This window comes from Photobacterium sp. Alg240-V54 (assembly GCF_900537155.1).
Taxonomy (GTDB): domain Bacteria; phylum Pseudomonadota; class Gammaproteobacteria; order Enterobacterales; family Vibrionaceae; genus Photobacterium.
In genome coordinates this window covers 115,343-230,685 of record NZ_UNRL01000002.1, presented here as the reverse complement: position 1 = coordinate 230,685, position 115,343 = coordinate 115,343, and the positions used below count along the sequence as shown (strand labels likewise).

At 40.3% G+C, this 115,343-nt stretch carries 114 protein-coding genes and 2 tRNA genes (2 of these 116 running past the window's edge); 24 read left to right on the top strand and 92 right to left on the bottom strand.

The window, feature by feature from the left end:
* The 35 genes from G6R09_RS06555 to flgK form a co-directional block, all read right to left on the bottom strand.
* On the bottom strand, positions 1-24 hold the beginning of the coding sequence (locus G6R09_RS06555; protein WP_163921299.1) for a chemotaxis protein CheW. Its footprint begins 705 nt before the window's first position; only the first 24 of its 729 coding nucleotides appear in the window; it begins with the start codon at positions 22-24; its stop codon lies off the left edge, out of view.
* Positions 17-793 (bottom strand): ParA family protein, encoded by a 777-nt coding sequence (locus G6R09_RS06550; protein ID WP_163921296.1) that lies wholly within the window; start codon positions 791-793, stop codon positions 17-19. Before G6R09_RS06550 ends, G6R09_RS06555 begins: the two co-directional genes overlap by 8 nt.
* Positions 794-803: 10 nt before the next feature.
* Positions 804-1,964, bottom strand: a complete 1,161-nt coding sequence (locus G6R09_RS06545; protein ID WP_065166448.1) for a chemotaxis response regulator protein-glutamate methylesterase — start codon at positions 1,962-1,964, stop codon at positions 804-806.
* 74 nt (positions 1,965-2,038) lie between these two features.
* Positions 2,039-4,075 carry a chemotaxis protein CheA gene (locus G6R09_RS06540; protein ID WP_163921293.1) on the bottom strand — a complete coding sequence of 679 codons (2,037 nt, stop codon included), beginning with the start codon at positions 4,073-4,075 and terminating at the stop codon, positions 2,039-2,041.
* Positions 4,076-4,084: 9 nt separating this feature from the next.
* Complete coding sequence (locus G6R09_RS06535; RefSeq protein ID WP_065166450.1) at positions 4,085-4,804, bottom strand: protein phosphatase CheZ; 720 nt, start codon at positions 4,802-4,804, stop codon at positions 4,085-4,087.
* A 31-nt stretch (positions 4,805-4,835) separates the two neighbouring features.
* The gene (gene cheY / locus G6R09_RS06530; RefSeq protein ID WP_065166451.1) at positions 4,836-5,207 is read right to left on the bottom strand and encodes a chemotaxis response regulator CheY; all 372 of its coding nucleotides are present in this window, start codon (positions 5,205-5,207) and stop codon (positions 4,836-4,838) included.
* 72 nt (positions 5,208-5,279) lie between these two features.
* The gene (locus tag G6R09_RS06525) at positions 5,280-6,002 is read right to left on the bottom strand and encodes an RNA polymerase sigma factor FliA (RefSeq protein WP_163921291.1); all 723 of its coding nucleotides are present in this window, start codon (positions 6,000-6,002) and stop codon (positions 5,280-5,282) included.
* Positions 5,995-6,885, bottom strand: a complete 891-nt coding sequence (locus G6R09_RS06520) for a MinD/ParA family protein (protein ID WP_107272685.1) — start codon at positions 6,883-6,885, stop codon at positions 5,995-5,997. Before G6R09_RS06520 ends, G6R09_RS06525 begins: the two co-directional genes overlap by 8 nt.
* Positions 6,878-8,500, bottom strand: a complete 1,623-nt coding sequence (gene flhF, locus G6R09_RS06515) for a flagellar biosynthesis protein FlhF (RefSeq protein ID WP_065166453.1) — start codon at positions 8,498-8,500, stop codon at positions 6,878-6,880. The genes G6R09_RS06520 and flhF overlap by 8 nt, the downstream gene beginning before the upstream one ends.
* A gap of 51 nt (positions 8,501-8,551) precedes the next feature.
* Entirely contained in the window at positions 8,552-10,648 is a 2,097-nt protein-coding gene (flhA, locus tag G6R09_RS06510; protein WP_065166454.1) for a flagellar biosynthesis protein FlhA, read from the bottom strand.
* A gap of 170 nt (positions 10,649-10,818) precedes the next feature.
* On the bottom strand, positions 10,819-11,949 hold the full coding sequence (flhB, locus tag G6R09_RS06505; RefSeq protein ID WP_065166455.1) for a flagellar biosynthesis protein FlhB: 1,131 nt from the start codon (positions 11,947-11,949) through the stop codon (positions 10,819-10,821).
* Positions 11,950-12,021: 72 nt separating this feature from the next.
* The gene (gene fliR, locus G6R09_RS06500) at positions 12,022-12,804 is read right to left on the bottom strand and encodes a flagellar biosynthetic protein FliR (protein ID WP_163921288.1); all 783 of its coding nucleotides are present in this window, start codon (positions 12,802-12,804) and stop codon (positions 12,022-12,024) included.
* Between the two features lie 58 nt (positions 12,805-12,862).
* Positions 12,863-13,132: a flagellar biosynthesis protein FliQ gene (gene fliQ, locus G6R09_RS06495; RefSeq protein ID WP_065177273.1), complete on the bottom strand. Its 270-nt coding sequence runs from the start codon at positions 13,130-13,132 to the stop codon at positions 12,863-12,865.
* Positions 13,133-13,162: 30 nt separating this feature from the next.
* A complete protein-coding gene (fliP, locus tag G6R09_RS06490; RefSeq protein ID WP_370738746.1) occupies positions 13,163-13,957 on the bottom strand; it encodes a flagellar type III secretion system pore protein FliP in 795 nt (264 codons plus the stop codon).
* 31 nt (positions 13,958-13,988) lie between these two features.
* Positions 13,989-14,345 (bottom strand): flagellar biosynthetic protein FliO, encoded by a 357-nt coding sequence (fliO, locus tag G6R09_RS06485; RefSeq protein WP_163921285.1) that lies wholly within the window; start codon positions 14,343-14,345, stop codon positions 13,989-13,991.
* Between the two features lie 9 nt (positions 14,346-14,354).
* Positions 14,355-14,741, bottom strand: coding sequence for a flagellar motor switch protein FliN (gene fliN / locus G6R09_RS06480; RefSeq protein WP_060997075.1), 387 nt, complete (start codon positions 14,739-14,741; stop codon positions 14,355-14,357).
* Positions 14,742-14,763: 22 nt separating this feature from the next.
* The gene (fliM, locus tag G6R09_RS06475; RefSeq protein ID WP_065166459.1) at positions 14,764-15,813 is read right to left on the bottom strand and encodes a flagellar motor switch protein FliM; all 1,050 of its coding nucleotides are present in this window, start codon (positions 15,811-15,813) and stop codon (positions 14,764-14,766) included.
* Positions 15,814-15,820: 7 nt separating this feature from the next.
* Positions 15,821-16,300 (bottom strand): flagellar basal body-associated protein FliL, encoded by a 480-nt coding sequence (gene fliL, locus G6R09_RS06470; protein ID WP_163921283.1) that lies wholly within the window; start codon positions 16,298-16,300, stop codon positions 15,821-15,823.
* A 64-nt stretch (positions 16,301-16,364) separates the two neighbouring features.
* The gene (locus G6R09_RS06465) at positions 16,365-17,723 is read right to left on the bottom strand and encodes a flagellar hook-length control protein FliK (protein ID WP_163921282.1); all 1,359 of its coding nucleotides are present in this window, start codon (positions 17,721-17,723) and stop codon (positions 16,365-16,367) included.
* 132 nt (positions 17,724-17,855) lie between these two features.
* Positions 17,856-18,299, bottom strand: a complete 444-nt coding sequence (gene fliJ / locus G6R09_RS06460) for a flagellar export protein FliJ (protein ID WP_060997079.1) — start codon at positions 18,297-18,299, stop codon at positions 17,856-17,858.
* A gap of 43 nt (positions 18,300-18,342) precedes the next feature.
* Positions 18,343-19,659: a flagellar protein export ATPase FliI gene (gene fliI, locus G6R09_RS06455; protein WP_065166462.1), complete on the bottom strand. Its 1,317-nt coding sequence runs from the start codon at positions 19,657-19,659 to the stop codon at positions 18,343-18,345.
* The gene (gene fliH, locus G6R09_RS06450; RefSeq protein WP_163921280.1) at positions 19,656-20,471 is read right to left on the bottom strand and encodes a flagellar assembly protein FliH; all 816 of its coding nucleotides are present in this window, start codon (positions 20,469-20,471) and stop codon (positions 19,656-19,658) included. Before fliH ends, fliI begins: the two co-directional genes overlap by 4 nt.
* A 44-nt stretch (positions 20,472-20,515) precedes the next feature.
* On the bottom strand, positions 20,516-21,556 hold the full coding sequence (fliG, locus tag G6R09_RS06445) for a flagellar motor switch protein FliG (RefSeq protein ID WP_065166464.1): 1,041 nt from the start codon (positions 21,554-21,556) through the stop codon (positions 20,516-20,518).
* Positions 21,549-23,291 carry a flagellar basal-body MS-ring/collar protein FliF gene (gene fliF, locus G6R09_RS06440; RefSeq protein ID WP_163921278.1) on the bottom strand — a complete coding sequence of 581 codons (1,743 nt, stop codon included), beginning with the start codon at positions 23,289-23,291 and terminating at the stop codon, positions 21,549-21,551. Before fliF ends, fliG begins: the two co-directional genes overlap by 8 nt.
* 61 nt (positions 23,292-23,352) lie before the next feature.
* Entirely contained in the window at positions 23,353-23,664 is a 312-nt protein-coding gene (gene fliE / locus G6R09_RS06435; RefSeq protein WP_060997084.1) for a flagellar hook-basal body complex protein FliE, read from the bottom strand.
* Between the two features lie 61 nt (positions 23,665-23,725).
* Positions 23,726-25,096 carry a sigma-54 dependent transcriptional regulator gene (locus tag G6R09_RS06430; RefSeq protein ID WP_163921276.1) on the bottom strand — a complete coding sequence of 457 codons (1,371 nt, stop codon included), beginning with the start codon at positions 25,094-25,096 and terminating at the stop codon, positions 23,726-23,728.
* A 29-nt stretch (positions 25,097-25,125) separates the two neighbouring features.
* A complete protein-coding gene (locus G6R09_RS06425) occupies positions 25,126-26,148 on the bottom strand; it encodes a PAS domain-containing sensor histidine kinase (protein ID WP_163921274.1) in 1,023 nt (340 codons plus the stop codon).
* A 322-nt stretch (positions 26,149-26,470) separates the two neighbouring features.
* Complete coding sequence (locus G6R09_RS06420; protein WP_163921272.1) at positions 26,471-27,916, bottom strand: sigma-54 dependent transcriptional regulator; 1,446 nt, start codon at positions 27,914-27,916, stop codon at positions 26,471-26,473.
* Between the two features lie 251 nt (positions 27,917-28,167).
* Positions 28,168-28,569, bottom strand: a complete 402-nt coding sequence (fliS, locus tag G6R09_RS06415) for a flagellar export chaperone FliS (RefSeq protein ID WP_163921270.1) — start codon at positions 28,567-28,569, stop codon at positions 28,168-28,170.
* A gap of 52 nt (positions 28,570-28,621) precedes the next feature.
* Entirely contained in the window at positions 28,622-28,939 is a 318-nt protein-coding gene (locus G6R09_RS06410; RefSeq protein ID WP_060997089.1) for a flagellar biosynthesis protein FliS, read from the bottom strand.
* A 12-nt stretch (positions 28,940-28,951) separates the two neighbouring features.
* Positions 28,952-30,337: a flagellar filament capping protein FliD gene (gene fliD / locus G6R09_RS06405; RefSeq protein WP_163921268.1), complete on the bottom strand. Its 1,386-nt coding sequence runs from the start codon at positions 30,335-30,337 to the stop codon at positions 28,952-28,954.
* Between the two features lie 15 nt (positions 30,338-30,352).
* Entirely contained in the window at positions 30,353-30,751 is a 399-nt protein-coding gene (locus G6R09_RS06400) for a flagellar protein FlaG (protein WP_163921266.1), read from the bottom strand.
* Positions 30,752-30,838: 87 nt separating this feature from the next.
* Positions 30,839-32,239: a flagellin gene (locus tag G6R09_RS20000; RefSeq protein WP_163921264.1), complete on the bottom strand. Its 1,401-nt coding sequence runs from the start codon at positions 32,237-32,239 to the stop codon at positions 30,839-30,841.
* Positions 32,240-32,612: 373 nt separating this feature from the next.
* The gene (gene flgL / locus G6R09_RS06390; protein WP_163921262.1) at positions 32,613-33,911 is read right to left on the bottom strand and encodes a flagellar hook-associated protein FlgL; all 1,299 of its coding nucleotides are present in this window, start codon (positions 33,909-33,911) and stop codon (positions 32,613-32,615) included.
* A 12-nt stretch (positions 33,912-33,923) separates the two neighbouring features.
* A complete protein-coding gene (gene flgK, locus G6R09_RS06385) occupies positions 33,924-35,915 on the bottom strand; it encodes a flagellar hook-associated protein FlgK (RefSeq protein WP_065177257.1) in 1,992 nt (663 codons plus the stop codon).
* Between the two features lie 221 nt (positions 35,916-36,136).
* On the opposite strand from flgK, the gene G6R09_RS06380 reads away from it, so the two are divergent.
* A complete protein-coding gene (locus G6R09_RS06380) occupies positions 36,137-36,322 on the top strand; it encodes a flagellar hook protein (protein ID WP_065166474.1) in 186 nt (61 codons plus the stop codon).
* Between the two features lie 86 nt (positions 36,323-36,408).
* Here the strand turns inward: G6R09_RS06380 and flgJ are convergent, their stop codons facing one another.
* From flgJ to G6R09_RS06325, 11 genes are all read right to left on the bottom strand, one after another.
* Positions 36,409-37,407, bottom strand: coding sequence for a flagellar assembly peptidoglycan hydrolase FlgJ (gene flgJ, locus G6R09_RS06375; protein WP_087844102.1), 999 nt, complete (start codon positions 37,405-37,407; stop codon positions 36,409-36,411).
* Between the two features lie 35 nt (positions 37,408-37,442).
* Positions 37,443-38,513 carry a flagellar basal body P-ring protein FlgI gene (locus tag G6R09_RS06370; protein ID WP_240345719.1) on the bottom strand — a complete coding sequence of 357 codons (1,071 nt, stop codon included), beginning with the start codon at positions 38,511-38,513 and terminating at the stop codon, positions 37,443-37,445.
* Positions 38,514-38,564: 51 nt separating this feature from the next.
* Entirely contained in the window at positions 38,565-39,287 is a 723-nt protein-coding gene (locus G6R09_RS06365) for a flagellar basal body L-ring protein FlgH (protein WP_065166575.1), read from the bottom strand.
* Positions 39,288-39,378: 91 nt separating this feature from the next.
* A complete protein-coding gene (gene flgG, locus G6R09_RS06360) occupies positions 39,379-40,167 on the bottom strand; it encodes a flagellar basal-body rod protein FlgG (RefSeq protein ID WP_163921258.1) in 789 nt (262 codons plus the stop codon).
* 19 nt (positions 40,168-40,186) lie between these two features.
* Positions 40,187-40,936, bottom strand: coding sequence for a flagellar basal-body rod protein FlgF (gene flgF, locus G6R09_RS06355; protein WP_060997099.1), 750 nt, complete (start codon positions 40,934-40,936; stop codon positions 40,187-40,189).
* Positions 40,937-41,094: 158 nt separating this feature from the next.
* A complete protein-coding gene (flgE, locus tag G6R09_RS06350; RefSeq protein ID WP_163921256.1) occupies positions 41,095-42,447 on the bottom strand; it encodes a flagellar hook protein FlgE in 1,353 nt (450 codons plus the stop codon).
* Positions 42,448-42,455: 8 nt separating this feature from the next.
* The gene (locus G6R09_RS06345; protein ID WP_060997101.1) at positions 42,456-43,202 is read right to left on the bottom strand and encodes a flagellar hook assembly protein FlgD; all 747 of its coding nucleotides are present in this window, start codon (positions 43,200-43,202) and stop codon (positions 42,456-42,458) included.
* A gap of 17 nt (positions 43,203-43,219) precedes the next feature.
* Positions 43,220-43,636, bottom strand: coding sequence for a flagellar basal body rod protein FlgC (gene flgC / locus G6R09_RS06340; protein WP_065177251.1), 417 nt, complete (start codon positions 43,634-43,636; stop codon positions 43,220-43,222).
* A 3-nt stretch (positions 43,637-43,639) separates the two neighbouring features.
* Positions 43,640-44,035, bottom strand: a complete 396-nt coding sequence (gene flgB / locus G6R09_RS06335; protein WP_065166478.1) for a flagellar basal body rod protein FlgB — start codon at positions 44,033-44,035, stop codon at positions 43,640-43,642.
* A 272-nt stretch (positions 44,036-44,307) separates the two neighbouring features.
* Positions 44,308-45,135, bottom strand: coding sequence for a protein-glutamate O-methyltransferase CheR (locus G6R09_RS06330; RefSeq protein ID WP_065177250.1), 828 nt, complete (start codon positions 45,133-45,135; stop codon positions 44,308-44,310).
* Between the two features lie 54 nt (positions 45,136-45,189).
* Positions 45,190-46,125: a chemotaxis protein gene (locus G6R09_RS06325; RefSeq protein WP_065166481.1), complete on the bottom strand. Its 936-nt coding sequence runs from the start codon at positions 46,123-46,125 to the stop codon at positions 45,190-45,192.
* A 152-nt stretch (positions 46,126-46,277) separates the two neighbouring features.
* Between G6R09_RS06325 and flgA the strand changes: the two genes are divergently transcribed.
* From flgA to flgN, 3 genes are all read left to right on the top strand, one after another.
* The gene (flgA, locus tag G6R09_RS06320) at positions 46,278-46,952 is read left to right on the top strand and encodes a flagellar basal body P-ring formation chaperone FlgA (RefSeq protein ID WP_205522988.1); all 675 of its coding nucleotides are present in this window, start codon (positions 46,278-46,280) and stop codon (positions 46,950-46,952) included.
* 138 nt (positions 46,953-47,090) lie between these two features.
* Positions 47,091-47,396 (top strand): flagellar biosynthesis anti-sigma factor FlgM, encoded by a 306-nt coding sequence (gene flgM, locus G6R09_RS06315; RefSeq protein WP_065166483.1) that lies wholly within the window; start codon positions 47,091-47,093, stop codon positions 47,394-47,396.
* A gap of 42 nt (positions 47,397-47,438) precedes the next feature.
* On the top strand, positions 47,439-47,867 hold the full coding sequence (gene flgN, locus G6R09_RS06310; RefSeq protein WP_065166484.1) for a flagellar export chaperone FlgN: 429 nt from the start codon (positions 47,439-47,441) through the stop codon (positions 47,865-47,867).
* Between the two features lie 3 nt (positions 47,868-47,870).
* Here the strand turns inward: flgN and G6R09_RS06305 are convergent, their stop codons facing one another.
* Positions 47,871-48,317: an LPP20 family lipoprotein gene (locus G6R09_RS06305; RefSeq protein WP_163921252.1), complete on the bottom strand. Its 447-nt coding sequence runs from the start codon at positions 48,315-48,317 to the stop codon at positions 47,871-47,873.
* An 11-nt stretch (positions 48,318-48,328) separates the two neighbouring features.
* Entirely contained in the window at positions 48,329-48,964 is a 636-nt protein-coding gene (locus tag G6R09_RS06300; RefSeq protein ID WP_163921249.1) for a FlgO family outer membrane protein, read from the bottom strand.
* A 147-nt stretch (positions 48,965-49,111) separates the two neighbouring features.
* Between G6R09_RS06300 and G6R09_RS06295 the strand changes: the two genes are divergently transcribed.
* Together G6R09_RS06295 and G6R09_RS06290 are read left to right on the top strand one after the other, a co-directional pair.
* Entirely contained in the window at positions 49,112-50,248 is a 1,137-nt protein-coding gene (locus G6R09_RS06295) for a flagella assembly protein FlgT (RefSeq protein ID WP_163921247.1), read from the top strand.
* Between the two features lie 46 nt (positions 50,249-50,294).
* Positions 50,295-50,371: transfer RNA gene (locus tag G6R09_RS06290), tRNA-Arg, on the top strand.
* Positions 50,372-50,535: 164 nt separating this feature from the next.
* Here G6R09_RS06290 and wecA read toward each other — a convergent pair.
* The 13 genes from wecA to G6R09_RS06225 form a co-directional block, all read right to left on the bottom strand.
* Entirely contained in the window at positions 50,536-51,615 is a 1,080-nt protein-coding gene (wecA, locus tag G6R09_RS06285) for a UDP-N-acetylglucosamine--undecaprenyl-phosphate N-acetylglucosaminephosphotransferase (protein ID WP_107204512.1), read from the bottom strand.
* A gap of 150 nt (positions 51,616-51,765) precedes the next feature.
* The gene (locus G6R09_RS06280) at positions 51,766-52,932 is read right to left on the bottom strand and encodes a nucleotide sugar dehydrogenase (RefSeq protein ID WP_065166487.1); all 1,167 of its coding nucleotides are present in this window, start codon (positions 52,930-52,932) and stop codon (positions 51,766-51,768) included.
* Positions 52,933-52,942: 10 nt separating this feature from the next.
* Positions 52,943-54,055, bottom strand: coding sequence for a glycosyltransferase family 4 protein (locus tag G6R09_RS06275; protein ID WP_065166488.1), 1,113 nt, complete (start codon positions 54,053-54,055; stop codon positions 52,943-52,945).
* 4 nt (positions 54,056-54,059) lie between these two features.
* On the bottom strand, positions 54,060-55,067 hold the full coding sequence (locus tag G6R09_RS06270) for an NAD-dependent epimerase (protein WP_065166489.1): 1,008 nt from the start codon (positions 55,065-55,067) through the stop codon (positions 54,060-54,062).
* The gene (locus G6R09_RS06265; protein ID WP_065166490.1) at positions 55,067-55,939 is read right to left on the bottom strand and encodes an ATP-grasp fold amidoligase family protein; all 873 of its coding nucleotides are present in this window, start codon (positions 55,937-55,939) and stop codon (positions 55,067-55,069) included. The genes G6R09_RS06270 and G6R09_RS06265 overlap by 1 nt, the downstream gene beginning before the upstream one ends.
* Positions 55,940-55,948: 9 nt before the next feature.
* Complete coding sequence (locus G6R09_RS06260; RefSeq protein ID WP_163921244.1) at positions 55,949-56,956, bottom strand: sugar-transfer associated ATP-grasp domain-containing protein; 1,008 nt, start codon at positions 56,954-56,956, stop codon at positions 55,949-55,951.
* A 371-nt stretch (positions 56,957-57,327) separates the two neighbouring features.
* Entirely contained in the window at positions 57,328-58,338 is a 1,011-nt protein-coding gene (locus G6R09_RS06255; RefSeq protein WP_163921241.1) for a sugar-transfer associated ATP-grasp domain-containing protein, read from the bottom strand.
* A 222-nt stretch (positions 58,339-58,560) separates the two neighbouring features.
* Positions 58,561-59,715, bottom strand: a complete 1,155-nt coding sequence (locus G6R09_RS06250) for a glycosyltransferase family 4 protein (protein WP_065166493.1) — start codon at positions 59,713-59,715, stop codon at positions 58,561-58,563.
* Between the two features lie 56 nt (positions 59,716-59,771).
* Positions 59,772-60,839, bottom strand: a complete 1,068-nt coding sequence (locus G6R09_RS06245) for a glycosyltransferase (protein ID WP_163921237.1) — start codon at positions 60,837-60,839, stop codon at positions 59,772-59,774.
* Between the two features lie 44 nt (positions 60,840-60,883).
* Positions 60,884-62,272, bottom strand: a complete 1,389-nt coding sequence (locus G6R09_RS06240; protein WP_065166495.1) for a lipopolysaccharide biosynthesis protein — start codon at positions 62,270-62,272, stop codon at positions 60,884-60,886.
* An 18-nt stretch (positions 62,273-62,290) separates the two neighbouring features.
* Positions 62,291-63,544, bottom strand: a complete 1,254-nt coding sequence (locus G6R09_RS06235) for a hypothetical protein (protein ID WP_163921235.1) — start codon at positions 63,542-63,544, stop codon at positions 62,291-62,293.
* Positions 63,545-63,693: 149 nt separating this feature from the next.
* A complete protein-coding gene (locus G6R09_RS06230) occupies positions 63,694-64,593 on the bottom strand; it encodes an ATP-grasp fold amidoligase family protein (RefSeq protein WP_163921232.1) in 900 nt (299 codons plus the stop codon).
* Between the two features lie 74 nt (positions 64,594-64,667).
* A complete protein-coding gene (locus G6R09_RS06225; protein ID WP_065166497.1) occupies positions 64,668-66,785 on the bottom strand; it encodes a polysaccharide biosynthesis tyrosine autokinase in 2,118 nt (705 codons plus the stop codon).
* Between the two features lie 874 nt (positions 66,786-67,659).
* Between G6R09_RS06225 and G6R09_RS06220 the strand changes: the two genes are divergently transcribed.
* Positions 67,660-68,196, top strand: a complete 537-nt coding sequence (locus G6R09_RS06220; RefSeq protein ID WP_163921229.1) for a hypothetical protein — start codon at positions 67,660-67,662, stop codon at positions 68,194-68,196.
* 55 nt (positions 68,197-68,251) lie between these two features.
* Here the strand turns inward: G6R09_RS06220 and G6R09_RS06215 are convergent.
* Positions 68,252-68,327, bottom strand: a tRNA-Ala gene (locus tag G6R09_RS06215).
* A 142-nt stretch (positions 68,328-68,469) separates the two neighbouring features.
* The gene (gene gltX, locus G6R09_RS06210; protein ID WP_163921226.1) at positions 68,470-69,894 is read right to left on the bottom strand and encodes a glutamate--tRNA ligase; all 1,425 of its coding nucleotides are present in this window, start codon (positions 69,892-69,894) and stop codon (positions 68,470-68,472) included.
* Between the two features lie 334 nt (positions 69,895-70,228).
* Here gltX and G6R09_RS06205 point away from each other — a divergent pair, with 334 nt between their 5' ends.
* On the top strand, positions 70,229-70,414 hold the full coding sequence (locus G6R09_RS06205; protein WP_163921223.1) for a hypothetical protein: 186 nt from the start codon (positions 70,229-70,231) through the stop codon (positions 70,412-70,414).
* A gap of 85 nt (positions 70,415-70,499) precedes the next feature.
* Here the strand turns inward: G6R09_RS06205 and G6R09_RS06200 are convergent, their stop codons facing one another.
* From G6R09_RS06200 to zipA, 4 genes are all read right to left on the bottom strand, one after another.
* Positions 70,500-71,192: a DUF2057 domain-containing protein gene (locus tag G6R09_RS06200; protein ID WP_163921220.1), complete on the bottom strand. Its 693-nt coding sequence runs from the start codon at positions 71,190-71,192 to the stop codon at positions 70,500-70,502.
* Positions 71,193-71,262: 70 nt separating this feature from the next.
* Complete coding sequence (locus G6R09_RS06195; protein ID WP_163921207.1) at positions 71,263-72,369, bottom strand: porin; 1,107 nt, start codon at positions 72,367-72,369, stop codon at positions 71,263-71,265.
* Between the two features lie 537 nt (positions 72,370-72,906).
* Positions 72,907-74,925, bottom strand: coding sequence for an NAD-dependent DNA ligase LigA (gene ligA / locus G6R09_RS06190; RefSeq protein WP_163921204.1), 2,019 nt, complete (start codon positions 74,923-74,925; stop codon positions 72,907-72,909).
* Positions 74,926-75,065: 140 nt separating this feature from the next.
* Positions 75,066-76,508, bottom strand: coding sequence for a cell division protein ZipA (zipA, locus tag G6R09_RS06185; RefSeq protein WP_163921203.1), 1,443 nt, complete (start codon positions 76,506-76,508; stop codon positions 75,066-75,068).
* Positions 76,509-76,858: 350 nt separating this feature from the next.
* Here zipA and cysZ point away from each other — a divergent pair, with 350 nt between their 5' ends.
* From cysZ to crr, 5 genes are all read left to right on the top strand, one after another.
* Positions 76,859-77,620 carry a sulfate transporter CysZ gene (gene cysZ, locus G6R09_RS06180; RefSeq protein WP_163921201.1) on the top strand — a complete coding sequence of 254 codons (762 nt, stop codon included), beginning with the start codon at positions 76,859-76,861 and terminating at the stop codon, positions 77,618-77,620.
* A 248-nt stretch (positions 77,621-77,868) separates the two neighbouring features.
* Positions 77,869-78,837, top strand: coding sequence for a cysteine synthase A (gene cysK / locus G6R09_RS06175; RefSeq protein ID WP_065166506.1), 969 nt, complete (start codon positions 77,869-77,871; stop codon positions 78,835-78,837).
* A gap of 321 nt (positions 78,838-79,158) precedes the next feature.
* Complete coding sequence (locus G6R09_RS06170) at positions 79,159-79,446, top strand: HPr family phosphocarrier protein (protein ID WP_060999557.1); 288 nt, start codon at positions 79,159-79,161, stop codon at positions 79,444-79,446.
* Between the two features lie 53 nt (positions 79,447-79,499).
* Positions 79,500-81,224, top strand: coding sequence for a phosphoenolpyruvate-protein phosphotransferase PtsI (ptsI, locus tag G6R09_RS06165; protein ID WP_065166507.1), 1,725 nt, complete (start codon positions 79,500-79,502; stop codon positions 81,222-81,224).
* A 40-nt stretch (positions 81,225-81,264) separates the two neighbouring features.
* The gene (gene crr / locus G6R09_RS06160; protein WP_060999553.1) at positions 81,265-81,774 is read left to right on the top strand and encodes a PTS glucose transporter subunit IIA; all 510 of its coding nucleotides are present in this window, start codon (positions 81,265-81,267) and stop codon (positions 81,772-81,774) included.
* Between the two features lie 180 nt (positions 81,775-81,954).
* Here crr and G6R09_RS06155 read toward each other — a convergent pair whose 3' ends face one another.
* Entirely contained in the window at positions 81,955-82,371 is a 417-nt protein-coding gene (locus tag G6R09_RS06155; protein WP_065166508.1) for a hypothetical protein, read from the bottom strand.
* Positions 82,372-82,390: 19 nt separating this feature from the next.
* Positions 82,391-82,837, bottom strand: coding sequence for a DUF2919 domain-containing protein (locus G6R09_RS06150; RefSeq protein ID WP_065166509.1), 447 nt, complete (start codon positions 82,835-82,837; stop codon positions 82,391-82,393).
* Between the two features lie 442 nt (positions 82,838-83,279).
* On the opposite strand from G6R09_RS06150, the gene G6R09_RS06145 reads away from it, so the two are divergent.
* Together G6R09_RS06145 and G6R09_RS06140 are read left to right on the top strand one after the other, a co-directional pair.
* Complete coding sequence (locus G6R09_RS06145; protein ID WP_065166510.1) at positions 83,280-83,636, top strand: DUF2956 domain-containing protein; 357 nt, start codon at positions 83,280-83,282, stop codon at positions 83,634-83,636.
* 11 nt (positions 83,637-83,647) lie between these two features.
* Complete coding sequence (locus tag G6R09_RS06140) at positions 83,648-84,103, top strand: DUF1499 domain-containing protein (RefSeq protein ID WP_065166511.1); 456 nt, start codon at positions 83,648-83,650, stop codon at positions 84,101-84,103.
* Between the two features lie 90 nt (positions 84,104-84,193).
* Here the strand turns inward: G6R09_RS06140 and G6R09_RS06135 are convergent, their stop codons facing one another.
* From G6R09_RS06135 to napF, 6 genes are all read right to left on the bottom strand, one after another.
* The gene (locus G6R09_RS06135) at positions 84,194-84,331 is read right to left on the bottom strand and encodes a TIGR02808 family protein (RefSeq protein WP_065166512.1); all 138 of its coding nucleotides are present in this window, start codon (positions 84,329-84,331) and stop codon (positions 84,194-84,196) included.
* A gap of 15 nt (positions 84,332-84,346) precedes the next feature.
* Positions 84,347-84,922, bottom strand: a complete 576-nt coding sequence (locus tag G6R09_RS06130; RefSeq protein ID WP_060999543.1) for a NapC/NirT family cytochrome c — start codon at positions 84,920-84,922, stop codon at positions 84,347-84,349.
* 29 nt (positions 84,923-84,951) lie between these two features.
* A complete protein-coding gene (locus G6R09_RS06125) occupies positions 84,952-85,470 on the bottom strand; it encodes a nitrate reductase cytochrome c-type subunit (RefSeq protein ID WP_163921200.1) in 519 nt (172 codons plus the stop codon).
* Between the two features lie 68 nt (positions 85,471-85,538).
* On the bottom strand, positions 85,539-88,025 hold the full coding sequence (gene napA, locus G6R09_RS06120) for a periplasmic nitrate reductase subunit alpha (RefSeq protein ID WP_065166514.1): 2,487 nt from the start codon (positions 88,023-88,025) through the stop codon (positions 85,539-85,541).
* Complete coding sequence (locus G6R09_RS06115; RefSeq protein WP_065166515.1) at positions 88,022-88,294, bottom strand: chaperone NapD; 273 nt, start codon at positions 88,292-88,294, stop codon at positions 88,022-88,024. The genes napA and G6R09_RS06115 overlap by 4 nt, the downstream gene beginning before the upstream one ends.
* Positions 88,295-88,319: 25 nt before the next feature.
* Positions 88,320-88,802, bottom strand: a complete 483-nt coding sequence (gene napF, locus G6R09_RS06110; protein ID WP_065166516.1) for a ferredoxin-type protein NapF — start codon at positions 88,800-88,802, stop codon at positions 88,320-88,322.
* 297 nt (positions 88,803-89,099) lie between these two features.
* Here napF and narQ point away from each other — a divergent pair, with 297 nt between their 5' ends.
* Both narQ and G6R09_RS06100 read left to right on the top strand, forming a co-directional pair.
* Positions 89,100-90,800: a nitrate/nitrite two-component system sensor histidine kinase NarQ gene (gene narQ / locus G6R09_RS06105; RefSeq protein ID WP_163921199.1), complete on the top strand. Its 1,701-nt coding sequence runs from the start codon at positions 89,100-89,102 to the stop codon at positions 90,798-90,800.
* Between the two features lie 4 nt (positions 90,801-90,804).
* The gene (locus G6R09_RS06100) at positions 90,805-91,431 is read left to right on the top strand and encodes a response regulator (protein ID WP_087844140.1); all 627 of its coding nucleotides are present in this window, start codon (positions 90,805-90,807) and stop codon (positions 91,429-91,431) included.
* A 106-nt stretch (positions 91,432-91,537) separates the two neighbouring features.
* Here G6R09_RS06100 and G6R09_RS06095 read toward each other — a convergent pair whose 3' ends face one another.
* A complete protein-coding gene (locus G6R09_RS06095; RefSeq protein ID WP_060999529.1) occupies positions 91,538-91,819 on the bottom strand; it encodes a helix-turn-helix domain-containing protein in 282 nt (93 codons plus the stop codon).
* Positions 91,820-92,063: 244 nt separating this feature from the next.
* Between G6R09_RS06095 and G6R09_RS06090 the strand changes: the two genes are divergently transcribed.
* The 4 genes from G6R09_RS06090 to G6R09_RS06075 all read left to right on the top strand — a co-directional run bounded on the left by G6R09_RS06090 (position 92,064) and on the right by G6R09_RS06075 (position 94,514).
* Positions 92,064-92,417 (top strand): ArsC family reductase, encoded by a 354-nt coding sequence (locus tag G6R09_RS06090; protein WP_065166519.1) that lies wholly within the window; start codon positions 92,064-92,066, stop codon positions 92,415-92,417.
* Positions 92,418-92,430: 13 nt separating this feature from the next.
* The gene (dapE, locus tag G6R09_RS06085) at positions 92,431-93,561 is read left to right on the top strand and encodes a succinyl-diaminopimelate desuccinylase (protein ID WP_065166520.1); all 1,131 of its coding nucleotides are present in this window, start codon (positions 92,431-92,433) and stop codon (positions 93,559-93,561) included.
* Positions 93,562-93,766: 205 nt separating this feature from the next.
* Positions 93,767-93,979 carry a DUF2897 family protein gene (locus G6R09_RS06080; RefSeq protein WP_065166521.1) on the top strand — a complete coding sequence of 71 codons (213 nt, stop codon included), beginning with the start codon at positions 93,767-93,769 and terminating at the stop codon, positions 93,977-93,979.
* A complete protein-coding gene (locus G6R09_RS06075) occupies positions 93,972-94,514 on the top strand; it encodes an NUDIX hydrolase (RefSeq protein WP_065166522.1) in 543 nt (180 codons plus the stop codon). Before G6R09_RS06080 ends, G6R09_RS06075 begins: the two co-directional genes overlap by 8 nt.
* Before the next feature lie 102 nt (positions 94,515-94,616).
* Here G6R09_RS06075 and G6R09_RS06070 read toward each other — a convergent pair whose 3' ends face one another.
* From G6R09_RS06070 to G6R09_RS06045, 6 genes are all read right to left on the bottom strand, one after another.
* Entirely contained in the window at positions 94,617-95,873 is a 1,257-nt protein-coding gene (locus tag G6R09_RS06070) for a glutamate-5-semialdehyde dehydrogenase (RefSeq protein WP_205522987.1), read from the bottom strand.
* Between the two features lie 65 nt (positions 95,874-95,938).
* Positions 95,939-97,093: a glutamate 5-kinase gene (gene proB / locus G6R09_RS06065; protein WP_065176645.1), complete on the bottom strand. Its 1,155-nt coding sequence runs from the start codon at positions 97,091-97,093 to the stop codon at positions 95,939-95,941.
* Positions 97,094-97,342: 249 nt separating this feature from the next.
* Complete coding sequence (crl, locus tag G6R09_RS06060; protein WP_065166524.1) at positions 97,343-97,753, bottom strand: sigma factor-binding protein Crl; 411 nt, start codon at positions 97,751-97,753, stop codon at positions 97,343-97,345.
* A 253-nt stretch (positions 97,754-98,006) separates the two neighbouring features.
* Positions 98,007-99,269: an esterase FrsA gene (frsA, locus tag G6R09_RS06055; protein ID WP_065166525.1), complete on the bottom strand. Its 1,263-nt coding sequence runs from the start codon at positions 99,267-99,269 to the stop codon at positions 98,007-98,009.
* Between the two features lie 182 nt (positions 99,270-99,451).
* A complete protein-coding gene (gpt, locus tag G6R09_RS06050) occupies positions 99,452-99,910 on the bottom strand; it encodes a xanthine phosphoribosyltransferase (protein WP_060999514.1) in 459 nt (152 codons plus the stop codon).
* 69 nt (positions 99,911-99,979) lie between these two features.
* Complete coding sequence (locus G6R09_RS06045; RefSeq protein ID WP_065166526.1) at positions 99,980-101,269, bottom strand: NCS2 family permease; 1,290 nt, start codon at positions 101,267-101,269, stop codon at positions 99,980-99,982.
* 1,086 nt (positions 101,270-102,355) lie between these two features.
* On the opposite strand from G6R09_RS06045, the gene G6R09_RS06040 reads away from it, so the two are divergent.
* Complete coding sequence (locus G6R09_RS06040) at positions 102,356-103,816, top strand: aminoacyl-histidine dipeptidase (RefSeq protein WP_065166527.1); 1,461 nt, start codon at positions 102,356-102,358, stop codon at positions 103,814-103,816.
* 80 nt (positions 103,817-103,896) lie between these two features.
* Here G6R09_RS06040 and dinB read toward each other — a convergent pair whose 3' ends face one another.
* Complete coding sequence (gene dinB, locus G6R09_RS06035; RefSeq protein ID WP_373423699.1) at positions 103,897-104,970, bottom strand: DNA polymerase IV; 1,074 nt, start codon at positions 104,968-104,970, stop codon at positions 103,897-103,899.
* A gap of 235 nt (positions 104,971-105,205) precedes the next feature.
* Between dinB and G6R09_RS06030 the strand changes: the two genes are divergently transcribed.
* Positions 105,206-106,417 carry a response regulator gene (locus G6R09_RS06030; RefSeq protein ID WP_065176648.1) on the top strand — a complete coding sequence of 404 codons (1,212 nt, stop codon included), beginning with the start codon at positions 105,206-105,208 and terminating at the stop codon, positions 106,415-106,417.
* A gap of 88 nt (positions 106,418-106,505) precedes the next feature.
* On the opposite strand, the gene nqrM is transcribed toward G6R09_RS06030, so the two are convergent.
* The 9 genes from nqrM to bolA form a co-directional block, all read right to left on the bottom strand.
* Complete coding sequence (nqrM, locus tag G6R09_RS06025) at positions 106,506-106,727, bottom strand: (Na+)-NQR maturation NqrM (protein ID WP_060999509.1); 222 nt, start codon at positions 106,725-106,727, stop codon at positions 106,506-106,508.
* 11 nt (positions 106,728-106,738) lie between these two features.
* Positions 106,739-107,764: an FAD:protein FMN transferase gene (locus G6R09_RS06020; RefSeq protein ID WP_065176649.1), complete on the bottom strand. Its 1,026-nt coding sequence runs from the start codon at positions 107,762-107,764 to the stop codon at positions 106,739-106,741.
* A gap of 159 nt (positions 107,765-107,923) precedes the next feature.
* On the bottom strand, positions 107,924-109,147 hold the full coding sequence (gene nqrF / locus G6R09_RS06015; protein ID WP_065166530.1) for an NADH:ubiquinone reductase (Na(+)-transporting) subunit F: 1,224 nt from the start codon (positions 109,145-109,147) through the stop codon (positions 107,924-107,926).
* Between the two features lie 23 nt (positions 109,148-109,170).
* Positions 109,171-109,767: an NADH:ubiquinone reductase (Na(+)-transporting) subunit E gene (nqrE, locus tag G6R09_RS06010; protein ID WP_060999503.1), complete on the bottom strand. Its 597-nt coding sequence runs from the start codon at positions 109,765-109,767 to the stop codon at positions 109,171-109,173.
* Between the two features lie 7 nt (positions 109,768-109,774).
* Positions 109,775-110,407, bottom strand: a complete 633-nt coding sequence (locus G6R09_RS06005) for an NADH:ubiquinone reductase (Na(+)-transporting) subunit D (RefSeq protein ID WP_065166531.1) — start codon at positions 110,405-110,407, stop codon at positions 109,775-109,777.
* On the bottom strand, positions 110,400-111,191 hold the full coding sequence (locus G6R09_RS06000; protein ID WP_065166532.1) for a Na(+)-translocating NADH-quinone reductase subunit C: 792 nt from the start codon (positions 111,189-111,191) through the stop codon (positions 110,400-110,402). The genes G6R09_RS06005 and G6R09_RS06000 overlap by 8 nt, the downstream gene beginning before the upstream one ends.
* Positions 111,181-112,425 carry an NADH:ubiquinone reductase (Na(+)-transporting) subunit B gene (locus tag G6R09_RS05995; protein WP_065166533.1) on the bottom strand — a complete coding sequence of 415 codons (1,245 nt, stop codon included), beginning with the start codon at positions 112,423-112,425 and terminating at the stop codon, positions 111,181-111,183. Before G6R09_RS05995 ends, G6R09_RS06000 begins: the two co-directional genes overlap by 11 nt.
* A 3-nt stretch (positions 112,426-112,428) precedes the next feature.
* The gene (locus tag G6R09_RS05990) at positions 112,429-113,769 is read right to left on the bottom strand and encodes a Na(+)-translocating NADH-quinone reductase subunit A (protein ID WP_065166579.1); all 1,341 of its coding nucleotides are present in this window, start codon (positions 113,767-113,769) and stop codon (positions 112,429-112,431) included.
* A 558-nt stretch (positions 113,770-114,327) separates the two neighbouring features.
* On the bottom strand, positions 114,328-114,642 hold the full coding sequence (gene bolA / locus G6R09_RS05985; RefSeq protein WP_065166580.1) for a transcriptional regulator BolA: 315 nt from the start codon (positions 114,640-114,642) through the stop codon (positions 114,328-114,330).
* Between the two features lie 149 nt (positions 114,643-114,791).
* Here bolA and G6R09_RS05980 point away from each other — a divergent pair, with 149 nt between their 5' ends.
* Positions 114,792-115,343, top strand: the 5' end (the start) of a protein-coding gene (locus tag G6R09_RS05980; RefSeq protein WP_065166534.1) for a methyltransferase. 573 nt of this gene lie beyond the right edge of the window; 552 of the gene's 1,125 nt are visible here — the first part of the coding sequence; the start codon lies at positions 114,792-114,794; its stop codon lies beyond the right edge, outside the window.

Here is a 115,343-nt window from a genome sequence, read left to right as displayed (position 1 = left end):
ACTGGTTAAACGGTTATTATTCATGGTGTGTAAGCCTTGTTAAATGACTAAGTAACGTTTTGTAAGCAAATACTCCGCGACAATTATGGGCATACAATGATGGCGGCATATGTTTAATGCTGGCATCTCGAAATTTAGTATCAATCGGAATCGCTGAGGCCCACACTTGATCAGGATAACGGGTTTTGAGATCTTGCAAGGTTTGCAATGATGCTCGCGTACGCTTGTCATACATGGTCGGCACAATAGTGACATCAAAGCCACCCGGTTTAGAACGCTGCATAATCTGCAAGGTACGTAACATGCGCTCGAGGCCTTTCATGGCTAAAAACTCAGTTTGTACTGGAATCAAAATCCGATCACTGGCTGCCAGTGCGTTGACCATCATCACCCCAAGAATCGGTGGGCAATCAATCAATACATAGTCATAATCTGCGGCAACAGCGGTTAATGCTTTTTTTAATACTAATCCCATTCCACTGCGGTTACCCATAGAGCGATCCAAAGTCGCTAATGACATATGGGCGGGAATAATATCAATATGACTAAATGTGGTGCTTAAAATTAATTCTCTTACACCATCATAATCAATCTGTGGTAATTGAAATAAATCAAATAAACTGGCAGGTACATAATCCGCATCAAAATTTAAATAGGTTGTTAATGATCCATGGGGATCGGTATCAACCACTAATACTCGCTGGTTTTGTTCACTTAGTAATCCTGCTAATGCTATGGTAGTGGTCGTTTTCCCTACTCCACCTTTTTGGTTTGCAATACTCCAAACAACCACCTTTAACTCCTCACGACAAACCCAATTCAATTAAAATATATTCCGCAATGCGGTCAAGGGGAAGATCATGACTAGAAATGCCCGCTTTAGCAACTGCTTGTGGCATGCCATATACCACACAGCTATCTTCATCTTGTGCCCACACGGTTGAGCCATTCGCTTTTAACATCCGCGCACCTTCGCGACCATCGGCACCCATGCCCGTTAGCACTATCGATAATACCCGATCATTAAACACTTTCGCCGCCGATCCAAAACTGACATCAACACAAGGCTTGTAATTCATGCGTTCGCCACCATCAATAATGCGTAGTCGAGCTCCAACTGCCCGTCCATCAACCATCATCTGCTGTCCGCCTGGGGCTAAATACGCCACACCAGCACGGAGTATATCGCCATTTTGGGCTTCTTTTACTTCAATGCGACACAGGTTATTTAATCGAGCCGCAAACGCCGCCGTAAATGTTGCAGGCATATGCTGCACTAAAATAATCGGATACGGAAAACTCGCCGGTAGTTGAGTCAGAATTTTTTGTAATGCGACCGGACCGCCAGTTGAGGTTCCAATTGCGACTAACTGATATTTTTTACCTGAAGCGCGAAAGCGTAATGGTATTTTGGTCGTCAGTGTCGCTTCACTACCAGCGCGTCCAGTGTTTATTGCAGTAACAGCGGGGCGTACTTCAGCTGTCATCGCTGACATATTACGCCCAGGAGGCGTAGATAACCTCTTTATCGGCGCTGATAAACCATTATGACGCCGTAAATAAAATCTTTTCCCGGCTAATTCAGCCACTCGCTTTTGTAATAGATCGACCGCTTCATCACGATTACGGGCAATATCTTCAAACTTTTTCGGTAAAAAATCGAGGGCACCAGCATCAAGCGCATCTAAGGTCGCTTTTGCACCATCTTGGGTTAAAGAAGAAAACATCAAAATAGGCGTCGGGGCTATTTTCATTATTTCACGTACCGCACTAATACCATCCATCACCGGCATTTCAATATCCATGGTAATAACATCAGGCTGTAGCACTTTCACCAGCTCACATGCTTCTTTACCATTAGTGGCATTACCAACAACGGTTAATCGAGGATCAGCATTAATAATCTCACTCATACGGCGACGAAAAAAGCTTGAATCATCAACCACTAACACCTTTATTGCCATTTGTTTTTATTCCTTTACCTAAATAATACCGTCAGCCTAATCACTGGCGTTCAATCGGTTATTTTTGTTAGTAATTAACGTCTTACATAATGGTTTAACAGGTTAGGTACATCTAAAATAAGCGCAATATGACCATCGCTAGTAATGGTTGCTCCTGCCATCCCCGGTGTGCCTTTGAGAAGTTTATCTAACGGCTTAATTACCACTTCTTCTTGGCCGATCAGACTATCAACCACAAAGCCAACTCGTTGGTGACCCGTCTGAACAATCACCACGTGACCATAACTATTATGTTGTTGATGATGGCGCGATGATTTTTTCGATAACCAATCTTGCAAGAAGAATAATGGAATCGCTTTCTCACGTACCACAATCGTCAATTGGCCATCAACGGTATGGGTCTTGGTTAAATCTAAATGGAAAATCTCATTCACACTCGCTAACGGTAACGCAAATGGCTGCTGCGCTACGCCAACCATTAATGTCGGTAAAATCGCTAATGTGAGTGGTACTTTAATATCAATTCGAGTTCCTTTGCCTAACACCGAATTAATCGCTATCGAGCCATTGAGTTGGTTGATACTGGTTTTAACCACATCCATACCAACACCGCGCCCTGAAATATCTGAAATCTGTTTTTTAGTGGAAAAACCAGGGGCAAAAATCAAATTATAAGCATCATTATCACTTAAGCGTGAGGCGGCATCGTGATCCATCATGCCGCGATCAATCGCGATTTGACGCAATTTATTAGCATCCATACCGCCACCATCATCTTCAATGGTTAACCGTATATGATCCCCTTCTTGTGATGCTGAGAGTAACACTTTACCTGTTGGTGACTTACCAGCTTGCTCGCGCACTGCTGGCATTTCAATACCATGATCAACCGAGTTACGTACTAAGTGCACTAAAGGATCGGCTAAGGCTTCCACTAAGTTTTTATCAAGATCAGTATCTTCACCTACCATTTCCAGTACGATTTCTTTATTAAGACTGCGAGCTAAATCACGTACTACTCGCGGAAAACGACCAAAGACTTTTTTGATTGGCTGCATGCGAGTTTTCATTACCGCGCCTTGAAGATCGGCGGTAACAACATCCAATGTCGATACCGCTTTTGACATTTCTTCATCGGTGGTATTTAAGCCTAAACTCACTAGACGGTTGCGTACTAACACTAACTCACCGACCATATTCATGATGATATCAAGGGTTGAAGTATCAACACGTACCGTGGTTTCTGCTTGAGGCTTAGGTTTATCTTTCGTCACTATTGACGCTGCCGGGGTTACAGGCTCAACCAGAGGTCCACGACCGACACCATGTAATTGATCTAATAAGTTTTCGAACTCATCATCTGTCATCAAATTATCATTAACAACCGCGAGATTGTCATTGGCAATGGCTGATTCAGCAGTTACAGCTACAGCCTCACTCCCCGGAGCCTTACCACTGCCATGTAATTCATCCAATAACCGTTCAAACTCATCATCGGTAATATCACTACTTTCAACACCACTCGCAATATTAGCCGTTGTCGTTACTGCTGAAGGTGGTACAGCTACCGCAGAGGGAGAATTACCAACACCGTGTAACTCATCTAATAAGCGATCAAATTCATCTTGAGTAATATCATCGATACTATCTGCATTAATCGCACTGGTTGATGACGGAGCAATAACAGGTTCAGGCTCAACCACTGCGGTTTCAACGGCGGTAGGTGGTAAACTGTAATGATGCAATTGATCCAATAATGTTTGATCAGCTTTAGTGAGGGGCTGATGCGCTTGTACTTGAGTAAACATCACGTTGATACAATCTAACGCTGTTAAAATCACATCCATAAGATCTGATGTGACGCTACGCTTACCAGTACGTAATAAATCAAATACGTTTTCAGCACCGTGGCAAGCATCAACTAGCTCAGCCAAAGATAAAAAACCAGCCCCCCCTTTAACGGTATGGAAACCACGAAAGATAGCATTTAATAATTCACTATCGTCAGGACGACGTTCAAGTTCAACTAATTGCTCAGACAATAATTCAAGGATTTCCCCAGCTTCAATTAAAAAGTCTTGTAGGATATCTTCATCTAAATCAAAACTCATAAATTCCCTCTAAAATCCGAGACTTGAAAGTAAGTCATCAACATCATCCTGTGATGAAAGTGCATCTTTACGTTGCTGGGGGTTAATAATTGGTCCTTCAGCAGTCACCGCTGAGGGCTTTATTTCCACCTCAGTCAGTACTGCTTGCTCGATACCAAATGCTTGCAGAATATCAAGCATTCGCTGTTCAATTTCGTGAACTAAGGTGATCACCCGTCGTATCACTTGGCCAGTCAGATCCTGAAAATCTTGCGCCATTAAAATATCAGTTAAATGCTCACGTAAAAGAGCGCTATCTTGATTAACTTGACTTAATAACTGATTAATATCGTGGCAAAGTTGTTTAAAATCAGCCAACGCAATTTGACCCGCCATTAATTGCTGCCATTGCGGCTGAAGGTGCTGCAGTGTTTGCTGTAGTTGTTCGGCAATCGGTAAGGTTATTTCAACGGCGTCCATGGTACGGTTAGCGGCAGCTTCAGTTTTATCAATCACATAAGATAAACTGTCGCGCGCATCTGGAATGTCGGTTTTAGCCAAATCATTCCAACGCGGATCAAGCCGAAAACTGACTAAGGAATCATGTAGCTGGCGCGTCATTTTTCCCACTTCTTCGTACACAGGTGAACGTTGATGTTCAACTAAAGTTTGCACTAACGTATTAGCTTGTTGTTGCTGTCCTTGCTCAAGCAACACCACTAATTGCTGCGCTTGCTCTAATGAAATCATGGTTAACTTTCCCTATGCCAAAACGCAATAACTACTGTAACCGTTCAAAAATCTTCGCGAGTTTTTCTTTCAATGTCGCCGCATTAAACGGTTTTACAATATAGCCATTCACACCAGCTTGAGCAGCTTCAATGATTTGTTCACGCTTAGCTTCCGCGGTGATCATCAACACCGGTAAATGCTTTAATTGCTCATCAGAACGAATATGGCGTAATAAATCAATACCTTGCATTCCAGGCATATTCCAATCAGTTACCACGAAATCAAAATCACCACGTTTTAATAACGGCAATGCTGTGACACCATCATCGGCTTCAACAGTATTGTTAAATCCTAAATCACGCAGTAAATTTTTAACGATACGGCGCATTGTTGAAAAATCATCAACAATAAGAATTTTCATATTAGTATTCAAAATTGCCTCCACAGTAAACTGTGTTGTAAGTTATAAATAATGTCAGCACTATTATTGAAATCACGCAGCCCAAGCATGTAATTTAGCCCGTAATCGCTGCATCGCTTGGCTATGAATCTGACAAATACGCGATTCACTCACACCAATAACGGCACCTATTTCTTTTAAATTCATTTCTTCGTCGTAATACAGTGACAGCACTAATGCTTCTCGCTCTGGCAGCGTTTTAATCGCTGCCGCTAAGCTATGACGAAAACTATCATCAACCACACCTTGGAATGGCAGATTTTGATTAATATCTTCATCATTAACCATTGTGTCTTCACCACCCGCAAGATCCGCAATGCCAACGATACGACCACAATTGACATCGTTCAACGCTTGATGGTATTGCTCTAATGGCATATCAAGATAGGTCGATATTTCATTATCCGTCGGATCGCGACCAAGGCTATGTTCAAGGTGTGCAATCGCATCACTAATAAGCCGATTATTTTTATACACCGAACGCGGTACCCAATCACCACGACGAATATCATCGAGCATCGCGCCACGAATACGAATCCCCGCGAAGGTTTCAAAACTCGCCCCTTTGCTAGGATCGTAATTTTGCTGTGCTTCTAACAATCCGATCATGCCCGATTGAATCAAATCTTCGACTAATACACTCGGTGGTAAACGCGCCATTAAATGATGTGCAATCCGCTTTACCAACGTCGAATAGCGCTCAATAAACGCCTGCGGACTTTGTTGGTAACGACTATAAGTTAAAGTTTTATTCACAAATTGGCGCCTCCATGGCTCGCGGTTTATGCACTAACAATCGTTCAACAAAAAACTCCAAATGCCCACCAGGATGATGAGGAATAGGCCATGTCATCGCTTTTGATGCTAATGAGTTCAATGCTAACGCTGCAGGTGTATGCGGAAATGCCTCAACCACTAATTTTTGACGTTTAACCGCTTGGCGAACGTTATCATCAAGAGGAATACAGGCGGCAAGTTCAAGGTTGGCATCTAGAAAACGTTCCGTTACTCGCGTTAGTTTAATGAATAAATCGCGCCCTTCACGATAACTACGAACCATGTTGGCAACAATCTTAAATCGTTGAATATCATACTCACGACTCAAAATTTTCATTAATGCGTACGCATCTGTGATCGACGTCGGTTCATCGCATACCACAATAACAATATCTTGAGCTGCACGAGCAAAACTGAGCACCATGTCAGAAATACCAGCAGCGGTGTCGACAATAAAAAAATCGATCTCGTCTTGTAAATTACCAAACGCGCGAATTAAGCCAGCATGCTGTGCAGGGGTTAATTCCGCCATATTCTGAGTACCCGAAGCCGATGGAATGATTTTTACGCCATAAGGGCCTTCGATAATAATATCTTTAAGTTCGCACAACCCAGCCAGCACATGTGATAGATTTCGTCCAGCACGTAAACCCAACATCACATCGACATTAGCTAACCCAAGATCTGCATCAAGCACCATGACACGTTTGCCTTGGCGCGCCATTGAAATTGCCATATTAAGTGTGACATTGGTTTTACCTACGCCACCTTTACCGCCAGTAACCGTAATGACTTTTGTCGACGTTAATTGGGTCATTCGACGTAAACCACTCGCTTGATCGTACATGATGTTCTCAGTCATAAAAATCGGCCGTTTTGTTATCTGAACTATCACTAGCCCAGACATGAGATTGCTGTGACAACTCTCGTTCTAACAACTCATTGGCACGCGAAACTAGGTAATTTCCCGTTGCTACTTTCAAATCTTCAGGAACCCGCTGACCATCCGCTAAATATGCAATGGGTAAGGCATTTTGAATAGCAACACAGATTATTTCACCCAAACTTAATGATTCATCAAGTTTGGTTAATACACAGCCTGATAATGGAATACGACGAAAATGCTCAATCGTCTCCTCAAGCACCCGTCGTTGTGATGTTGCTGGCATCACCAAATAACTGCGAATTTTAGCGCCGCTATTTTGCATTAAGGTATCTAACTGTTCGGTCAAACGAATATCACGCTGACCCATGCCAGCTGTATCAAGTAACACTAATCGTCGATGGCGTAACTGATGAAGTATATCGGCCAGTTCTTGGGCATCTTTAGCCACTCTGACAGGACACCCCATAATTCGGCCATAAGTAGCAAGCTGCTCATGAGCACCAATACGGTAATTATCCGTGGTCACTAATGCAATTTGACTAGGGCCAAACTCCATCGCCGCTCGTGCGGCCAATTTAGCAACGGTGGTTGTTTTACCAACACCAGTTGGCCCAAGTAAGGCCACCACGCCACCCGTTTCTAAAATACAATCATCAGTGGTCAGTATTTGATCAGCCAATAAATCAAGTAATGCCGGCCATGCTTCATTGGTCGGTAAATCTTCAGGAATATAACAGGCTAATTGATCTGCGAGTTGGTCTGATAGACCCATTTTTTCCAGTCGCTTAATCATCATTGCTCGCATTGGCTCCTGGCGTTCAACTTCTTGCCACATCAGCCCGGATAATTGATGTTCTAATAAACGTCGAATTGAGATAATTTCAGCACGCATCGTCTCTAAGTCATCGTCTTTACGTGCCCCTTTGGCTTCATAGCGACTTGGATCTAACCGAGGCTTACGTGGTGGCGTACCATAATCATTTCGACCAACAGCCACTTCACGTTCAAATTGTTTCGACGCTGGACGGTTATACTCACCCACATTGAGATCATGTGATTGCTCATCGTAACGACGTTTAGGTTGCGATCGTAATGATGCGGGTTGGCGATCAATACCATGTTGCTGCCGATGCTGCTCATGGGTATCACTGTGGTAATAATGCTGACGCGCCTGCTCTCGGCTGCCATCATTTGAATGATTAGACTGTGATTGCAACTGATCTTGATGCTTTGATTGGCGCTGCAATAATGCCGTTAATGAATCAACAGAGGCCATATTGTCTGGCGTTTCTGTGGTCGCGGCATAATTTTGGAGCACACTGGCAAACTGCTTTGATGCTGATGGCGTCACATTGACTTTATCATCAGCAAGTTTACGCCGTGCTTGTCCTAAGCCTTGGGCTAACTCATCACGCACATCATGATTGGTTTTAGCCATCATAGGCTGAGTATCAGTATCAACCGCAGCGACAATTTCTACACCACCAGAGACTTTTTTATTGGACATAATCACTGCGTCAGGGCCAAGTTCTTCTTTGACTTCGCTAAGTGCTGTTCTCATGTCCTTGGCAAAAAATCGTTTTATTTTCAAACTTAATTCCCTATCAGCACGTGCTTAAATGAATATTGAGTTTCATCATTATTAATGACCAACCGCATTAACAATGCGAATTTGCTTTTCATCTGGTACTTCCTGATAAGACAGTACCCTCAATGTTGGTATGGTATTTTTGACAAACTTTGCCAAAGTAGAACGCAAAACACCGGATGTGAGTAATACTGCTGGCTCACCTTTTAATTCTTGTTGCTGGGTTGCCTCAGTAAGCGAACGTTGCAGACGCTCAGCAAGTCCTGGTTCAATTCCAGAAGACTCCCCACCAGCAGACTGCATCGTCTGATGCAATATTTGTTCCAACTCAGGAACCAAGGTTATCACAGGCAGCTCTGACTCTATTCCATTGATTTCCTGACAAATTAATCGTTTCAAGCCAATCCGCGCCGCGGCGGTGAGAATGTCAGGATCTTGACTCTTGGTTGAATACTCAGACAAGGTTTGAACGATGGTTCGAATATCCCGTAATGGAATAGCTTCGTTAAGTAGGTTCTGCATTACTTTCACTACCACACCAAGTGGTAATTGATCAGGTACAAAACCATCCACCAATTTAGGTGTTGATTGACCTAACATTTCAAGTAAGTTTTGAACTTCTTCATGACCTAATAATTGTGCGGCATGATTGGTCAATAGTTGACTTAGATGGGTCGCTAATACGGTAGCTGAATCAACCACGGTATAACCTAATGCTTGAGCATGTTCACGTTGAGAGACTTGAATCCATACTGCTTCTAAACCAAATGCAGGATCAAAAGTGCGTTCGCCATCAATACTGCCAAACACTTGGCCTGGGTTAATGGCTAAATCCATATTGGGATGAATATTCGCTTCACCACAGGTCACCCCCATAAGGCTAATGCGGTAACTATTTGGTGGTAATTCTAAATTGTCGCGAATATGAACTGGCGGTACAAGGAAACCAAAATCTTGGGAAAGTTTTTTACGTACACCTTTAACGCGCTCTAACAGTTCTCCGCCTTGATCTTTATCGACCATAGAAATAAGCCGATAACCAACTTCTAAACCAATAGTATCGACTGGCTGCACATCATCCCATGACAGCTCTTTAAGCGGCAGAGTTGGAGCCATATCATGAGTTGGTAGTTCTTTTTCAACCACTGCAGCGGTCTGATCTTTTTTGTAGCGCCAATAAGCGACGCCACCAATCAGTGCTGCTAATAATAAAAACGGCACATGGGGCATGCCTGGCACAATACCCATTACAAATAAGATCGAACCGGTAATGATCAGCGCCTGCGGATTATTAAACATTTGAAAGTACATTTGCTGGCCCATATCCTCGTCAGTATTTTGACGAGTTACCAGCATTGCTGCACCAATGGACAATAATAACGACGGTATCTGTGCAACCAATCCATCACCAATGGTTAGCAAGCTATATATTTCCAGCGCTTCAACAAACGCTAACCCATGCTGAGTCATACCGATGATTAAGCCACCGATAATATTAAGAAATAAAATCAGAATACCGGCAATCGCATCCCCTTTTACAAACTTAGACGCACCATCCATCGAACCATAAAAATCAGCTTCTTTGGTAACTTCAAAACGACGAGTACGGGCTTGCTCTTGATCAATTAGACCTGCATTTAAATCGGCATCAATCGCCATTTGCTTACCAGGTAAGGCATCAAGGGTAAAGCGAGCACTAACTTCAGAAATACGACCAGCACCTTTGGTTACTACCATGAAGTTAATGATCATCAGGATAATGAACACTACCAAACCGACCGCATAATTACCGCCAATCACAACCGCACCAAAGGCGTGAATGACCTCACCAGCAGCCTCTGGTCCTTCATGACCATGGAGTAACACGATCCGTGTTGAGGCAACGTTAAGTGCTAGACGTAATAAGGTCGCGATAAGCAATACAGTTGGAAAAGCAGCAAAATCGAGAGGGCGACGAGTGTAAACAGTGACTAACAACACCACTAAAGCCAACGCAATATTAAAAGTAAAAACCATGTCTAGCATTAATGGCGGTATTGGCAGAATGATCATTGCCAAGGTCGCCAATACCATTACCGGCGCACCGATTGCAGGCATATTTTGTAAACGCGCTAACGGTAGGCGCGCAGCCGCAGGAATTGAAAGCTTCATTGTATTTTCATCAAATCACGATTTATTGGTATGAAGACGACTGCTTTCTAAACTAAAAATTAGCCATAATTCTTCACAGATACAATCGCTTATAGCAAGTATCATGCCGCATAATTCTGCCATTATTTTGACGGTAAATTTATGCTTTTATACTAATTATGATGAACTGATTAATGCTGTAATTCTTGAGGAATATCCGTTGCGGCAGCGGACAATATTGGTTTCTGCCCTTTACCACGGCGATAAGCTTTTAATTGGAAAACATAAGCCAATACTTGTGCTACTGCGACAAATAAACCATCGGGCACTTGCTGCTCTAATTCGGTGGTGTAATAGATCGCACGCGCTAATGGTGCAGCAGGCACAATATCAATGTTATGTTTGTTGGCAATTTCTCGAATTTTAAGTGCTAAGTGATCACCACCTTTGGCAATCACAATCGGCGCAGCGTCCAGTTTAGGATCATAACGCAATGCCACTGAATAGTGTTCAGGGTTGGTGATCACCACATCGGCTTGTGGAACATCAGCCATCATTCGTCGCTGCGCCATTTCACGTTGCAGCATACGAATACGGCCCTTTACTTCAGGCTTACCTTCAGAATCTTTATATTCATCTTTAATTTCTTGCTTGGTCATTTTCAATTGATCACTAAAATGCCAAATCTGATAAGGCACATCAATCGCCACTACCACCAGCAATGAACAACAGATCAATAGCACAAAGTTGAGCAAAATATCCAAAGCATGAAAGTAATTAGCTGGAAAGGTTTCAATACTAAGTTGAAAAAAATCATCCAAACTTGAATAAATCAGATACCCCGCCACACTTGCCACTAAGCCAACTTTAAGGATTGATTTAATAAGTTCGACCCAACTTTGGCTACCAAACATCCGTTTAAGGCCACTTAGAGGGTTCATTTTAGACAATTTTGGCATCGCCGCTTCAGAAGAAAAGCGTACTCCACCTAACCCTGCCGCGCCGATTAACGCGGCAGTAAATAAAAACACCAAAATAATCACTAACGGTAAAAATACTTCCCATATCGCATTCGTAATCACCGTTAATAACAAATGCACATCAAATACTTCTTCACGGCTAAGGGTAAACATGCGCGTCATTATGCGACCTAAAGCACTGCTTAGCCCTTCACCAAACCACATTAAACCGACAGCACCGGAAACCAATACTGCCACGGAGGCTAATTCTCTTGAGCGCGGTACTTGACCTTTTTCTCGCGCCTGCTCGCGTTTTCGCGCGGTGGCGTCTTCGGTACGTTCTTGACCGTCAGCATCCGACATAATGGTACGTCCATGGTGAATTTGAAGAAGAATGATCTGCGAAATACATCGCTATAAAATAACAATCAACAGTTAACAATCAAGCCTTGCTAAGCGACACACCTGGTCCAAACCCAGTTGCCAAATCGCCTCATATTGCGGCACGATCCCGAGCACAATAAACCAACTGATCGCTAAGCCAAGTAACAGTGCAAATGAAAAACCTAACGAGAAAATATTTAACTGTGGTGCGGCACGCGTCATAACCCCAAACGACAGATTAACGGTTAATAATGCAATCACTCCCGCCAATGCCATATCCACCCCAGCTTTAAAAATATGCCCAAACCAACCGGCTAATTGATAATAATCAGCGCCAACCAACATGCTACTTCCCACAGGCAAAGTGGTAAAACTCAGCACCACCACATTAAGCATGGTTAAATGCCCATCAGTGGCTAAAAACAGCAATATTGCCAGAAACATATAAAACTGCCCCAGTACTGGGGTATTTTGACCATTGGCAGGATCGACCATAGAAGCAAAACCTAAGCTCGATTGCATACCTAATATTTGCCCTAACAATACAAAGGTTTGAGTAATAAACTGGGTCACTAATCCCATTGCAACCCCAATAATAATTTGTTGGGTCGTCACTATAAATCCTGCTAACGAAAGCAGTTCAATATCCGTCGGCACTTTAGGCAACATCGGCATCACCGCAAAAGTGATGGTTAATGCGAGATAAAGTCGAATCTTTGGCGACACAAAACGGGCCCCAAAAAAAGTCATCGCCATCATCATTGAAGAAATACGCGTGAACGGCCAAAAATAATTGGCAATCCAGTCTAATAATACGCTTGAGGTATAGTGCATAAACCGTGGTTACTCATGACTCACAAATGACGCTGTATTCGCAATTGTCATCATTGTGCTAATACAACAACTGCGGTATTTGATCGACAATACGAAAGAAATAATCCATCAACATTCGCGTCATCATGTGGCCAAAAAACATCAAAGCTAATAGCGTCACGATTAAGCGCGGTAAAAAACTTAATGTTTGTTCGTTAATCGAGGTTGCTGCTTGAAATACTGCCACCACCAGACCAATTAATAAACCCGGAATGATGATCGCGCACACCATGATTAACACCATGTATAACGCTTCTTGAAAAATATCGACAAACGCTTCTGGGGTCATTTGCTATTTATCCTTGCCATTTTCGCTGTTTTATAAAGTGCCAAAGCTGGCCGCTAACGTCGACAATATTAAATTCCAACCATCGACCAAGACAAACAACATTAACTTAAACGGTAGCGATACGATCATCGGCGATAGCATCATCATACCCATTGCCATTAATACCGAAGCCACCACTAAATCGATAATGAGAAACGGTAAAAACAACATAAAGCCAATTTGAAATGCAGTTTTAAGTTCTGAGGTAATAAACGCTGGCACTAATACTGTTAACGGTACGGTTTGAGGATCCGTGGCGTTAGAGCCCGACATATTGACAAAGGTTTCAAGATCTTTCACTCGCGTTTGCTTCAACATAAATTGTCGCATCGGATCTTCTGCTTTGGCTAATGCCTGCTGAGCACTGATTTGTTCATTGATATAAGGCTGCACCGCATCGGTATTAATTTTATCGATGACAGGTGACATCACAAAAAAAGTTAAAAACATTGCAATGCCAATAATCACCTGATTAGAGGGCGTTTGTTGCAATCCCATTGCTTGGCGCAAAATCGACATCACTACCACAATACGGGTAAACGATGTCATTAGGATCACCACTGCAGGCAAAAATCCCAGCGCAGTCATCAGGGCTAATATTTGCAGCGTGATTGAGTAATCTTCGCTGCCATCAGGGTTCATGGTCACTGACAATGCAGGAATACCACTACTGCCCTTACTCGCCGTTAAATGTCCTGCTGCGCTTTCTGTTGCCATTGCAGCTTGAGTAATGCTTTCGGTTGCTGACGCTGGCATAGCCATCAACCAGCTACCAATAAACACCATCAACAGCAGTCTGTTTAAATACGGTAAAACGTTATTTTTTATCATTAGTGGTTATCAATCGGCTCAGCTGAGACGCAAAATCTGTCGCTGGCATATCTTCCATGATTAAGGGCTGCTCAAGTTTGGTAAGTAACGAAATATTATGCTGAGTGATGCCAACTAATAATTGTTCGTCACCGACTTGAATTAATGCAATCCGTTCCCGTTGACCAAGTGTCAATTGTTTTACAATCGTCAAACGTTGATCATTACTGTGCACGCCAACCAAACGCATTTTTTTCAGCAGCCACGCTAAAAATAGAATAATCACAATCACCAGCACTAATGACGCTAGCGTGGTAGCTAAATTTAAATCGGGCGCTTGCCCTAATGGTACAGATTGATCCATCACTGACTCTTAACGTAACTTTTTAATGCGTTCGGTTTGACTGATCACATCGGTTAAACGAATACCGAATTTATCATTTACCACCACTACTTCACCGTGAGCGATCAAAGTACCATTGACCATCACATCCAGTGACTCGCCCGCAATACGATCAAGCTCAACCACTGAGCCTTGGTTAAGTTGCAGCAGATTACGAATACTGATTTGCGTCCGTCCAACTTCCATTGAAATCGTCACCGGAATATCCATGATGGTATCAAGCTTACGGCGCTCATCATCAGAGATTGGGGCGGTATCATCGGTTAATTCTTCTAACGGTGCAGTCTGAACCGTATCTTGTTGCTCTGCTAATGCAGCTGCCCAGTCATCTGCCATTTGTTGATCATTTTGAGACATTGTTATTCCTGCTTATTTATTATCAATGCGTTTCATCGTCACTATTCATCTCTAATAATGTCGAGCTTAATAGTTCACGATCTAAGAAAGCCAAATCCGTTTTCACCATATCTGGACGTTTTAATTTATCGGTAATTTTAAGGGCAACATTATCACCACTACGGCCCATTTTGGCGCGATAAGTTGGCAAGTCTTCAACAAAAATCGTTGCTGATTCTGGCATCGTGATCGGAATAACATCGCCAGTTTGAAGCTCCATTAAATCGCGTAATGAAATATCAATATCCAATAGTTTTGCACGTAAATTCACTGGCACATCCATGATTTCATCACGTAATGCATGGCTCCAACGTACATCGGTGTCCATCTTGTCGCTTTGAACACCCGCATCCAGTAATTCTCGAATTGGCTCAACCATCGAATAAGGCATTACCACATGAAAATCACCGCCACCGCCATCAATTTCAATGTGAAATGAGCTCACCACAATAACTTCGGTTGGGCTGACAATATTGGCCATGGTTGGGTTAACTTCGGAGTCGATATATTCAAATTCAACCGACATTACTGGCGACCATGCTTCACGGTAATCTTCAAACACCAGTTTAAGCAGCATTTGTACAATTCGGCGCTCGGTCGGAGTAAATTCACGTCCTTCAATCTTGGCGTGAAAACGACCATCGCCACCAAAAAAGTTCTCAACTAAAATAAATACTAATCGTGCTTCCATGGTGATCAACGCCGTTCCTTTTAACGGCCTAAAGCGCACCATATTTAAACTGGTTGGCACATAAAGTGTGTTTTGGTATTCGCCAAACTTAATCATCTGAACACCATTGATCGACACTTCAGCGGTTTTACGCAGCATATTAAATAAGCTGATCCGCATATGCCGTGCAAAGCGTTCATTGATCAATTCAAGAGTCGGCATCCGTCCACGAACAATGCGATCTTGCGATGAAAAATCAAATGTTGTTATGCCTGAACCTTGCTCACTATCATTGGTCTCTTCTGGCTCATCGACCCCATGTAATAGTGCATCAATTTCATCTTGGGTTAATAAATCACTCACAGTGCACCTATTGCATCACAAAGCCGGTAAATAACACCCGTTCTATCACAGGCATGTCAGTCATCTTGTTCATTGTTGCTTGTAGCGCGGTCAATGCTTGTTGACGTAATTGCTCTCGCCCTAGCGGTTGACGTAATTGTTCAACAGTGGTTGCGGAAAAAGTTTGCAACAATCGACTTTCAATTAATGGAATGTGTTTGTTGGCTAACCCTTCATTGGTTTCACCACGCACCATCAACTGAACTTTTATTTGTACTAATCTATCTCGCTCTTCACCGATGACATTAAAAATAAATGGCTCAGGCAATACGATGTAATAGGCCGACATTTGTAATGGTGCAGCGGTTGATGTTGCTGATGGCTCAACCGTCGTTTGAGACGCGATTGAAACTGAAGAATAAAGCCACACCGCGCCAGCTATCATTGCTGCAACCATTATGCTTACCACACTAATAACGGTTATTTTTTTTCTTTTTCCGCCAAACATTACTCGTCCTTGGTTACTATTTTTTATTACCGATTAAATATTTATTACCAATATCCACAACACACTATGCGTAGTAATCGACGTGATCTTTATTGTCTGTTACCAATAGTTGAGTCTGGATCTGGGGCTGATCAACTTCAGACTGTGATTGCCCCTCAGTCGCCGCTGCTCTTGATGGTGATTGCTTACCTGATTGTGAATCCGCGGCATGATTATTGTGCTGCCCTGAAAATTGCTGCGGTGTTTCTTGCTGAACTGAACTTTGTGCTAATTGTAATCCCTGCTGTTGCAGCATTTCTCGTAGCCTTGGCATCGCTTGTTCAACCATGTCACGGGTTTGCGAGTTATTAACCGTAAATTGCACTGAAGCCTGATCTTGAGTGATATTCAGTTTAATTTGAATTTTTCCGAGCTCTGGCGGATCTAAGCGAATATCAACCTGTTTAAGATTTTTCGCCATCATCATATTAATTCGCTCATGCACTTGTTCACCCGCTTGTTCACGGGTGAGCAATAATGGTGATTGAGCCGGTGTCATCGCCAGTGCGGGTTCTGGTTTCAATGCTGTCGCTAAGGGTGTTGTTAATCCTGCAAGTTGTTGCGCTAAAGACTCACTATTAGCATTCATCGTTGTTGGTTGAGAAAGACGACTCTTCGATGCTAATAAATCGCCAACTTCGACGTTTTCCATGCTCTGCAGTATATCTGAGGTTGGTGTGGTGACAATTGCTGTCACTGACGTCGCAACTGTTGATGGTGGCAAATTATTGACACCATCATCAATGCTGACGTCAGCTTTTTGGCTCTCAACCGCTGTTGCTGCAGCCATTGAAGTTTGTAAAGCTGTAGTCGTAGGGGGCAAGCTTTTGCCGCTACTATCAATCATACTCGCCTCTGCTGACGAGGTATTATTAAGCTGCTGATTTGATTGAGTAAGCTGTTGTAGAAACACATTCCCAGCAGCCATTAACTGACTAATATCGTCAGCGGCAGTTGGTGTAATGGTATCCTTTGTATCAGTTGCAGTTGCGGCATTTGTTACAACAATATCGGTATCGGTTGCTGCATCGTCAGTAACAACAACGCCCGTCATTGATACATCAGTTAATATATCTGCATTGTCATCAACCGTTACTGTGTCGCCATTAGTGTCGCTACTAATATCTTGAGCAATAATATTTTGCTCTTGAGCGGCGATAGCATCAGTGACGCTGGTTTTAGCATCAATACTGACGCTATCATCACCAGAAACTAACTCACTATTATTGCGAACTAATAGTGGCTGGTTATCATCCAGTGCTTGTTGATATTGTTGTGAAAAATCATCATCACTTGGTGTGGTAGTTTCAGATTCAGCAGCCGTTGTTGCTGATGAAACCACTGATTTTGGTGTTTGCGCTGATGACACATTAAATAGATTCATAGCAACTCTTTTAATACGTGTCGCTACAAACGACAGATAAATGAATAACTGTTTGAAATAAAGCGTCAAAAAAACGTTTGATTCCAAGCTGATGTTCTATGTTAATGCAAAAAGCAAACCAGTTTTTAAATTCTAGCGTTGTTGACGTCGAGCAAACTGTAACGTGACAAATTCATCCATCATTTTTTGCTCTTGTTTATCCAAAAAAAGTCGTCGCTCACGCTGCTTTTTCTCTAATAACCATTCAATACCGCGTTTCTTTTGTTGCATCGCTTGCCAATGTTGACGGCATTGCTCAATTTGATTAGCAAAGTAGCCCCCGGCCTGTTTTTGTTTCTCAAGCGTGGTATCAAGCTGGGTTAAGAATTTTTGTAAATGGCTATATTGACTAGCAGTGAGTCCTTGCTGCCCGCGCTCAGAAAGCTGGCGACAATAATCTAAGCGATACTGCTCAATTTGGGCTAATTGCTGCAAATAGTTTTGTTGTTCAAGTTGGGCTTGGTTAAGGGCTAAACTGGCTTGATGTTCTTGTTGTTGGGCTTGTTCTATCAATAATTCAAATGTTCTTAATGGCATACTATAATGACCTTGTCTTTGATTACCTTATTTGCAGATACCATTAGCCTCCCAATGTGGAACGCAACATATTGACGCACATTTCATAGGGCACTGCTTGTTTCATTTCTTGTTGTAAATAATCATCTAATTTAGGTTTAAAATTAAACGCCTGATCAATGGTGGCATCGGTGCCGGGCTTATAAGCACCAATCGCAACCAAATCTTGATTTTTACGGCAAATAGATAAAATTTGGCGGACCGCTTTTGACATCAACATATGCTCATCACTAACAATGGCTGGCATAACCCGGCTCACTGAACGCTCAACATCAATCGCCGGATAATGACCAGCATCTGCCATTTCACGTGATAGCACAATGTGACCATCAAGGATCGCCCGTGAGGCATCAGCTATCGGATCTTGCAGATCATCACCTTCACTTAGCACCGTAAAAAAAGCGGTGATTGAGCCTTGGTTTTCATTGCCATTACCAGCACGTTCCACCAGCGCAGGTAACTTAGCAAATACCGATGGCGGGTAACCTTTGGTCGCTGGCGGCTCACCAACGGATAACGCAATTTCACGCTGTGCCTGAGCAAAACGAGTCAATGAATCCATCAGCAGCAACACATCAAAGCCTTGATCACGAAAGTACTCAGCGATCGTCAGTGAGGTTTGGCAACCTTTTAAGCGCATTAATGGCGAAGCATCGGCAGGCGCGGCAATCACCACCGCCCGTTCACGGCCTTCTTTGCCTAATATTTCATCAATAAATTCTTTTACTTCTCGGCCACGCTCACCGATTAATCCCACCACCACAATTTGGGCACTGGTACCACGAGTCATCATGCCTAATGTCACCGATTTACCGACACCAGAGCCTGCAAATAGGCCGATCCGCTGACCTTTACCAACCGTCAATAAACCATTAATGGCTTTAATACCAACATCTAACGGTTCTTTAATTGGTTTACGCGATAACGGATTTATTGGTACTGAAGTAAATGCTGCCCGCTGTTCCGTAAAAATAGGCCCTAAGCCATCTAACGGATTACCAATACCATCAATGACTCGGCCTAATAATTCAGGGCCAACGGGAATACCACTGTTATGTAATATAGGGGTTACTTTAGCGCCCGGCATCACACCTGATAGCTGCTCGCTGGGCATTAAAAATAAGGTTTCCCCCGCAAAACCAACCACTTCTGCTTCTAATTCACCAGTGACGGTTTCTACCTTACAAACACTGCCTACAGGGGCGCGACAACCAATGGCTTCAAGGGTTAAGCCAACCACGCGATCTAACCGCCCAGAAGCCACAGGTTTACAGGCGGTATTCGCGGTTTGGTAGCGACTTAAGCGCTGTGCAAGGGTCATAACGTTGGCTCTTGCAAGTTACTGTTGAGTTCATTAAAGGTGGTCAATGAATGCAAAATTCGATCATCGATTAAATAATCAACGCTAGAACTGCCACACTCCAATTGCAAATCACCACGCTGTAAACTTGGCTCGGCAATCAGAGACCATTGACGTTGCTGTAAATCTGCCTCATCAAAATGGGTATGCACTAATGCTACATCCTCAGGATGAAGATGCATTTTTATCGCCCGCTCGGCAATAGGCAAAGTTGCCACCACTTCACGTAACGTATTAAGTAATACTTGCGGATTGGTTTTTACTTCAACTCGAATTAGCGCCTTAGTTAAGCCATTAACTAATAACAATAGTTGTTGCTCAACCTCGGCATTGACTTGCGCAATCGGATCGGAAAATTTATCCATCACCGCAGTCAATAACGCCACTTGTTGAGCAATTTGAGCTTGGGCTTGTTCAAGTCCTTGCTGTAATCCTTGCGCTAACCCTTCCGCATGGCCTGCGCTAACACCTTCAGCATGGCCCTGAGCAAAACCTTCGCTATGTCCTGCTTGACGACCTTGCTCAACACCTTCGTCATAAGCTGATTGCTGCATTGCTTCAAGTTCTGCCGCCGTTAATGGTGACGGTGCTGGCTCTGATTCAGGTTCAGGATCTGGCGGCAACTGCTGAAGATGATATTGATGATCATAATTAAGCGCATTGTTAGATTCATGCTCACCATCATTGCTGTAATCAGGATAAGACCAACGCTCAAGCTCTTGCGCTTGATGCTCAGGTACGCGCATAAAACCACGGCGACGTTCATTACTCATGCTAAATGCCACTCCCATGCTCAACCACAGCGTTAATCATTCTCTTATAAGAACTCATCGGTACCGCCATTGCCGGTTAGCACTAACTCACCTAAATCAGATAAACGGCGCGCGATAGATAAGATTTCTTTCTGAGCCGCTTCAACATCTGCGACTCGAATCGGTCCCATTGCTTCTAAATCTTCTTGCAGCATTTCACCGGCACGCTTAGACATATTGCTATAAAACTTATCACGCAACATGTCATCAGCACCTTTAAGGGCTTTTTGTAGTAAATCTTGGGGGACATCACGCAGTAATATTTGAATACCGCGATCATCGACTTCAATCAAATTATCAAATACAAACATCAAATCTTGAATTTGAGTAGCTGTCTCTTCATCGTTTTCACGAATTTGATCCATCAACAGCCCTTCAACGTTATTATCGAGGTAGTTCATGATCTCAGCCGCCGCTTTAAGGCCACCAATCTTGGCCGCTTGCGCCCCCGCTTGACCTGCAAATTGTTTTTCCATGATATCGTTTAATTCATGCAATGCCGCAGGCTGTACTTCTTCTAAGTTAGCAATACGCATCATCAAATCTAACCGCACTCGCTCAGGAAATTGCGATAAAATTTCAGCCGACTGTTCCGGCTCTAAATACGATAAAACAATGGTTTGAATTTGTGGGTGCTCATTAAGAATAATGCTGGCAACTTGGCGTGGATCCATCCATTTCAAAGAATCAAGTCCACGCGAGCCACTGCCCATCAGTATTTGATCAACTAAGTTATTGGCTTTGTCTTCGCCTAATGCTGCCACTAACGCATTACGCACAAAATCCTCACTGCCCATACCAATGCTGGTGTATTTTTGAATCTCTTCTAAAAATAACCGATGAACGCTAGAGACTTTATCTTGATTTAAATTTTTCATGCTTGCCATGGTGCCACCGACCCGCTGCACTTGCTTAGGATCGAGGTGACGAATAATGCTGGCAGCATCTTGTTCATTAAGACTTAATAATAAAATCGCAGCTTTTTCAGCGCCATTAAGGCTTTTAATATCAAATTTATTGTCAACTGTTGCTACTTCATTAGCCATCTTCATTCATCCAGCTTTTCACTACTTGAGCAGCAAGATCGGGTTCATTGGCAACCAATGCTCGTACTGCTTTGAGTAAATCTTCATCTTTATGTAAATTAGGCAGATCTAAACTACTGCTACTTAATTCAAAACTTTCATGACCATCGACATCGCCGCCAATCAAATCAGTACCATCGCTGCTACTGTGAGTCAGTATCGGCATTCCATTTTCATCTAACGGTGTACCGTCTGCGGTTTGATTTGGATAGAGCAGCTTCTTCATTGCTGGACGCACCAGTACTATCACAATGACAATAATCACTAATGCCGCCGCTAGCCAACGCACCCAACTGCTAAAGTTCGGGTTCTCCCAAATTGGCACCTCAGCTAATAATTGCTCTTCTGGTAACGCAAATGGCACTGATAATACTTCTAATAAATCGCCACGGGCGGCTGAAAAACCAATCCCTCCCATTAGTAAGCGGCGAATTTTAACAATTTCAGCTTCCGAGACTGGCACGCGCGTAATTTCACCGGTTTTAGGATCGACAATGGTTTTATAGTCAATTGCCACCGAAACCGTTTGGCGATCAATCACTCCTGTTTGGGCACGCTTATGACTAATGGTGGTATCTAACTCATAATTACGCGTCGATTCACGGTGCATACGGCCGTTACCGCTGCTCGTTCCCGCTTGCATATCTTTGATATTTTCAGGAATAGAACTACTCACAGGCGGCTGATTGCTTAATGCGCCAGGAATACCCGCCACCACTTGACCACCATTGCTATCTTCACGGGTAAACTCACTTCGTGTTGCAGCTGTGGCAGGGTTATAACGTTTATGAGTTTCTTCTAAGGCAGAGAAATCCATCGCAATATCAACTTGCGAGGTGTAATTTCCTAACCCTAAAACTGGCATTAAAATCGCGTCAATTTTTTCACGTAGTGATTGTTCTTGTTTACGCTCTAATTCATATTCTTTACGTTTCGCGCTTGAACCAGGATCTTCGGTACCCGAACTTAATAAGCGCCCATGTTGATCGGTAACGGTAACGCGTGTCGGACGTAATCCCGGCACCGCGGTTGCTACCATATCAACAATTGAATCCACTTCTTGCTGACCCAAGGCACTACCAGAGGCTAAGGTTAAAAAAACCGTTGCGGTCGCGTCTTGATTATGGCGCACAAACACACTTTGCTTGGGCATGGCTAATAACACTTGTGCCTTGCGCACTTGGCTAATTTGTTCAATCGCACGTGCTAATTGGCGTTCACGGCTTAATTTTAAGCGTTCGTTTTCAAGCCGTTGTGATACACCAAATCCCATGTCTTGCAATAAAATATCATCACCTTCAGCGGTGCGACTGTTTAAACCACTGCGGGTTAAATCTAATTTTATGCTGCTGTATTTATCGGCAGGAACACGAATGGTGTTGCCATCAAGTTGGTAATCAACCTGCTTTTGATCGAAGTGATCTAAGATAGGAATTAACTCTTCGGTTTCATAGCTACCGAGTGGCCGCATTTCGGGTTCTTTTATCCATACCACCACCATCACAATTAACGCCACACAGATGGCAACCGATAACACTAAAATAACCTGCCGTAACAGATCAAGGTTGCCTAAAATACTGTCGGTACGTGATGCTTTTTTCTCGGCAAGATCCGGATCTTGAGAGGCATCACGTAACACCGGCGAGGTATTATTATTTGCAACCGCAACTTGTTGATTAACAGTTTGATCTGACACTATTTATTACTCACACATATCATCAAATGATGCGTTATCACATCCACAATAACCACGGTATTTATACCGGCATATTCATTAATTCTTTGTAGGCTTGAACCATTTTATTACGCACTTGCACTGTCGCTTCAAACGCTACACTGGATTTATTACGTGCAATCATCACATCCGATAACGACACACTTCGATCACCTTGATCAAAACGGGTGGCTAAATCACTTGATTGACCTTGTAGGGTATTTACTGACTTAATAGCATCGTTAAGTAAATTGCCAAAATCAGCACTTACTTGCTGGCCTGTTGGCGGACGAATCGTGTTTTGTGCTTCTAAACGCATGGTCTGCATTTCAGTCGCTAATCCATTAACTTTCATTGCATAATCTCACAAGGTTATTTACCGCTACCACTAAGCAGCGGCTAAAAGATCAATCGGTTTACGCAGGTAACTGAATTCCTGCATCGCGCATTTTAGCTAACTTATAGCGTAACGTTCGTGGGCTAATCCCTAATTTATCTGCCATATGTTTACGGTTACCTTGGCAAGCAACTAAAGTATCAAGGATGATGGTGAACTCTTGTCCACGTAATTCATTGCCTAAACTCTCGGTCGCGGTAGCTGGTGATATAACGGTTGCCGCAACAGTGTTAGCCGCAGTAGTACAATCAGCCATCTGCAACCAATCAAGTCCTTCTATCAGAATATGTTGCTCATTTATCATAAGGTTATCGTGAATGATTAACGCGCGTTGAATCACGTTATCAAGCTCACGAACATTTCCTGGCCATGAATATTGTAATAATTTGTGCTGCGCACATTCGCTCAGCGTTGGCACGGCAAGCCCTTGTTGGCTGGCATGACGCTGGAGAAATAATTGCGCCAATGGCAAAATATCGCCGCTGCGTTCAGCTAATGCTGGCCAAGTGATTGGAAAAACATTTAAGCGGTAATATAAATCTTCACGAAAATGACCAGCGGTAACATGGCTTTTTAAATCTCGATTACTGGTCGCTATAATGCGCACATTTAATTTAATACTTTTACGGCCACCTAAGCGTTCAACTTCACGCTCTTGTAATACTCGCAATAATTTAGCTTGCAAGTTGATGTCCATTTCACTGATTTCATCCAGTAAAATAGTGCCATTTTGCGCTTGTTCAAATTTCCCTGAACACGCTTGCACTGCGCCAGTAAACGCGCCCTTTTCATAGCCAAATAACATCGCTTCCAACATATTCTCAGGAATGGCAGCACAGTTAATTGCCACAAAAGGGCCATCACTGCGTAATGAATGCTGATGAATATAGCGTGAGAGCACTTCTTTGCCTGAACCACTTGGGCCTAATACCATCACACTGGCATCGGTTTTAGCGACTTTTTCTGCCATCGCCAATAAATGCAAACTTTTAGGATCAGCCACGACGGTATCGGTCAAATAGCGTTTAACTGGTGCATAGCGCTCGACCATATTAAGCAATACTTGCGGTGCAAACGGCTTCGACATGTAATCAATCGCCCCTTCTTTCATGGCAGCAACCGCATCTTCAATATTGGCGTATGCTGTCATCAATAGCACCGGCATTTTGGGCCATTGCAACTTGATGCTGCGTAACAAAGCTAAGCCGTCCATTCCCGCCATTTGGACATCAGACACCACAATATCAATCGGCTCTGATTTCAGTAGCACTAATGCCTGCTCTGCGCTTTCTGCTTCTAACCACTGATAACCCGCTAATGCCAGAGTATCGACTAACGCTTCACGCAAACCGGTGTCATCTTCGACGATTAATACTCGTGTTTGAGTCATGTTGTACTCTCCATAGTAAACTTGAATCGTTATGCTGCTTGTAGTGATGCAGCGAGTGGGAGTAGCAAGGTAAAGGTTGCCCCATACCCAAGCTGTGACTGTAATTGCAACTGGCCTTTATGCGCAGCGACGACCATTTGCACCACGGCTAAACCTAATCCAGTGCCTTGTTGACGGGTGGTGTAAAAAGGCTCTAACACTTTTTGATGATCTTGCGCCGCAATACCAGGGCCATTATCGCTAACACTGAGCAATAACATTTGCCCTTGTTGCTGGCAACGCACCGCAACTCGGCAGCCTTTACCTGACATTTGAATCGCATTGGTGATCAAATTTCCCACTGCACTGGCTAACGCATTTTCATTACCTAACAGCAGTAATGTTTCATCGTCACAATCAATACTAAAGTCAACATCCTCACTCATTAGCTGAGTTTCAATAAGGGTTTCTAAACGGTTGAGTAAACTTTCGACATTAAACTCACTCACGACTTTATTATCGCCACCTTTAGCAAATAGCAGCATGTCATTAACTTGTTTTTCAAGATCGTAGAGGCGATCAACCAATTTCGTTTGAAAGCGGTTACGGGTGATTGCTGTTAACCCTGATGACGCTAGGTTTTCTGCATATAATAATGCGCTGGCAAGCGGTGTTCGAACTTGATGCGCCAATGACGCCACCATTCGCCCTAATGATGATAACCGCTGCATTTCACTTAACCGTGACTGTAACTGCCGAGTTTCGGTTAGATCAGTGATCACAATAAGCTGCCCTGCCGCAGACGCTGAAATGGCAAGCTTGACTTTACGACCACTGCGCAATGAAACCTCATGACCATCATCATCTTGAGGAGCGAAACTACGCTGAATAATCTCTCCCCAGCGTTGGCCTATTAATGGCTCACCTAACAACCGCAATGCTTCTTGATTGGCTTCTGTGATCAGCCCTTTTTCATCCAACAAAATCACCGCAACAGGCATCACTTGTAATACTTGCCGATAACGCTCAACTTGTTGGTTCAATGCCAATACTGCTACCGATGAGTCACTCATGATTACCCTAAAACAAACACCACCCTACAACTAAATGCAAGTTGCATACCACTATTAATTACTATTTATCAATAACTTAACAAAGACACCACATTCAAAATAGTGTCACTTTTATGACACTCGTCGCCATGTAATCACAGTGATTAATATTGTTTAGCCATAGTGATGAATTTATGCTCACAGCCACTGGTAAAATATCGTTGCTAGCTATATTTTGTGACTAGTTTTGACACAGCTCGGTGTATAAAACACATAAAAAAAACCACCGCCAAATTACTGGCAGTGGCTTTTTGAATTGTTTGACAACCATCGTTAGTATCAATTAGCTATCTTTAGATAATCCGTATTTACGCATTTTTTCAACCAAGGTAGTACGACGCATTCCTAACATATCTGCGGCACGCGCGACCACATTTGACTGCGCATCCAATGCTTGACGGATCATTTCGACCTCTAGCTCAGCTAACATTTCTTTAAGGTTTAGCCCCTCTGGTGGTAAATCATTACCTAAAGATGTGGCTTCTGTCTCTTCTGCTGCGAACATGTCAGCTAATGCCTGCTGCTCTTGTTCTTCAATCGAAGTGGTATTTAACTCCGGTACAAAATCTGGTAAATGACCATAACGGTATTTCACTGGTAAATGGTTCACATCCACCATTTCGCCTGGATAAAGAATCGTTAATCGTTCAACAAGATTAGCAAGTTCACGAATATTTCCCGGCCAATCATGCAGCATTAATGATGCAATTGCGCGCGGGGTGAAGTGAATGCGTTTCGCGCCTTCAGCTTCCATACGCGTTAGCAACTCTTGCAATAGTAACGGAATATCTTCAATTCGATCCCGTAGCGCTGGCATATCAATTGGGAATACATTTAAGCGGTAGTATAAATCTTCGCGGAAGCTTCTATCAGCGATCATTTTATCCAGATCACGATGGGTTGCAGCCACAATACGAACATTGGCTTTAATGGTTTGAGTGCCACCCACCCGTTCAAAACTACGCTCTTGTAACACCCGTAATAATTTAACCTGCATCGACATTGGCATATCACCAATCTCGTCTAAGAATAAAGTGCCACCTTCAGCCAATTCAAATCGCCCTTTACGGGTTGAAATTGCGCCAGTAAAGGCACCTTTTTCATGACCAAATAATTCACTTTCAAGTAAATCTGCAGGAATGGCACCACAGTTAACCGGCACAAATGGGCCTTTGCCACGCTCTGAGTGATAGTGCACATTACGCGCAACCACCTCTTTACCAGTACCTGATTCACCTAAAATCAACACACTGGCATCACAAGCTGCCACTTGTTCAACCAACCGACGAATATCACTGATGGCTTCACTGCGACCGACCATACTTCTAAACAGCATGTTCTTACGCCCTAAAGACGGCACTTGATGAGTACGTTTGCCTAAATATTCTTGGCAATGACGAAAGGCATCAGCTAATTGGTTGTAATGTAACGGGAGTTTTAGATCACCAATATAATTAGGTAACTCAACCAATGCTTCATGATGATTTGCTAAAGCAACCACAGGGATCTGTGGGTACATTTTAAGCATATTGATAATACTATTTAAGCGCTTAGCATTGGTGATCGTACCTAATAAGCAAACACTCCATGGCTGCTCCCATAATGACACGGTAAGATCTTGTGATGATAGCGCACTATGATGCTCACCCATAAAATTAAGGATGACACCTAAATCATGACGTTGCTGTGAATCGTCATCAATAACAAGCGTATTTACTAAACCGAGCATAAAATGGATATTGCCTTTATATGAGGACACTTTGACGGAAGATTCAATATAATAAAGAGAACAACAATCAAGAAGATAGTAGCTACATTGTAATTAATGTGCACCATAAGGCAAGATTTGACATATAAAAGCTGTGATACCAATACAAATTACAATGCAATTGAGATGCTTTTATTCCATTTTTAGCTTAAAAACCATAAAAATACTGCTTATCGGCAACCAAATTTGTGGTTGCCGACAATCAATAACGGTTAATTTGTTTCAGTAAGGTGGTGATATTGGGTTGGAATTTGATCCCATGCTGATTTTATTTCACGTAACATACCGATCACATCATCAATGGGCTGAGTGACGTTTTCTGCATTGGCACGTGAAATTTCGCTGCCCATAAAATCATACAATGCATCAAGGTTTTTCGCGATGTCACCGCCGTCTTCCATTGATAAGCAATCACGCAAACTTAATACAATATCTAATGCTTTAGCTAACCGCTCACACTTAACTGCGATATTGCCCTGTTCCATCGCTGCCTTGCCTTGAATAAGGCGTTCGATTGCCCCTGCGTATAACATTTGAATGATACGGTGTGGTGATGCGCTGGCGAGTTGTGCATTCACTGAAACTTGCTTATATGCCTGAAGAGAACCACGCATGTTATTATCCTTTAAATAGCTGGAACATTATTGCTAGCGTTAACGCTAATGGTTATTGTCCGTGTTGTTGAATATTGCTGTAGAGCGATAATGATTTTTGACTTTTTTTCGAGCGTACTAACTGCGCGCCAATACGATCTTTATGCTGTTGTAGTAACCCTTTCATCGCTTGCGTACGTGCTACCACATCATCAAATACTGGTCGTGATAAATCTGGCTGTTTAAGCACTAACTCCACTTGTTGATGGCGCAACGCGACTAAGTTTTCTAATTGCTGCGGAAAATCATCAGGGTACTCTTCCGCCAACAATAACTGCTCGATTTGGTGTTCAAGCTGGGTTAGTGGCTCTAATGTGATTACTTGTTGCATTGGTTATCCATTTTAAAAAACCATCAAGCTCATCATGGTATTAAGTTGATTATTCATTTTTCCTATTGCAGCATCCATCGCAGTAAATTGCTGATAAGTACGCTCTTCATAGGCTTTCATACGCTCATTAAGTGAGGTCATATCATCTTCAAGTCGAGTTTGTTGCTCTTTAATGGTTTTTTCTTTATTGGTTAATACACCGTCAGTTGAGCTGGTAAAAGATTTAAAAATATCTTCAGCTTGATCGAGAAAACCATCATCTTCAGTATGAAAAAATGCATTAAAAGCTTTAAAATTATCTTTTAATGCCTCATCAAACTTTTCATCATCAATTTCAACTTTGCCATAACGATCGGTGGTAATTCCAAGATCACTTAAGTTATAACTCTGACCATCAACCTCTATGGTTTTATTCATCAAATTACGCATTTGACTACTGATCGAACGGGTTAGGCTATCGCCGTTTAACGGCCCACTGGTTTTCTTCTCTACATCGTATTTACTTAGATTATTAGCAGTATCAATCAAGCCGTTATAGGCTTCGATAAATCCTTCAAGTGACGACTTTGCATCTTTGGTATTATCTGTAATATCAATCGTGACGTGTTTAACATCATCAGTGTCGGTCAACTTTTTCAGATCAAGTGTTACGCCTTCAATCGCATTCTCAATCTTATTACTTCCACTACTAATAACAGTGTGGTTATCTATTCGTATTTGAGCATCCTCACCCGCCTGCATTTGTACCATTTCAGTATTAGCAGTTGAGTTGGCAGGATCAAAGCTTAACTTAGCAAGATCGCCACTCATCTTCGAAGCATCGATCGATATCTGATGATCTTTGCCTGTTTCTGAACTTGAAAAAACAATTTTAGCGCCATTATCATCATTGATAACGGTAGCGGTAACACCAGGGTTATCTTCAGCATTATTTATCGCGTTAACGATATCTTTAAGGCTACTTTTTTCTTTATTAATATCCAATGATAAGGTTTTGCCATCAATGGTAATATCTAGGGTGCCCGATCCAAGTTCCGCTTTGGGATCAGAGTCAAACGAGTTATTTGACATCACTTTATGAGATTTCGCTAACGCAAGCACTTCAATGTTATAGCTACCATTTTGTGCATCAGCAGAGGCTTCAACACCAACAAAACCACTCTCTGATGAGGTTGCCGATTGACCAGCAAACACTTTATCTTCGGCAAACTTTTTGACCATATCTTCTAAGCCAGAAACCGCAGATTTAATTTGCCCATAGCCGCTCAATTGAACTTCTAGCTTTTGCTGCTGTTCTTTAATCCGCTGTTCTTTTGGCGCACGCTCAGCGGCAACTAATTGTTGCGTCATTCCGGCAACATCTAACCCAGACGCTAAACCACCTGCACTTAATCCCATAATTTGCCTCTTTAACTACACAGTACGGCTTAAAGAACTCAAGCTATGCTTGGCTAAATTTTCGTTTAACTCTAGCAATTCTTGTGCCGGAACTTGGCGAATAATATCGCCGCTTTCTTTATCGACAATGGTCGCTATTTGTTTACCCGTTTCATCATCAATATGAAACTGTAAACTGCGATTAACCTGTTGTAATAGTTGTTCAATCTGCTTAATTCGTTCTTGCTCTTGTTGATTATCAAGATTGAATGAATTAAGCGGATTGTCATCTTTTTTAATGGCTTCGGTTTTATTGACGGTTTGATTTAATGACGCGTTATTGCCAAGAATTTTTGACGGTTGAATATCATCAACGCCAGCTTGAACATCGTGAGAGTTATATAATGATGAAGGTGGTAGAGGATTGATCGCCATAGCCAGTTCCTTGAGCATATTTGTTAGCGATTAAAATACAATAATGCCCTGCTTGATATACCAAGCAGGGCACGACACGATTACGAATTAACCTAGTAGGCTAAGCGCAGATTGTGGAATTTGTTTTGCTTGTGCCAGAATAGATGTACTTGCCTGCTGCAGGATCTGATTCTTAGTCATGTTAGTCGTTTCAGAGGCGAAATCGACATCTTTAATACGGCTGTTTGATGCGGTTACGTTTTCATTGATGTTAGCAAGGTTGCTCAATGTATGGTTAAAACGGTTTTGCACCGCACCTAAATCAGCTCGTTGCGCATCAATACCAGCGATTGCTGCGTCAATAACTTCTAATGCATCTTGTGAGCCTTGAGCTGTAGTTAAATCCACTTTATCAACTGAATTTAATCCACTATTAGCTTTATCAGTAAGAGCTGCTGCTGCCGTTCCACTCATTGTGAAAGAATCACTTGAAGATAAATTTAACTTTGCATTAGCAACAATATTTGTAGCATCTGCAGTAGCTGCTACACCATCAAGCTTAGTACCCGCAACTTTTGCTCCAGAGATAGTTACTCCCTCAACATCTTTTGCGCTTAAGACAATAGATTTATTATCTTCAGATAACTCTGCGCTATAACCTTTTTTACTAAGGTCTTCTGCTAATTTTTTAGTATCTCCTTTATATGTGCTTAAATCAAAGCTATCACCACCAATATTTAAAGTACCAGTTTCATCTTGTGCAAGCTCTGATATTGTTGTAGAAATTGACGTTTCTGCTTTGATACCAGTACCAGATTTATTAATTTCATCAGCAACTTCAGTTAACTTTTTACCAGTAATATCTAATGCTTTTGTACCATTTGGACCAACTAAATTTAAATCTTTAGATGCATCTACACCAACTTTGAAATTAGCTGCTGCTGCTGCTGCTGTTGTGGCACCAAATAATGTACCAGCAGTACCGCCAGCTGCATGATTCCCCATAGCATCAGCAGATATATTACCTAAAGACACACCAATGGTCTCATTTGCATTAGATCCAATCTGGAATTGTTTAGTGCCAAAAGATCCATCTAACAAACTCTGGCCACCAAAAGTAGTCGTATCTGCAATTCGCGTTAATTCAGTCGTTAAGGCTGTGACTTCTTTTTGAATAGCAATACGATCATCATCTGAGTTAGAACCATTGGCTGACTGTAGTGCCAAATCACGCATACGTTGAAGCATATTAGTACTTTCTGACATCGCGCCTTCAGCCGTTTGCGCCATTGAGATGCCGTCGTTAGCATTACGCATTGCTACGTTCAAACCATTTGTTTGGCTGGTTAAACGGTTTGAGATTTGCAGACCTGCAGCATCATCTTTTGCAGAGTTAATGCGAAGACCTGATGATAGTTTTTCCATGCTGCTTGCGACGCCATTGCTTGCACCATTTAGGTAACGCTGGGCGGTCATTGCAGAAACGTTAGTATTAACTGTAACAGCCATAGTTGTTGCTCCTTAATTTGATACCCAGCAATCCCGGGCGAAGACAGTTTTATCTGTTGTGCTAAAGTTAACGGCACCGTTTTAAGAAGCTTTAGAATTATTTTTAGTATTTTGTATATTTATTTAACAATTGATAAATAGGGAGAATAGTTGGCGAGTGGCGAGTGGCGAGTGGCGAGTGGCGAGTGGCGAGCAATATCCTCAACTTATAGTCAAGTATCAAAAATAAATTTGAAGATCGATTGACTGAATACTTGTAACCCAGAGCAATTACACAGAATTATTTACAGGGTTGCTCTTATCTCTCTTCTGCTTTTACTCGAAACTCACCCCTATCTTCTGCTCTTCCTCGAAACTCGCCCCTGCTCTTCCCTTAAATATAATTAAACAATGACAATTGCTTGGTTTGCCCAAACGCTTGCTGCGAGGCTTGCAGCGCCATCATTTGTTGATTCATATCCATAATGGCTTTGCTGTAATCAAGATCTTCTAAGCCACTTTGAGCCTGATTTAGGGTTAATTCAAAATCCAGATGTTGTTCTAACTGGCGATCGACCTGCTGCATAATAGTGCCGACTTCTGAACGCTGCTGGTTCATATGCACAAAGCCACTATCGAGATCATCAATCACTCGCTGTAAGTTTGCTTCTGCCGCAGGCGATGAAGTTGGACGCTCTGCGTTATCAATCGCACTCTGAATCGAATCAAAAATATTGATGGTTTGCGCAGGCTCTAAAGTAATGCTATCGCCACTGCTGATGCCATCAAATTTAAGCTTAATTTCAGCCTCTCTGTCTGCAACGGCAGCTGCTGGTTCGACAGGTTCAAGTGGCTTTGAGCGCGGCGGATAAACAATACCTATTTGTTCATTATACGGCTGATTTTCTGCAACTACATTTTCACCAATTTTAAGACTATATTGCATCTCTTTGGTGGTTTTACCATCAGCGACCACATCAACTTCATTAAAACTCACTTCAATCGTTTCAGCACTCGCAAAATCACTGGTCGTCGCTGAAAGTAAATGCAGTTTAGAGCCATCGGTTAAGCCATCCGTTGTGGCAGTTTTATCACTAAATACAGGTCGAAAATCACCGTAACTATTAGGCACATCAGTAAATAGCTGATCGCCAGGCAAGCTGGTTTTTACATTAACCGATTTATCAATTTGCGCATAACGCGACTGGTTATCACCGTGATAGTTCATGCTGCCATCAGTGGCTTCCATAAACGGCTTAGTGTCAGATTGATTACCCGCAAACACATAGTTACCCGCTTCATCACGGCTATTGGCTAATTCTAGTAACCCATCACGGAGGCTGATTAATTCATCTTTAAATGCGGTGCGGTCGTTACTTGCCATCGCGCCATTGATCATTCCCAGCACTTTTTGTTTGGTTGCGCCAAGGTTATCTTCAACCCCAGCTATCGCGGTTTCCATGGTTTGCAGACGATTATTGGCAAGGGTGATGGCACTATTATATTGATCGATTTGAGTCAGCTGTTGGCGATAGTTTTGAATCGTTACCGATGACACCGGATCATCACCAGCGGTTTCGACCCGTTTACCGCTAGATAATTGGCCGTTAGTTTGATTCAGTTCGCCTTGCTTACGCATTAAGTTGGAGGTCAGGTTTTGGTATTGGCTGGCGGTTGAGACGCGATTGATCATGACAACTCCTGGTTATACTGCGCGCATTAAGGTATCAAAGGTTTCTTTTGCCACCGACATAATTCGTGATGACGCCATGTACGATTGTTGAAACTTCATTAGATTAGCGGCTTCTTCATCAAGGTTGACCCCTGATAAATTCGATACTCGCTCTGAGGCGGAATCAAAATCAAGCTGATTTACTTCAGTTAATTTATCGGCATTTTTTTTAAGCATGCCAATATCTGTCGCTAAGCCTTCAAAAACATCAATCACACTGGATTTACCATTCGCCATGGTCTTTTGATGCTGAACTTGCTGCATCGCTAAAAAGTTACCGTTGCCGCCTTGGGCATTTTGCGCGCCAAGTTCAATCTCAAAACTATCATTGGCTTTTGCACCTGCTGATAAAGTCATCACTGGGATTGATGTGGTATCACTGGTTTTAAACACAATAGTTGCGCCATCATCAACGGAATAACTATTATCGACTAATTCAACTTCGTCATTAGTTTTTAAATCAGTGACAGTTACCGTCATCTTCTCATCAACTGAATTCAATTTTAGTTGATAACGCCCAGCGGCGTTATCAGGCACATTCTCTGCTTTAGTGATGGTTGCTGAGCCGAGATTGGATTCCGCGGCAATAGCTGTAAACTGACGGTGACCTGCCAAGCCACGCGGATCGGTCATTGCCAGTGAAATATCCGCTGCACCACGGCGTAAAGGTTGAATAATGGTAGTTTCAGTCTCACCAGCCGTTATTAATGTTGGTGGCGTATTAATGGTAATTTCGAGACCATCAACCTTAGCAACAAACTTGCCATCAGCATCAGCATCGGCTTCAAGTTTAGTTTTGTTACCTTGCTGATCAATAACCGTATGACTAATAGATATTTTTTTATCTATTCCTTCCTCGGCCTCACTGACTAATTGATAATCACCTAATTTAAGCTGGTTAATATCATCAATTTTAACGCTAATATCACTGCTGCTACCAAAGGGTTTAAGCGCCCGTTGTGACATCGCTTCGGTACTATTAATATCGTTAAATAATGCTTGTCCTTGCTGACCATTAAGATCAACGCCCTGCTGTTGCAACTCATTCATTTGGGACCCAAAGCCAATTGCCATTTGTCCGAGTTGATCCAAACTTTTATCAATCACATCATCACGTACCGTTAGCATCGCCCCTAAGCTGCCGCCAATAGTATCGCTCTTAATCGGTTTGCTATTATTGCCATTGATTAACGCGATTTGTTTATTGGCAACATCAGGATCGCCATCGACGAGTTTCAACTGCGATGCACTCACGCCTGAAACTAAAGTATCACCGCTGCCAATAATAACCGTATTGGCTAAGCTGCCTTTATCCGCTAACACTGTCACTTGCGTATATTTGGCTAATTCGTTGATCAGCGTTCGTTGTTGATCAAACAAATCGTTACTGCCATCACTAGTTGATTGTTGTTGCAGGCTGGTATTAACGGCGGCAAGTTCTTGCCCTAGCGCATTGACGCGTTCAAGTGAGACCTCAAGTTGCTGATTAACATCAGTACGAATATTGGTGAGGGTTTCGTGGGCATTATTAAGATTAACCGCCGCTTGATTAGCATGTTCTAGCACCGTTTGACGGCTACCGAGATCGCTTGGGTTATCCGCTAATGAACGCACCGAGTGATAAAAATCATTAATACTGTTCACGCTATTAACCGCGCTTTTAGAGGTGAAGTCATCTAACATCGCTAAATGCTGTTGTTTAACGTTCGCTTCTTCAAGCTGAGTGGTTGATAGCGTCAGTTCGCGGGCTGCAAATTGATCATAGGCACGACTGACGTTATCAATATAAGCGCCAGTACCATAGTAATTATTACCATTCCAATGCGCATTATCTGCTTTTTGCTCAACAACTTGACGGCTATATCCAGGCGTGTTGACATTGGTAATGTTATGACTTGCCACATCCAATTGTTTTTGAGATGTGCGTAAGCCACTCACCCCAATTTGCATCAAATCTACCGCCATTGCCCACTGCCCTCACTGAAAATTAAACCATTACCGTCAATGTATTGCGATAACGCTGTAACTAATAAGCAAGAACTGAACCACTTTTAAATAAATAACGCACTGACATCGATGTTTAAATAAATACTGTTAATTGGCATTTATTTACTTATACTTTTGCCAAAGCTGCCGATACAGATCAACACTTAACAAAACTAACGTCATAACAAAGGATCGCGCTAATGAATGTTTTACTTTCTGGATTAATTGGTTACGCGATAAAAGAAGTGGTTGTGCCGCTGATTACTGACAGTAACGATGATCAGCAACAATCAAAACAAGTGTCTGATAAGGAAGTCGAAGGGGCATTATTTGAGAGTAACGATCTGATTAAAATGGTCTCAAGCTTAGTTGATATTGTGGTATAAGATTGTTGTTGCTTTCATTGTTCACAACTCCCTCGATACACCAGCTTTTTAGTTACTTTATTCTTTGATCGCCCCGATCATCCTGATCACAATAAGCTCTGCACTTTTTTCATTACCGCTAACACTTTGTTGCTGTAATTAGGATCAGTGGCGTAACCTGCTTGATGAATTTCACGAATAAATTGTTGCGGCTGAGTACTGTGCGTCAGTGCTTTTGAATAGCGCGGATTATGCTGTAAGAAATTAACAAAATCATCAAAACTGTGCTGATAAGAATCATAAGCACGAAATGCGGCTTGTTCTTGAACGGCAATACCATCATGAAATTCTAATGTTTTAGTGGCAACCTTTTGCCCCTGCCAGCGTGGATCGGCTTTAATATTAAATAAATTATTGCTTGAACCAAGCGCATTATTGATCACTTTTTTACCCCAGCCAGTTTCTAATGCTGCTTGAGCAATCAATAACGCAGGATCGGTGCCTAATGCACGTGCCGCTTGCTGCGCATAAGGTTTCATGTGATCAACAAATTCCGCTGCCGAGGCAAAACTTGTCGGTTTAGCGACCGCAGCAGGCAGCGCTTCAACCGGATTAACCGCGCTTGATTTTACCGCAATAGGCGCTGGTGCTAATGGTGCTGGTGCGGCTAACGGTGATGTTGTGGCAGTCGCTGTGGCTAAAGCTAAAGCCGGCGCATCGGCATTAATTGGCCGAATCGTAAATGGCTGCGGTTGCTGCTGAGGTCGAAGTTCGGTTGTCGGCTGGTGTTGACTCAAATCTTGTTGCTCACCACCGAGCTGTTTAACTATCATATCCGCCAGCCCTAAACTACCAGTGGTACTAAGCTGCGAAGAGAGTTGTTCATCGTGCATTTGCTGGTAAAACTTACCGTTATTGCTACTCATTAAATCTGATTCAAAGGCGCTATTGGCTTCACGCATCGATTTAAATAACATCTGCGTAAAAATAGATTCAAACTGGGTTGCCGCTTCGCGCAAAGAGCCTTGTTTATCATTATTAATTCCTGCACGTAAGCGATCAAGATTACTTAAGTCATGAATAAAACCCGGCTCTATTTGCTTCATTGCGGCTCCCTTTATAGTAATGATGCACTAACTGATTAGATAATGATTAACTGACCTTCAATCGCACCAGCTTGCTTTAACGCTTGTAAAATCGCCATTAAATCTGATGGCGCTGCGCCGACTTGATTGACCGCTCGTACTAATTCATCCAAGGTCACTCCCGGCTCAAATTTGAACATGCGTGCATCGGATTCATTAACAGTTATTTGTGAATTAGGCACGACCACGGTTTCACCACCAGCAAAGGCATTGGGCTGACTCACTTGCGCATTTTCTTTAATGGATACCGTCATGCCACCATGAGTAATTGCTGCTGGACGTAACTTAACATGCTGGCCGATAACAATAGTGCCAGTGCGTGAGTTAACAATGATTTTTGCCGAGCCTTCAGCGGGATCAAACTCTAAATTTTCAACCGTTGATAAAAAAGCCACTCGCTGACTAACATCACGCGGCGCACGGACACGAATCGAGGTTGCATCCACAGCTGATGCCATTTGTGGGCCTAAAAACTGATTAATCGCATCAGACATTCGTTGCGCGGTAGTAAAATCAGATTCGTACAAGTTAAAGGTTAAATAATCGCCACGCCCAAACGGGTTTGATACTTCTTGTTCAACCATCGCACCATTGGTGATTCGTCCCACTGTTGGGGTATTACCCACCACTTTAGAGCCATCAGCACCTTCAGCACTAAAGCCTCCGACCACTAAACTGCCTTGAGCAATCGCATACACTTTACCGTCAAGACCTTTAAGAAACGTTTGTAATAATGTGCCGCCACGTAAACTTTTGGCAGAGCCAATCGAAGACACAGTAATATCAATCGTCTGACCTTGCTTGGTAAACGCAGGCAAAGTCGCATTCACCGCAACGGCGGCGACATTTTTGGTTTTCGGTTTAGTACCGACAGGCAATTGAATACCAAAGTTTTGCAACATCGCATTAAAAGTTTGCTCGGTAAACGGGGTGGTTTCACCTGTGCCGGGTAAACCGACCACTAATCCATAACCGACTAATTGGTTACTACGCACGCCTGCAACGGCGGCGACATCTTTGATCCGTGCTGCTTGCGCAGTGGTGGTAAATAAAGCCAAGGCTAGCATACATATTGACGAAATTTTCAAGCGATTCTCCGCTGCGAATTAAGGTGAGGCTTAGAAAGCGACATTAAAAAAGCGTGATAGCCAGTTTTGCTGCTGAATATCTTGTCTATCACCAGTGCCTGAATATTGAATCCGTGCATTAGAAATACGGGTCGAGGCGATAGTGTTATCTTGATCTATGTCATCGGGACGAATATTGCCGCTAACACGAATATATTCTTCGCCAGTATTGAGCATTAACCACTTTTCACCCCGGATCACCAAGTTTCCATTACTGAGCACATCGACCACTTCAACCGAGATCGAGCCTTTAATACTGTTACTTTGATCGGCAGAAGTTGAACCGGCAAAAGAGTTATTATTCGCCATCTCATAAGACAAAGTGTAATCATGCAAAGTGACAGGCTTACCACCAAGATCAATCGGCTTCATATTAAGATCGGTTTTTTTATCGAGATCAGAGCTGGCGCTTTTCTTAGCCGCCGTTTTCTCTTCCAGCAAAATTGTCACAATATCGCCAATTCCACGCGGCTTAGTGTCATCATATAAATCTTGCGCCTGAGCTTGATTAAATAACGATCCGGTTGCAGTAGCATAGTGCTCTGGTTTAGGTTGTGGTCGTACTGGGTTCCACGCCGGATCGTTCATTTGTGCATCTTCACGGCCACGCAAGCGCTCAATCAAGCTTTTGGACTGCGGCTGCTTACCTTCAACAGCATCAACATTGGTGGTGGCTTTTTCGATATCACTGCCAACCGTATCAGGGGTCGACATACAACCACTTAATCCACAAATCAGCGCAATAATGCTCCAACGCCAATAACGATTTTGGTGTGTTTTCACCGCAAGCTCCTTACCAATCGAGTTATAATTGCTGATTAACGTAACTTAGCATTTGGTCAACAGTTGAGATCACTTTTGAGTTCATTTCATAAACCCGTTGTGCTTCAATCATGTTCACTAGCTCTTCGGTCACATTAACATTGGAGGTTTCAAGCATCGATTGACGAATAGAACCAAAACCTTCTAAACCCGGCGTGCCTTCTTGTGGATCGCCACTAGCACCCGTTGGTAAGAATAAGTTTTGCCCGATCGGCTCCATACCCGCGGGATTAATAAAATCAGCGGTGGTTATTTGCCCCAGAACTTCGTTTTCCTGTTGATCACGAATACGTGCTGAGACTTCACCATCAGTACCAACAGTAATACCTACTGCATTATCAGGTACCACAATTTCAGGCTGCACAGGGTAGCCACTGCCGCTAGTGACGAAAATACCTTGATCATTAATCGTAAATTGACCATTACGGGTATAACCGATATTGCCATCAGGCAGTAATACTTGGAAAAAACCGTCGCCTTCGATCATCATATCCATAGCGTTATTGGTCGTTTGAGTATTACCTTGAGTAAACACTTTTTGAGTAGCAACCACTTTTGAGCCCGCACCCAACATTAAGCCACTTGGCAGAGTGGTGTCTTGAGTTGATTTACCGCCAGGTTGGTTAATATTTTGATAGAATAAATCTTCAAAAACAGCACGACTTTTCTTAAAACCAATTGTCGAGGCGTTAGCTAAGTTATTAGAAATGGTTGAGATATTGGTTTGTTGGGCATCTAAACCTGTTTTACTGACCCATAATGCTGGATGCATGCTGATCGTCCTTTAGTAATTAGCTGATACGCATCAGTGAAGAAGAAGACTTATCCATTTCTTCGGCTGATTTCATTAACTTCACTTGCATTTCAAAGTGACGCTGTAAATCAATCATGCTGGTCATTTCAGCGACGGCGTTAACATTACTGCCTTCAAGCATGCCTTTGGCTAAATTGACGCTAGCATCGGCATCTAAAGGATCACGATTACCAATCACTTTAAATAAGCCATCAGTATCTTTAAATAAACTGCGATTATCAGGCTTTACAAGTTTAATGCGATCAACCGTCACCATGGTATCGGGCGGCGCGCCTTTGGGTAATACCGCCACTGTGCCATCTTTACTTATTTCAATTTTATTGATCGGTAGAGGAATAAAAATAGGGCTGTCGTTACGTCCCAGTACCAACTGACCATTGCTGTTTTGCAGCATGCCCATTTGATCAACTTTCAAATGCCCAGCACGGGTATAGCCTTCTTGACCATTGGCATCTTGAACAGCTAACCAGCCATCACCTTGAATAGCCACATCAAGATCACGCCCAGTATTGATCACTGAACCTTGCGCAAAATCATTACCAGTACGCTCAGCCATGGTAAACACGCGGCTTGGTACGCCTTCACCAAACACCTGCATACTACGTGCTTGTTGTAAGTCAGCTCGAAAGCCCGTTGTACTGACGTTAGCAAGGTTATTGGCATGGACTCGCATACCTTGCATATCTTGTTTTGCCCCGCTCATGGCGAGAAACAGCGCCCGATCCATTTTTTTGACACTCCTCTGTTCAATAGCGGATTTAAAGCAAAAATTACGCCAAGATATAAATAAAAAATAGCAACGTTCAGAAACTGAGAGCTGAACATACAAAAACGCCACCGATAGCGGTGGCGTTGAGCAATTAATAATAATGAACGTATTTGAAATTAACGAATTTGAAGAATATTTTGCTGAAGTTGGTTATTAACATCCAAAGCACGAGAACTGGCTTGGAAGTTACGCTGAGCACTGATCAAATCCACCAGCTCTTGAGTCATATCAATGTTTGATTGCTCTAGAGTACCGCTTTTGATAGCACCAAATGAACCTTGGGATGCATCCCCCCATACCACTTCACCTGACTCTTGGGTTGCATTCCATAGCGATCCACCAAGTTGTGTCAGCCCTTGCTCATTGGCAACCCGTGCCATTGCCACGCGACCGACGATTAAATCTTTACCATTGGAGTAAGACGCCATGATATTGCCATCAGGATCGATATCAACTTTGGATAAATAGCCCGTTGTTGCACCATCAACATCTTGAAACTTACGTACTTCAAATGCTGAGGCGTACTGGGTTGGATCATCATATTTCATGGTTAGTGCCTGATTAATATCAGCACCACCAACATCGATCTTGGCATCGGCAAAGCTTTCCATTGGTATCTCATTTGGAGAACCCGCCTGAAGTTGCCCATTAGCATCAAATTTCATGATGTAGCCAATATGCGGACTCACTTTTGGATCCGTCATATACTCATCAGATAATGACCACGGTTTTACGTCCAACGCCACTTCGTCACCATTGTTATTGGTCACGGTTTGATAAACTTCCCATGTATTGGCTTGCTGCAGCGCAGGAGTCGCTGCATTAGGATCATACTTTGCCACATAATAAGTGGTCATTTTGTATGGCTTACCCAATGAATCATAAATGGTTGATGAGGTCGAACGGCTAAATGAATCTGGATCCTTAAAATCAAACGGCTGACTTTTAGGTTTCGTCTCACTATTAGGTAAATTAAGAGAGACTTTGATATTTTTAGAGGCCGTTGGCTGTCCAAACACATCATCAATTTTGAGTGATTTGGCCTCATAAGAAGCCACCGTATTAGTATCTTGGTTCACTGGATAACCTAATAAGAATTTACCTTCAGAGTTAACCAGTTCATTTTCATTGTTTAATTGAAACGCACCATTACGGGTTAGATTACTGTTGGCGGCTTCATTTTTGTTATCTGCCACCGCAAAAAAACCGGCACCAGATACCCGTAAATCTAACGGGTTATTGGTATAAATACTTGAACCTTCATGGAACTGTTGTGCCACCGTTGAGGTTTGAACACCGCCACCCGTGGTGGTCTTAGAATTTGAGAAAATAGAATTTGAATACACATCGCCAAACTCTGCCCGCGACTCTTTAAAGCCAAAGGTATTGGCGTTGGCAATGTTATTACTGGTGGTATTTAAGTCCTTTTGCGCAGCACCCAAGCCACTTAATGCGATATTCATGCTCATGAGTTCAATTATCCTTGTTGTGTACTAAGTGGTGCCGCAGATTGGGCGCTTTTACCAATTTGTAAGACTTCAGCGAGGTTGACAGGTTTTGTCACACCAGCGAGGTTTAACATCACTTTACCGTCGCTGTTACCCAGTAAAACGCTATTTACATTAGCGTGAGTTAATACTTCAAATTGTTGGCTTTCACCACCAACATTACCTGATACCGAGAAGTTATATTTACCCTGTGGCATCACATTGCCAGCATCGTCTTTGCCATCCCATGCAAACGGATGCTCTCCGGCTGATTTTGCGCCAAGCGTAACGGTTTTCACTAATACGCCTTGCTCATTTTCAACTCGTAGAATGGCGTTATCGACTCCTTGTTGCATGCGCACCATACCCGCCATTTCACCATCATGGCTTTTTAGCGCCGACGCACTTGGAATAAGTACATCTTGGCCGACTAGCGATGATGCTTGCAGTGCTTGGTTAGATGTCATAGCACTATTGAGTGAGCCAAATTGCTCATTCATTTTATTGATGCCATCAACAGTAGCAAAAGACGCCATTTGGGCGATCATCTGATCATTACCTACGGGCTTAAACGGATCTTGTTGCGCTAATTGTTTGGTTAACAACGATAAAAAATCATCTTGCTTTAATTGATTAGTGCCCGTTGTCGGTTGCTCTTCAGCAATTTTTTTATCTTGCATGCCTTTTAATTGGTCAAGATAAGAAAGGGATTGCCCTGCGCCATTAATGGTTGTCATAACACTCGCTCCTTTGCTTATTTGCCCATCTGCAATGTTTTCATTAGCATTTGCTTACTGGCATCTGCAACTTGAACGTTATTTTGGTAAGAGCGTGATGCTGAGATCATATTGGCCATTTCTTCCATCACATTAACGTTCGGTTTATAAATATAGCCCGCACTGTTTGCCAATGGATGCTCTGGATTATATTCAGCATTTAATGGCTCGTTGCTTTCAACGATACCTTGCAGTTGTACTGGTACACTGGCACTGCCTTGATAAGACGCGCTATCAAGTGCTGCGGCAAAAATAGGATGACGCGCTTTATAAGTTTCTTGCGCAGAACTACTGACACTGTTGGCATTGGCAAGGTTACTTGAGGTGGTATTGAGTCGTACTGACTCGGCACTCATGGCAGAGCCGGTAACATTAAAAATATTAAATAAACTCATCCATTATTCCCCTTTCAATGCCTTGGTGAGATTCTTAAATTTAGAACCTAAAAAGTCTAACGATGCTTGATATTCAATGCTATTTTGCATAAATAAGTTTTGTTCTAATTGCGCATCGACTGTATTGCCATCACCGCTGTCAGGTTGGGTAGGTACGCGATATAACTGTTCACCGCTAGCACCACCAGAGGCAGTAATATGCCGCCCATTGGTACGATTAAGGCCAACGTTTGCCCCTGCGGTTGCCGATTGTAAGACGCGGCTAAAGTCGACATCTTTTGCTTTAAAGCCTGGTGTGTTGACATTGGCTAAGTTGCTCGCCAACGTTTCGGCGCGGGTTGCGCGAGCACCAACGGTATGTTGATGAATACCTAATGCTTTATCAAAAGAAATCGACATATTTTGCCTCTACGGTGTTGTTCACAGTCACAATGACAACAGATGTAAAGCAAGGACAATGCCAAGATGGAAAAGAGGGTAGGAAAAAGGGGCGAGGGGAAGTAGGAGAAAGGAACGAGTGGCGAGAAAAGCTTAATCGCTAATAATATAGTAGCAACCTTTCCAACTGAGTTTAGATATTGAAAACTCGAACCTCGAAAACTCAAATCCTCGAAAACTCAAACTCTCGAAACTCGAAAACTCAAACTCTCAAACCTCCCCCACTCTTACTCTTATTTTAATTTATAAATGATACCCGGGTTACAGCGTACCATTTCAAACTTATCGCACAATCCGGTTAACGATTCTGATGCCCCTAAGAATAAATATCCGCCTGGGTTTAAACTCGCCGCTAATTGATTAAGCACTTTGATTTTGGTTTCTGCAGAAAAATAAATTAATACATTGCGGCAAAATATCACGTCAAATTTACCCAATAAAACATAGCTTTCTTTTAAGTTCTGCGTACGAAAACTAACCAATTGCTTCACTCGCGGATTGACCATCATGCCGCCACTAGCATGAGGTTCAAAAAACAGTTTTCTACGCGCAGTAGACAAGCCTCGACTTAACGCTAGCTGGTCATACACCCCTTCACGGCACATATCGAGCATAGTTTGGGAAATATCTGTAGCTGTGATCTGAATGTTAGGCAATAGTCCCGGCCGTTTTTGCTGTTGTTCTAAAATGGTCATCGCAATTGAATATGGTTCTTGACCTGACGAACTTGCCGCTGACCATATTTTAAATGGTCTTCTTTTGGCAGCTAATTCTGGCAACACCTTGTCAGCTAACACCGTATAAGGATAGCCGTCACGAAACCATAACGTTTCATTGGTTGTCATTGCATCCACCACAGCCACTCGCACTTCACGATTGCGTCCACTGAGTGTCAGTTGCAACAGCGCAGATAAAGACTCCATACCAAAACGTTTAATTAATGGGCTTAAACGACTACGAACTAAGTACTGTTTATTGTCCCCCAAAACAATGCCACACTGCGCTTCAAGATAATGACAAAAGTCATGATAATCTTGATCATTTACCGTTAATGTTGTCATTAATTGCTCTTTATTATTTTTATATTATTACTACACGTCGAATTTTATTGATGGTTAAGCTGGTGTGTTAACAATAGGTACCATGGCATTTTTGACCGCTTGTCCGAGTTCATCAGGATTAAATTTAGGAATAAAAGCATTAGCTCCTACTCGTTCAATCATTGCTTGATTAAAGACACCACTAAGAGAGGTATGCAAAATAATATGCAAATCTTTTAAGGCTTGATCGCCACGAATAGCCGCAGTTAAGGTATAACCATCCATTTCTGGCATTTCGATATCAGAAATAACCAGTGCCAACTGTTGATAAATACTGCCCTTAGCTGCCATAGCTTGTAGTGTATTCAGCGCTTCCTTGCCATCTTTGACACAAATACAATCACAGCCGATAGATTCAATTGCCCGCTGAACTTGCTTACGTGCAACCATGGAATCATCCGCAATTAGCACGGTTTTTACTGCTGGAGTTATCAGATTAATTTCATCAAGGAGCTCAGTTGATAAACGGGTATCTGCCGGAGATATTTGGTCAAGGATCTTTTCAACATCAAGAATTTCCACCAGCTCGTTGTCAATCTCAGTGACCGCGGTAAGGTAATTACTTCGCCCAGCCCCTTGTGGCGGCGGTAAAATAGCTTCCCAATTGATATTAACAATCCGCTCAACCGCTGAGACTAAAAATCCCTGCACCGAACGGTTAAATTCCGAAATAATAATAAAGCACTTACTGATGTCTTCAACAGGTCGACCGCCAATAGCAAGGCTAATATCGATCACTGAAATGGTTTGGCCACGAATATAAGCCACCCCTTTTACAAACGGGTGTAAATTCGGCATTGCGGTTAATTTCGGGCACTGTAAAACTTCTTTTACTTTAAAGACGTTAATGCCATAGCGCTGGCGTCGATTGAGCCGAAACGTAAGTAACTCTAATCGATTTTGGCCAACCAACTGAGTACGTTGATTAACGGAATCTAAAAGACCTGACATGTGAAATAGCTCCCTGCTCAAGAATATTAATCTGACCAATACAAGCAATTTTATGAATAATTACTTATGATATGTCGTCTAACTACTGATTTTCTAACACCGACAGAGAATATGACACCGTGATCACTCATCGATATTTAGATCTAGTTTGCATGATTATCGGCAGTTTACTGCTGAGCTTTAGTGGAAATATTCATGCGACACCACTCTCTCAGCAAGCACTTATTCAACAAACCGCTGTCAGCCATATAAAACAGACCTTAATACAGCCCGAATTTGGCAGTATTAAGGTCACCGCAGCAAAACTCGATTCACGATTACGGTTTCCGGTTTGTAGTAGCCAACTGCAAGCATCGACGCCAGGTAAACAAACATTAGCGGGTAATGTCACCGTTTTAGTGCGCTGCAAAACTGAAAATTGGCAATTATATGTTCCCGTTAGTGTTCAACAAACCTTGCCACAAGTGATTGCCACTGCCCATTTAGGCCGTGGCGCACTACTCAGTGCCGCTAACCTCAAAATTGCCATGGTAGAGAGCCGCTTTCAGCGTGGCATTAGCTTTACTGATCCGCAGCAAATTATTGGTTCTAAAGTAAAGCGAACGGTAAAAGCGGGTGATGTGATTCAAGCTAACGATATTTGCCTAGTATGCCGTAATGACAGTGTTTTAATTCGTGCCGGTCAGTCAGGGTTAGCGATTGTTACAGCGGGAAAAGCATTATCTGATGGTGCAATAGGTGATGAGATTCGAGTCCAAAACACTAAATCAAAACGCATTATTGATGGCGTCATTACTGCTGTTGGTGAAGTCTCCGTGAAGTATTAAGTCAACCATCAACTGATGACCATTCACCTCAATATCCAACGCCATAAAATTTTGGCGTTAACGCACAAAAAAAGCTAAAGTTTGAAGTCTATACGTCGATAACTGACTATAACCATTGACATCGACAGGTACAATATTATGACAAGCATTGATCATTTACGTGGTGGGCAACCACTGAATACTAGCCGTACAGTTAATACTCAGAAAACGGCAACAGAAAGTACCGCTCCAACAGCTATTGAACCACAACACGATGCGGTCTCATTAAGCTCTCAAGGCAAAGCTGTTGGTCAAATTCATCAACAATTAGCAGCTGAAACCAGTTTTGATTCTGCAAAAGTGGATCAAATCAAACAAGCCATCGCTAATGGCAGTTATACTATTGATGCCGATAAACTTGCCAACAATATGATTAAATTTGAAGATGAACTTAATGGTCTTTAAAACAATTAATATTATTGCGTATTCACTGTAAGGATCTTGGTCATGAAACACACTATTGAGCAATTGCTTGAGCTACAACAAACAGCTTTGGTATCACTTGCTGAATTACTCAACCAAGAGAAAACAGCGATTGCGCATCGACGCGCATTAGAAATAGAACAGTTTGCCAAAGAAAAACTTGCGATCATTAATAGTGTTCAACAACACGATTACCTGATTGCCAATCATCCTCAGCGCCAGCAATTGCAAGAGGATGCTTTACTCAGTCAACAGGTTGAACACATTCAACAATTAGTGACCTTATGTAAGCAGCGTAACGATATCAATGGTGAAGTCTTACAACGGGCGCAATTAAGTTTTCATAAGCTTAATAACCTATTTCAGCAAAGTCGCGGCCGTCATCAAATGACTTATAATTGTGATGGTAAGGCGCAAAATGTACGCTCATTAGGCACCAACCTAAAAGCATAAAGATTAAAACATGACTTGCTGATTATTAGGCACATGAAACACTTCACCGTGTTGCTTCATACGTTCCATTAAACCTAAATTCAATTCCATTTCAGTGACGTAGCTATCGCCCACAGGGTAACTGCGGATCACCTTTGCACCACGAATAATGCCATCAACCGCTCCATCAGTGACTTCAGGGCCTAATTGTTGGTTAGAAAGTGACGTGGTCGCCGATATGCGAAGACCATATATTTGCTCAGATAGTTCACGGTAAGCATCAAGCTTTGATGCACGCATGGCACGTAAACTTTTTTCTTCTTGAGTACGACCATTTTGCTCACTGATAGATGCATAACCAACCGCAGAGACTAGCTCATTACTATGGGTTAAATTTGAATTAAGGCCATTATTTGAGGTTGAACATCCTGATACTACGACCAATAACATTACTGTTAGCCATTTCGTCATCGCGCTTATCCTTAAGGTCGTAATACCACATTATTAGTCGTGGTCTGTTGTTGTTCAGTGCGCATAATCACACCATTTCGAAGTTGAATCTTATTCATGAAATCTAAGTCACGTCCAATACGATCTGCAGGTAAAAAACCTTGAGCTGTGGCAATCACGACGTGCGAGCGCATGCCAATAATACGCGCATTTACTAATACGCCACCACTTTGACGTAACATGGTGCCGGTAAGCACATAATCAACCGGTTGTTGACCTGATAATTCTTGCCAATTACGGCTAATACTAAAATCGCCATTGCGGGTAACCTTAATCACTCCCGTTGATTTGTAATCAACCACCGTAAAGCCGCGCTGCTGCATCTGAAACATGAAGTTTTCACTGACAACATTACCAAGCCAGTTAGTTGCTCCCATATCTTGCAGATCAACAAATGATGTTACAGCTAAAGGAGTGCTTGCAGTTAAATATTGATTCGATTCAATTAACTGATTTGTCAGGCCTTCAACAAAATAATCAACGGTATGACGTGGCGTTGTTGTTAATGAGTACCCTACTGAGGAAAATTGTTGTTTGCCGTTATAAACTTGCGGAGCTGCACAGGCTGTAACTAACAGCGCGCACATCACCAGTATAATATTGTTCATTTTTTGCCACTCTCGATACGCGTGATAAAGAAGATATCGTTCACGAACACAATTTCTTTAATAATAACCACCAATTGGGAACACTCTTTGCATTCCTTTGCAGCTATGTCTCGATTAAAGCAAAAAACATACCTAAACTGGTCTTTTATGAATAAAAAAATAGCAATCTGTTTGAGTGGCCTGTGGTTATTGTTCTCAAACGCTAGTCATGCGCAATGGGTACAAATAACAGGTGAGGCAACGGTCCTTGAAAGTAAGGCGACAGCACGTGTTAATGCCTTAGAGAACGCCGTATTTCAAGCAATGACCTTCACTGGTGGTGAGATAGCCAGCTTACCGTTACTCAAAAGTTATTTGCAAGAAGATCGACAACAATACCGCTTTAGTGGCAATGAGATTCGGCATATTAGCGTGCTGGAACAAAAACAGGCGGGCGGCAAAATGTATGTCACTGCCAGAATAGATATTTACCCATCGGCAAAAAGTTGCCACAAGGTACAATATAAGAAAGGATTATTACTGGGTAGATTTTCACTGGCAGAGCCTCAACAAGCAGCAATGGGCAGTATTTATCAATTAGGTGATGATTTCTCAAAAGTGCTGAAAAAAAATATTCAGCAACGTTCGCAAAGTTTTTTAGTCACGGGGATGACACAAGTTCCTTTTAGTGCCAATCATGCTGATGCGATGATGATGCTTGCGGAAGATAATGACGCCCAATATTTGATCAGTGGCGAGATCACCGATCTTTCAGCCACTGTCGATGATCACGCATTACAAGCTGATACTATTAATCGCCAGTTTGCAGTCAACTTAGATATTATGGATGGCAAAACCGGTGAGATGATTTATCAAAATAGTTATCGAGATATTGGCTTATGGCCGTTTGCACGCACCAGTCATGTTGATACTAAAACTGCTCGCTTTTGGGTATCACCTTATGGACAAAGCATTCAGCGTATTACTCAAAATATGATGCTTGATATTGAAAGTGCGTTGTCGTGTCGAGCAAGCTTACCTGAAATCATTAATATTCATCAGGGAGTGGCGCAAATCAATGTTGGTCGTGTACACGGAGTGCGTAATGGTGATCAACTTAAGTTATGGCATAGCGCGGGTTTTATCGATCAGAAAGGGATTCCACGCAACCGAATGGTTGCAACAGCGATTACACTCACAGTCGATCGTGTCTATGAAAAATCAGCAGAACTGCGTGTTAACCAGCCGCAATTGGCTTCAAGCATTCAACCTGGCGATTTACTGACCAAGCAGTTGAATCAATAATACTATTTTCTTAACCTCTGTGCATTTTCGCGTATACTATGCTCATGCTTCCTTAGCTCAGATGGATAGAGCGTCCCCCTCCTAAGGGGAAGGCCGCTGGTTCGACTCCAGCAGGGAGCGCCATATTTATCAACGCCTTAGCAATTTATTTTGCTGAGGCGTTTTTATATCTGCTGTTTATAGTCCAGTTATGAGTTAAGTTATACGAAAAAGTGGATAAACAGCATAAAAAAAGGCCGAGTAATCGTTGATTACTCGGCCTTTTTTGTTTTTACAACAGTATTTTGTTATTTAGATATCGATTTATGTGTCTTCAGACCGAGGATGTTACGCACAAAGGCAACAATACGGAAAATATGGCTAATCGCAGCAAAGTAACAAACGAACATCACTAAGAAAGCAACGAACATGGTTGACTCAGCAACACCTGCGTAATCACTCCACAGGCCAATAATAGAACAACTTAATGCCATCGCACAGATAGTCAGTAACGTCTGACGGGATGATAATCCAAGGCGTTGGAATATATGGTGTAAGTGTTCACGGTCTGGCTTAAACGGTGACTGCCCTTTACGAATACGGCGAATCATAATTGTCGCCATATCCATCAATGGAATCGCAATCAACCATAATGCTGTTACTGGTTTAAAAGCATATGATTCAGGATCTTGTGTTGCTTTGATCAATAACCATACAACGGTAAAGCCGATAAACATACTGCCGGCATCACCCATAAAGACTTTTGCTTTAGAGCCAAATGGAATGCCTAAGTTAAGCATAATGTAAGGTATAATTGCCGTAACAATCAAACCACACACAGTGCCTAAATAAGTATTACCTGATAAGAAAAACACAACGCCCATCGAACCGATCGTTACTGCCGCTAATCCACCTAATAAACCATCAATACCATCAACCATGTTAAATGCGTTAATTGCACCAATAACACCGATAATAGTAATAACATAGCTTGTAAATACAGACAGTTGAATTGTTTCACTGCCCATTAAAAAGCCAAGATTATGTAGGCTATGACCGCCAATCACTATCATTGCAATAGAAATAGCAGCTTGAACAATTAAGCGTATTTTAAAACTTATATCTAAACGATCATCAAATGCACCAAGAATAATCAGTACTAGAGCACAGCTTAAATATAAATATAAATCACGGGAATGAGGAAGAAATGACAAAAAGGTAACACAAATAGCAGCAAAAATAGAAATTCCGCCCACCAAAGGAATTGCGCCTTTATGATGCTTTCGAGCATTGGGTTTATCAACTAAACCAACACTTTTCGCTACAACTCTCATTATAAATAAAAATATTAATGATGAGATAAAGATAAAACAATATCCAGTAAACATAACAAACACTTTTTTAAATTGGATACATTCGCATATAAAAAGAAACAATAGAGAATATAATAGCGAACTATTACTCCCCTATTGTTTCATTATTTGCGCTCATTAATTAATTGAGTTAATAATAAAATTAAAACTCATTGAACGTTGTTATTAATCTTCTTGGAATATATCGCGAGTATAAACTTTATCAGCTACATCACTTAATTCTTCAGCCATGCGATTAGAAACAATTACATCACAATCTTGCTTAAATTGATTCAAATCTTTAACCACTTTAGAGTGGAAGAATTCAGCTTCTTCAAGTACTGGTTCGTAAATAACAACCTCAATACCTTTAGCTTTAATGCGCTTCATAATACCTTGAATACTTGAAGCACGGAAATTATCAGAGCCAGACTTCATGATAAGACGGTAGATACCTACACGCTTTGGATTACGGCTAATAATAGAGTCAGCAATAAAGTCTTTACGTGTTGTGTTAGCATCTACAATCGCACCAATAATGCTATTTGGTACATTTTTATAGTTAGCACGTAATTGCTTGGTATCTTTTGGTAAGCAGTAACCACCGTAACCAAATGATGGGTTATTGTAGTGATTACCAATACGTGGGTCTAAGCCAACACCTTCAATAATTTGACGTGCATTCAAGTTGTTAGTTTCTGCGTAAGTATCTAACTCGTTGAAGTAAGCAACACGCATCGCTAAATATGTGTTTGAGAATAATTTAACAGCTTCAGCTTCTGTTGAATCTGTGAACAATACTTCGATATCTTCTTTAATAGCGCCTTGCTGTAATAGGCTAGCAAAAACTGTTGCGCGCTCACTTTGTTCACCAACGATGATACGTGATGGATAAAGGTTATCGTACAATGCACGGCCTTCACGTAAGAATTCAGGTGAGAAAATAATATTGTCACAGCCAAACTTTTCTTTAACTTCTTTAGTATAACCTACTGGTACAGTTGATTTAATAATCATTACTGCATCAGGGTTAATCGCTAACACATCTTTAATCACCGCTTCTACAGAAGAAGTGTTAAAGTAGTTGTTAACGCTATCATAATCAGTTGGTGTTGCGATGATAACGTATTCAGCATCTTGATAAGCCATTTGCTTATCAAGCGTTGCAACAAAACTCAGATCTTTGTTTTCTAAGAAATATTCAATTTCACGGTCAACAATCGGTGATTTTTTATTATTAAGAAGATTTACTTTTTCTTCGATAATGTCGACAGCAATAACATCGTTGTTTTGTGCCAATAGCATGGCATTTGACAGACCTACGTAGCCTGTACCTGCAATAGTAATTTTCATGAAATCTCTCTTAGATAATGCTTTCAATAGCCGTTAGATATTTATTAATTATGATTTTTTCATCGAATTCATTTTCGATTTTTTGGCGACTTGCTAGCCCCATATCAAGACGTTCTTGATGAGAATGCTCAATCATTTTAGTGAGCATTTCTACAAGGCTTGCTGTTGAACGTGTCTGGCAAAGGTAGCCATTAACGCCATGGTCAACCGTTTCGCGACAACCAACATTGTCTGTCGTCACTATTGGTTTACCCATTGCACCGGCTTCAAGTAATGATTTAGGGACACCTTCACGATAGAAAGATGGCAATACCATACAATCAACTTTCGCGATTTCTTCCTCAACAGTGTCTGAAAAACCAAGATAATTAACAATACCTTCATCAACCCATACTTGCATCTCTGCGCGTGATACAGCAGAAGGATTATTCACATCTAGAAAGCCAAGTAAATTAAATTGTACTTTGTCGCCGTAACGTTGTTTCAATTCACGAGCAGCTTCAACATAATGACCGATACCTTTGTCATAAAGCATACGTGCCACTAATAAAAAGCTCACTACGCCATCATCTGCGGCTGGTGATATTGCAAAACGCGAGAGATCAGCACCAGAGCCTGGTAAGCGATCCGTCTTTGAAATATCCGCCAGCTTATTGTCGATAAATAACCCGCGATCATCTTCGTTTTGGAAGAAGATTTTATCAGCACGACGCTGACTAAATTTATATAATCGGCGCGCTATTTTGGCAGTCATATTTTCGTCAATGAAAATAATACCTAAACCAGCGATATTATTAATGACTTTGGTACCATTTTTTGATGCCGCAACTGTGCCATAAATATTATTTTTAGGTGTAAAGTTTAAAACAACATCAAACTTTTCAGCTTTAAAAATAGTATTAAAAGCAAAAAACGTTTTTGCATCATTAATCGGATTTGTACCACCTTGATCAATATCAATGTGAATAAATCGCGCCCCTAATTGTTCAAGCTTTGTTGAATAATCATCTCGAGGTGCAATCGCCGTAACAACGTGGCCGGCTTCGATTAACGATAATATAGTGTTCTTTCTAAAGTTATATAAATACCAACTTGTATTGGCTGATATAGCTATCTTTGCCATGGGATCACTTATTATAAAATTCTTTATACCAACGAACGAGGTTCGCAACGCCTTCTTTCACGCCGACTTTAGGGGTATAGCCGGTAGCTTTGAATAAATCTTGCGTATCTGCATACGTTTGGTAAACATCACCAGGTTGCATACCACGGAAATTCTTAGTTGCTTCAATGCCTAATTCAGCTTCAATCGCTTTAATAAAGTCCATTAAATTAATTGGGCTACCGTGGCCGATATTATAAACACTGTATGGTGCAGAGCTTGATGCTGGCGTGCCTTCTTCAACAGTCCAATCATCATTACGCGCAGGGATCACATCAGCAATACGAATAACACCTTCAACAATATCATCGATGTAAGTGAAATCACGCCACATATCACCGTTGTTGTTAATATCAATTGTTTCGCCATCTAGAATTTTCTTAGTGAAAATAAAAGGTGCCATATCTGGACGACCACAAGGACCATAAACAGTAAAGAAACGTAATCCAGTGGTTGGCATGTTGTACAAATGTGAGTACGAGTGAGCCATTAACTCGTTAGATTTTTTAGTTGCTGCGTAAAGTGATACTGGGTGATCAACAGTATCTGAAGTTGAGAACGGTGTTTTTGCATTCAGACCATATACAGAGCTTGATGATGCATAAACAAGGTGAGCAACGTTATTATGACGACAACCTTCTAAAATATTAAGGTGGCCTACAAGGTTACTATCAGCATACGCCATTGGGTTTTCAATCGAATAACGAACACCAGCTTGAGCTGCAAGGTGAACAACACGATCAAATTTTTCGGCAGCAAATAAATCTAATACATCTTGAGAATGCGCAATATCAATTTTCTTGAAGACAAATTTACTGTCTTTTAGCAGCGGTGCTAAGCGTGATTCTTTTAACGCAACGTCATAATAATCATTAACAATATCAAGACCAACAACATCATGGCCTTTCTTTAATAATTCTTCACTTACTTTTGCGCCAATAAAGCCAGCAGCACCAGTCACTAAATATTTCATTATTTCACCTTATAATTTTGTGTCCACAGATCGCCGATTTTTAAATCCCAATCATCAGGCATCGTTAAAAATCCAGATGCTGAATACATTGTCAGCTCACTGAACGTTACTTTTCCTTCGTAGAAATATAAATCGACTCGAACAAAATCGTAATGTTGACCAATTTTTTCCGCAATACGGATCATCTCATCTATAAATTCTGGTTTAGGTGGCGCAGGATGGCGACGAGGGTGATGATATTCAAACCCTAGCTCTTCCCAATTAGCGTCATATAGATTACGGGTCATGCTTGTAAAACGACCAGAATCTAACTGAATGAAGCCAACTTTGCCATTAAATACATACAATTTATAGTCATCAGGTTCATGACCATTAAATTCAAGATATTCTTCAATGAAGACTCTTGGTGGAATATTTTCATATGCCCACTCGCCAAGCGCACCAGATTGATCTTTTTTAAGCCAATCCTTTGCTAACGATTTCATCTTATCTTTACTAAGATGATTACCATGACGAATAATTTCAATCGTCTGACTAGTATGGTTTGCTTTATATACGTAATCTTTTGGTAATGTAGATAAATCTAAATCATCAAGCGACTCGGGTGAATCACCTACCCATAACATTTTTGGTAGATATAATTCAGGGACAATATCTTTAACGAAATCCTTCGCTTTTATTTTATCCGCACCAATCGTTAATAGTTCATTTCGATCGGCTATCTTTTTACACTGAATTTTTTCATTATATGTCCGAGGATTATCAAAATTGATAAATCGCTTAAATTTTCGGAAAAATAATATCTGTAATCGAGTCTTAATTGGTATTTTAGAGATGATCTTTGAGAACAATCTAAATTCTAGACTTTCCACTTTACACCCTCACTTATTAATACTTTTTATATATTTAATATGATTTTTAAATATGGGACCATTATTTGCTTGGTGGAAATTAATTTCCCCCCAACCTGCATTATATTCAATAACGGACATTCTGCCGTCATTATCAACGGTTAAGTCCCATGAAACTATACCGTGGCTTTTTAAACATTTATGCTTATCTTTAACCAGTTCCAATAACTCATTAAAATAAGGAATGCTATAACCATCTGAAAATTTAATCGATGTTCTTGGATGCTGATAATACTTTTTAAAATCATGATCAATTGCAAAATCACGCAATTTACCACTACTATCAACGCCAATCGATATACCACCAGCAGCAGAATTATCGATACGGCCACCATTACCCATTCTTAATACTGTTGAAACTGGATATACAGAGCCTTGGTAAGCAAAACTCATCACCCTCACAGTATTAATCGATGAAGGATTAAAAATAGCCAGATCATCATGTTGCGTTATAACTGGTTGAATTACGAAGTCATATTTATCATTAAAATACGTTTTCAAAAAAGGGACAATATGATTTGCAACACCGATTTCAACACCATTTCCGCCACCGGTACCAATACTGCGTTTAATCACAAACTCAGTACCAACTGGTGATTGTTCAAGATATGAAACTAAATCATTAAACTTAATAACGTCATTGTTACTATCATAAATAGTACCTGCAATACAATTTGCAATTGTTAACACTGTATTACTATTAAGGATATTTGAGATATAACCTTTATGGTCAAAAAATTTATTTAGACCAAAATCGTTAACCTTTGCTTCTAGATTATTGTAAAAATAAGGTTCAGATAAATAAAGATCTGACTCAATACCACAAGCAGCCTGATAACGGTGACTCCAAAAACGTCCCGTCAAAGGACTTAGCATATTTTTACTCTTTAAAGATTTGGGATTTTTTATACCATATTTAATATATCTAGCATTAGCCAAAATCTCATAAGCAAAGCGACGTGCAAAGCTATTTTTCATTTATAAGCCTTATGTAACAGTATTATTAGTGTAATGAAAAGTTTTGCATTATACACAGGTCATATTTAATTAATATCACAAAGTCATGATTGGATTAATGTATGAAAATAATGACACCAACAAAACATATGAAATACGAATAATAAGTATCAAACCTATTATATATATTTACAGTAATTATTTGATGTCATCAATTATCAACAAATACAATTACGACTCAGCATTAAGTGTGGCCATTATAAGCATTTACCTGCCAATAAATTAACTAATAATTTGAGCTATTTTCTAAATTCAGGATAAATAAACAATGATAAGCCTAAATGTTTATCAAAAAACATAATTTATTCATCATTCGATAATTGTATTTAATATTATAAATTAATATTCTTTATATATGACATGTGTTGTTCAAATACAGGTCCATGAAATGCTTGATGTGACTCTAACCCACTCCATGCTGTATTGCATTCAACAATAGTAACGTGACCATTGTTATCAACACTCACATCCCATGAAATAATGCCATGACTCTTAAATAGTTGATGCTTTTCTTTCACTACTTCAACCATTTCATTAAAGTAAGGCACTTCATAATTATCAGGAAATTCAAGCTGAGTTTGTGGGTGCTGAGTGGTTTTATTAAGATAACAGTCAAAACCAAAAGTTGTTAATGAACCATCATTTTTAATACCAATACATAAACCACCCGCACTGACATTATCAATTCTGCCACCAGGGCCGCCCATTTTCACCATACTTGAAACATGATGAACTTCGTCGTCATATGCCAGTGTCATAATCCGCACTGTATTGAGTGATGATGGATTAAACTCAGCTAATTTGTCATGTTGTTTAACCAGAGGCTGAATAACAAAATCATATTTCTTTTTACGATAAAGGTTAAAAAAAGGAATAATTTTCTCTGCATTACCGATTTCAACGCTTTCACCGCCACCTGTGCCAACGCTCCTTTTAATGACAAACTCATCATTTACAGGGTCGTTACGTAATTTTTCAGCAACAAGGCTAGCATCGATAATATTATCGTCAGCATCATAAACAATACCGGCAATGTTATTGATCAATAATGGAATCGCATTTGATTGCAAAATAGAAGGTAAATAACCTTTATGATTGAAATAATCACTTAACTCAAAGTTGTTTATTTTTCCTTCTAGCTGGTTGAAATAAAAAGCATCAGAAAGATAGTCTTCTGATTTAATACCAGAAAGCAACTCGAATTTATAAGATGAGAACCTACCCATTATTGGACTAAGTGTATTTTTACGCTTAAAAGACTCTGGGTTTTTTATTCCCCATACTAAATCTTTGACTCCAGCACGAATCTCAAATATGCGACGTCGTAAAAAGCTATTTTTCATTTAAAACCCTTCCTTTATTAATTTCGAAAATCGAAAAAAATAAAGTTATATATGATTAAAAATAATCAGTACTTAAGTTCCTTCTAAATACTGATTAAATATAATAAATTAAAAAAATCATGCAACTGCATATTATTGAATTATTACTGCTTATATTAAAGTGCAGTGTGTTTTTAATTAACTCAATAATTAGCTAATATATTTATAGCAAAGCAGATAGCATTAGTTAAACGTATTGTATATCTCTTGTTGCATTTCTTCTAAACTGAATTTATTAATGATTTGTCTGCTATCAGGATGATACATTTCTTGATTAGAAATAATTTCATTAACAGCTTTAGCAATTAATACTGGCTCGGATTCATCAATAATTATACCATCTGATTTTTCAACTATAATCTCAGAAACTCCTGGTGTATTTACTGCAACAACAGGAGTTTCAACACTAAGTGCTTCAATTACAATTGTTGGTAATGCTTCACTAGAATTAACATTCATTGTATTCCCATTAAATGATAATTTTTGACTTATCACTGATGGGAAAATTAATAAATCTGATTTCATTATTTCAGGAATAACATTTGAACACCAACCATGAAATATAACTTTATCTTGTAGAGAGTGTTCAGTAACAATGCTATTAATATAGTCTTCATAATTCAATACTGGATTAGAATGAGCATATGTACCATAAACGTGAAGTTTAACATTTGAATGGTTTATATCTTTTAAAGCCAATAATATATTATGAAGCCCCTTATGGGCAACTAAGCTACCAACAAATGATAAATTTAACATATCATCAATTGGGTTTTTCTCTATCTCTCGCTTAAGTTCAAAGCCATTATAAATAACTTTAACCTTATCATCTAAAGGTAAAGAATCTTTAATGTTTTGAGATGGAACAATAATTTCATCAACAAAAGACATCATTATTTTAGATACTTTATCAGAACAACTTAACTTACTATGCAAATGCCAAATTACTTTAGTTTTAGTTAACTTAAGCAATAAACAGGATAATACTAAGCCACGAGGATCATAAGTATAAGTGTAATCAGGTTTTTCTTTAATAACTTGAAAAAGAGAGAACACATTAAAAAATAAAACATTAAGGATAAAATAAACTTTATCCATTAGTGTTTTTTTAGTCCCCTCAAATCGGCCGGTACCAAAAACTTTAGTAAATAGCGACTCGCATGGTATTTTTTTGTTACTGCCAAACTCTTTTAAACTATTACTGTACAAAGTATTATTAAGTCTTTGAAAGATGACAACATCATATTTCTTCTTCAATATCGGAATGATATTTAATGTTACTTTTTGCGCGCCTGCGATATTGCCTGTAAAAAACTCAAATATTACAACTTTCTTCATGTTATTCTCATTTATTTAAGATTATATTTATATAACGTCTTAATTTGAATATGGAGTTAGTCTTTTATAACTTGTTCAAGCAAATTAAAGCTCTTATCACTATTAAAGTACCTAATATCAGACAATTGATTATCATCTAGAAGTGAGATAACTTTTTGCGCAAATTCATTGCAATCAAAGCAAGGTACTAAATATCCATTAATACCATTCTCAATGATTTCAGCAGGACCACTTGGGCAATCAAAAGAAACAACAGGTGTTCCTGCCGTTAATGATTCAGCTAAAACATTAGGAAAACCCTCATATAAAGAGGTTAAAATCGTAATACGAGAACGATTATAATAATTATTCACATCGTCAGTTGCTAAAATACGTTCAACTTCAATATTATTACGCTGTTTAATATCATCTAAATTATGCTGAAGCTCTGTTTCAAGATCACCAGTACCAATTATAGATACGTTAATCTGTCGCTTCTGAGAAACAAGATCAATTACATTTGCAAGGTAATCAAGACCTTTTTGTTTTTTTATACGGCCAACGAATAATAGATCAATATCTTTTTCAACATTTGGCTGTTTAAAAATGCTAGTTGATACAGGATTATATATAACCGTTATCTTACTCTCAGGAATAGATAGATAACTTACCATGTCATCTTTCATATCATTACATTGAGCAATAAAATAATCGATATTTCTATAAACTAATTTTGTTAATAAAATTGTAACGAACTTCTTAATCGAATTTTTACGAATATGTAAATCTCGACTAAGATAATTCACATTACGAGCAATTAACTTAAATTTAGTCTTATCAAGAAATCGACGATAAAACCATAATGCAATCGATATTTGATGATTAAATGTAATGACTGTACTGGCAAACGTAAAGTTTGTTGCTTTTATCTTTTTAAGCATTGAAGATGCATTATGGCAATGCAAATAAACCAATTCAATTCGATCATCTAAAAGATTAATATAAGAATCTTCATATTCTCTAAAAAGAACAATACGTACTTTATAATTATTGTCCGCTAAATAATTTGCATAATTAACGCAAACACGTTCAGCGCCGCCTTTCCTTATTGCATCAATAAATAAATCTATACTTTTTTGTGTCATAATAAAACCAGATCAAATAACAAAAACAATTAATAACGCAGTAATTACACTTTTTCTTTTGATAAAATTAATAATATACCAGCAGGTACTATCATACTTACCATTAACTTCACTGCTAGATCGATGATAATTGAATCGATATTAATATAATAATTAACTAACAAGCTTGAAATTACGATAGGCACCATAATGAAAATCAATCTATTGAAATATTTTAAAACAGGAAACTTGAAATATTTCTGAGCAATTATGACATTAACAAACCATTCAAATACAGTTGCAAAAATCATGAAGTACAAAACTGTATGAATACCATAAGAATGGATTAAAACAAAAATAACACCAATAATTAATTTAACCGCTAATCTTATTTTTAAATATAGGTCTGTACGTCCTTCAACTGATAATATGTTACCAAACAAATTAGATAACGGTACAACAAAGAAAGCTATAGATAATATTGAAAGGAATAAACTTGCACCAACCCAGCGTTCACCAAGTAACTTTATAATAATATCATGTGAATTTAATGATAACCATAATGACACAGGTAAATAAACACTAACAATATAAGATGAAATATTGATTAAATTACCAAAATAACATTTATCATTATTTCTTAACTTACTAATAATAGGATAATTAACTCGGCGAACAACCGATGTTATTGTCATCGATGGTACTTCTGTCAGTTTAGTTGCTTGGTTATAAAAACCCAAATCAGTAACAGAATAAAACTTACCAATACCTAAATTAAACATATATCGATATGCGACATCAACAATATTACCAAGTAGCAATTTATAACCAAAGTTTAAATGCTCTAGCAATAATGGCATTTTAAAATGCCCTGTAGGTCTCCAGCGAACCACACACCAAAATATGATACATCTTACTACTGATAAGATCACAGTTTGAATAATTAGCGCCCAAACGCCAAATCCATTATGAGCAAGTAACAACGCCACAATACCACTAAAAATCACAGAGAATAATGTAATCTTAGCCTGTGTTCTAAAGTTTAGATCTAGCGTTAATGTTACTCGCTGGATTTGCTCAAAAGCGGTAAATATAATACTTAACGCATATATTTTTAGATAGATTTCAGCTTGTGGTAAATTTAAAAAATTCGCCAAGAATCCTGATGAGAAAAATATAATCGCGTAAAGTACGATACCAATAGTAACATTAAACACAAATACCGATGTAAAATCATCAGCAGACGCTTTTGTCTTACGTATTAAACTACTATTTAAACCACCATTACCGATAACATTAGATAAATAAACAACAACTGAAATTAAACCAATGACACCAAAATCAGCCGGCGTAAGTAAGCGGGCTAACATGATAGTAATGATTAATTGACTACCTTGAGAGCCAACACCATCAACAAAGCTCCAAAAAAAAGCTTTGAACTCTCGAATATTCACAAGAATAGATTCCTTTGTTTAATCGACATTTTTTTGATTGCCTTCATCGTTAGTGGCGTCATCTTCATCTTCATCTTCATCTTCATCTTCACTGTCAGATTCCAATACTGGTTTATTGTTGAATACCAAGAAGAAATAAAATACAAAACCAAAGTATAAAAAACTTAACTTAGTTAAAAAGATAACAAATAAAATAATTCTATTTAGCGTCGATTTGGTTTTGAAAAATAAATATCCGCCAATAACAGCAAGTCCAGCATAGCCAAATTTAATAATAAAGAATAACCACATACCATTATCATTAAGTGAAGCGATACCGAGTCGATAAATAGCACCAGTAGTATTCATTACATCAGCAGCCGCAGACATAATACCAAGTGCACCATTACCAAAAATCAAGACAGGCAATGGCTGGGCAAAAACCATTGCATTGAGATTATCACGTATATCTTGGGCATTACCGCCTTGCGACATTAAGCGTTCAAGAGCAATGCCTATCACTGCAGCAACCAGTAAAGGAGATAATAAATATATAATATACTTTAAGTAACTGCCCTTACTTCTTAATAAGAAATAGCCAAGAATAATAAGACCATAAGCAATCGCAGCCACCGAAAATGACATAACGACTGATATTGCTGTAATAATCACTAACTTATCAAGTTTTGGATTTAGATAGAGTTTGGATGCTAAAAGAACAACAATAAATCCAGCATAAGTTGATGGTTCTTCATAAAAACCAGTACAACGATAAACTTGACCAATAACAGGAACAACCATACCACCATAACGTGATGGTTCACCCGTTATAGCTCTTAATGGGTCAATGTAATATCCAGTAGGGAAGACGACAATAAATTGTAGAAAAAACATTGATAAATTAAAAATGATTACATATTTGATCATTTTTTCTAATTTATTAATGTCTCCTTTAAGAAAAACAAAGGTGCTATAAGCAGAAAATATCTTCACCAGCATACCAACAACAAAACTATAGTAAGTATATTTTACTAAATTATGCATATGTGGGTATATTTTAAAGAAAGAAGGTAAAGCAATAAGCGCTACAAGTAATGATACCCAAATAAATGACTGCGTACTTTGACTATCAATTTTGTTATTAGAATCTAAAAAGTGCAACACCCATCCAATTCCTAATAAAGGAATCATTAGGTCATATCTTAATGCCTCAATATTTTCCATAAATCCAATGGAAATAATTGCGACAGATAACCAAAAAACAACTTGGTTTATTTTAGTATTTGTCATCATATTAAATTAATCACAGTATAAAGTTAACTGGCATAATATATAGCCATATCAATTATTTAATATGGCTATATGTTATTTATCTTTACAATTAAAAATATAACAAAAAAATAACTATGTCATTTTAACTTTATATTTATTAACTATAAACCTTAGTATGATGGATCGCCTTGCCATAAATTACCTAGCCAAAGATCATATGCTTTATTTGTAAGTCCAGAACGACCACTTCCTTGAGCAAACGTCAATTCACCAAAATAAATTGCACCATCAACATTATAGAAATCAACACGAACATAACTAAATGGTTCTGCCAATGTTTTAGCAGCTGTTAACATTTGATCGTAATTTTTAGGCATTTCAATTGATGTTTTAATACAAACACCAGTATCTGCATATAATGTATAGAATGGAAGCCAATTCAATTCATCATCAAAGAAAGAACGAGTATGGTTGCCACTACGATCAAAATCTATTTGTACTATAATTTTAAAATCGCCATCTTTTTGTTTAAAAACATGGAATTTATAGTCACGAATATCCGTTTCTCCTTCTTGAGGAGATAATCTTTTTTCAACTAATACACCTGGCTTTATATCACTGTACCAAGGTTCATTTAGCTGCTTACCATAATCAACTTTTAATTGATTATTTACATCATCAACTTTACGAGTAATTTCTTCATCAGTCGCTTCAGTTGTAATTAAATAAACAGGTCCAGAATTATGATTTGCTTTTAATAGTAAATCACCTTTCTCTGCAAGTATTTCTTTAATTTTGGCTACACTAATACTATCGCCAACATAATAGTTTTCAATAATATAATCTGATGACAATTTCTCTGCTACATATTCTTTAGATTTAATCTTATCAGCACAAATACTAAATAATTCATTTTTTGGATTATTCTTGCGATAATTTATTTTTTCATTATATGTTTTTGGGTTTTTAAATGATGGTATATAACCAGTTTCACGTATAAAACTAACATTAAATCTCAATTCACGAGCTAATTTACTTTTATTACAAATTAGATTAATTATTTTTCTCATTATTTATTTCATCATATAAAAGGAGAGAGATAATTATGGCAATTGAATTGCCATAATTATTTTTAGCTAAAGCATCAATATTGCTTAAATAGTGCTTCGTTGCTGGTTTTCTTAATGACATTGTTCAACACAAAACCATTAACCTCAACACCATTATCTTCAAATTTTTGTTTTGCTTGTTCGATATCTTTTAGTGTATCTGTACCATAACAACCAACCATGACTGTCGTGCCAACAGCAGCACCCACAATCGTAGCATCAACAACAGCAAGTACTGGTGGTGTATTTACAATGACAGCATCGTAATGTTCAGCGGCCCATGCTAACAATGTTTTAAATTGATTATGCATCAATAACTCAGCTGGTGAATGTGCATTCTCACCACTAGAAATATAATCTAGGTTAGTGATTTTTGATGCTTTTACGACTGTTTTAATCTCAGTTTTACCACTAAGTAACTCAGCTAAACCATTTGCTTGTTGGCCATTAAGTACTGATGCAATTTTACCTTTGCGCATATCCGCATCAATAATTAACACTCGCTTACCCGCTTCAGCTATCAACGCTGCAACGTTAGTAATAACAAAGTTTTTACCTGATTTAGTCGCTGAGCTAGTACTGGCTATTAACACGGTATTATTATCGGCGTTATCCATTGCTAAAAATAGACGGTTACGTAATGTACGTAGTGCTTCAACAGAAATATCATTTGGCTCAATTTCAGCCAAAATAGCATTTGATACTTTCTTTGCTTTCGGTGTTTTTGGCACTGAAGTAAATACAGGCAGACCCATTGCTCTTAACTGTTGTGGCTCTACAACGGTATTATTTATAATAACGCGGAATAATGCGATTAATGCGCCTAAAATAAAGCCAAGGATTGCAGGAGCAATAACCAACATAATGCGGTTAGGTGCAATTGGTTTTACACTGCTAGAAGCAGTATCAATGATCTGTACGCTAGCAGAACTACTCGCTTTAACAATATCAAGCTCCTGAATCTTATTCAGAATTTGCATGTATGTTTGTTGGCTAACATCGACATGGCGCGTTAGACGAATAATTTCACGTTGCGTTTCTGGCATTTGATCAATTTTACGCGTTAAGCGTGATTTTTGAGCCAGTAAATCATTACGTTTTGCAATTAATGTCTTGTAAAGTGGATTTTGTTTGGTATAGCTACGTGAAATATCAGCTTCTTGGAAGCTTAATTCATTAATTTGACCATTTAAAGCAACTAACTCGTCAAGCGATGACTTCGCTTGCATTTCCATATTTACTGATTGATTAGCTTCACGGTACTTATTAAGCTTATCTTCGGCACTGGTCAATTCAGCTTTAATTTTAGGTAATCGTGCATTTAAAAACTCTAAGCTCTTATCTGCGCTTGCTGCTGCACGATCAGCATTCATTTTGTAGTAACTTTCACTGATACTATTTAGAATATTTTGAGTATTTAGTCGATTCTGGCCTTGTAATGATACCTCAATGATACCAGTATCTTTACCTTCTTCTACCACTGCTAACGATTTTTGGTAGTAAGCAATAACATCAAAGCGAGGTAGCTTTTTCACCGTAAAGGTATCATTATTAGCACCGGCTAACGCTGTTACTAATAAACTGTAACCTTGCTCTTTAATCGGTTGTCCCACAAAGCCCTTCAGCTCGATATTACTATTATCTTCATCAGTGACAACAAACTCACCAGTATCTACATTGGTAATTTTCAACTGATAAATATTTTTTTGTGCATTTTCTGGCATAGTAAAATGCGCAACTGTTGCACTGCTTTGGCTATTTGTTAAGCGTGCAAGTCCTTTACCAATAATTGGTAGGTAATCTGGAGCAACAGATGTGGTTAAGTTTAACTTATCTACTGCTTTACCGATAACTCGTCGAGATTTAATTAACTCTATTTCAGTTACAGCTGATGATTCAGTAGAGAACTCTGTCGCCATCGCCTCTCCAAAAGTAGGAGAACCATCAGCTTTAGAATCAACTTGAATCAAGACATCAGATCTATAAATAGGAGTAGCTAAAACAGAATAAATCAGACCTAACAAAGTAAAGACAAATGTAATCGCTAGAATAGATTTTTTACTATCTCGCAACACACCAAAAATTTTACCTAAGTCGATTTCTTCATTTGCCGTCGAAGAGGGTCTTACTTTTTTATTACTAATGACAGTCATGAATGGTTTCAATCCGATATGGTTAACTAAAAGGAAATTAAAAATTTTTTTGAGTAAATAATAGAGACAGTTAGCTGCGCCCCTGGGTGGTACTTACTTGAGTGATGAGCTGTCATATCGACAAATAAATAAGATATATACTAATGATTAAATACGCTACCGCCCTAAGGTTACAGCCCCTCATTTGCTTTATCTTACTCTCATCTTTATTTTTCCGCGTTAAATCTATTTATGACCATATAAAAACCAGCGAAATTTCGAATATATATGGTACTTATTTGACAATTACATTAAATAATAAAATTCATTAACCAATAAATGTTTAATGGTTAATTAATTTCCATCCATACAATTGTTTTTAAACATAACTACAGTAAAGAAAATAATAAACCAACACCATTTAAAACTTTTGAATTAACCCAAAAATACAATATAAAAAATAAAAACACAATAAAAACAAAAAGATAAAAGTTAGCAAACACTAACAATAAATTAATATCAAAAAGAATATTAAAATAAAAAAAGCTTTTTAAGCACCAAAAAAACCAACAAGTAATAATTTTAGTATATGTTAATCCACTTTAATTCACCAGGGGAATGATTCTGGCGAGTAAATTACATTTATTCTGCATCAAAATAAAAGAAATACATATATCATCAACAATAAATATTTATATCAATTATTTGTCATTAATACTTAATAATACTTTTACTTATATTAATAACATTAAACCACTCACCAATAGCTAGTTTGTAATTATTCTGTCAATTTTAAAGCTTACCTTTATTTATTTAAACGAGATTTCCATATGCATATTCTTATATTTGATATAAGCTTTTTGAAAATATTAATAACAAAAAACTGAGATATTATATGAAATTAACTTTAGCAACTATCACATTAGCAACGGCAATTTTATCGCCAATGGCTATGGCAGCAACCCCAGTTCAGCTTTCACTACCTGGCGTTAACTTACCTGCTGGCAATGTTTCTGGCGTACGTTTAAACTTACTTTATGGGCAAACAAGTCAAGTAACAGGGGTGAACTTCTCACTACTTGGTTTATCAACAATTGATAACTTTACTGGCCTTAACCTTGGTTTAACTTTTGGTGTTAACCACACCAAATCAACGATGAAAGGCTTAGAGTTTGGTTTAGCCAACTGGAACGAAGGTAATGCTACTGGTGCAGACTTTGGTTTAGTTAACTACACTGGTAGTAATTTCACAGGAGCCCAATTTGGTACCTTTAACTACGCAGGCTCTTTAAATGGACTTCAGTTTGGTTTAGTCAATGCTACCGATCACATTAATAAGGGTGTGCAGATTGGTCTAATTAACTATGACAAATCAGGTACTTTCGTCAGTAAAAATTTACCCGTATTTCCGATCATCAATGCGCGTTTTTAATCGCAAATAAATGCAAAAAAACCTCGTCAGCGTTAACTGACGAGGTTTTTAAATTTGGTGGAGCTAAACGGGATCGAACCGATGACCTCTTCGCTGCCAGCGAAGCGCTCTCCCAGCTGAGCTATAGCCCCAAAGTACCTATTTATAATATTGATATATTAAAATAATGTCACTATCGTAGGGCTAAAAGTGTGATACGGTTTACGTTAGCTATAAAAAAACGGAAACATCAATGACATTTCCGTTTGGTGTTTATTTGGAATCAACTAATAGTTACGCGTTAGCTTCACGCGCAGCAATATAATCTAATGCCATTTTAATACGAGCAACTACACGCTCTTTACCGATCAATTGCATTACGGCATCAACTGATGGTGACTGGCCTTGACCTGTAACAGCAACACGTAATGGCATACCAACCTTACCCATACCTAACTCAAGCTCTTCACAAACTTGGGTCGTTACAGCATGTAAATTTTCAGTTGTCCACTCATCAAGTGCTTCAACTTTTGCAAGTGCAAGTGCTAATGCATCTTTAGCCACTGGACGTAAGTGCTTTTTAGCCGCGCCAGCTTCAAACTCACTAAAGTCTTGATAGAAGTAACGTGATTGCTCAGCTAACTCAATTAGGGTATTACAACGCTCACCAACAAGTGTGATCACTTCAGTGATTGCCGGACCATTTTCTACTGAGATCTGCTTTTGTTCTAAATGCCATTGCAGATATTTAGCAACATATTCAGGCTCAGCAGTTTTGATGTAATGATTGTTTAACCATAGCAACTTATCGGTATTAAATGCTGATGCTGACTTACTTACTGACTCAAGCGTAAATAAATCAATCATCTCTTGTAATGAGAAGATTTCTTGGTCGCCATGAGACCAACCTAAACGTACTAGATAGTTAAGTAATGCATGTGGTAAGAAACCGTCATCACGGTACTGCATAACACCTACAGCACCATGACGCTTAGAAAGCTTAGCACCATCATCACCTAAGATCATTGCACAGTGAGCAAATTCAGGTACTGGTGCACCTAATGCTTTATAAATGTTGATTTGACGTGGCGTATTGTTGATATGATCTTCACCACGAACAACTTGAGTGATCCCCATATCCCAATCATCAATCACAACACAGAAGTTGTAAGTTGGGCTACCATCAGTACGGCGAATGATTAAATCATCCAACTCGCTGTTAGCAATCTCAATATGACCACGGATCTTATCATCAAAGATCACTGTGCCTTCTTTTGGATTACGGAAGCGAATACAAAATGGTGAATCCGCTGTTGCTGCTGCATTAGCTGCAATAATTTTTGGATGGTTAGCATCATAACGCGGCTTAACACCGTCAGCCATTTGCTGTTCACGGATTTCGTCAAGTAGCTCTTTTGGACAGTAACACTTGTAAGCTTTATCTTCTGCTAGTAATTGATCAACCACTTCATTGTAACGATCAAAACGCTTAGTCTGGTAGTAAGGACCTTCATCCCAGTTTAGCTCCAACCATTCCATGCCTTCCATGATCGCATCAATCGCTTCTTGCGTTGAGCGTTCGATATCAGTGTCTTCGATACGTAATACGAATTCGCCACCCATATGCTTAGCAAATAGCCATGAATACAATGCTGTACGCGCACCACCAACGTGCAAAAAGCCAGTTGGGCTTGGTGCAAAGCGAGTTTTAACCGTCATTGAGATTACCTTATGAATGATGGATGACACAGTAAAAACTACTGTGCTAAATCTATTGTGGAGTATTTTAGCACTGTAACCAAGATCTACAATCTTTGATCTGTTTCACAAGCCAATATCAATATAATTATTACCTTAGCACTAATGAACAATAAAGAAGTGGCTAGTAAAAGTGAACTCATGAGGTTGGATCACGGATAAATAACAACAAGCAGAAGTGGTATTACACTTTTTTAACAATGAAAAATAAATCGTTTAACTTGCGAAAATGCAATAGCTAAACCAAAATAAGAGTGTAAATTTGCTATCAACCTCACAAAAAAAGGAACTAAAGATGAAAAAGATTTTAGGACTTTGCGCTGGAGCACTTTTAATGATGCCATTTACTTTACAGGCAGAAAGTCATGGCGCTGGAAATAATCCCACAGGTCCTTTCGTTGAGTGCCAACTGCAAAATGGTAATATTGAATTTATGCCAGCTATGTTTTGCGAGATAAAGAAAGGTAAATATCATTATTAAATGATGACAGATAAAATTAAAGCGTAGGAATCACTTTCTTCCTACGCTTCTAATAAGATTTATCAATAATTGACTACAGAGTAAATTATTGTGTTACCGCCCAGCCTAAAAATGCTTTACGCTGCTGTGGCGTTAATTGTGAATAAATATTTTTAAGCTCTTGCTCTGCGGCAACCATTTTTGCAGGTTGAACAATAGCAACGGGCTCATCTACCGTTGCTGGAGACTCGATTTTAACCAACTGTTTAGGCTTTTTCTTAGGCTCAATAATTGGAGCTTGTCCTGCAAAAGCATAGCCTTGTGACTGATTGTAATAGGCAAGATCTTTTAAATAATCACGACCGAAAATTACTGACGAATCGCCACTGTTATTTCTTGGAAGTGCGTCAACTTTTGCATCAAAAATACTACCACTGGCAGTAATTATTTCCATTGATGGATTGTCATTGAAATTTTTAGCATCAACAAAATTTATAATTCGCCCATCAGGCTTAATATGAAACGTTTGATCATTCGCAGTAAAAGTGATCACCATAGGTTCTGAACGGTATTTTTCTAAATCACCTTGACCTTGAATTAATTTTGAAACCCTAACAACAATTTGGTTTAGACCATTATTGAGTGTTAAATCTTCGGTTTTTTCTAGGAGATTAAGGGTTTTATTGCCATTAACAATCACAGTTTCAACATCTGGAGCAAATGATACTTCAACAGCGGCATTTGCACTATGTGCCATCATCATCGCGCTTGCTAATAATAGTTTTTTGCCTAATTTCATTTTTATCTCCCTATAAAAAACGAGCATTGAAGTTCAATGCTCGTTCTAAAATATCTAATTTAAGTATAAATTAGAAGTAGTATTCCACACCTAGGTGCACGTTAGTTGCTTTACCTGGTTTAGAATAAACACCGTTGCTATTGGTATCATTATCAGGTAGTGCTTTAGATGCAAAACGATTATGGTCAGAGTAACGAATATCTGCATATAGAATTGCACTTGGTAGTAAGTAACCAATACGGCCAGTTACTGCTAGATCATGCATTTCATCTTCAAAACTCTTCAACGTGTTGCGAGAGTCAAGATCTGGCGTTTCAGCATAAGAAACACCTAATTTGTATAACCAAGTACCACCAGCAATATATTGAGCAGTTGCTGAATAAGCCATCTGGTTCATATCACCATGTTTTTCAGTTTCTGTCATCATGTATTTCGCAGCAGCTGTTAATGTGATATCACCAAGATATAATGCACCACCGACAATTCCGTATGAATTATCTGTCACAATCATACCTGTCACATGATCACCAGCATCATAAGCATTTTCTAAGTTACTACGCGTGTAGTAACCGCCATGAACAGTAAACATATCTGCTGTGTAAGATGTACCAAAAGATAGTGCGACTTGATCTGCATTAGCTTTCATGCCACTAGCTGTTGCTTGGAAATTAAAGCCGCCGAAGTTTGTTGAATCAAAACGAATTGTGTTGTCTGCACGATCTTCATATGCAGCGCCGATATCGTTATTCCAGTCAAATACACCACCAATACCTGGGTTTGAGTGTGGCCAGTCAACGTAGTTATATGCAGCAACTAACTGACGACCAAACTTGATAGAACCAACACCATCAAAATCTAAACCAAGGAATGTGTCACGCGCACCTAAACCACCAGTATTCGTACCATTATTCGCATTACCGCCTTCCATCTGCCAAATAAACGCAGGAGCTAGATTATCAAATTCTACACGGCCACGGAAACCGATACGAGACTCGATATCAGCAGTAACTGTTGAATCACCACCATCTGGATTCGCAATAATAAGACCACCAGCTGCCTGGCCGTACATCTGTACTTTGCCGTCAAGTAGATCGATTGCAGCGTTTGCACCCGTTGAAGCCATTGCCGCAGCTGAAATTGCAGCACATAGTAGCGTACGTTTGAACATGTTTTCCATGGAATAACTCCTAAAAGATATTAGCTGTTTACTTGCCCCTGAAAGGTTGGCCGCCGAAGGTGGCAAGTAAATCTCCTATATGTCAGTCGAATCATTTCAACCGATTCATATTTTTTCGTTTTAAATTGAACTTTTAAGTAACTTCGGTATTAAGACTACTTTCGCAGCGCAAAACATCAATAAGAACTTACTTTTTAATAGTGAAAATATGATTGAGTGCAAACTTTTGGCACTATCGTGATCAATGTCATATGTTTTCACCACCAACAAAAAATTAAAAATATAACTATCAAAAACAAACACTTAAACCAACCATAAACTATTATTGTGAACAGTGTCGTATTTCTAACATAGTGCTATTAGCAGTTTCATAAATAGTAAACTATGGATGTCAACCACAAATATTTTTCATTACCACCATTAAATAAACACTAAAAATTAAGTTTCTTCACACTAGCAACTCGCTAATATTGATGAAATAACGACCAAAAAAAAGCCTCACTTGTGTGAGGCTTCAATCTAAAATCGAATTATTTGTTAGCTGTTATTGATCAAATCAACCAACTGCTGTTCATCCCAAATTTCAATATTCAGCTCTTGGGCTTTGGTTAACTTTGAACCTGCGGCTTCACCCGCAACGAGTAAATCGGTTTTCTTTGATACGCTACCGGTTACTTTAGCACCAAGTGCTTGTAATGCCGCTTTTGCATCACCACGGGTCAATTGGGATAGCGACCCCGTAAGCACCACTACTTTGCCTTCTAACGGCAATTCAACTCCTGCTTGAGGCTTCTCAATCGCAGGCCAATGAATACCTTGCGCCAATAAATCATCAATAACTGCAGTATTATGTGGTTCACGGAAGAAATTGAACAAATGTGCAGCTACCACCTCACCAACATCTGGCACTTTAATTAATTGTTCTTTAGATGCCTGACTGATTGCTTCTAAAGTTTCAAAATAATTGGCCACATTCGCTGCTGTTGCTTCGCCGACTTCACGAATGCCTAATGAATAGATAAATCGTGCTAACGTGGTTTGCTTCGACGCAGATAAAGCGTCTACTAATTTTTGCGCAGACTTAGGCCCCATGCGCTCTAATACCGTTACCTCGCCAGCACTGAACTTAAATAAATCAGCGGGCGTCATCACCATTTCACGATCAACTAATTGCTCAATGACTTTTTCACCACAGCCATCAACATCTAACGCTTTACGTGAAACAAAATGCTTTAGTGCTTCTTTACGTTGTGCTTGGCAGAATAAGCCACCAGAACAACGCGCAACAGCTTCACCTTCAACTCGCTCAACTTTAGACTGGCACACTGGACACTCAGTCGGAAATACAATCGCAGTCGCGTTAACAGGACGGCGAGATTCAACCACTGCTGCAATTTGAGGAATTACATCACCTGCGCGGCGAATAATAACGGTATCACCAATCATTACCCCTAAACGTGACACTTCATCAGCATTATGCAACGTCGCATTACTAACGGTAACTCCGCCCACAAATACTGGCTCCAGTTTAGCAACCGGCGTGATTGCGCCTGTGCGTCCAACCTGAAATTCAACATTGTTTAAAATGGTCATTTCTTCTTGAGCTGGAAACTTATAGGCAATTGCCCAGCGTGGTGCTCGAGCAACAAAACCAAGCTGTAATTGTAGATCCAGTTGATCAACCTTGATCACCACACCGTCAATTTCATAGCCCAACGATTGGCGTTTTGCACCGATCATTTGATGATACTCAATTACCGACTCAATACTATCAACACAACGGATCTCAGGGCACATAGGTAAGCCCCATGCCTTTAACTGACATAAACGTTGATATTGGGTATCTGCTAACTCTCGCCCCTCTACCACACCAACCGCATAGGCATAGAAGCTTAATGGACGGGTCGCAGTAATTTTAGGATCGAGTTGTCGCAAACTACCAGCAGCAGCATTACGTGGATTAGCAAAGGTTTTAAGGCCTTTTTTCAACGCTTTAGCATTAAGCTCATCAAAGCCTTTTTTAGGCATGAACACTTCACCGCGCACTTCTAATCGCTGCGGCCAATCATCGCCACGTAAACGTAGTGGAATTGCACCAATAGTACGCACGTTATGGGTGATATTTTCTCCCGTCGCACCATCGCCTCGAGTTGCAGCTTGAACCAGTACTCCATTCTCATACATTAAGCTAACAGCTAAACCATCCAATTTGGGCTCACAGCAATAGCTGATGCTGCTGTTGTCGCGCAATCGATCTTGAAGTCGCTTTTGAAAGTCACGTAAATCATCATCATTAAATGCATTACCTAATGACAACATCGCAATCTCATGGGTAACTTGGGTAAACCCTTCAAGCGCTGCTCCGCCCACACGCTGGCTTGGTGAGTCATTAGTGATCCACTCTGGATGCTTAGCTTCAATCGTCAATAATTGTTGCATTAGACGATCATATTCAGCATCTGGTATCTCAGGGTTATCTTCAACGTAATAACGATGGCCATGATAATCAAGTTGTTGTTTTAAGCTGGCAAGTTGTTGCTGAGGGTCGGTGTTCATTTCAATTCCTATCTGAAGAAAATGTTGATTAATGACTCTGATAACAAGACTTCAAATCATTAGAGCGATGACTATAGATACAATAAAATTCAGGCCCCCGAAGGAGCCTGAATTTTAAACAATAATAATAATCTATTGGATTAACATTGATTATATTTTACTGATTTTTCTCGGTATGCAGCAATACGATTAGGGGTGATCATAACCCGATCTTGGTCCATCACATCAGCATTAAGTTGATCGGCAATTTGCTGTGCTGTTTGAAGCATCATATTAAAGTTACTTGATGCTTTTCCATGACAAGGCAACATTAAGAAAAATCCAATACCTGGGGTTTCAAAATGCTGGTAATTGGTTTCAGGAAACGTACCAGGATTAAGCAAGTTGGTTACAGAGAAGATAACAGGTTCAGTTCCCGCTAAATCTGCATGGCGATGAAACACTGAGTTTTCACCAAAAATCAGACCATTACGCTCTAAGCATGCAAACAATGATGGGCCGCGTAATACTTTACCTTTACGAGCATGCACACACAAAGATAAATAGCTTGGAGGCAAAGGTTCGGGCTCAGGTAATATATCTGGCTCAACAATATCCTCAATTTCAGGCTCTGGCGTAATTTCAGGCTTAGGTGCTTTATCAGCAACAGTTTCTGTTGCAACACGCTCAACAGCGCGATCTTGCGGCTTGTTCTCTTCTTCAACGACAGGTGTAAAAATAGGCGCTGGCGTTGTGATAGCTTCAGCAGCAACAGTCGGTTGAGCAGCAACGCTTGGTTGAGCAGCAACGCTTGGTTGAGCAGCAACGCTTGGTTGAGCAGCAACGGTCGGTTGAGCAGCAACGGTCGGTTGAGCAGCAACAGTTGGTTGAGCGGCAACGGTCGGTTGAGCGGCAACGGTCGGTTGAGTAGCAACGGTCGGTTGAGTAGCAACGGTCGGTTGAGCAGCAACGCTTGGTTGAGCGGCAACGGTCGGTTGAGCGGCAACGGTCGGTTGAGCGGCAACGGTAGGTTGAGCAGCAACGGTCGGTTGAGCCGCAACGGTTGGTTGAGCCGCAACGGTTGGTTGAGCAGCAACGGTTGGTTGAGCAGCAACGGTTGGTTGAACGGCAACAGTTGGTTGAGCAGCAACGGTTGGTTGAGCCGCAACGGTTGGTTGAACCGCAACGGTTGGTTGAGCGGTAGAACCAATATTCATCTGTGGCTCAATACGCTCATGTGTCGCCACTTTGGCTGATGCATTAGCCGTTTGAGGCGCAGTTTCACCTAATAATGGATCATACTGAGGACGCTCACCAAAACTAAAACCAGGCTCTTTACGTTTAGGAGCTGGCTGAGTGTCGTTAACCTCAGCTTGAGTTGGTTTGGTTGGTGTCACTTCCGGTGCACTATTCACAACGCGAACGTCACTAACACTCTCTTGAGCAACATCTTGACTCTCAAGATTTGCTTCATCTATTTTACTTAGTGGCTTCTCACCAAATTTAGCTGGTTTTTCTTTTCTACTTGTCCATAGACCATGAAAAAGAAGCGCAGCAATTGCCAACGCACCAACAATAATAAGAACCAGACGCAATTCCTGCATATGAATACTCTAAATTAACTCGTTATCCCTTTACGGGGTTAATAATAGAAAAAAATCTACTAGGAAACTTAGTATCTAGTTAGAATTTCTCACCGAATGACTTACTGTACCAAAACTCACTTGACAATGAGAACATGAATATCGAGATTCCATCAAGATAGTGTAAGCTTAGTAATTTTTGTACAAATTTAAATCATTTTTGTATTGTTACTCATCATTTTTATTTATCGTCAACGTAGTGACAACAATTTTATGAATTGATTCCATCCTACCTCGGCAATTAAAATCTATAAAGAAATCTAAACAGATGAACAGTAAAACGCTAAAAAATGCTTGTTCAGGAGAAAGAAATGCCACAACAGCATAATACATCCCCAGCAACCAGTGGTGCTGGTTATTTTTTTCAAGGCCTACAGCTTGCCTTCCAGCCAGGCACGCGCCGCTTTGTTCTTATTCCACTAGTGATAAATATGGTGTTGCTTGGTAGCGCTTTTGCAACATTATTGACTCACCTTAGTGGTTGGATTGACAATTGGTTGAGCTATTTACCTAGCTGGCTAGAGTGGTTGTCCTATATTTTATGGCCATTATTAGCGGTTGCGGCTTTAGTCTCGTTTTCATATTTCTTTAGTACTATTGCTAATTGGATAGCAGCCCCGTTTAATGGTTTATTAGCCGAATATCTTGAAGCTAAACTCACAGGGCAAACACCACCGGATGATAGCTTTAAAGCCTTGATAACCGATTTACCTCGCACCATGGGACGTGAATGGACCAAGCTCAAGTATTATCTACCTAAAGCGATTGGATTACTGATTTTAATGTGGATTCCAGCTATCGGCCAAACGGTTGCTCCAATATTATGGTTCTTATTCAATGCTTGGATGATGACGATTCAATATGTTGACTATCCATTTGATAACCATAAAGTACCGTTTCCCGAAATGAGAGATGCGCTAAAACAAAAGCGAGGTCAGGCACTCAGTTTTGGTGCGGTGGTGATGCTATTAACTATGGTGCCGATTGTTAATTTATTTGTGATGCCAATTGCCGTTTGTGGCGCAACAGCAATGTGGGTTGATCATTATCGTAGCCAATTTAAGCGCTACTGATCATAAGATAACCGCTTATTTTAAGGCCAATGGTATTTATGCTGTTGGTCTTTTTTTATTTTTCCTCATAAAAAAGTGCTATTTAAATCGCATATTGTCGCAACAAAATACAAACAATTAATTAATAACAGTAGCAACTATCACATAATAACAATAAGATATAACAATTAATTACTTTGCAAATATTGAGACAGGTATATGCTTAATCTATTCAACATTGAGTCTAATTTGTCACGAAGGAACGAAGTATGAGCAAAATATATGAAGATAACTCTCTCACTATTGGTAACACACCGCTGGTACGTCTTAATCGTGTCAGCAATGGCAAGGTGATTGCAAAAATTGAAGCACGTAACCCTAGCTTTAGTGTTAAATGCCGTATCGGCGCCAATATGGTATGGGAAGCAGAGAAAAATGGTCTTCTAAAAGAAGGGGTTGAACTTGTAGAGCCAACCAGTGGTAATACTGGTGTCGCCCTTGCTTTTGTTGCTGCTGCTCGTGGCTATAAATTAACATTAACGATGCCAGAAAGTATGAGCCTTGAGCGCCGTAAATTATTAAAAGCACTTGGCGCAAATCTAGTGTTAACTGAAGCAGCTAAAGGCATGAAAGGCGCAATTGATAAAGCAGAAGAGATCGTTAACTCAAATCCAAGTAAATATCTCCTGTTACAACAATTTAATAATCCAGCCAACCCTGCTATCCATGAAAAAACAACTGGCCCTGAAATCTGGGATGCCACTGATGGCGAGATTGACGTATTTGTCTCAGGTGTTGGCACCGGTGGTACCATTACCGGTGTGAGTCGCTATATTAAACAACAACAAGGTAAAGCCATTACTGTTGTTGCCGTTGAGCCTGCAGAATCGCCAGTGATCACTCAAACAGTAAATGGCGATACCGTTCAACCAGCACCACATAAAATTCAAGGTATCGGCGCTGGCTTTATTCCTGGTAACCTTGATTTAGCCCTTATCGATGAAATTGAACAAGTCAGTTCTGATGATGCCATTGAAATGGCACGTCGCTTAATGGATGAAGAAGGTATTCTGGCGGGTATTTCATCAGGCGCTGCTGTGGTTGCAGCAAATAATATTGCTTCTCGACCAGAGTTTGCCGATAAAAATATTGTTGTTATTTTACCCAGCTCCGGTGAGCGTTACCTCTCAACAGCACTTTTTGCAGGTATTTTTACAGAAAAAGAAACCCAACAGTGATCACACTTTGTGATGCTTTATAGGTATATCCTGACTCAAAAAGGCCCTTTGTGGGCTTTTTTGTTGCATTTTATTCTCAGCTTTACTATAAAGCTGATGCGCTTTATTTTTAGCATCAAAATAAAAGGACAACTATTAGTCAATTTTGATTAATTCAAAAAAAAGTTTCTCATAAAACTTTGATATGGATTAAAGCTAAGACAACATATTATTAGGTAGTTTATACTGCTTGAACAATATGCTGAGATTTATAATCGCATAGGTTATAGCTCATTAAAGCAAACTATTAATATAACGACTATATCTAAATCGGGGTGAAATATGTATCAGAAGCAAGTTGAAATCACAGCACCAAACGGCCTACACACTCGTCCAGCAGCACAATTCGTTAAAGACGCAAAATCATTTGATGCTGATATCACAGTAACTTCAAATGGTAAAAGCGCAAGTGCTAAAAGCCTATTTAAGCTTCAAACGCTTGGCCTAGTTAAAGGTGCTGTTATTACTATCGCCGCTGAAGGTGCACAAGCTCAAGAAGCTGTTGATAAGCTAGTAACTCTTACAGAGCTACATGACGGTGCTGATATCGCAATGTTCCGCGAAATCTAAGCAAAGTTTGTATACAAACGAGTTCCAGTTTTTAGTTAATTAAAGGTAAGGCTATGATTTCAGGTATCCTGGCATCTCCTGGTATTGCTTTCGGTAAAGCATTGCTATTGCAAGAAGAAGAGATTGTTCTAAACAAAACTCCAATCGCTGCAGACCAGATCGATAACGAAATTCAACGTTTCTTCGACGCTCGAAAAAAATCTGCAGAGCAACTTGAAGTTATCAAAGAAAAAGCACGTGTCACCTTTGGTGAAGAGAAAGAAGCCATCTTTGAAGGCCACATCATGTTGCTTGAAGATGAGGAGCTAGAAGAAGAAATTATAGCCCTTATTAAAGATAAGCATTCTGCTGATTATGCTATTTATTCGATCATTGAAGAGCAAGCACAAACGCTTGAATCTCTTGATGATGAATACTTAAAAGAACGTGCAAGTGATATCCGCGATATCGGTAGCCGTTTTGTTAAGAATGCATTAGGTATTAACGTTATTAATTTAAGTGCTATTGATGAGCAAGTGATTTTGGTCGCTAATGACCTAACACCATCAGAGACTGCACAAATTAACCTAGAGTTCGTTCTTGGCTTTATTACTGATATCGGTGGTCGTACTTCGCACACCTCTATCATGGCACGTTCGCTAGAGATTCCTGCTATTGTGGGAACAAATACTATTACATCTCAAGTTAAGAACGGCGATATGCTCGTTCTAGATGCAATCAATAACCAGATTGTTATCAATCCAACTGAAGATGAACTAAACAAATTTAAAGCTATCCGTGATGCTGATAAAGCAGAGCAAGAAGAATTAGCTAAGCTAAAAGATCTTCCTGCTATCACACTTGATGGTAAACAAGTTGAAGTATGCGGCAACATCGGTACAGTAAAAGACTGTAACGGCGTTAACCGTAATGGCGGTGAAGGCGTTGGTCTATACCGTACTGAATTCTTGTTTATGGACCGTGATTCTCTGCCTACAGAAGAAGAACAGTACCAAGCATACAAAGAAGTTGCTGAAGCAATGCATGGCGAGCCAGTGATTATCCGTACTATGGATATCGGTGGTGATAAAGATCTACCTTATTTAGATCTTCCTAAGGAAATGAACCCATTCTTGGGTTGGCGTGCAATTCGCATTAGCCTAGATCGTCGTGAAATTCTTCGTGACCAATTCCGTGCTATCTTACGTGCATCAGCTCACGGTAAAGTTCGTATCATGTTCCCGATGATTATTTCGGTTGAAGAAGTACGTACATTAAAAGCAGCAATTGAAGAGTTTAAGGTTGAATTAACAGCAGAAGGCTTGGCATTTGACGCTAACATCGAAATCGGTGTTATGGTTGAAACACCAGCAGCTGCAGCAATTGCGCACCATTTAGCGAAAGAAGTTTCTTTCTTTAGTATTGGTACCAACGATTTAACCCAGTATACTCTAGCAGTTGACCGTGGTAATGAGCTTATTTCTCATCTCTACAACCCGCTATCACCAGCTGTACTTACTGTGATCAAGCAAGTTATCGATGCTTCTCACGCTGAAGGTAAGTGGACTGGTATGTGTGGCGAGCTTGCTGGTGACGAACGTGCTACCCTACTGCTATTAGGTATGGGTCTTGACGAGTTCAGCATGAGTGCGATTTCTATCCCTCGCGTTAAGAAAGTTATCCGTAATGCTAACTTTGCTGACGTAAAAGCAATGGCAGAGTACGCATTAACTCTTCCGACTGCTGCTGAGATTGAAGAGCACGTAGAAAAATTCATCGCAGAAAAGACCATCTGCTAATAATATAGCAGATAGAATAACAACGCTTAGGAGCAACGATATGGGTCTGTTTGACAAATTAAAGAAAATGGTTTCTGACGACAGCAGCGAAGCTGGTGTAATTGAAATTATTGCACCTCTTTCTGGTGAAATCGTTAACATCGAAGATGTGCCTGATGTAGTATTTGCTGAAAAAATCGTTGGTGATGGTATTGCTATCAAACCAACTGGCAACAAAATGGTTGCACCAGTAAACGGTACTATCGGTAAGATTTTCGAAACTAACCACGCTTTCTCTATTGAGTCTGACGATGGCATCGAGCTTTTTGTTCACTTCGGTATCGATACTGTTGAACTTAAAGGCGAAGGTTTTACTCGCATCGCTGAAGAAGGCCAAACTGTTAAAGTTGGCGACACTATCATCGAATTCGATCTTGCAATCCTAGAAGAGAAAGCTAAGTCTACACTGACGCCAGTTGTTATCTCTAACATGGATGAGATCAAAGAGTTGATCAAGCTATCTGGTGCTGTAAACGTTGGTGAAACACCAGTACTACGCATCAAGAAATAAGATTGTTGATATCTTAATAAAAAACGCAGCTTTTATAGCTGCGTTTTTTTATGGCTATAGAATCTGGATTGTTATTTTAAAACGCTCTCATAGCGGCACAGACGCTTTAATATACCAATAAAAAACGCGACCATAAAATAGTCGCGCTTCTTCAGCATAATCTTAATCAATCATCAGAGTTTATGCGGTCATCACTTCAACTTGTAATTTGACGTGTTCACAACTTGACTCACCAGATTCAAATAGCATTGGCATATTTAATCCTGTTGATAATGTTTGAGCTAAAATAGTGCGCCAACCACCATCATCTAATCGCTCTTGTACTTGCAATGCAATACTGACGCTATCAGCAGAAACATCTAACAATTGTGCACTGCCTACGACTTCACGGTATGAGTGATGGTTATCTTGACTCAATCCTTCAAAGAAAATAGTTTCTTCGCCTGGTAATAATGATAACGATGTATTAACCATTTGACGCAAACGGCAGGCACTGTGCATTTCAAAACTAACATCAAGTAACCAATCAGCCATCGCTAGTGGGCTCAATAATGTGCTGAGAAATAATTGTCCTTTACCCATAGATAACTTTTCCATTACGACTACCTCTAAAAAGCTAATCTGCAAATACATCTTTTACTCGTGAACTTCGAATTAAATACAATCCAAGCCAAACGGTTAATAACAAGGTTAATGCGCGTACCCAAGAAAACGCACCTTGATTCAACACGAGGTGATATATTTGCAAAGCAAAATCGATACTGTAAGCAGCTATTAATAATTTTTTTCCATGCTGCCACAGATAATGTATAACTTTATTGTTGCTACTGCGCTGACCTGATAACCACATTAATACTAAAGCAGGGCTTCCTAACACCATGCCGATATACAATGTGTCGCGCAGCGGATAAATCAATTCAAGTAGTTGTCCCCCTTGAGTTCGACTTACTCCCGCCATCACAAAAATTACCCATGCTTTCGCATTAAAAATCAGCGCTAGCCATAACATGTTATTTAATTTTAGTTGCCCATGTTCATCGTAGGCATTGATAGGATAAAGCAAACAACTTTCCTCACACTTGTTCAACTCAACACGCATCAATATCGATAACATCAGCACATTACGGCTTAGTTTCGACTCTAATCGATCAACGTATAATAAGTACTATTTAAGGGTTGTTTTTGTGGAACACCGCACTTTTCATTTATTTATATTGCCTAGCAAGTCACGTTTTTTGATCTAAAACCAACAACTAGTGGTTATTTATTAACCAACCGTCACTACAAAAATAGCCTCTAAATTCTTTCTAATCATAAAGTTACAATATGAATATGGTATTAACACCATATTCATCTAAAACTGGAATTTTCATACAGAAAAGCTTAAATATATAAATATCGACACATATGCCAACAATCACACATATAACAGTACTACTGCTAAGATTAACTAATCAGATATAATCATCATCCCTTATCATTTATAAGTAAGGTCAATACTAAGCATGACGACCATAAAAAAGCACACAACACCTTCTGCAGAAACACAAATAGAAGCATTACGAGTCGCGAAAGCAACCCAAAAAGAAGGCCAAACTAAAGAACAAACAAAACTGATTGCACAAGGTATTCAAAAAGGTATTGAACAATATAAAAAACAACAAAAAGCCAAAGCACGCGAGCGTGATAAATTAAAAAAGAAACATGCCCAATCTAAAAATACATCACCAGAGATAGCAGCAACGACTACGGCTAATGCGAATCCGAATATCATCTATAAGCAACATTGGCTACCATGGACAATCACCATTGCTTCTTGGATTGGCTTTGGTCTTTATTTCGTTTACACCCGCACACTATGATGAGAGTGAATATGAAGATTGTTGGCTTTATTAGTGTATTAAGTGGCCTAATCAGTGGCTGTGCTGACCCTCAATCAGTACCGTGGCAGCGTCAAATTGATACGCCTTGCGATAATAAATCCCATTGTGTATCAACGCTTGAACAACGCGAAAAATACCAGCTAGCCCCTTTTATGTTGACACCTAAAGGTATACAAAGCTGGAGTGAAATTATTGCGCTAGCACAAACCCTACCTGGCGCAAAACTTATTGAACATGATGACCATTATTTTCATATTGAAGTTCAAAGTGCAGTGTTTGGATTCATTGATGATTTTGAAGTCAAACAACAAGCCCAACAACTACAGGTAAGATCAATTTCTCGCAGTGGTTATTCTGATTTTGGCGTTAATCGTAAACGGGCTCAGCAATTTAGAACGTTATTGATCGATCAGCAATTAATACATGATACAACCACCAGCGACTGATTGCTGACGCCATGAACAAACTAAAAAGCCATGCCTACTTGAGTATTCACTCAAGTAACCATGGCTTAACGATCATATTGTGATAACTATTTAATCAAGGGTTTTATCTTTACCTAATGATAATAGCCCGACACACACAGCAGCAACGGCGATAAAGCCTGATAAAATAATCATTGGCATCGCAGCATAACCCAGTACATGCCAAATAACAGATTCTAGCGTACTCATTATTTCTCCTTTGGTTTATTGCCACCCTGCCACATCTTTCATGTCAGGTAACTTATGGGCAATCCCCTTATGACAATCAACACAGGTTTTATCACCTGATGCTAGTGCGGTTGAGTGCTGCTTTGCACTCCGCGGAGCTTGCTCAGAAAAATCCATATAATTGAACTGATGGCAATTACGGCATTCTTGAGAATCATTATTTTTCATTCGCTGCCACTCGCGCTCAGCAAGATGCCCACGACGAGCATTGAATTTTTCAGGGGTATCAATAGTGCCCATCATATGTGCAACAATTTCTTTTGATGCCTGCACCTTGCGCACAATTTTATCAGTCCAATTATGCGGCACATGACAATCTGAACAAATCGCTCGAACTCCAGAACGGTTTGAAAAGTGAATTGTTTCTTGAATCTCTTTAACGATTGGCGCATGACAGCCTGCACAGAATTCTTCAGAGTTAGTCTTTTCCATCACGGTATTAAATCCGCCCCAGAATAATAACCCCCCCATAAATCCCATAAACAGCACTAAACCAACCGCAACTTTACTGGGTGTTTTTAGCCGTAGCCAAAATGTTTTTAACAACTTCATAGATAAACCCTTTTACTATTCAGTCACAATTAACGTAATGCGTTTACGCGTTTAAAATCATTTTCAACCAGTGGCTTAGCATCCGCTTGAGGTACATGACACTGCAAGCAAAAATAGCGACTTGGTGAGACATCTGACAACACTTGCCCCTGCTGTGGTGAGACATAATGAGTCACACTGATTTTAGTGGCGTCCATTTGTTTAGCATTTTTCCAGCTATGGCAGGCTAAACATTTATTGGCATTTAACGACACTTCATAATGACGAATGCTATGAGGGATCAATGGTGGCTGATACACATAGTCACTATCAATAAGACCTTGATCTTTAGGGTAGTGTTTCATTGGATCTGCTGGGCGTGTTGTCTCTAACTCAACCATGCCGCGTAACGACTCAACGCCGCCGATACCACCAGGGTTATCGAGTTTAGCTGCCACTGCAATATTTGCGGCGGTTGTGGTTGCTGCAGCCGAATCACTATCATCACTATGCGCGATACCTGTAAGCATCAGCCCTGCGACTAATACTGCAAAAAATAATCGTTTCATGCTGTTCTCCGTTACTAGGCATATTCTAGTTACAGCGAACGACTGTCTACGTTCGCTGAATTGATTGATTAGATCTTGGTGATCTTAATTGGGCACTTTTTGAAATCTGTCTGTTTCGACAATGGATCTGTTGCATCCAAAATCAATTTATTGACGAGAATATTTGCATCAAAAAACGGCACGAAAACCAATCCAACCGGAGGGCGATTTCGACCACGCGTTTCCACTCGACAACGTACTTCTCCACGACGAGAAGCAAGTAACACTTCATCACCACGACGAAGGTTGCGGGCTTTAGCATCTTGAGGGTTGATATAACACCACGCATCAGGTACCGCTTTATATAACTCAGGTACACGGCGAGTCATAGTGCCAGTATGCCAATGCTCTAACACGCGCCCAGTACACAGCCACATATCATAATCTTGATCTGGCACTTCTGGCGGCGCTTCATAAGGCGCTGAAATAATAAGTGCCTTACCGTCAGGCTTGCCATAAAAATCCCAACCCGAACCTTTTTTAGCATACGGATCAGACCCTTCCTTAAACCGCCACTGGGTTTCTTTGCCATCAACAACTGGCCAACGTAAACCACGCACTTTATGGTAAGTATCATAAGGTGCTAAATCATGCCCATGACCACGGCCAAAACTGGCATACTCTTCAAACAGCCCTTTTTGAACGTAATAACCTTGCGCTTGTGCATCATCATTTAATGGCTGGGCTTCGGTTAATGGGTATTTATCAACCTGAGCATTACGGAACAAAATGTCATACATGGTTTTGCCACGGTATTGCGGCATTTTATTAAGCAGTGCCTCATCCCAGATTTCTTCAACCTTAAACCGCTTAGAGAACTCCATGATCTGCCATAAGTCTGATTTAGCTTCACCCGGTGCTTTAACTTGCTGATACCAAGCTTGAGTACGACGCTCAGCATTGCCGTAAGCGCCTTCTTTTTCAACCCACATTGCAGTAGGTAGAATCAAATCAGATGCTTGCGCCGTTACTGTTGGATAAGGATCTGAACACACAATGAAATTGTCAGGGTTACGGTAACCAGGCAGACGCTCCTCATTAATATTTGGACCCGCCTGCATATTGTTGTTACACATCACCCAGTAAGCATTCAATTTACCGTCATTTAGCATTCGATCTTGCTGCACCGCGTGATAACCCGGTTTAGGTGGAATAGTACCTTCAGGCAATTTCCAAATTTTTTCAGCAATGGCGCGATGTTTAGGATTAGCGACCAATAAATCAGCCGGTAAACGGTGAGCAAAGGTACCCACTTCACGCGCAGTACCACATGCCGATGGCTGGCCTGTTAATGAAAACGGACTATTGCCTGGTGTCGATATTTTACCGGTTAATAAATGTAGGTTATAAACCAAACTTTGCATCCATACACCACGAGTATGTTGGTTCATACCCATGGTCCACAATGACATTACCTTCAGCTTAGGATCGGCATAATATTTGGCTAACTGCTCCAGCTTTTCAGGCTCAACACCTGACATTTGGGAGGCTTTTTCAAGAGTATAATCAGCCACTGACGCTTTATATTCTTCAAACGTCATTGGGAATAACTCACCCGAGTTAGGGTTAGCTGCTTGTTTTTGTAATGGATTATCATCACGTAAACCGTAACCAATATCGGTTTGAGCACGTTTAAAATGGGTATGTTTATTAACAAAATCCCAATTAACCGCATCATTTTCAATAATGTAGTTAGCAATATAGTTAGCAATCGCTAAATCAGTTTGAGGGTGAAAAATCATACCGTTATCAGCGAGCTCAAACGAACGATGCTCATAGGTCGAGAGTACGTTAACTTTAACGTGAGGATGACTCAAACGGCGATCAGTTAAGCGCGTCCATAATACTGGATGCATTTCTGCCATGTTTGAACCCCACAGCACAAACACATCAGCATGTTCCAGATCGTCATAACATCCCATCGGTTCATCAATACCAAAAGTACGAATAAACCCAACTACCGCCGAGGCCATACAATGGCGAGCATTAGGATCGATGTTATTAGAACGAAAACCCGCTTTCATCATCTTAGATGCAGCATAGCCTTCCATCACCGTCCATTGACCCGAACCAAACATGCCCACACCAGATGGACCTTGTTTTTTCAGCGCCGCTTTCCACTTTTCAGCCATTACATCAAAGGCCTGATCCCATGAAACCGGCGTAAACTCACCATCTTTATGATATTGACCATTCTTCATCCGTAATAACGGCGTTTGTAAACGATCTTTGCCGTACATTATTTTCGATAAAAAATAGCCTTTAATACAGTTAAGGCCTTTATTTACCGGAGCTTGCGGATCGCCTTGAGTTGCAACCACCCGTCCATTTTTAGTACCAACTAAAACTGAACAGCCAGTGCCACAAAAACGACACGGTGCTTTATCCCATTTAATTTTGGTTTCATCAGAACTCACAATTAAATTCGTTGCAGATGCAGGTAAAGAAATACCCGCCACTGCAGCAGCAGACGCTGCAGCATTTGCTTTCACAAATGCTCTTCTTGTCATTTTCATAGCTTACCCTCAGCGTGTGAATCGTAGTGCTCAATATGGTGATAGACCAAAAAAGTGATCAACACATGGTCTAAATTATTAATTTTGTCAATTGTATCAGTTACATAGCCTTGGTTCTCTGTCTCAAGTACTACGATAATTTTACCTTCTTCACTTGTCGCAGGAATTTCAGTATTTGGTATTGCTAAAATTTGTTGGCTAATCGCTGTCAGATATTGTGGCTTAACGTGAACGATAAGGCTTGAGGTATGCACTTCATGTAATGTCATGTTTACTCTCTATTATTTTAAACTTTTAAGGCGTTATCATTTCTATCGCAGCTACTGGACAGCCACTGATACATCCACCACAGCCACTACAATCAGCGCTGTTTATCATAGGCTGTGCAACCTTTCCTATTTGCAAAGTAAAGCGAATAGCTTGAGTTTCACATTGATCGCTGCAACTACGACATTCAATATTATTAACTGCCATGCAAGATGAATTTATTGTCGCAATCTGCGTCCATGGTGATTGATGTTGTAATTCAAACAACGGTTCGGGGCATACCTCTGCACATTGATAACAAAAACTGCATTCCCCCTCACCATGATGAAAATCTATAACTGGAAACCCGCCATCACCTTTAACAATAATATTGGTTTGACAACCATCAACACATGCATTGCAGCGCTGACACTGTTCTATAAAGGTGTTCTCATCCTTTAACCAAGGTAAACGTTGCTGTTGAGACGACTGTTGGCGAGTAAATAAACTTCGACGAGAACGATTAATCACAACCTTCACCTCATAGTTAACTGTGAGAGGTGAACCGCATCACCATTCACTTTCTATTCATTATCTTTTACGTTATTTTTAAATATCGTCATAACCACGAACATACCCCTTAGGGGGTAATTACCCCTACACCTTGTGCTAGATCAATAAAAATAACGATAAAATAACTATTATTTGACGATTTTGTCGCATACTCCGACAGATAAAAGATAAAACGTCTTAATGTCCGTCTAGCAATCAATAACAGCAACGTTTTACTATTAACAAATCTTCATATAAATAGGCCATCTATCATTCATGCACCAACATAAAGTAAATTCTGTCACCACCACTATTGGCCGTTCGATGGTGGCCATTCTATTTTTAGTCTCAACCACTATCAGCTTAGCGTTGTGTATGTTGGTTTCGAGCTTAAACGATGCTGCCGCCATAAATACAGCAGGATCATTACGAATGCAGAGTTATCGACTGGCATTTGATATCGAAACTCAATCACCATTGCTTAGTACTCATACCGTGGAGTTTGAACAATCGTTAACATCACCAACCATGCAAGCATTGCACCACTGGTATGTTCCTCAGAAAATACAGGATCATTACACTGAGTTACTTCTCACTTGGAGAGCAGTGCGTTCACAGTTAGATCAAATGGATAAAGATGGCTATTTAACTCAAGTCGCTCCTTTTGTTGAGCGTATCGATCAATTTGTATTTGAGTTACAACAATCATCTGAAAATAAATTGCACCTGTTAGCTTTAATCAGTGCGATAGGATTATTACTTATCTTAATGGTGGTGTTATTTACGATTCAATTTACTCAGCGTCAAATAGTCACACCGCTCAATCAATTAATGGCAGGATGTAAAAAAATAAAGCAGCATCAATTTTCATTAATAATCAATAATAACAGTGATAATGAATTGGGTATTCTGGCGCGAACATTTACTCAAATGGCCGCAGATCTAAATAACTTCTATACAGATTTAGAACAGAGCGTTAATGAAAAAACCCACCGTTTACGCCATGCTAATGAGTCATTGAAAGTGTTATATAACTGCTCACAACAGCTATCAGTAAGCCGCCTAACCCACCAGCATTTTCAACATATGCTCGAAACGTTAATTGCCATTGATGGTTTAACCGCAGCGAAACTTATTATTGTAGAGCCGAATGACACCACCACCGAAATTACGGTTGGTAACCACCAGTCAACAGCTTGGCATCAGCAATCATTACTCATTGATGGCGAAATCATGGGTCAACTATGGTGGCAATACCAACTCCCTTGCCCTGATCTTGCTTTGATTGAAAATATCGCCAATATTATAAGTCGCGGGATTTATTACAATCGCGCGCAAAAGCAAACCGAACAATTACTGTTAATGGAAGAGCGTGCCACCATTGCCCGTGAACTGCATGATTCACTGGCTCAATCATTATCATATTTAAAAATTCAATTGACGCTCTTAAAGCGGCAACTGAACCTCACCCCTGATGCCAATGAGCACCAGAGGCAAACAGTACAAACGATTGATGAAGAGCTATCTAATGCTTATACCCAATTACGTGAATTATTAAGTACGTTTAGATTAACCATCAAAGAAGCCAATTTTAATGAAGCACTTAATCAATTATTGGCACCATTACAACAACAGACATCTGCACAATTTGAAGTTGATAACCAATTACCATCAATGGCTTTGATTGCTCATAATCAAGTGCATTTATTGCAGATTATTCGCGAAGCCATACTCAATGCGATCAAGCATGCCAATGCGAGTCATATTAGTGTTAGTTGTCATCAACAGCAGCAGATGATTAACGTTGAAATAACCGATGATGGAATAGGGTTTGATCCTTCGCAATCAAAACTCAATCACTATGGCTTAAATATCATGCAAGAACGGGCTTCATGTTTAAAAGGACAATTAATCATTGATTCCCAAATTGGCAAAGGTAGCCAAGTTAAACTGCAATTTGCATTATCAGAAGGATAAAAATATGTCGGCTTGGAAAGTTATGATCGTCGATGATCATCCGTTAATGCGCAGAGGTATTGGGCAGTTACTCAGTTTTGAAAATGAATTTGATGTTATTGGTGAAGCCAGCAATGGTAATGAAGCCATTGCGCTTGCCCATAAAATGCCCGTCGATCTAATTTTATTAGACCTCAATATGAAAGGCATGTCAGGTTTAGACACTCTAATTACATTACGTAATGAAGGGATTGATGCTTGTATTGTGATTTTAACCGTATCAGATAATCATGCAGATATAAAAACACTCATCGATGCTGGTGCTGATGGCTATTTACTCAAAGATACCGAGCCTGATGAACTGATTAGGTTATTAAAAACGGCCTTAAACGGAGGCAAAGCATACAGTGAGGTTGTGACTGCTTTTTTAACTAATAACAGCACTGATAATACCCTTTTCTCAACTCTAACTGATAGAGAAAACCAAATATTACAAGAGGTTGCTAAAGGACATACTAATCGAGTGATTGCTGAGTCATTGTTTATTTCAGAAGCAACAGTCAAAGTGCATATGAAAAGCTTATTGCGCAAGTTGCAAGTGAAGTCACGCACAGCAGCAACAGTACTGTATTTACAAACCTTAGGTTACTAACATTAGCTTACTAGCTAATGGCTACGATTAAATAATCAACTTGCCATAAAAAACCGCAGCGTGAATAAACACCTGCGGTTGATGATTCTGACACGATTATGGTGAATTACACCGCTAAAGACGCCATTAAATCCTGCTCTCGCGACTCGACCCACTGCAAATCAAACGGTCCCCAGTCACTTAATTTATAATAGCCATCATTATGACGACGCCCATCTTGAATAAAAGTCAATTCAATACCTAACCCGGGTAGGGCTTTTAATACATCTTGAATCGTCCGTCGTGGCCAACCTGTTTGTTCAATTAAACGAGGAACATTAGGGCGTTCGGTGTGTTCAACAAGTAATGCCAAATAAAGTCTGCGGGCAAAAACTGGATTCAGTTCCATTGGGGCCTCCATAATATACTGTGTCTATTATTGCCCGTTCTCAAATGAGGATGTTGCGTTTGATCAACGAGGTCAGTGGTTTAATGGCTATCTATCATAATAAAAGCGAGTTTGATCTCATTTTTATGAAAACTATCGTCATAAACAATAATGCAAAATCATCACCAACAAAGTGTAACTGTTGCGATAAGCTTGTAATCTCGCTATAAAAGATAATTAATTTATTATAAAAAGTCAGCCAAATATGAATACAATTGCTTACGGTATAAAAAACTGCGACACCATCAAAAAAATGAAACACTGGCTCGCAGCCGAAAATATTGATTATAAATTTCATGACTACCGTGTCGATGGTATCGATCTTAGCTTGCTAGAAACCTTTGAAGCGGCGTTAGGCTGGGAAGCGATGGTCAATAAACGGGGTACAACTTTCCGTCAATTAACCGCTGAACAAAAAGCGAGCCTCAACCGTGAAACCGCATTGCAATTAATGTTAGAGCAACCTGCAATGATTAAGCGACCATTATTACAACATAATAACCATTACTACTTAGGCTTTAAACCTGACCAATATCAGGCTATTTTTCTTACTAAATAACAAGGATACAAGGATGTCTGACAGTCCCGTTATTGCACTTGCAAAAGATCTAATGAGCCGCCCTTCAGTCACCCCTGAAGATGCGGGTTGCCAACCGTTAATGATCGAACGTCTCCAAGCGCTAGGATTCACAATTGAAACAATGGTATTTGAAGATACCACCAACCTATGGGCTCGCCGTGGCAACCAAGCACCGCTGTTTGTGTTTGCAGGCCATACTGATGTTGTTCCTTCAGGCCCCGTAGAACAATGGCATACTCCGCCTTTTGAACCAACTATTATTGATGGCTACTTACATGGACGTGGTGCCGCTGATATGAAAGGTTCACTGGCGTGTATGGTGGTGGCAATTGAACGTTTTATTGCTCAGAACCCCCATCATAATGGCTCGATTGCACTACTCATCACCTCTGATGAGGAAGGGCCTTTCATTAATGGTACCACGCGAGTCATTGACACCTTAGAAGCACGTAATGAAAAAATAGATATGTGCATTGTCGGTGAACCATCAAGCACCGCTACTATCGGGGATATTGTTAAAAATGGCCGTCGCGGCTCAATCACTGGCGATCTGATTGTTAAAGGTATTCAAGGTCATGTTGCCTACCCACATTTAGCCAATAACCCAATCCATCAAGCACTGCCCGCTTTAGCAGAACTTGCTACTACCCATTGGGATAATGGTAATGATTTCTTTCCACCCACCAGCTTTCAAATTCCCAATATTGCTGCAGGAACTGGCGCATCAAATGTTATTCCGGGTCAATTTGAAGTCCAATTTAATTTCCGCTTCAGCACAGAATTAACCGATGCTGATATTAAACATCGAGTGCACACAATATTGGATGCTCATGAGCTAGAGTACGATTTAAAATGGACCCTCAGTGGTCATCCATTCTTAACTGATAGTGGAACATTGGTTGATGCAGTAGTCGCTGCTATTACAGAGATCAATCACACTCCGCCGCAACTGCTCACCACAGGTGGTACCTCTGATGGTCGATTTATCGCCCGTACAGGTGCACAAGTGGTTGAGCTTGGGCCGGTAAATGCCACCATTCACAAAGTTAATGAATGTGTGAAAGTCGCCGACCTTGAAACCCTAACGGATATGTATCAGCAGATCCTCCACAAGATTTTATAATTACCGCTCTATTTATCTATCATTAACGCTGTTCAGGTTTGATGACTGAACAGCTAATCATGCGATATTTGATAGCTAATTATGCATTGCTGTGATGATGAACTCATCGCAACCAATCGCTATTATTGGTATCGTGTTTATTCAGTGATCATTATTGATTAATGGTAGTTGATAGATTAAATCGAGATTATCGAGTGAGGTGAATATGGAATGGTTTTTTAATCCTTGGGTTATCTGTGTGATTATTATTGCAGTGATCGCCAGTAATATTGCCGCTTTAAAGTACACCGCTTATATGCGAACAGGACTTAAAAAAAGACAATCACCATCAACATCACTCGATGATCCTCAGTCATCACCCACGACAAATACTCATCACTCTGACACCAGCAACCACTCGCAGGATAAAAATGACTGATATAAAAACATTAGATAGCCGTATTGTTTATCAAAATAAATGGATGACAGTACGAGAAGATAAAATCCAGCGTCAAAGTGGTGCCGAAGGCATTTATGGCGTGGTTGAAAAACCTGATTGTGCGGCAATTTTAGCGATTGATAATGGGTATATTCATTTAGTGCAACAGTTTCGCTATAGCATTCAGCAACGCTGTTGGGAAATACCGCAAGGTGCTTGGGAAGCAAATCCTAACGCTGATCATCTCGATCTTGCCAAGGGTGAATTACAAGAAGAAACCGGCTTAGTGGCTGATAAAATGACCTACTTAGGTAGCCAATTTATCGCTTATGGATTTTTGAACCAAACCTGCCATATCTACTTAGCAACGCAACTACATTCCGCGCCACAACAGCAACGAGATCTCGAAGAAGAAGATTTAATTAGCCAATCTTTTACCATTGCAGAGTTTGAAGCAATGATCATCAACGGTGAATTAAAAGATAGTGTGACGATTGCGGCTTATGGACTCGCAAAATTAAAACAAGCGATCTAAGTGCTAAAACGTTAATCTAAACCAATAAAAAAGCTGCCTTTTTAGTGGCAGCTTTTTTGATGGATATTATCTTTTAATTTGCATTGCAGCGCAGTTTAATTACTAAGAACGGCTTAGGTAATCTGCCACACCCACCCACTTATAACTGGTTAGCTCTTCTAACCCCATTGGGCCTCGAGCATGCAGTTTCTGAGTTGATACCGCAACTTCAGCACCTAAGCCAAATTGTGCGCCATCAGTAAAACGGGTTGAGGCATTAACGTATACCGCAGCTGAACCTGCAGCATTAACAAATCGCTCAGCAGCTTGTAGATTATTGGTTAAGATCGAATCTGAGTGACTAGCATTATGTTTACGCATATGAAAAATAGCTTCATCAACATCAGCAACGACTTTTACGCCTAAGGTATAACTTAGCCATTCAGTATCAAAATCACCCGCTTCAGCTTTACGTAACAGGCTTGCTTTACCTTCCAATAAGCTAAACGCAGCATCATCAGCAACTAACGTTACTTTGGCTTTATTCATACGCTCAACTAAACGCGATAAGAACGTCGCAGCAATGTTCTCATTCACTAATAACGTATCTAATGAATTACATGCAGAAGGACGTTGCACCTTGGCATTTTCAACCACATCTAATGAGCGTGATAAATCAGCACTCTCATCAACATACATATGGCTAATCCCAAAACCACCAATGATCACTGGAATAGTGCTGTTTTCTTTACACATTTGGTGCAAACCCGCACCGCCACGTGGAATGATCATATCAACATATTGATCTAGTTTTAGCAGCTGTGATACGTATTCACGATCTGGCTGTTCAATATATTGTACCGATGCCGCAGGTAAACTTGCTTTTGCTAATGCAGCCTGAATCACTTTCACTAACGCCATATTTGAATGGAATGTCTCACGACCACCACGCAAAATGCTCGCATTACCGGTTTTAAGGCATAGCGCAGCAATATCAATGGTTACATTAGGACGTGCTTCATAAATCACACCGACAACACCTAATGGCACACGACGACGGCTTAAGCGCATGCCGTTTTCTAGCACTCGGCTATCAAGCTCAGCACCAACAGGATCCTGTAAATTGATCACATTGCGCACATCACTGGCAATGGCACTAATGCGTGCTTCATTTAGTAATAGACGGTCAATCAATGCTTCTGACATACCGCTTGCAATCGCGGCATTAATATCTTGTTTGTTAGCGGCTAGTATAGCTACTTGATTGGCTTCTAGCTCATCTGCAATAATCGCCAACGCGGTGTTTTTTACAGCTGTAGCAGTGGTGGCTAATTCAAACGCAGCCAGTTGTGCTGCTTGTCCCATTTTTTCAAGATTCACAGTAATTCCTTACTTAAATTAAATGCACTAAATGAGTCAGTTATCGATGTGACTGACCACTGCTATTAAATAACAACCATATCATCACGATGGATTGCAGCATGACCGTATTCATAACCTAAGACATGATGAATATCATGGCTGTGCTTACCGGCAATTTTAGTCATATCATCACTTGAGTAACGGCTAATACCACGTGCAAGTAAGACATTATTACTATCAAAAATTCGAACGACTTCACCACGTTCAAACGATCCTTTTACCTGCGTAATACCTTTCGCAAGCAAACTGCTGCCTTTTTGTTGTACCGCAGTCACAGCACCATCATCAATCACAATATCACCTGCTGGCGGAGGCCCGGCAAGGATCCATTGCTTACGTCCTTCAAGCGATGACTTTAGTGGCAGAAAACGCGTGCCAACAGCCTTACCTGCAGCCAGATCGACAATCACGTCAACGCGACGTCCAGCAGCAATAATCACTTCAATACCTGCACGACAAGCAACTTCTGCAGCTTGTAATTTGGTTGCCATACCACCGGTGCCTAAACCACCAACAGTGCCACCAGCTAATTTACGTAATTTATCGTCAATGGTCACGACTTCATGAATCAACTCAGCATTTGGATTACTACGCGGATCGGCGGTAAATAATCCCGCCTGATCAGTCATCAGCAGTAACTTATCAGCACCACCCAAAATACCCACTAATGCAGAGAGATTATCGTTATCACCGACTTTAATTTCTGTGGTGGCAACGGCATCGTTCTCGTTTACAACGGGTACAATACCGTTATCTAATAGCGCCACTAACATATCGCGTGCATTTAAATAACGCTCGCGATCGTTTAAATCTGCGCGGGTTAATAACATTTGACCAATGTTGATCCCATAGATACCAAACAAGGTTTCCCACTCTTGAATTAAGCGTCCTTGGCCAACGGCAGCAAGCAGTTGCTTACTTGCCATGGTTTTGGGTAGTTCGGGGTAACCTAAATGCTCACGACCAGCAGCAATCGCGCCAGAAGTAACAATAATAATTTTATGGCCTTGACTACGTAACATAGCGCATTGACGCACTAACTCAACCATATGGGCACGATCAAGTTTTAATGTACCACCAGTGAGTACACTAGTACCTAGTTTGACGACGATAGTATGGGTTGCAGCAGCGGCAGCAACGTCTTGCTTTTGAGCATTAGATTTTTTTGAATCAGCCATGAGATCAAACAATAGATTGAAATAATAAATGTTCTTTGTTGTATCAATCCCTATCGAAAAGCACAAGAAAAAAACAATCACAAAATCAATATTAACGGGCTTTAGTCGCTTGTTTGAACATTAATGGCCATAAAGTAAGAGTGATGGCACCACATGGCAACCAAACAAATGCATCTTTATGATAATTTCATAAAATCGCAATGTAATGTCACCAGTGGTGGTAGTCTACATTTTCAGCCAAGATTAAGGTTACTTAATCGACAACTCAGCCAGTGGGGTTTGGGTTAATGTTGCGGCTGGAACCAGGGTTAATTGGCATTCATCAACGATAAAAGGTGTCAGTTTAGGGTAGAAATCAACCAATGTTTTTAAGACTGCATCATGATGTTTAGCGGGTAATTTACCATTCACCCACTCGCCTGCAGCGTTATAGCGACCAAAATCATACTCATATTCATAGCCGCTATCTGTCGCCGTCATCACCAACCACCAGCCCCAAAACTCACGTAGCTCAGGATCTTTTTCAGCATTAACACAGCTTGCTAAACAATCAAAAAAGAATCGTTGCGGTTGCGATTTTTTTTCACGAAGATAAGGACCAATTGCGGTCAATTTAGACATTAAACGTCCATGTGGTGGAAAGATTGTTGCTGTTGTCATTGTATTATCCATCCATAGTCAGCGGTATTTGATACACGAGTAAGACTTACTGTCCTGTTATTATCTATGCCAACGTAAAAATGCGCTCAACATAATAATAATTTCTTATAGTATGGATAAATATTAACAAAATAACAAACCATAGCAGCTAAATTTGCTAACAATATCATGACAATATATTTTAGTCATAAAAAAACGGAATCGCACTGTGGTGCAATTCCGCTAATAATGATGCTATTTCTCAGTATAATAATTACTGCATTTTATCATCGAGCCATTTAACCACTTCTGTCATTACGCGATGATAGCCGTCATAAATTGGTTTTTCAGGTAACGTCACCGCCTTACCGCCATAACTTGATAATGCAATCAATTGATTATCTATTTCAGGGCAAATAGGGTCGTTTTTAAGTCCAATACCCAGCATCGGAATATCCACTCGACGGCGACCTAAAATTCCTTGATTTTTTAATGACCATGCGGGTAAATGCGATTTAATACTGGCTTCTGCTTGACCATTTTTACCCATTCGAGACGCTAGAACATCGAGATACATACGTGGCATTTGATCTAATAGTTTAGGCTGAGTAAGAAAACTATTGATAGCACCACCAATGCTGACACAGGTTTTTAAGCGGGTAGGCTCCATAAATCCAAGTCGAATCGCAGCATTACCCCCCATTCTTAACCCCACCATCGCAACGTTGCGATTATCAACCCACGGCACATCTCGAATTTGTTGTAATAATGCTTGGTGTAAACGGCTGGTATCTTCGGTTAAGTTCCAACGATCACTATGACCAACAGATGGCATATCTAAGGTCACCATCGCATACCCAGCAGGGCCTAAGTAATCTTTATATAACCGCCACAGATCACTTTGCAACGTCGCTAAGCCACCACTAACAATCACCGTGGGTAATAATTTATCGGTACGCGGCAGGTGAATAAAGGCCTCAAAGGTCTTATTTTCATATTTAACATCGATCTTACGCATATCATGTGGACGTAGCTCAATCGCCTCACGGTAACTTTGATTGGCTTGTAATTCGGCCTGATCAGCCAACTGATCACCTTTTATATAAGGATATGCAGCAATACTGTAATGAGTACTGGCTTTTAACAATAATTCTGATGCCGCTAACTTATCGCCATTATTAACAGCTATACGGGCTAATTGCTGATAGTTAGATGCTAATTGTGACCATTCATAAGTCCAGTTACCCGAACGATAACCAATAACAGTATCTAATAAATGTGCTGTTGTTCGAGGAGCATCAGAGCCTGCAATCCGTGCTAATACCGCTTCTTGCTCAATCGGATCAACACCTTGCCATATCCATTGTGGACGCCGTAAAACACGATACCAACCAAGCTGACTTTCACCATCAAGCGCATTGTTTACATCACCACTACGAACATGTGCAATTTTTACAATATTTGAGGTTTCTTTGCTGGTTTGGCGGGGTGCAAATAGCTTCTCTGATAGATTTTGTTTTGATGGTTGTTCAGACACGGCATCCTCCAACGTATAACACGTATTTTAATAGGCTTAGATAATATACCTAAACCACTCTCAATAACTAAAATCGATAAAAAAAGACGCCAACAAGGTGGCGTCTTTAATAAAACTTAGTTTTCAAAACTGATCATCAACACACTATCGTTACCTCGATGAATCAGTTTTCACTAACAGATTTATTTTTTAGCAATCGGATCAACGTAAGTAACTGCCATATCCCAAGGCTGTTCAATCCATGTATCTTGAGGAATGTTAACCACAAAATCATCAACTAAATGTTGGCCAGCAGGTTTTGCACATACCGTTACAAATTTAGCACGTGGGTACAGTTCACGAATTTTTTCCGCAGTACCACCAGTATCAACTAAATCATCAACAACGATAAAGCCTTCACCATCACCATCAGCTTGCTTGATTACATTCATATCACGCTGATGATCATGATCATAGCTAGCAATACATACAGTATCAATATGACGAATGCCTAACTCTCGCGCCAAAATAGCCGCTGGCACTAAACCGCCACGGCTAACAGCAATGATCCCTGTCCACTGTTCAGCCGGTAGCAATTTCTCTGCTAGCTGGCGTGTGTACATTTGCATGTTATCCCAAGTGATGACGAATTTATTACTCATAGTAAAACAACCTCTGAAACAGCGATTCGAAAACCGCATAAATTTATGTAAGCGTAAATAACATTACACTTATAAGAAAATAATCTTCGCAAGGAATAACGCAGAAATAACCCAAACACTGATATTAACTTCACGTCCCTTGCCACTTAATGCTTTAACTACCGCAAACGTAATGAAACCAAGACCAATACCTTCTGCAATTGAGTAGGTTAACGGCATCAGTAAACACACAACGACGACAGGTGCAGCTTCTGTTAGGTCGCGCCAATCAATAGATACCAGACCTGACATCATCAAAATAGCAACGTAAAATAATGCGCCTGCGGTAGCGTATACTGGAACCATTCCAGCTAATGGTGCAAAAAATAACGCCAGTAAGAATAACATGCCTACCGTAACGGCTGTTAGGCCTGTACGACCACCAACTGCGACACCCGACACACTCTCAACAAAAGATGTGGTATTTGAGGTTCCCAGTAATGCACCAATAGAAGTTGCAGTACTATCAGCTAATAATGCACGGTTTAAACGCGGTAATTTACCATCTTCACCAATCAGGTTAGCTTTGGTCGCGACCCCAACTAATGTACCCGCGGTATCAAATAAATCGACAAACAAAAATGCAAATACAATTGAAATTAAACCAACTTCCATTGCACCAGAGAAATCAAGCTGCATAAAAGTAGGTGCAATACTTGGTGGCATAGACATGATGCCGTTGTACTCAACTTCACCCACGATAATACTGATTGCGGTAACAATTAAAATGGCGATCAATACTGCGGCTTTAAAACCACGCTGAACTAAGCCAATGGTTAACACAAACCCAAGTCCTGCCATTATTGCTGGAAAACTGGTTAAATCGCCGGCTTTAACTAATGTCGCAGGACTTGCCACCACAATGCCGGATGTTTGCAATGCGATAAAGGCTAAAAACAGACCAATACCCGCCGAAATACCAATCCGTAATGAATGAGGAATAGAGTTAATGATCCACTCACGCACTCGCATAACACTCAGCGCGATAAAACATAAACCAGATAAGAATACAGCAGCTAACGCGACCTGCCACGTATGACCCATACCTAAAACAACGGTATAAGTAAAAAAGGCGTTAAGTCCCATACCGGGTGCTTGTGCTACTGGATAATTAGCATAAAAACCCATCACAAAGCAGCCAATCATTGCTGCTAAACAAGTAGCAACAAACACTGAGCCTTGATCCATTCCTGTACTGGCTAACATAGTGGGGTTTACAAAAATAATATAAGCCATTGTCAGGAAAGTGGTCACACCGGCCATAATTTCAGTGCGTACTGTGGTGCCATGTTCTTTGAGTTTAAACAACTTTTCTAGCATGCTTCTCGATTCCTTAGAGATAGGCAATAAACTAACAAACACGTTAAGAAATAGAAAACGTTTGCGCAATCCATTTCGGCGCTGATTATAATCATGCGATCACGCAATTTCCAGATTTTATCGTTGAAAAGCGCAAAACAATAACTAGGGCGATTTACACCACCCCCGATAGTGAGAATAAAACATTAAAATTCAAGTAATTAAAGGATTCTTCGTGACGGTTATTTTTTAATCATTTACTTTATTAACCAATACAATACGGGTTAATAAAGACCGATAATAAAACTTAATAACGGTAATAGCAGAAAAGCAGATAAAAAAACGCCACTTCAAAAATGAAGTGGCGGCAGAATGTTATAAATAACGCTATAGCGCTATCAAGAAATTCTTAATTTAAGGGGGTGTGAACAAAATTGCAGTTTGTCTCGTTGAATAACAACCAAACAATTAAAACTTATTAATAACGGTACGGCGTTGGGTAATGGAAATTACTGGTATATACCGAACGGTTATTCCAAAAATGTGTCATTGAAGAAAAAATTTTCATTTAAATCACCTTAATCATAAGTACACCAACATATCGTTGCTGGCGAGTTGCCGTTATGGCCCACTTATTCTCGGTTCCTTGGAGGCGATATCTCGGGTTCATCCTGAACATGTCGTGTTAATTATTGTGCCACTCAACGCGGCTTGATTAAACTATAACCAAAAAGTAATAAACTTACAATATTTATTTTAACTAGCTCACACTTTCTAAATATTATGCTTGAGAGAATGGATTTAATGTAACTTTATTACATCCTTATTATCTTATAATACAACACGTTGCATCTTGATTGTTTTTTGGTGCATTTGTTTACATTACATGCATAACAATGGCTATGGTTAGTAAACCCTCCATCATTGACACTATAACTACAGAAATCAGTGGTATAAGATTTTATTATTTGCCCTATCTCCCCTAAACACAGAGTGATATGCTAAAACCAAAGCGGTAATAATACTCGCTCTCTAATTTTGTCATTTTACGGCTAAAACCCTACAAAATGACACTAGCCCAGTCTCATATATAAAAGGAAGGCTACCGTGTCTGAAATTACTCAACTATCACCAAAAGCTGTTTGGCATTTCTTTGATAAGATTTGTTCAATCCCTCACCCTTCTAAATATGAAGAGCAGCTAGCGCAATACATTGTCTCTTTTGCACAAGCTGAAGGACTTGATGTTCGTCGTGATAATACTGGTAATGTGATTATCAAAAAACCAGCAACCGCCGGCATGGAAAACCGTAAAGGGGTTGTACTTCAAGCGCACATTGATATGGTGCCACAAAAAAATGAAGATACCGTTCACGACTTCACTCAAGATCCAATCGTACCTTTCATCGATGGTGAATGGGTTACAGCAACTGGCACAACATTAGGTGCTGATAACGGCATGGGCATGGCAACATGTCTGGCAATTTTAGCGGCTAAAGATATCGAACACGGCCCGTTAGAAGTATTACTAACGATTGATGAAGAAGCTGGCATGACCGGTGCCTTTGGCTTAGAAGCGGGCTGGCTTGAAGGCGATATTCTTTTAAATACCGATTCCGAGCAAGAAGGCGAAGTTTACATGGGTTGTGCTGGCGGTGTTGACGCTGCATTAACCGTTGATATTCAACGCGAAGCCATTCCAGCAGATCACCAAGCGATTAAACTGGTTGTTAAAGGCCTAAAAGGCGGTCACTCTGGCTGTGATATTCACACAGGCCGTGGTAATGCTAACAAATTAATGGCGCGTTTCTTTGTTGGTCATGCCGACGAGCTTGGTCTACGCATCAATAACTTCACTGGTGGTAGCCTGCGCAATGCTTTACCTCGTGAAGCGACAGTTATTGCAACGTTACCAGCAGCAAATGTCGACAAACTTAATGCTTTATTTGCTGAATACCTTCAAATGGCTACAGCTGAATTAGGCCATGTTGAAACGGATCTAACTTTCTTTACTGAAGCATGTGCCACTCCTGCTGATGTCATCGTTACTGCTGATCAAACCCGTTTAATGAATATTTTAAACGTTTGTCCAAACGGTGTTATTCGCATGAGCGATGATATTGAAGGCGTGGTTGAAACCTCGTTAAACATGGGTGTGATCACCACAGAAGCAGACAAAATCACGATCCTATGCCTTATTCGTTCATTGATCGACTCAGGCCGTAGCTACGTTGAAGGCATGTTGCAATCACTAGCTGCGCTTGCAGGTGCTAAATGTGAAGTTGCTGGCGCATACCCTGGCTGGAAACCTGATGCTGATTCTGAAATCATGCACGTTTTCCGTGATACTTATCAACAAATGTACGGTAACAAACCTAATATCATGGTGATCCATGCAGGTCTTGAGTGTGGTTTATTTAAAGAACCTTACCCAGAAATGGATATGTTATCATTTGGTCCAACAATCAAATTCCCACACTCACCTGATGAGAAAGTAAAAATTGATACCGTACAAATGTTCTGGGATCAAATGCTAGCGATTCTAAAAAATATTCCGGTTAAAAAATAATTCACTGAATTAGCTTAATAACCTATTAAAAAACGGACCTTGCGTCCGTTTTTAATTATCCACCATTATCTTACTTACCATCAAAAACCAAATGATAACTGCTGCGCCTTTAATCCTTGCTCTAAACCAACACTTAATCCGATTAGACGAATTTCTCGCCCTTGTTGACGCGTAAGTGCTTCCGTTAATAGCGGCACAAATTGTTGTTTATCAAGTGTTGGGCAACTGTGTTCCACCGTTGTTTGTTGAAAATCAGCAAATTTTAATTTTATCCCTTGCTTAGCAATATTTAGCTGTGGTCGCACCTTACGTAATCGCTGCTCTAATTCTGAATGTAAGTGCTCAATCACTTGCCAACATTCATCGTAGCTAGCAATATTTTTATGAAATGTTCGCTCAACACCAACAGACTTACGTTGTCGTTCAACAATCACTTCACGATCGTCAATCCCATGCGCACGCAGCCACAGTGATTGACCAAACTTGCCAAACTGTTGTAATAACTGTTGCTGTTCATAATTTTGAACATCTCGACCAACATACAGACCTTGCTGATGCAATTTTTGAATGGTGACTTTTCCAACACCAGGGATTTTTTCAAGTTTCAAATCTGCAACAAAGTCATCGACTTGCTCAGGCGTTACCACATATTGACCATTAGGCTTATTGAGATCAGACGCCACTTTTGCAATAAACTTTACCGGCGCAATCCCTGCTGAGGCGGTAAGGTTAAGTTCACGCTCAATCGCTTTACGAATATCTAACGCAATTAGAGTTGCAGAGCCGTGTAACATCTCACAATCGCTGACATCTAAATAAGCTTCATCCAATGACAATGGTTCTATTTTATCAGTATAACGCGCAAAAATAGCCCGTATTTGCTGTGAAACTTGACGATAAACCTCCATCCGTCCACGCACTAAAGTTAAATGTGGACATAATTTCATTGCTTGTGCTGTCGGCATCGCTGAATGAATACCATATTTACGGGCTAAATAATTACAGGTACTCACTACCCCCCGCTGTTCTGAACGGCCACCGATAGCAATCGGAATATCACGTAAAGCAGGGTTATCACGCATTTCAACAGCTGCGTAAAAGCAATCCATATCGACATGGATGATCTTACGTTGGCTTGGCAATGGATTGATCACAGCAAATACTCATCAATGAACACAGCAAATAACTGTTTTTATATACAGCTATTATACGCCAATTTAAGTCCGTACTGTAACTATCTCAAGGTTCAATTTTATATACATAAACAAACAATAATGTACAAAATAATTAACAAAACCAATGGTATTAACCAATAGTTATGATTAAAATCATTGCTATATTATTACTATTATCAATAAAAGCGTTTTTTTGGCTTTTTGGGAGTTCAATGTGCCCTACCAAGTGCTGGTTGTTGAAGACAGTCGTACATTCCGTCATTACCTAAAAGATCAACTTCAACAAGCAGGGTTTGAGGCCGTTTTTGCTACAACACAACAACAAGCACAAACCTTGCTAATACAGCCACACACTTTCTTTTGTGCAGTTTTAGATTATTGCTTACCTGACGCTCCAAATGGTGAGGTTATCGATATGGTATTAAGTTACGGTCTAAAATCCATCGTGCTAACCGCAGAATATAATGATCATATTAAAGAACAAGTCTTAACCACAGGTGTTTTAGATTACTTATTAAAAGACAATGCGACGTCTGTGGCCTACCTGATTCCATTACTACAACGGTTAAAGGCCAATATCGGTCATAAAGCTTTAGTAGTCGAAGACTCTCCGACAATCAGGCGCTATATCTGTCAATTACTGAAAAAACAAAACCTTACTGTTATTGAGGCTGAGAATGGTGAGCAAGCACTGGCACTATTAACAACAACAGACAATATCAGTTTAATTATTACTGATAATGATATGCCCAAAAAAGATGGGATCAGCATGATCCAAGAAATTCGCCATCAATATAACCGGGATGATATTGCGATATTAGGCTTATCTGCTAGTAATGATCACACCTTAACCGCACAGTTTCTCAAAGCGGGTGCTAACGATTTTTTATATAAACCATTTAACCAAGAAGAATTTTATTGTCGAATTCATCATATGTTAAATATCAAAGACAATGCTAAACAGCTCTACAAAATGGCCAATCAAGATACCCTCACAGGACTTTGGAATCGGCGTTATTTTTTTGCCCATACGCCCACGGCTAAAACTTGGAAAAATATCGCTATGATTGATATTGACCATTTTAAAACCGTCAATGATACCTATGGTCATGATGGTGGTGATGCGGTGCTGGTGACTATTAGCAAGATTATTGCAGCTCATTTTTCAGAAGCGATAGTGGCTCGCTTTGGCGGAGAAGAATTTTGTATTTATTATCATGGTGATCCTGATGTTTTTTTACAAACATTAGAGTTAGTGCGCACTCGCATTGAAACGCTAACTATTCCTTACCAACAGACGCATATTAAAGTCACGATCAGTATTGGCGTTACTTATGCGTGTAACTCACCCGATCATCTCATCAAACAGGCCGATGATAAACTCTATTTAGCCAAACAACAGGGGCGTAATTGTTTGGTTCAATAACATGGTATAAAAAAGCCTAAGTATAACTTCTATCGTCATACTTAGGCTTTAAGGTAAGTAATGACTTACCTAATAGTAGTAAATTCGATTAAATAATCTGATTCTTTTTCCATTCAGCTTGACGTGCGGCACGTGCTTCACGCTTTTTACGCGCGTCACAAGGTTCAGGACAATCACACTCTTTGGCGATCCCAATCCCATCTAAACCACCACAACTGCCACTTACTGATTTACGTTGGAAAATATACCCTACGGCCATTGCGATAATAACCAGTAGAAAAACAGCAAATGTTACTAAATAAGTTGCCATAGATGCCTCTATTATTTTTTATCTACGTATTGCTCAAAAGTATTTGATTTGTATTCAACAAAGCCGTCTTTGGTTTTTACAATCAACATTACAGGAATATTTTCTTGGTTTGCTAATGCAATTGACTCATCCTCTCCCATGACAGAGAATGTCGTTGCGTAAGCATCAGCTGTCATACATGACGGCGCAATAACCGTTACTGACACCACATGGTTATCAATTGGACGACCGGTTTTAGGATTAATCAGATGCGAGTAACGAACCCCATTCTCATCAAAGTAATTACGGTAATCACCCGATGTTGCTATCGCCATATTACCTGCTTGCAGAATCTCTTGCACTGCCCGTTCGTTTTCAACCGGCTTTTCAACGGCAATACGCCATAACACATTGGCTTGATTTTTACCTTGCAGACGCAGCTCACCACCAACATCAACCATGAAGTTTTTAACGTGTAAGTCATCTTTTAAGTAATCAGCAACCACATCGACGCCATAGCCTTTGGCGATAGAAGATAAATCAACATACAGTTTAGCTTCATCTTTGACCAGCTTATTACCGGCTAACACTTGTAAATGATGATAACCCACTTCTGACAGACGGGTTTCAATGTCTTTATCGGTTGGAATTGATTCTGGGCGTGCCTCAGGGCCAAAGCTCCATAAATTAACCACTGGGCCAACAGTTACATCATAAGCACCATTGCTGACTTTAGATATACGTAACGCTTCAGCGATCACTTTAGCGGTTGCTGCTGATACAGGAAACGGTTTATTTGCCGGCGCTTTGTTAAATAAACTCAATTCAGATTGTGGACGGTAAGTCGACATTTGATCATTAACCAGCTCTAAACGACGATCGATCTCTTGTTGAATCTCTTTTGCTGACGGTAACCCTGCTTGATCTATTATTTTAATTGAATAATAGGTTCCCATCGTCGAGCCATTAATAGTGATTTGCTGACGCTGATCACTGCAGCCAGCAAGCGCTAACAATGCTGCTATTACAACTACAGCTCGAATAAAGAACATTTTCATTCAACTACTCCAATGAAATAAAGGTAATTTTTACTCTAGTAACCATAGTGAGTCATTACTAACTGATAATAACCACAATAAAAATAACATTACTTATCATTAATAATGAAAAAGGCTGACCTTAAAGGCCAGCCTTCTTTAAAGGTGAAGGGCTAACGATTAGCCACCGAAATCATCCAATAGGATGTTTTCATCTTCAACACCAAGATCTTTTAGCATGCTGATAACAGCTGCGTTCATCATTGGTGGACCACACATGTAGTACTCACAATCTTCTGGTGCTTCATGATCACGTAAGTAGTTTTCATAAAGAACGTTGTGAATAAAGCCCGTGTAGCCATCCCAGTTATCTTCAGGCTGTGGATCAGACAATGCACAATGCCACACGAAGTTAGGGTTTTCGGCCGCTAAACTATCGAAATCTTCTTCATAGAACATTTCGCGCTTAGAACGTGCGCCGTACCAGTAAGACATCTTACGCTTAGAGTGTAGACGCTTAAGTTGGTCAAAGATATGTGAACGCATTGGCGCCATACCTGCACCACCACCTACGAATACCATTTCATTTTCAGTGTCTTTCGCGAAGAACTCACCGAAAGGACCAGAAATAGTACACTTGTCACCTTCTTTAAGTGACCAGATGAATGATGACATTTGACCAGGAGCAACATCTGGATTATTAGGCGGCGGCGTAGCAATACGCACGTTTAGCATAATAATACCGAACTCTTCTGGGTAGTTAGCCATTGAGTAAGCACGGATGATATCTTCATCAACCTTAGACTCGTAGCGGAACAAGTTAAACTTATCCCAGTCGCCACGGTACTCTTCTGGTACATCAAAGTCTGAGTATTTGATGTGGTGAGCAGGTGCTTCAATCTGAATGTAACCACCAGCACGGAAAGGTACTGTTTCGCCATCAGGAATCTGAAGCTTAAGCTCTTTGATGAAGGTTGCTTTGTTATCGTTAGAAATAACAGAACATTCCCACTTCTTCACACCAAAAATTTCTTCAGGAAGCTCGATGTCCATGTCAGATTTAACGTTAACCTGACACGCTAGACGTTCGCCTTCACGTGCTTCACCTTTAGAAATGTGATCAAGTTCTGTTGGTAGAATATCACCACCGCCAGATTTGATTTTTACACGGCACTGACCACAAGAGCCACCGCCACCACATGCTGATGATACGAAAATACCGTTAGCAGAAAGTGCATTCAGTAGTTTACCGCCCGCACCTGTGGTGATCGCTTTTTCTGGATCGCCGTTTACTGAGATAGTAATGTCACCTGATGGTACTAGCTTAGATTTAGCGAATAAAATCACTAAAACTAGAGCCAGGATAATCAAGGTAAACATGCCTACGCCAAGAATAATATCCATTGACTATTCCTTCCTTATCCTGATTACAGCTGTACGCCAGAGAAAGACATAAAGCCTAACGCCATAAGACCAACAGTGATAAAGGTAATACCTAAACCACGAAGACCCGCAGGTACATCTGAGTATTTCATCTTCTCACGGATACCCGCAAGCGCAACAATTGCCAACATCCAACCAACACCAGAGCCGAAGCCATAGACGATTGATTCTGTGAAGTTGTAATCACGTTGCACCATGAAAGACACACCACCGAAGATTGCACAGTTAACTGTGATCAACGGTAAGAAAATACCTAGTGCGTTGTATAGTGGCGGGAAGAAGCGATCAAGAACCATTTCAAGGATCTGAACCAATGCTGCGATCACACCAATGAACGTAATAAAGTTCAAGAAGCTAAGGTCAACACCTGGGAAAATTGCACCATCTTTAAGTACATAGTTGTACACAAGATTGTTTAACGGCACAGATAATGTAAGTACTACGATTACCGCAACACCTAGACCAAAAGAGGTCTTAACTTTCTTAGACACCGCTAGGAAAGTACACATACCCAAGAAGAAAGATAATGCCATGTTCTCGATAAAGATCGAGCGAATCAATAGGCTAATATAATGTTCCATATTCCTCTTACTCCTTCGCTTCTACTTGTTCTGGACGGAAAGTACGAATAATCCAGATCATGAAACCAATTAGGAAGAACGCAGAAGGAGCCAATAGCATTAGACCGTTCGGGTGATACCAACCGCCATCAGAAGCCAGTGGCAATACCTGCATACCAAATAACTTACCTGAGCCTAAAAGCTCACGGAAGAAAGCTACAGTAATAAGTACAAAACCGTAACCTAAACCGTTACCGATACCATCAATAAATGCTGGTACTGGTGCTGATTTCATTGCGTATGCTTCCGCACGACCCATTACGATACAGTTAGTAATGATCAAACCAACGAATACAGACAGTTGCTTTGATACATCGTAAAGGTATGCACGTAAAACTTCGTCAACCACGATTACCAATGATGCGATAATCGCCATTTGCGCAATAATACGCACGCTGTTTGGAATTTGATTACGAACTAATGATACAAAAAAGTTCGAAAATGCAGTTACCAGTGTTACAGCAATTGTCATTACAAACGCAGTTTCTAACTTAGTAGTTACTGCTAACGCTGAACAAACACCAAGAATTTGTAATGCAATTGGGTTATTGCTGATAAAAGGTCCAAACAGGATCTTTTTCATTTCTTTAGTATCAGCCATTATTCAGATCTCCTGCACGTAACTTAGCAAGGTAAGGACCAAAGCCCTGTGCACCGAACCAGAAATCGAAGGTATGCTGTACGCCGTTACTTGTTAGCGTTGCACCAGAAAGACCATCAACTTGGTGATCAGTACCTACAGGCGCACCACCTTTAAGGATTTTAATTGCAGGCTTGAAGTTCATATCGTACAACTTCTTACCAACAAACTGCTCACGCCATGTTGGGTTTTCAACTTCACCACCTAGTCCAGGAGTTTCCGCCTGATCGTAGTAAGTGATGCCGTCAATAGTGTTACCATCAGTTGCAACCGCAACGAATGCATACATCATTGACCATAAACCGTTACCGTGAATAGGTAAAATTACTTTAGTTAGCGTGCCAGCAGCATCTTTAACAAGATAAACAGTCGCAACGTTTGCACGACGAATGATCTTTGCTAAATCTTCGTTTGCTGGAAGTTTGATAGATTCTTTATCATTCTTCGCCGCGTCACGTTGATTGTATTGAGCTGCATTTTCACCAGCAACTTCAGCAACATAGTTGCCCGTATCAATGTTTACAAGCTTAGGCTCAATAAACTGGTTGTACGTTTGCTTGATGTTAGTGTCTTTGTTTAGCAGACCTGCAACAGCAAGAATATTGCGTTGTACGTCAAGTACCGCATTTTCTTGTTGCTTAGGGCGTAAAACAACAGCTGCTGTAGATACGATGATTGAACACACAAGGCTCAATACCACTACAAAAATCAGCGTTCTTGAGAAGCTATCCTTATTACTTGCCATGACGAGCCAGTCTCCGTTTGATGTTGCCTTGAACAACTAGGTTGTCAAATAGAGGTGCAAATAGGTTAGCAAATAGAATCGCTAGCATCATACCTTCTGGATATGCAGGGTTAACTACACGTACCATTACAGCCATTGCACCGATCAATGCGCCATACCACCATTTTGCTTTATTGGTGAACGCAGCTGATACTGGATCTGTCGCCATAAACATCATACCAAACGCGAAGCCACCAAGAACTAGGTGCCACTGCCAAGGCATGTTGAACATTGGGTTAGTATCTGAACCAATAATGTTAAATAGAGTTGCAGCAACGATCATACCGATCATTGTACCGGCAATAATACGCCATGAAGCAATGCCCATAATAACAATAAATGCGCCACCAATAAGGATAGCAAGTGTTGATACTTCACCAATTGAACCTGGAAGATGACCAACGAAAGCGTCCATCCAAGTGATTGATTGACCAGTAATAGTGTTAACTACGTCTGCTTGACCACCTTGAGACCACTGACTTAGCGGTGTCGCGCCAGAGAAACCATCCGCCGCATTCCATACTAGGTCGCCAGAAATCTGACCTGGGTATGCGAAGAATAGGAAAGCACGACCAGCAAGTGCTGGGTTAAGGAAGTTACGACCGGTACCACCAAAAATTTCTTTTGCGACAACGACACCAAAGGTAATACCTAAAGCTGCTTGCCAAAGTGGTAGTGTTGGCGGAACGATCAAAGCAAATAAGATTGATGTTACGAAGAAACCTTCGTTAACTTCATGCTTACGTACCATACAGAACAATACTTCCCAGAAACCACCTACCGCAAATACTACTGCGTAGATTGGAAGGAAATATGTTGCACCTAGGAGCATCTTGCTGCCCCAACCAGCAGTCGCTGATAGCGTACCGCCTAGCATCTGGGTAAACCAGTAATGCCAGTCAGCAGCAATCACTGCTGTTAGTTTGTCTGCAGTGTATAAGTGGTTAAGACCAGCAATTGCTTGATCACCCACGTTGTACATACCCCAGAACATTGCTGGGAAAACCGCAAACCATACCATGATCATGATACGTTTTAGATCGATACTGTCACGCACGTGCGCAGATGAACGCGTCACTTGCCCTGGCGTATACATAAGAGTGGCAAACGCTTCATATAACGCAAACCAACGCTCATGCTTACCACCTGGTTCAAAGTGGTGCTCGATATCTTCGAGGAAATTCTTGAAACCCATGAATTACCCTTCCTTCTCAATTTTGTCCAAACACTCACGCAGCATTGGACCAAACTCATATTTACCAGGACACACGAACGTACATAGAGCTAGATCTTCTTCATCTAATTCTAGTAAGCCCAACTGTTGTGCACTGTCAATATCGCCAGCGCATAAATCACGCAGTAGCAATGTTGGCTCAATATCAAGTGGCATTACTTTTTCGTAATTACCGATTGGTACCATTGCACGCTCACTACCGTTAGTCGTTGTTGTCATATTGAACAACTGACCAGGGAAGAACTGGCTCATAAAGGCGCGAGTAACAGAAAACTTATTCTTACCAGGAGCAATCCAACCTAAGAATTCTTTTTCATAGCCTTCACGTAGTGCAGAAACTTGTAGATGGTAACGACCAAGGTATCCATGAACACCTTCCGCTTTAACACCATTAAGCACTGAACCTGATAGTACACGTAATTGACCAGGCATCATTTCTGAATCTGTTAGATCAGTAATAGAGGCACCGATTTGCGTACGCACTAAACGTGGGTTGGTCACAACAGGACCAGCAAGCGCAACCACACGATCAGTGAAAATTTCACCAGTAAGGAATAACTGACCAAACGCAATCACGTCTTGGTAATTGATATTCCATGCAATATTATTTGCATCAGCACCGAACAGCATATGAATATGTGTACCGGCTAAACCTGCTGGGTGTGGGCCGTTAAATACGTGCTCTTCAACATTTGCTTGCGCAGAACGAGGCAGGCTTGCACCTGATTTACACACGTAAACTTTGCCACTAGTCAAACGAGAAAGCACAGTTAAACCAGCAATGAATGCATCACTTTGCTCATTGATGATAATTTCTGGGTTAGCTGCTAGCGGATTAGTATCCATCGCAGTAACAAAAATTGCTTTCGATTCTGAGCCAACAGCAGGTACTTTACTGAACGGGCGCGTACGAAGCGCTGTCCACATACCTGATTCAACTAATTGATCAACCACAACAGCACGATCTAATTGTGCTAATTGCGTCGATTCATATTTGTTAAACGTGATCTGCTCATTACCTTCTACATCAATAACAACTGATTGTAGAATGCGCTTAGCGCCACGGTTAACTTCAACTACCTTGCCGCTAGCTGGAGCAGTGAATTTAACACCCGGATTCTTTTTATCTTCAAAAAGAACCTGACCTTTTTTCACTACATCCCCTACGCGAGTATGCATTGTAGGACGCATACCAACATATTCTTCGCCAAGCAAGGCGACTTTAGAAATGGCATTGCCATCGTGTATCGCCTGGGCTGGAGTCCCTGAGATTGGGATATCCAAACCCTTTTTTATTGTAATCATACGCACTTGCACTACATTAAAGGGAAAAAAGAATTTTCATATTGCGTAATTAAGACACTACGTTCCTTGGCCTGATATCAATGAACAGGCAGTGACAACAATCACTAAACGACTCTGTATCGCAACATCCAGTTAACTATCTCGCTACAAACACTAATAAACGAGTAATTTTTCAACCCGCGATTCTACCATTAATTAAGTCGTTTTTTCTATGGTAATCCACGCGATTCCGAGTGAAAACCAAGCAACAAATAAGACGCAATAGATTTATTAGCTGATAAATATGATCAACTGCACATTTACAGAATATTTTTACATAAATATGAATTTTAAAAAACAATCATTTCATTAACAATGCTGTAAAAAACACCACTCATCAACACATGTTTTCAACATAATGACAAACTTATTATCAACCATAGGAAAGTCGGTATTATTTAGATTATGTTGTTAACATTATACCCATAAGCCATATCAATCACAGTTAACATTGTAAGCCTTTCAAAATGACATAAAAAAAACCGTTTTGTTAACGGCTTTGTCAAATAGCTACGCTTATCACTTATCGAGTGTTGAGCCACCATGGCATTGTGGCGATGCTGGCGCATTCAATTGCTGTTGCCACTCTGGCTCAGTATAAGTATGAATTGCAAGTGCATGAATATGATTTGCTAACTCGTCAGCCAAACACTGATTTACAGCGCGATGGCGTGTAATAAGACGTTGGCCTTCAAATTGCGCACTGACAATCACAACTTTGAAATGACTTTCAGAGCCTGGTGGTACATTGTGCATGTAACTTTCATTGATTACCTTAAGATAAACAGGCTCAAAGGTATCGGCTAACTTGGCTTCAATTTGGGGTTGAATCATAATATCCTCAGCTAAAAAAGCGTTTTTTACTATTAACGCCACCAATGAGTCATTATTATGGCGTTAACTTGATAGATTTCCTTTCAAGCGTTTCACTGTTCTGCGAAAATGCTTTCTTATTTCGCCAACATACTTGAAAGTTATTATTAATGAAACCAGAGCTAACCTTGCACCAACGTACGTTAACGCTAACCCGCTTTCCTGTACGTAAAAATGAAACCCTGCAAGCATGGGATGCCGCAGATGAATATTTGATCAATCATTGTCATTCAATGGCGTTTGAACCTCAACGCCCAATATTGATCCTTAATGATAATTTTGGTGCATTAAGTTGTTGGTTTGCAGAACAAGGGCAAGTCACAACCGTCACTGACTCATTCATCACTCAGCAAGCGATTATCAATAATCTCAATGACAATAATTTACCTGCAGTCACTATTATTGATTGCCTCGCAGATTTGCCCGCGAATCCACAATTAGTGTTAATTAAGCAACCTAAAAATAATCGCTTACTCAGTTGGCAACTCCAACAATTGTGTCATTTATTGCCAGCAGATTGTGTTGTTATTAGTGCGGGTAAAGTAAAAGACATTCACTCTTCGACGTTAAAACTCTTTGAAAAATACTTAGGTGAGACCAAGACATCACTAGCCGTTAAAAAAGCGCGGTTAATTTTTACTGGCGTTAATAAATCATTAGCA

Coding starts and splice junctions, on each gene's coding strand:
- dapE (WP_065166520.1), top strand. CDS start 92,431: ATGTCTGACAGTCCCGTTATTGCACTTGCAAAAGATCTAATGAGCCGC.
- fliG (WP_065166464.1), bottom strand. CDS start 21,556: ATGGCTAATGAAGTAGCAACAGTTGACAATAAATTTGATATTAAAAGC.
- G6R09_RS06430 (WP_163921276.1), bottom strand. CDS start 25,096: ATGACTCAAACACGAGTATTAATCGTCGAAGATGACACCGGTTTGCGT.
- G6R09_RS06090 (WP_065166519.1), top strand. CDS start 92,064: ATGAATACAATTGCTTACGGTATAAAAAACTGCGACACCATCAAAAAA.
- flgM (WP_065166483.1), top strand. CDS start 47,091: ATGACAAGCATTGATCATTTACGTGGTGGGCAACCACTGAATACTAGC.
- nqrF (WP_065166530.1), bottom strand. CDS start 109,147: ATGGATATTATTCTTGGCGTAGGCATGTTTACCTTGATTATCCTGGCT.
- fliO (WP_163921285.1), bottom strand. CDS start 14,345: ATGGATCAATCTGTACCATTAGGGCAAGCGCCCGATTTAAATTTAGCT.
- G6R09_RS06410 (WP_060997089.1), bottom strand. CDS start 28,939: ATGCAACAAGTAATCACATTAGAGCCACTAACCCAGCTTGAACACCAA.
- flgA (WP_205522988.1), top strand. CDS start 46,278: ATGATTATCGGCAGTTTACTGCTGAGCTTTAGTGGAAATATTCATGCG.
- G6R09_RS06280 (WP_065166487.1), bottom strand. CDS start 52,932: ATGAAAATTACTATTGCAGGTACAGGCTACGTAGGTCTGTCAAATGCC.
- proB (WP_065176645.1), bottom strand. CDS start 97,093: ATGGCTGATTCAAAAAAATCTAATGCTCAAAAGCAAGACGTTGCTGCC.
- G6R09_RS06075 (WP_065166522.1), top strand. CDS start 93,972: ATGACTGATATAAAAACATTAGATAGCCGTATTGTTTATCAAAATAAA.
- G6R09_RS05995 (WP_065166533.1), bottom strand. CDS start 112,425: ATGGGTTTCAAGAATTTCCTCGAAGATATCGAGCACCACTTTGAACCA.
- fliH (WP_163921280.1), bottom strand. CDS start 20,471: ATGAGTAATGAACGTCGCCGTGGTTTTATGCGCGTACCTGAGCATCAA.
- G6R09_RS06045 (WP_065166526.1), bottom strand. CDS start 101,269: ATGCTAGAAAAGTTGTTTAAACTCAAAGAACATGGCACCACAGTACGC.
- bolA (WP_065166580.1), bottom strand. CDS start 114,642: ATGATTCAACCCCAAATTGAAGCCAAGTTAGCCGATACCTTTGAGCCT.
- G6R09_RS06425 (WP_163921274.1), bottom strand. CDS start 26,148: ATGAGTGACTCATCGGTAGCAGTATTGGCATTGAACCAACAAGTTGAG.
- G6R09_RS20000 (WP_163921264.1), bottom strand. CDS start 32,239: ATGGCTGTTACAGTTAATACTAACGTTTCTGCAATGACCGCCCAGCGT.
- nqrE (WP_060999503.1), bottom strand. CDS start 109,767: ATGGAACATTATATTAGCCTATTGATTCGCTCGATCTTTATCGAGAAC.
- G6R09_RS06000 (WP_065166532.1), bottom strand. CDS start 111,191: ATGGCAAGTAATAAGGATAGCTTCTCAAGAACGCTGATTTTTGTAGTG.
- crr (WP_060999553.1), top strand. CDS start 81,265: ATGGGTCTGTTTGACAAATTAAAGAAAATGGTTTCTGACGACAGCAGC.
- G6R09_RS06305 (WP_163921252.1), bottom strand. CDS start 48,317: ATGACGAAATGGCTAACAGTAATGTTATTGGTCGTAGTATCAGGATGT.
- G6R09_RS06465 (WP_163921282.1), bottom strand. CDS start 17,723: ATGAATCTATTTAATGTGTCATCAGCGCAAACACCAAAATCAGTGGTT.
- flgN (WP_065166484.1), top strand. CDS start 47,439: ATGAAACACACTATTGAGCAATTGCTTGAGCTACAACAAACAGCTTTG.
- G6R09_RS06140 (WP_065166511.1), top strand. CDS start 83,648: ATGAAGATTGTTGGCTTTATTAGTGTATTAAGTGGCCTAATCAGTGGC.
- G6R09_RS06020 (WP_065176649.1), bottom strand. CDS start 107,764: ATGAAAATGTTCTTTATTCGAGCTGTAGTTGTAATAGCAGCATTGTTA.
- nqrM (WP_060999509.1), bottom strand. CDS start 106,727: ATGGCAACTTATTTAGTAACATTTGCTGTTTTTCTACTGGTTATTATC.
- G6R09_RS06275 (WP_065166488.1), bottom strand. CDS start 54,055: ATGGCAAAGATAGCTATATCAGCCAATACAAGTTGGTATTTATATAAC.
- fliJ (WP_060997079.1), bottom strand. CDS start 18,299: ATGCCATTAAGAACATTTGAATTATTGATAGAACAAGCCCAACAACAA.
- gltX (WP_163921226.1), bottom strand. CDS start 69,894: ATGACGGTTAAAACTCGCTTTGCACCAAGCCCAACTGGCTTTTTGCAC.
- napA (WP_065166514.1), bottom strand. CDS start 88,025: ATGAAAATGACAAGAAGAGCATTTGTGAAAGCAAATGCTGCAGCGTCT.
- fliL (WP_163921283.1), bottom strand. CDS start 16,300: ATGTTTGGCGGAAAAAGAAAAAAAATAACCGTTATTAGTGTGGTAAGC.
- G6R09_RS06145 (WP_065166510.1), top strand. CDS start 83,280: ATGACGACCATAAAAAAGCACACAACACCTTCTGCAGAAACACAAATA.
- G6R09_RS06225 (WP_065166497.1), bottom strand. CDS start 66,785: ATGACTGTCATTAGTAATAAAAAAGTAAGACCCTCTTCGACGGCAAAT.
- crl (WP_065166524.1), bottom strand. CDS start 97,753: ATGACAACAGCAACAATCTTTCCACCACATGGACGTTTAATGTCTAAA.
- G6R09_RS06220 (WP_163921229.1), top strand. CDS start 67,660: ATGAAATTAACTTTAGCAACTATCACATTAGCAACGGCAATTTTATCG.
- G6R09_RS06260 (WP_163921244.1), bottom strand. CDS start 56,956: ATGAAAAATAGCTTTGCACGTCGCTTTGCTTATGAGATTTTGGCTAAT.
- G6R09_RS06325 (WP_065166481.1), bottom strand. CDS start 46,125: ATGTCAGGTCTTTTAGATTCCGTTAATCAACGTACTCAGTTGGTTGGC.
- G6R09_RS06255 (WP_163921241.1), bottom strand. CDS start 58,338: ATGAAAAATAGCTTTTTACGACGTCGCATATTTGAGATTCGTGCTGGA.
- G6R09_RS06130 (WP_060999543.1), bottom strand. CDS start 84,922: ATGAAGTTGTTAAAAACATTTTGGCTACGGCTAAAAACACCCAGTAAA.
- G6R09_RS06155 (WP_065166508.1), bottom strand. CDS start 82,371: ATGGAAAAGTTATCTATGGGTAAAGGACAATTATTTCTCAGCACATTA.
- G6R09_RS06400 (WP_163921266.1), bottom strand. CDS start 30,751: ATGGCGATCAATCCTCTACCACCTTCATCATTATATAACTCTCACGAT.
- G6R09_RS06380 (WP_065166474.1), top strand. CDS start 36,137: ATGAATGTTTTACTTTCTGGATTAATTGGTTACGCGATAAAAGAAGTG.
- flgK (WP_065177257.1), bottom strand. CDS start 35,915: ATGGCGGTAGATTTGATGCAAATTGGGGTGAGTGGCTTACGCACATCT.
- ligA (WP_163921204.1), bottom strand. CDS start 74,925: ATGAACACCGACCCTCAGCAACAACTTGCCAGCTTAAAACAACAACTT.
- G6R09_RS06420 (WP_163921272.1), bottom strand. CDS start 27,916: ATGCTCGGTTTAGTAAATACGCTTGTTATTGATGACGATTCACAGCAA.
- flgE (WP_163921256.1), bottom strand. CDS start 42,447: ATGAGCATGAATATCGCATTAAGTGGCTTGGGTGCTGCGCAAAAGGAC.
- G6R09_RS06100 (WP_087844140.1), top strand. CDS start 90,805: ATGTCGGCTTGGAAAGTTATGATCGTCGATGATCATCCGTTAATGCGC.
- fliS (WP_163921270.1), bottom strand. CDS start 28,569: ATGCGTGGTTCTCTTCAGGCATATAAGCAAGTTTCAGTGAATGCACAA.
- fliN (WP_060997075.1), bottom strand. CDS start 14,741: ATGTCTCAAAATGATCAACAAATGGCAGATGACTGGGCAGCTGCATTA.
- G6R09_RS06080 (WP_065166521.1), top strand. CDS start 93,767: ATGGAATGGTTTTTTAATCCTTGGGTTATCTGTGTGATTATTATTGCA.
- flgJ (WP_087844102.1), bottom strand. CDS start 37,407: ATGAAGCAAATAGAGCCGGGTTTTATTCATGACTTAAGTAATCTTGAT.
- cysZ (WP_163921201.1), top strand. CDS start 76,859: ATGCCACAACAGCATAATACATCCCCAGCAACCAGTGGTGCTGGTTAT.
- G6R09_RS06115 (WP_065166515.1), bottom strand. CDS start 88,294: ATGACATTACATGAAGTGCATACCTCAAGCCTTATCGTTCACGTTAAG.
- flgF (WP_060997099.1), bottom strand. CDS start 40,936: ATGGATCGGGCGCTGTTTCTCGCCATGAGCGGGGCAAAACAAGATATG.
- G6R09_RS06330 (WP_065177250.1), bottom strand. CDS start 45,135: ATGACAACATTAACGGTAAATGATCAAGATTATCATGACTTTTGTCAT.
- G6R09_RS06250 (WP_065166493.1), bottom strand. CDS start 59,715: ATGAAGAAAGTTGTAATATTTGAGTTTTTTACAGGCAATATCGCAGGC.
- G6R09_RS06170 (WP_060999557.1), top strand. CDS start 79,159: ATGTATCAGAAGCAAGTTGAAATCACAGCACCAAACGGCCTACACACT.
- wecA (WP_107204512.1), bottom strand. CDS start 51,615: ATGTTTACTGGATATTGTTTTATCTTTATCTCATCATTAATATTTTTA.
- G6R09_RS06540 (WP_163921293.1), bottom strand. CDS start 4,075: ATGAGTTTTGATTTAGATGAAGATATCCTACAAGACTTTTTAATTGAA.
- fliR (WP_163921288.1), bottom strand. CDS start 12,804: ATGCACTATACCTCAAGCGTATTATTAGACTGGATTGCCAATTATTTT.
- fliP (WP_370738746.1), bottom strand. CDS start 13,957: ATGGTGTTTATTGGTAGCTGGTTGATGGCTATGCCAGCGTCAGCAACC.
- flhA (WP_065166454.1), bottom strand. CDS start 10,648: ATGAAGCTTTCAATTCCTGCGGCTGCGCGCCTACCGTTAGCGCGTTTA.
- G6R09_RS06125 (WP_163921200.1), bottom strand. CDS start 85,470: ATGAAACGATTATTTTTTGCAGTATTAGTCGCAGGGCTGATGCTTACA.
- G6R09_RS06365 (WP_065166575.1), bottom strand. CDS start 39,287: ATGTCGACCCCTGATACGGTTGGCAGTGATATCGAAAAAGCCACCACC.
- G6R09_RS06345 (WP_060997101.1), bottom strand. CDS start 43,202: ATGACAACCATTAATGGCGCAGGGCAATCCCTTTCTTATCTTGACCAA.
- G6R09_RS06195 (WP_163921207.1), bottom strand. CDS start 72,369: ATGGAAAACATGTTCAAACGTACGCTACTATGTGCTGCAATTTCAGCT.
- narQ (WP_163921199.1), top strand. CDS start 89,100: ATGCACCAACATAAAGTAAATTCTGTCACCACCACTATTGGCCGTTCG.
- flgB (WP_065166478.1), bottom strand. CDS start 44,035: ATGTCGATTTCTTTTGATAAAGCATTAGGTATTCATCAACATACCGTT.
- G6R09_RS06135 (WP_065166512.1), bottom strand. CDS start 84,331: ATGAGTACGCTAGAATCTGTTATTTGGCATGTACTGGGTTATGCTGCG.
- G6R09_RS06295 (WP_163921247.1), top strand. CDS start 49,112: ATGAATAAAAAAATAGCAATCTGTTTGAGTGGCCTGTGGTTATTGTTC.
- flgG (WP_163921258.1), bottom strand. CDS start 40,167: ATGCATCCAGCATTATGGGTCAGTAAAACAGGTTTAGATGCCCAACAA.
- ptsI (WP_065166507.1), top strand. CDS start 79,500: ATGATTTCAGGTATCCTGGCATCTCCTGGTATTGCTTTCGGTAAAGCA.
- gpt (WP_060999514.1), bottom strand. CDS start 99,910: ATGAGTAATAAATTCGTCATCACTTGGGATAACATGCAAATGTACACA.
- G6R09_RS06535 (WP_065166450.1), bottom strand. CDS start 4,804: ATGATTTCATTAGAGCAAGCGCAGCAATTAGTGGTGTTGCTTGAGCAA.
- cysK (WP_065166506.1), top strand. CDS start 77,869: ATGAGCAAAATATATGAAGATAACTCTCTCACTATTGGTAACACACCG.
- zipA (WP_163921203.1), bottom strand. CDS start 76,508: ATGCAGGAATTGCGTCTGGTTCTTATTATTGTTGGTGCGTTGGCAATT.
- fliD (WP_163921268.1), bottom strand. CDS start 30,337: ATGGGATTAAGTGCAGGTGGTTTAGCGTCTGGGTTAGATGTTGCCGGA.
- G6R09_RS06095 (WP_060999529.1), bottom strand. CDS start 91,819: ATGGAACTGAATCCAGTTTTTGCCCGCAGACTTTATTTGGCATTACTT.
- G6R09_RS06300 (WP_163921249.1), bottom strand. CDS start 48,964: ATGAACAATATTATACTGGTGATGTGCGCGCTGTTAGTTACAGCCTGT.
- fliQ (WP_065177273.1), bottom strand. CDS start 13,132: ATGACCCCAGAAGCGTTTGTCGATATTTTTCAAGAAGCGTTATACATG.
- G6R09_RS06520 (WP_107272685.1), bottom strand. CDS start 6,885: ATGACTGAGAACATCATGTACGATCAAGCGAGTGGTTTACGTCGAATG.
- G6R09_RS05990 (WP_065166579.1), bottom strand. CDS start 113,769: ATGATTACAATAAAAAAGGGTTTGGATATCCCAATCTCAGGGACTCCA.
- G6R09_RS06235 (WP_163921235.1), bottom strand. CDS start 63,544: ATGATGACAAATACTAAAATAAACCAAGTTGTTTTTTGGTTATCTGTC.
- flgC (WP_065177251.1), bottom strand. CDS start 43,636: ATGAGTTTATTTAATATTTTTAATGTTACCGGCTCTGCCATGAGTGCC.
- fliI (WP_065166462.1), bottom strand. CDS start 19,659: ATGACCCTTGCACAGCGCTTAAGTCGCTACCAAACCGCGAATACCGCC.
- G6R09_RS06230 (WP_163921232.1), bottom strand. CDS start 64,593: ATGAGAAAAATAATTAATCTAATTTGTAATAAAAGTAAATTAGCTCGT.
- G6R09_RS06545 (WP_065166448.1), bottom strand. CDS start 1,964: ATGGCAATAAAGGTGTTAGTGGTTGATGATTCAAGCTTTTTTCGTCGC.
- flgL (WP_163921262.1), bottom strand. CDS start 33,911: ATGATCAATCGCGTCTCAACCGCCAGCCAATACCAAAACCTGACCTCC.
- flhB (WP_065166455.1), bottom strand. CDS start 11,949: ATGTCGGATGCTGACGGTCAAGAACGTACCGAAGACGCCACCGCGCGA.
- G6R09_RS06005 (WP_065166531.1), bottom strand. CDS start 110,407: ATGGCTGATACTAAAGAAATGAAAAAGATCCTGTTTGGACCTTTTATC.
- G6R09_RS06270 (WP_065166489.1), bottom strand. CDS start 55,067: ATGAAATATTTAGTGACTGGTGCTGCTGGCTTTATTGGCGCAAAAGTA.
- G6R09_RS06200 (WP_163921220.1), bottom strand. CDS start 71,192: ATGAAATTAGGCAAAAAACTATTATTAGCAAGCGCGATGATGATGGCA.
- G6R09_RS06370 (WP_240345719.1), bottom strand. CDS start 38,513: ATGCTAGCCTTGGCTTTATTTACCACCACTGCGCAAGCAGCACGGATC.
- G6R09_RS06245 (WP_163921237.1), bottom strand. CDS start 60,839: ATGACACAAAAAAGTATAGATTTATTTATTGATGCAATAAGGAAAGGC.
- G6R09_RS06205 (WP_163921223.1), top strand. CDS start 70,229: ATGAAAAAGATTTTAGGACTTTGCGCTGGAGCACTTTTAATGATGCCA.
- fliE (WP_060997084.1), bottom strand. CDS start 23,664: ATGAAAGTTAATGGATTAGCGACTGAAATGCAGACCATGCGTTTAGAA.
- cheY (WP_065166451.1), bottom strand. CDS start 5,207: ATGAAAATTCTTATTGTTGATGATTTTTCAACAATGCGCCGTATCGTT.